Raw genomic sequence first — 97325 nt, forward strand, 5'->3', positions numbered from 1 at the left:
TCCGAACGCCTCCCTAAACCCCATTATAACCTTTAAAAGTATGGGCAAGAAAGCAACAATCTATACGAAAACAGCCTAAAATAAAGATAGGGCAACCCGCTTAGTATAGTGAGTTGCCCTTATTTATAATTAAGCTATGCTTAGTTACAGATCATTTCTTTTGTACAAAGTCCCAGTGTTTCTGTAGTTGATTGATTAATTTCTTTGAAAAGATCAGGATTTTCCATTAAAGATAGACCATAAGATGGAATCATTTCTTTTATTTTAGGTTCCCACTCCTTCATATTTTGAGGGAAACATTTATCCAATACTTTAAGCATAACGTGAACAGCAGTAGAGGCTCCAGGAGAGGCTCCGAGCAATGCAGCAACCGAACCATCTTCAGCACTGACCACTTCTGTACCAAATTGAAGTGTTCCCTTTCCTTTTTCTGTATCTTTGATTACTTGCACACGTTGGCCTGCCACAACTGTATGCCAATCTTCGCTGTTGGCGTTTGGAATAAATTCACGTAATTCCTCCATACGCTTCTCATTCGATAGCATGACTTGCTGAACCAAATATTTAGTCAATGCCATTTCTTTAACTCCCGCCGCCAGCATCGTAATAACATTATTCGGTTTTACGGACCCAAATAAATCAAAGTTGGAACCAGTTTTTAAGAACTTGGGCGAAAAACCGGCAAATGGCCCAAATAATAACGTTTTCTTATTATCGATATATCGTGTATCTAAATGAGGAACAGACATTGGTGGTGCACCAACCTTAGCCTTTCCGTATACTTTTGCATGATGCTTTTCAGCGATTTCCGGATTGTTACAAACCATAAACAGTCCGCTTACAGGGAAACCTCCGATATGCTTGGACTCCGGAATGCCTGTTTTTTGAAGTAAAGGGAGACTTCCTCCTCCTCCACCGATAAAGACGAAATGCGCCGTATGATATTCAAGTTTACCATTCTCCAAATCATGCACCTTCACCTGCCATAGGCCATCAGTGGTACTTTTAATATCTTCTACACTATGCCTATAATTGACTTCTACTCCGCTTCTATGTAAATGTTCAAACAGCATACGTGTTAACGCACCGAAGTTAACATCGGTTCCTGAATCAATTTTTGTGGCTGCAATCGGTTCATCCGTTGAGCGTCCCTCCATTATAAGAGGAATCCATTCTTCTAGTTTCTCTGGATTCTCTGTAAATTCCATTCCTTCAAACAAAGGATTTTTAGAAAGCGCTTTAAAACGCTTTTTCAAAAAAGTTATATTATCCTCTCCCTGCACTAAACTTATATGAGGAATTGGCATGATAAAATCCTGTGGATTTTGAATCAAATTGCTGTTAACCAAATATGACCAAAACTGCTTCGATTGCTGAAACTGCTCATTAATATTGATAGCCTTGCTAATATCTAAAGATCCATCAGCTTTTTCAGATGTATAGTTAAGCTCACACAGTGCAGAATGACCCGTCCCTGCATTATTCCATTCATTTGAGCTTTCTTCCCCTGCACTTGCAAGTTTTTCAAATACTTTGATGTTCCATTCAGGTGCTAACTCTTTAAGTATTGCCCCCAATGTCGCGCTCATAATCCCGGCACCAATTAAGATAACGTCTGTTTTCTTCTGCATGTTGCTCATTATAACCATCCTCATCCCCTAATTTGTAAAAAAGAGCAAGCTCTCCTGTTTAAACAAAGCAAAAAGAAAGGCTCTACTTAAGAAACCCTTTCATCTCATTTTTTACCATATCTCATACCATTATAATGATTCTTCGACTAAAATATCTACTATTTACAGATAATTATAAACTATTTGTCGATTTTATTGAAGATGGAAGCTTTTCAAAGCTAGAGTAATGTTAATAAGGATATTAGAAATTATGAGCGGTGCAGCTGTGCCAATCGATGGTGGATTCACAATTCAATAATTAATAGAGTGAAATACAATTACACAGTATGGGGATTATTGTTAGTTGTGAAGAATTACTATAGCGAGCCGTTGCTGAGGATTTTAATGGCGGGGTTTCATTTTAGCTTATATACGTCAATCACTATATCCTCAAGCTTGATTTCTTTACGTTGGAAGAAGAAATTTAATTAATCATTAAAATAAAACATGCAAAACATCTATGTTTTGCATGTTTTATTTTATCTAGTAATCTCCTCATTATGGATTTTTGCTATTTCTATTTACAGGATCAAATTCTAGAATATCAACCTAAATAAATATCTATAGATTTCAACATTTCTGCTGTCTTTTCCCTCTTAAATATATTTTCCTTTACTTCTTCTTTTTTTCTTGCAATTACGTCTTCCAAATTCTTAATAGTTTCTTCTATAACAACCATTTCATTCTCTAATGCTTTTTTTGAAATTCTAATAGTATCGTTTATATCTAAATTATCTAATGAATGGGAAATATTTTCTGAGATCACTTTATCAACTTTCTTTTTGGGATATAATACTGAAAAATCTTTCTCAGTGTATATCCTGTGGCCTTTTTCATTACGATTAATCTTATAACCATTTTTTTCAGCTAAAATGGCTCTTTGTTTTAGAGCATTAACAGTTACTCCAAAGATTTTTGCGCATTCACTAGGGGTATAAATTTTATCCACAGTTATCTAAACTCCTTATTATGTTTCAATACCCTAAAAACTTTACTAACGTTTATACCGTATGTAAATGTATAAATATTACCAAAAACAAACGTTATATAATTCAAAATCAAACGGTCTAATAAATCATATATACCCTAAGGAAATTTATTACATACCATAGATGCATCTTCAAATCTTCAATTTAATACTATATAAACTTCAATATTAAATATTTCGAAGTGGTTTCTCTTCCAGATAGAAACTCTGGAAGAGATTTTATTTAACAATCAAATTTTACTGTTGAATTGCGGCACATACTCCACGGTTTAAAGCCAATGCAACCAACCTTCACCTAAAAGTTGGTTACTTCAATTACTTCCCATAAATAATCTTCGCCAGACCGTAGTGACTTATATTTTCAATCAGATTGGCAATCTCTGAGGGAGACTCCTTGTAATCATTTTGAATCCATTCATTCAGGATACCTATTGTCCCAGCAGTTATAAACGTTGATAGATACCCCACTTGTGTTTGCGGTACATTTTTCCCGTAACGATTCCACTTTTCTATACATTTCATATGGGCAATATCTAACACATCATCAAGAAAGTCTTTTCCGTTCTTCAAAGTAAAGAGAATTCTGCTCAGTTCCTTATTTCTTAGAATCACCTCAAGAATTTCATTTGTAAATCCCGAAATCGTGTAGTCGTCCTTTGAAATGGAGATAGCTGCCTTCAGTTCATCCACATATTGACTCTTTAGCTTCTCCATCAAATCATATACATCCTCATAGTACCGATAAAAGGTAGCCCGATTGATTTCAGACTTTGTACATAGCTCGGTTACGGTAATTTTATTGATTGGCTTTTGTTCTAACAATTCAATAAATGTGTCTTTAATTACTTTTTTGGTATATCTTATTCTGCGATCTTCCATCCATTCTGACTCCTATTCTTAAACAAATCGTCCCATTCTGTTTAATAACTTTCATTCTGATTAAAATTGATGATTGATGCTTCCGGGGCAACATTATACAATGATAACAAATTTTATACAACACAGTGTTTAATAACTAACGGAGGTTTTCATGAAGAATATATCAATTATTACCGATGGAAGTTGCGATATCCCAGCAGAGGTAATCGAAAAATATGGAATAAAATTAATTCCTCTTCATTTTCAGTTTGAGGATCAAATAGAGTACGGTTCCGAACGTAAAATGGAAATTACGGAGTTTTATAATAGATTAGCAAATGGCGAGGTTGCCAAGACCAGTGCCAGCTCTCCTTCAGCCGCAATTCAAGTATTAAAAGAAGAATTGGAAAAAGGAAATGATATCATTTGTGTAACTCTTTCCAGCGCATTAAGCTGCACGTTTAATAATATTAGATTGGCAAGTCTGGAATTACTAGATTCATATCCGGAAAGTCGCATCGCCGTAATCGATTCCTTGACCGGTTCTATGGCTATGGGTATGTTAGTGGTTAAAGCTTGCATGATGAGAGATGAGAAGTATTCCTACGACCAAATTGTTGAATATCTGGAAGAAAACAAACAATCCTTCCACGTGGAATTTTACGTGAATGACTTACAATACTTAGCCAGAGGTGGCAGACTAAATCCGGCTATTGCGAAGATTGGTGGACTAATCGGAATCAAGCCAATCCTTTCTGTTACAGATAATGGAGTCATTGAATCTGTCTGCAAAGCTCGAAAAACATCCGGTGCAACCAAGCAAATCAAAGAAAGATTCCTAGCTTCAAATGTTGAGAGAGAAATGATTTGTATTTTACACTCTAATAATCTTGATCATGCATTATCCTTAAAAGCTGATCTTGAATTAGAACAATCCTTCGCGCAAGTATTCATCACCGAAATCGGCCCATCCATTGGCAGCCATACCGGTCCAGGGTGTCTAGGACTTGCTTATATAAAACAATAAATGAGAATAGAAAGGATATCTCCGACTGGGCGACAGGAGATTATCACCTAACTAAACTCAATGAGCCAATTAATGAGTATCAGACATTGATATTATTGCCTCAATAAGAGACGAAAAGAGATTGGGACAAAAGGTCTCCAGCATCTATAAAAGCCGAACTATTATATAATGCAGTGTTAACATCAATTATTAATAATAGTTCGGCTTTTTCTATTTAGATTAATAAAAATCAAATACATCATTCGGTTTTAGACATAGTAAATTTAGTTATGTCCCAGCCTCTTTTTAATGTAGAAATTTCCTACTCTAGATCGCTAATAGTTTATATATGCACATAAAAAATCCCTTAAACTCATCGTCTAAGGGAGCAAATAAATATAAACTAACCTTCCTTCAAGTCATCTGGATGAATTAATAGATTCCCACCGCATCAAAACCAGATTGTACGGCCGCCTCTTCCTCGCTGCCTTCACCATACAAATCAATAGCAGACTGCACAATTGCGTTCCGAGCATCGCTAAAATTGGAATTAGAGGTTAAATAAACCGTTAAAGCTCGATAGTAGATTTTCCCCAATTTTTCTCTTCCAAGTTCTTGACCGATCAGGTATGCAGCATGGTTTGTAATAGATGAATTAACATGGACACCACCGCCATCTACGGAAGTCGGCATATGATAAAACTCGTCCATATGGTCTGGATAGACACCACCATTTGTGCTATATTCTCTTCTTTGCTCGTTGCTGACGATTACACTGTTAGGATTACTTAAACTGCGCAATACCGTCACCCCTTCAGCTTTGGCAGCTGGTGCCATAATATCCTCTCCCATTTCCCAGTCACCATCATCAACTAGTACACCAAACACGTCAGCAAAAGACTCGTTTAGTGCTCCTGATTGATTCCGGTAAACCAGATTAGCTGAGTGAGAAATTACACCATGGGTCATTTCATGAGCAGCTACATCAAGACCTGCTGCCAGAGAAATCATAAACTCTCCATCTCCATCACCGTAGGTCATCCAACGTCCGTTCCAGGAAGCATTATTATAATTGGTACCATAGTGGACTTTAGATATAATTGCCATTCCCTCTCCATCTAGAGAATTACGGCCATGCTCGTTTAGAAAATACTCGTATACTTTTTCGGAATTATAGTGCGCATCGACAGCAGCACGATCGTAGTCTTTGATAAATGAAGCTGAATTCCCTACATAAAGCGTATCATTACTGGAAGTGTTATCGTTTTTGGCATCGTATGTTTCAATTCCACCAAGGTTAGCATGAGCATAATCCGCTAAAGAAAACTTAGTACCAGAATTCGCTTCCTTTACACGGGTAATGTGTAATTCTCTGCGTTCTCCATGCACACCGATTCCTGTACCTTTTTGTGTTTTTCTTTCAGCGGCATGCATGATGGCATTATACTGATCAATTATCTCACCCGTTTGTGCATCTACAAAGACAAACCAGTTTCCAGGTTCCACACCCATAAAGTTAACATTTACTTTATAGACTGTATGGTTTTCTCCTTTAAAAGGATAGACAACCAATTCAGTAGTAGGTTCATATGTCAGCTCTTCAGGGGCTTTAACAGAGGATAAGGCTTCTTTTACTGCTCTTTCACTGCTTAAAGAGACAGCTGTATTCACTTTTGATTCACTAAGTGTCTGATTCATCCTACCATTAACGGATTCAACTTCATTATCCTTATTAAAATGAACGATAATGTCTGAACCTTCAACATTTACTCCATTTACCGTCTGATTAAAGCGGATATGCGTCATGCCCAGTTCATCCTTTTGTACATCTTTCACCTTCAAGTTTTTCTCCGGATTACTGATTCCAGTCTTTCCTTGACTATTCTTCAAATAATTCAAAGCATTGGAAGGGGTACTAGAAGAGTATTTTTCAGCAGACCGCTCCTTCACGAATAAAGGAACGCTAGCCCTCTCATTCCACTCCTTACTAACTGCTTTCGAATTAACTGGCTGCGCAATTACACTTCCGGCCGGAATCGAGCCTACTAATATAGCGGATGTTAGAAGTACTGGTACTATCAATTTTTTCTTCAATGTATTCCCTCCACTAAACCCTATTTTATTCATTATAAAGCGGAGGAAGAATAATATCATGAATAATTTGAATTATTAAAATATTTAAATCGATAGATAGTTAATCCTACAATACTAGAAACAGCAATAGATTATTCTAAAGGAAAAACCCTTAGACATGCGGAAATCACGCAGTTCCAAGGGTTATTTTAAGATTAGGATTACTTCATAACATACCATACAGATTTGAAATCCGTTCTACTATAGAGAAGTAGCAACAATTTTCTCATTCGATTGCTTCTTACTTTTCGTCCATCCCATTAAGCTCTTCAAATTTATTGATCAATGCACGCGCTTCATCTGAGGACTTCGTATTCATCAACTCATTTCTTAATTCACCAGCCCCATGGAATCCACGGACATAGATTTTAAAGAAACGATGAAGATGTGTATACTTGCGAGCTACTACTTCTAAATATTTATCATGGAGATCTAAATGCAGCCTCAAGAGATCCAGCAATTCCTTACTGCTATGTTCCTTTGGCTCATGCTCAAAGGCAAATGGATTTTTGAAAATACCACGCCCAATCATAATCCCATCTACACCGTATTGTTCAGCCAGTTTCAATCCCATTTCACGGTCAAGGATATCTCCATTGATCGTTAAAAGTGTATCGGGTGCGACCTGATCACGAAGTTTCTTAATCTCCGGAATAAGCTCCCAATGAGCATCTACTTTACTCATTTCATCTCTTGTACGCAAATGAATAGAAAGATTAGCAATGTCTTGCTTCAATATATGTGTCAGCCAATCACGCCATTCGTCTATATCCGCGAAACCAAGCCGCGTCTTCACACTTACCGGCAATCCCCCTGCTTTAGCTGCTTGTATTAAATCGGCTGCAACTTCGGGACGGCAGATCAGACCACTTCCCTTCCCATTGTCAGCTACATTGGGTACGGGACATCCCATATTGATATCTATGCCTTTAAACCCTAATTCCGCCATACCAATACTCATTTTTCGGAAGTTTTCAGGCCTGTCACCCCAAATATGGGCTACCAACGGTTGTTCATCCTCTGTATAGGCTAAACGTCCACGCACACTCTCTTTTCCCTGAGGGTGACAATAGCTTTCCGAATTTGTAAACTCTGTAAAAAACACATCAGGTCTCCCAGCTTCACTCACGACATGACGAAAAACAACATCCGTCACATCTTCCATTGGTGCCAGTACAAAAAAAGGTCGTGGTAGATCACGCCAAAAATTTTCTTTCATATTTAAATTCCAATCCTCTCATTAAATGGGATATCATATAAAAATCTATCCCAAAACTAAACAGAAATAATCTTCTTTTACACTTATAGCATGCTTGGGCACTTTTTATCAAACTATAGAAATTTTGAACATATTATCCCTTATTATGAACAAAAAGTACAAAGAAAACCAGGAAAATTAGGTCCAGTCTGGTCAATGATAAAGTACATCAACCATGTTCATATTCATTACTTACTTATTTCCAAATTATTTTACTAAGATATTGAATTGCTAATCTGAATAATTCCTAGTAAGAGAACCAATATATTAATGGAATGGAACAGAAGAAATCAAATAGACGATATTTCACTTGATTGTCATCCTCATCAGTCTTAGCTTATAGATGTTATAATTATTTTTATATAATATATCCCTAACTATAAGAGAAAAAGAAATGAAGGAGGGAAACTCAATGACGGAAAAGAGGATAGATTCATCTAAGGTTAAAAAGATACCTGAAGTCGAAAAGGCAGATGAAGAGTGTACACTATATACGCCAAATACGTGGTTCGGAAATGCCATCCTGCATCGAGCAATTCTCTTTGCAACGAAAGCACATCAGGGACAGACTCGTAAAGGAACCGATATTCCGTATATTTCTCATCCATTCGAGGTTGCCCAGATTCTAACCTCTGCCGGCTGTAATACTGCGCTGATTATTGCAGGCCTGCTGCATGACGTTCTGGAAGATACAGACGAGACTTCTGATGCAATTGAAAACGAGTTTGGTCCTTTAGTTTTATCCCTTATTCAGTCAAACAGCGAGGACAAGTCACGCAGCTGGGAAGAGCGAAAGCAGCATACCATCGACTACATGACAGAGTCAGCTAGCTTTGAAGAGCTCTTACTTGCCTGCGCGGACAAACTATCCAATCTCCGCAGTATTAAAGCAGACTATATTGAATGCGGAGACGAACTCTGGACCAGGTTCAACCGTGGAAAAGAGCAGCAGAGCTGGTATTACAGTAGGCTAATTGATGCATTTGCACCCCTGCATGAATATGATATGTATTGGGAAATTTCCAATCTGTATACGGATATTTTCGTAACCTATTATCGTGAATTTAACGAAGGTGCAGAAATTATTTATCAGACCAATGGTCAGGAGACTTACTTCTACCATGAGGACAATTGCCAATGGATACCCATTATGCTCGATGAGTGGGAAAAAATTCAACCGACACTGACTGCCATTTCGAAAAGAGAAGCTCTTGAGATGGAAAATAGACTTCGTGAAGACTATCCGTCTCCGATGTGCTTGTTACGTCATCAACGCGATCCGAATATGATAGTCTTATACGCCAAAAAGCTACTGCGTGAAGGTCATAGTCCTAGACTATTCGCTGATCTGTGGAATAATATGGGCGGCGGAATTCCAGCCCATACTTTGCGCGCAATAGAATGTGCATTTCTGGCTCTCTACGAGCAAAAAGATCAATAAGATATGTGAGGCTGGTTAGCACCACATACAACTGTGTTTTCCTAAAAAAGTGGACAGCCCTCAATACCATGCATAGTGTGCCGTATTGGGGGCTGTCTCTATCATTTAATTTTATTTTATTTTATTTTAAATTCTTAATGCCAGTTTCTAATATTTCCATTTGCAGCAGTGTCTGTTCATCTGTAATAGTTTTATCTTTACCATTCATAATGGCTTCATATAAATCATCATACACTAACCCATAATCACCATTGATGGATTTCACTTTTTCTTCATGGATGGTACCTTCTTCATCAACATATGTCAGTACACCATAATGTTCTAGCGTATCTACTCCAAAATCCTTGTTATCCGGCATGTAAAATAATTTTAGGTGTTCTTCCTGGCGGTCCTTCGTTGCTTTCACAAAGCATCCCTTTTTACCGTAAACTACAAAGCTAGGCCTTTCTTTAATTCTAAAATAACTGGATTTTACAGTAACCTTCAATTCAGCATAATATAGATCTAAATCAAAATAATCATTCATTTTGCCTTGCCCCAATAATTGCCTAACATCATAGTGGATGTGATCCGGCTTGCCGAAATAGCTGATAACCTGATCCAATGTATGGCATGCATGTCCATATAAAAATGACATAGCAGGATCGAAAGTAGTAGTGGATTCTGGTACTTCGGGGCGGAAATAGTCAAAATGCATTTCTACTTCCAGCAGTTCTCCTAACTTCCCTTCTTCGATAACCTTTTGAACAGTTAAAAAATCACTATCAAAGCGTCTGTTTTGGTAAGCTTGAACAATTAGTCCCTTCTCACGCGCGATTGCAAATATTTCTTTTGCCTGCTCGGAGGTTTCCATAAAAGGCTTCTCAACTAAACAATGTTTATTATGTTCTAATACCAATTTGGCGTATTCATAATGACTGTCATGTTTTGTACAAACTACAATGAGTTGTATATCTTTATCATTTAACAGTTGATCTAAGTCAGATGTATAAGTGACCCCTGGAATCCGATCCCAGCTTTCATGTTTAGGATTCCTTTGATAAATTGTCTTTACCTTTATATTCTTTCTTTGCAGGACGAACGGTAAATGGTATCTGTTCGTGCTTTTCCCATTTCCAATATAGCCAATTGTAAGCATGGCAGCCTCCTAAAATATAAATTTATACTTAATATCTTCTATTAAGCAATAGTTTAATTCAAAATGGTTTCCATTGATATGTATATAGTAGTAATGATCAAGTTTCTGGCGGTATATAAAGAGCACCCCCTGAAAATGATTCGCTCAATTTCAGGAGGTGCTTCCCTATTTGTTTAACAGTCTTATAATCTATCTTTGTATAAGTCTGAACAAGCTTTATAAATTTATTTTTACATGATGCCTAATACATGGAAGACAACACCAACGACGAACAATCCAAGGATCATTACGATTGGTGATACTTTCTTCCTAAGCAGCCACATACAAAGAAGTGTTAATAGCAATCCAGATAAGCCTGGGATTAAACTATCTAAATTTTGTTGTAGAGTTGTTACTTTAACATCACTTAATGATAGACCAGCAGCTTGTTGTTCCAACGCTGTTTTAATTCCCTCTGCTCCTGCAGGTAACTTATCCCAATCAATATAGGCACCTTCATCAAGCTGAACGGAAGATACAGTTGGCGTAAACTTAACAGAAACCCAACGGTTAACTAATGCACCAAGGATAAACATCCCGAGTATCGATGCACCTTTAGTAATATCTCGAAGTAACCCGCCAGATAAGTCATCTGTAATTTTAGATCCTGCTTTGTAACCAAATTCCTGTGTATACCAAGTGAATCCCATACGAATAAGATTCCATAAAACGAAGTAAAGAATCGGTCCAAGTATATTACCAGTCATGGCAAGAGAAGCTGCTAACGCACCAAGGATTGGCTTAACCGTGAACCAGAAAACTGGATCTCCGATACCCGCTAAAGGTCCCATCATACCAACTTTAACACCTTGAATAGCTACGTCATCAACCGGTGCACCATTTGCACGTTCTTCCTCAAGCGCTAAAGTTACCCCGAGTATAGGTGAAGCTACATATGGATGAGTGTTAAAGAACTCTAAGTGACGTTTTAGTGCAGCAGAGCGGTCTTCTTTTGTTTTATATAATCTTTTAATAGCTGGAATCATTGCATACGCCCAACCACCGTTTTGCATTCGTTCATAGTTCCAAGAACCTTGAATGAAGGTTGAACGCCACCAAACAGAAATACGATCTTTTTTCGATAATCTCAATTCTTTTTCCACTTTCTGTCCTCCTCCTTCTTAGTAATTATCAATAATAGCGCCTATTGGATCACCTGTATTACCATTTCCGCCATTACCTGAACCGCCTTGTTTAGAAAGAGCTAAATAGATGAGTGCTAGAGCCACACCGATAGCACCTAAACCAATAAGTGTAATTTCTGTAACAGTTGCTAATACGAATCCAATTGCAAAGAATGGCCATACTTCTTTTGTAGCCATCATATTAATAACCATTGCATAACCAACAGCTACAACCATTCCACCACCGATAGCTAAACCATTTGTCAGCCACATTGGCATAGATTCAAGCAAGCTACGAACCGGACCTGCACCAATGGCTAAAATTAATCCAGCTGGGATTGCAATACGTAATCCTTGCATACAGATTGCAGCAATGTGCCAAAATTCTACTACTCTGATATTTCCTTCTGCAGCTGCAGCATCCATAAAGTGAACAAATGCAGTCGCAATCGTACGACAGATAATTGTTAATAAAAGGCCAGCAACTGCAAGCGGAACTGCAATCGCGATTGCAGAAGATACTCCATCTTGACCTTGTCCACTTAAAACTAAAATAATAGCAGATGCAACTGATGCTAACGCAGCATCCGGTGCTACGGCTGCTCCAATATTTGCCCATCCTAAAGCAATCATTTGAAGCGTACCGCCTAAGATAAGACAAGGTACAAGTTCTCCTGTAACTAAGCCGATTAACGTACATGCAATAATTGGCTGATGGAAATGGAATTCATCCAAAATTCCTTCTACACCGGCTAAGAATGCTACGAAAAGGACTAATATTATTTGAATAATAGTCAAATCCATAATGATTTATCCTCCCTTTTTTTCGTGATAATCATGATTATTTTTGTTTGTTTAACTCTTCTTGAGCCTTCTTGATAATCTCGTCCATGTTGCCTTTTGAATCGTTCGGAACTTTACGTACATCAAATTTCAAACCACGCTCTTTTAAACTAGCAAAAGCCTCAATATCCTCTTGATTGAATGCCAATACCTTATTCGGTTGAACTTTACCAGGTGAGTGTGCCATAGAACCAACATTGATTGTCTCTAATGGAACGCCACCTTCAACCGCCCTAAGTGCATCCTGCGGGTTTTCGAAAAGAAGCAATGCGCGCTGACCGCCAAAGTGTTGATCATCTTTTGCAAGTTCAATCATTTTATGTACAGGAACAACATGTGCCCTTACACCTGGTGGAGCAGCTTGTTGGATTAATTTCTTACGAAGATCGTCCTTAGCTACTGTATCAGATACAACAATGATACGAGTAGGATTTGTTGCTTTAGTCCAACCAGTCGCTACTTGTCCGTGAAGCAAACGAGAGTCGATGCGAGCTAACACGTACTCAAATTTACCAGGCGCACCTGCAGTTGACGGTTTATCAGCAGGTTTAACCTCTGTAACGGGTTCTAACTCTTCTGGTTTAACTTTAACTCCTTCTTTAGCAGTGCCCAAAATATGAGCGGCAATTTCATGTGCTTTGTTCATTGAAAAACGAGATGCAAAAGCTTCAATCAACATTGGCAAGTTCATACCAGCAACGATTGCCCATTTGTCTTGGTGATCTTCAAGCAAGCTATTGGCTTGGTTGAAAGGAGTACCACCCCAAAGATCGACTAAGAATAAGACTTCATCTTGGTTATCGAAAGAGGCAATTGCTTCTTTCATTTTTGCCTTTACATCATCAGGTCCTTCGCTCGGCATCAATGTAACAGCTTTTACATTTTCTTGTACTCCGAAGATCATTTCTCCAGATTGCAAGAGACCATTCGCAAATTCACCATGACTAGCAATGATAATCCCTACCATCTTTTTACCTCCTATTATTATTGTTACAAGCAAACTAATACGGTAAAACACGTCTATTTCTATATTTCTATAGATGTGTTTTCCAACCATCTGAAAACGACTATATTCGACAAAAAAAGACATAAAAAAAAGTGATTAAATGAAGTTATAGGTACAAAGACTCCCCTTTTTCTCTTCATCAATCAATACTTTTTACTTACATCTAATCGAAGTAGTATCGCGTAAAAAATAAAGGAGATGGTTATTTAGACTAGCTTTTCGAAAATTTCAATAAACTTTCTTAGTGATTATAGCACGCTATATAATCCGCTTTCAAGCAGGATTAAAATTTTCTATGTCCAAAGCCTCTTTGCCAAGGACATTTACATACCGTGCAATTTTTGTTTTTTTCGACAAAAAAAAGACAAGTACTAACTTATCTTTTTTTAAAACTATTACTTTTTAAATATACTACTCATACCGCGTTTGACCACATCAAAGAAACTTAATGATTGCACCATATGAGCGGGATCAACATGTTCACGAATGACTCGCAAAACTTTTTTTGAATCCTTCGAGGAGAATGTAAATGTCCCATTTCGTTTAGTTTGAATAGCATAACGCGGAATCCATTTCCCTTTAAACATGATAGAAGCAATCACATAATCAACTTCCTCCCAAGGAATTTGAATAAATTTACGAGCATCACGTTCATTAAAGAATTCAAATCCTTTGTCACCAATCATAATTTTTCCGTATTCAGGAAGCCCGTTATGTGAGGTCGCATCAATAACTAACTCGACTTTTGTATTGATTGATTGAACCATTTGATATACTACTCCATTTCTCTCTTTTAATATTCATTATTATACGCATTTTCTCACTTTAAGTGAATAGAGTTAATAAACATAGAAAAACCAGCATCATAGATAAAACTAAACAAGTAGATGCTTGCCAGTGGATATTACTACTAACTGAGCTTATCTAGAATAATGAAAGATATTAATCAACTTAATGAAGATCCTTTCAATCCTAAAGACAATAACTGCAACTCCTTCACTCACTTGCCGAGAAAATGCCTGCATTTCCGGAGTCTATACATATTGATAAATCCAATACTGGAAAAATCAAAAGGCAGCGTCCCATTAGCTAAGGACGGAGTGCCTTTTAATATAAGTTACGAAATATTTTTCGCTTATGTAAACTCTTAGGTAAACCTAATTCTGATAATTGAAATCCTGGTTTGTGAGGTATTTAAAGATTTTAAGATTTGTCCCCTCTAATTGTTCCTTATGCATATCTATCGCATTGATACGATTATTTTCATACGTTTTATAGTAATAAACACCTTTTTCTTGATCCATACAAGAAGAATAGGTTGTACCATCCTCTAACCCATCATCTGTAAGGACCCCTCCTTTAACCATTTTTACATAATCCAGCATATGAAAAAATTGTGTAATAGAATGTATATCTCCTTCAATTTTAGGCATATGTGTACGAATATAAGCTATCCTTACAAATCTGGAAACGGAAGCAAAGTCTCCGGGTATCCCTAATGTTCCAGCTCCAATGCCTAGTGCTTTTAATGTTTGCTTGCCCCATTTTGTTTCTTTTGGTGAAATTGGTGTCAGATGTAAATACTCATTCAAGTTAGTTAAATGCCAATCAAAGGTAGGATTGTTGGTCAAAACTCCTATCAGATTGTCATGTACAGTCAATCGGTCTTTTGTCTTTTCTACCACAATAGCCTTTCCTGTCTTATCTGTAATCATCCAGTGAAGCATTGAAACAGGTGTATTTTCATTGATTGGGCAATCCACAAGTTCTAAATGCTCAATTCCACGTTTAACTTCTTCTACTGTTTCGTGATTTGATAAAACCCATTGTATAAAGTCGTAGGGTGCAATATTATTTTTCCCTTCAATCGGTTCTTTCTCAAAGTACGCGTACCCTTCAAAATTTAATCCTGCGCAGGCTAGGCCAACTTCGTTCATAGCATCCGCCAGAAGAGGATGGTTATCAATTACCGTCCCCATTCCAATGATAGCGCGTTTATTGGTTACCATATTACCTGAGACTCTATCTTGATATTGATAATTTCTTGGGATAATCATAACTGCTTGATTGAAGTAATAGGCTAAGTCCATATTCCTTCCAAAAAACCACTTACCCTCTTGAGATTGAATACTTAATCCTGTACAAATATCGGTCACCTCATTTTTATATTACAAAAGATCAGATATGCAAAAATAACCATCTATCATCCACTATATTTTTCTGCATTTTTTAATTTTTATACAAGCTATGTTCACATCGTAATCATTATTGAATCAGTTTTGTTTAAAGACTCTAGATTAGGCTCTCATTAGTATCAGTCAACAATAGACCAATTTCTTCTTCTGATGGTTCTTATAGCATATCTTTTATTTATCTATTAGACGTTTTAATAATACGTTAACATTTCGTAAACAATCACATGCTATAATGTCAAAAATACAACGAGGAGAATACATATGTTTCAAATATTAGTAGTAGAAGATAATGAAAATTTAAATCAGACAGTCTGTACTTATTTGAACCTAAACGGCTATCAAGCTAAAGGTGTTCAAAATGTCAATGATGCCTATGATGCGATGACTGACCATATATTTGATTTAATTATTTCTGACATAATGATGCCGGGGATTGATGGATTTGAATTTGCTAAGTCTGTTAGGGAATTGAACAATGATATCCCTATGTTATTTATGACAGCAAAGGAAGATCTCGAATCAAAAAGAAAAGGATTCCATGCCGGTGTGGATGATTACATGGTTAAACCTGTAGATTTGGATGAATTACTCCTTCGACTGGAAGCATTGCTCCGCAGGGCAAAAATTGCATCCAATAAAAAAATCGAAATTGGCCAGCTGAGGCTTGATATCGAAGAGCATACAGCTTATTTGAACGAGGAAGAAATCAATCTGACAGTAAGAGAATTCAAGTTATTGTATAAGCTGTTGTCATACCCAAAGAAAACATTTACAAGAACTCAATTGATGGATGAGTTCTGGGATGCCGAATCCCAGTCCGGACCACGTGTAGTGGATGTTTATATTACAAAATTGAGAGATAAGTTTTCTGCGTGCAAGGATTTTGAAATTGTCACCGTGCATGGATTAGGATATAAAACGGTGCTCAAATGAAAATTACAACAGATGAACGAAATAGGAAAAAGTTTTTATTTAATTTTGGGAGATTCCTAATATTTTTTATACTGATGGCATTTGTAGTTACCTGCAATCTGGTACTGTTTTTACATTGGGTTGATTTGACGACGGAAGAAATGAAAGCTGCTGTTCCCATTACCTTCTTAAACGTTATCATTCTCACATTTATTTTCAGTATGATTGATGAAATTCGCCGTACCTTGATGGTAAGAAAACCAATAGCACGGATTCAGGCAGGTCTGGATGAAATAATGTCCGGCAATTTCAAGACACAGATTCCCTATATTAGAAATGAAAAAAGTAGCAATGAATTCGATGCAATTATCAAAGGGATTAATGAGCTGGCTGTAGAGTTGTCTGGAGTAGAAACTCTCCGAACAGATTTCATTTCAAATGTCTCTCATGAAATTAAGACTCCCCTTGCGGCTATCCAAAATTATGGAACACTGCTTCAGGGACATTCCCTTTCAGAAAAACAGAAGGTAGAATATGCAAAGGCCATTACCGAGCAGACAAGAAGATTATCTGGTCTGATTACAAATATATTGAAATTAAATCGCCTGGAAAATCAACAAATCTTTCCTGAGAGAAAATACTATAATTTAACAGAACAGATTCGCGAATGTTTACTTCTATATGAACAGTCATGGGCAAGTAAGAACATTAATATTGAAACCGATCTAGAGGAAGATATTTTCATACACGAAGATGCCGAACTGTTAAGTCTAGTATGGAACAATCTGTTTTCAAATGCGATAAAGTTTACAGATAATGGCGGAGCTGTTGGTGTTAAGGTGAAAAAAGAAGGACTTACCGCATTTGTAGAAGTCAGCGACAGCGGTTGTGGCATTAGCCCGGAAACAGGGAAGCATATTTTCGAAAAATTTTATCAGGGGGATACTTCCCATGCTGTGCAGGGAAACGGTTTGGGACTAGCTTTGGTAAAGAATGTGATTGATATAGTTGGTGGCGATATTCATGTACAAAGTACATTAGGAGAAGGAAGTACGTTTACTGTCTACTTAAGGGAGAGCGTCATCAAATAAAATTATAGAAATATTGTCTTATGCGTAAATATAAATCAGAAATGGAGGACAATGATGGAAAATAGTAAATTTGAGTATATATATTCTGCAAAAAGGCAGGCAGAAATAGAAGCTATTAAAAAGAAATATATGAAAAAGGAAGATGATCCATTCGAACAGTTACGAAATTTGGATAAAAGTGCAGAAAGACCAGGAACAATCTTGGCCATTATGTCAGGCCTTATAGGAACATTATTGTTTGGAATAGGTATGAGCTGCTGTCTAGTATGGGGTGAACAGCTTTTAATACCAGGAATAATCATAGGTTTTTTAGGACTTGTGCTAATAAGCGTTGCCTATCCCATATATGTGAAAATAACAAAAAGAAAACGAGAGAAACTAGCACCAAAGATACTGTCTTTAAGCGAGGAATTATTAAAATAGATTTCATAAGGGAAGTAGAACATCCTATAAACGGTAATCGTTTATAGGATTCTTTTATATATAGATAATATTTTTTCATTTTAACATTTAGTAAACATTTCTTTTGCAATTCACAAACATCAAATAGGTAAGATAAAACTATCAAATGAAGTATACAAAGGAGATATTACAAGATGGAAAACAAAAAGACTTTTATTACATTATTGATTGATGCTGCAGAAGGGTATGTGCTTACACTAGGTTTGTCGAATCCACCTTATAAAGTTATCCAATAATCACTGCATTCTCAAATATAAAAAGGTAGCGCCCTTATTACGCAGGGATACTGCCTCATTTCAATAAGCTTTGCGACACTTTTTCACTGAATTAGTTATACATACAGGTGCTCCATCCAATGGATATTTTTAAACAAATTTACTGTGGAGGATTCATACGCACTAGCACAAACAAAGAAGGGCCTCTCAAAAATCATTGATGACTTTAGAGAGGCCCCTCTGATTAATTTATACACTTACATCTACAAACGTAAATGTATCAACATCAAACAATCCTTGATTCGTAAGCTTTAACGAAGGAATAACTGGCAAGGCCAAAAAGGATAATGTTAGTAAAGGTGAGAATTCATCCGTAATTCCAAGTGATGACAGTGCAATCAGCAACTGGCTGTATTGCTTATTTAATTCTTCAGGTGAGATAGTTGTCATTAATCCTGCCACAGGCAATGATAATGAAGCGATTGTCTCTCCATTGCAAGCAATTGAAATACCTCCGCCAATTTTCTCAAGCTCCCTGATTGCGACATCCATATCTTCATCATTCTTTCCGATGCAGATAATATTATGCGAATCATGAGCAATCGTTGTAGCAATAGCTCCTTTTTGCAGACGGAAGCCCTTTACAATACCGACTCCTACACTTCCTGTACCTTTATGTCTTTCGACTACAGCCATTTTCACGAAATCCTCTTCTTCACTTGGCACAAACAGGCCATTGACAACCGGTACCTTGTATTGCGCTTTTTTCGTCACAATCGAATTAGGAATAATTTCAATTACCCTCGCTATATCAGTAGTCAATGACAGACGCAAAAGCTCTTTTGAGTAGCTTCCCAATATAACGGTATTTTCAAAAGACGCTTCTTTCTCTTGTTCGTTATCTTCTTCGTAACGGATTCCGTTTACCCAAACAGAATGTATATCAAAGCCTTCAATGGCATTCAATAAAATAAAATCAGCATCATAGCCAGGCGCAATTGCCCCTTTTCCTTTTAGATTATAGCATTGAGATACATTAAGAGATGCCATTCTCATAATAGAATATACATCGATTCCAGCCTTTAAGCATTCACGTACATGATAATCAATGCTTCCCTCTTCCAATAGATCATCTATATGCTTATCATCTGTACAAAACATTAAACGATGTGAAAGCTCTTTACTATAGCCGGCTAACAAATCATGAAGATTGCGGGCAGCAGAGCCTTCGCGAAGCATCACATACATACCTCGTCTGACGCGTTCAATCATTTCCTCTGGTTTTACGCATTCATGGTCCGTTGTAATGCCCGCTGTCAAATAGGCATTAATATCTTTTCCGCTTAAACCGGCACCATGTCCGTCAATCGGAACATTGTTGATCATTGCCCCTGACAGCTTTGCCATTATATCTTCCTGACCAGATAATACTGCAGGGAAATCCATCACTTCCGCCAAGCCAAGCACAAGCTTATGATTATAAAACGGCGCAAGATCCTCAGCCGTCAGAGTCCCTCCATTGTCCTCAAAGGAAGTTGCCGGGACACAGGACGGCAGTTGATAGCGATAATTCAATAGACAGTTTTCACTGTCCTGCAACATCCATTCTATTCCTTTTAATCCTTGGACATTAGCTATTTCATGAGGATCTGTGATAATAGTTGTAATCCCTCGCGGTAAAACAGCTTTTTGAAATTGAGAAGGAGAAAGCATACTAGATTCGATGTGGACGTGTGAATCAATTAAACCCGGAACCATTGTATATGGAGTGCCATCGATTTCCTTTTTACCATTATAGTGGCCGATACCTACGAACTTACCATTATGAATGGCAACATCTGCACGCTCCATTTCATCCGTAAACACATTTACTAATTGAACATTTTTAATAACTAACTCAGGTAAACTGATATTTCTTGCCGCTAGTATTTGGGATTTGATTTGTTTTGGGGTTTTCATCTTATTCCTCCTCATTTTTTGCTCGGCGGGAAAAATAAGAAAGTAGAAGGATGTATAAATAAAATATAGCAGTTTACTATACATTCTGTACGTATCTATTCCCGTAGACGAACTAATTAAAGTGGTTAGTTTGTAGAAACTCTTGGACCATATTTCCAAGATTATACGAGTTTATTTTTATAAATTAGTTGTTTTTATTTCGTAAACCTTTTTTGCATTCTAACAACGCATGCAGTGATAGTCAATGAAAATATTTTTACTAAATTTATTTTTGTGAAAAGAAGCATTTACCTTATTATTTTAATCTTAAACTTCCTGGTATGGGATCAATAGCTTTTATCACCAGGAATAATCGTAGTTTATGAGGAATTTGTTAAGCATAGCCTACCTATCCCATATATAAGAACTTTATTTGTTATGTGGAAGGAATACATGCTGGATGCGCCGAATAAAGTCAGAGTATTATAGTTTGGTTGTATTCTCAATATAAATGTATAGAGCATTTTATTGAGAATATATTCGTCCTTATATAGCCAACAGTCCAAAATGATGGTTATTTTATGCGTATGAGTGGCTTTTTGTTAAATAGATTATAGGATTATTATTGTCAGATTTTTACTTTAAATTATCCCAAACAGAGAGGAGATTGGTTGTATGCAAGTTGTAACTAAAGTGTTTTTAGAACAACTCGACATGCACTGCCATGAGAATGAATGGTTTGCTTCCATGAATCAAGCACTTCATGGAGTCACTGCAGCTGAGGCGGCATGGAGAAGTTCGGAAAACAGCAATTCGATTTGGCAAATTGTCAATCACTTGATATTTTGGAATGAAGATGTAATCCACCGAATTAAGGGAACTGAGAATCCGCATAAGCCAGAAAACAATGAAGAAACCTTTGGAAATCCAGGGGATCCAGAAGACGAAATCAGATGGGCCCAGACAGTGCAGCGCCTTAATGAAGTCATGAGTAAATTAAAAACGGTCATTGCGGCGGACCTTGAGGATGAAAAGCTAAAAACTTTGTATGCAGCTAACAGGTACTCTATTGAGCGTTTACTCAGCAATATCATGATGCACGATTCGTATCATATCGGCCAAATTGTTCTATTGCGAAAGTTGCAATCCTCTTGGGATAGCATTTGGTAGGTAACCTGACAATCAGATAAGACAATTCACATTAAATCCAGCTTTGTAAATTCATTGTAAGAAACCTAAAAAGGCAGCGCCCCAATGAGGGCTGCTGCCTTTTTCATTATAAGCTTTGCTACACTATCCACATGTGGACTGTATGTCCACACACTAGGTATATTTCCACCTTATGTCGACGCACGATAAGAGTGTGCATTATCTTAGACCGTAATTTATCGATACTCACACGTTGCGTCAACCAAATTTAACATGTTAGCCCATGGAAACTGCTTAGTAAATTTATTTATCTCTTTCCTTTGTCATAAATCTCACCTAACGCTTTCGGAGCACGGTTTGATTTAGAAAAGAAGATTAATAACAATAATGTTAATACATACGGCAATATCATAAATAAATCAGTATAACTGCTTGGCAATGCCATTGATTGAGCAATAAAAGCTCCACCAGATTTCGCAAAACCAAACAAAAGACACGCAGCTAGCGTCGGGACAATCTTCCAATTACCGAAAATTAATGCGGCAATGGCTAAGAACCCATATCCCATATAAATGCTGGAAGAAAAGTTAGCTGAAATGGAATAGGCAAAACACATGCCGCCCAGACCAGATAATAGACCTGATATTAAGACTGCTGTAAACCTGAGTTTCGCAACATCTACACCTGCTGCATCAACGGAATGAGGATTTTCCCCACACGCTCTTAAGCGCATGCCGAACTTTGTTTTATATAAAAGATACCAAGCAAAAATGGCAATCGCGATGATAATTACTTCAAACGGATACACATTCGTAAAGATTGCACCTATTACTGGTATATCGGCTAAACCAGCAATAGTAAACCGCTCCATGACACCTAACTGGAACTTGTCCGAAGCAGTTCCGAAGACAAGCGCATTGATCTGTGTCGTTAAGAATGTTGTTAAAGCCAACGCCAGTATATTAATGACGACACCACTGATAACTTGGTTTGCCTTAAACTTAATGCATAGTACAGCGTGAATAACTGCGAAAACCATTCCGCCGATCATGGCAAATAGTAACGCTACGTAAAACAAATCTTGAATATCTGTACCAAAGGCATTTGCGATTAATACAGCTGACAGCGCCCCGATGAATGCCCCAAAACCTTGAAATCCTTCAAGTGCTAAGTTGGTAATACCACTCTTTTCACTGTATATACCGCCAATTGCTATAATAAAAAGAGGCAAAGCAAAGGATAGACCATCAATAAGTACTGTATCCATTATGATTTACTCTCCTTTCGTTCCGCTGCTTTTTCATTCATGCGGCTAATTTTATACTTCAGATATACACCACATGCACTAAACAATAGGATCAACCCGATGATCACAGAAGAAATTTCTTGTCTGATTCCTGCCTGTGAACTCATATATGTGCTTCCCTGATCAATGATTGATATGAGTGAGGAAGAAAAAATAACACCAATTGGATGAGAGTTTCCTAATAGGGCTACAGCAATGGAATCAAAGCCGATGTCTGATAATACCTTTGGTTGTATAGAAGCGTAATAACCTAAATAATATGTGACACCTGCAAGTCCAGCCAAACTACCCGATATAACCATTGCCAGGACTGTATTTCTTCCCACATTAATTCCCGCATATTTTGCAGCATTACGATTGGAGCCTACCGCTTTAATATCAAATCCAACAACCGTTTTGTCCATGAGAATCTTTATTAGAATAGCGGTAATGATGGCCAAAACAAAGCCTAACGGAATATCCATTTTCAGATTTCCTATTTCAACATTCGCCAATGTTAATCTTGCTGCTTCAGAAATATATTTAGATTGCCTTGAGACTGGATCAATATAATACATTTGAATAAAAAAGCTGATAACATATTGAGCAATATAATTCAACATAATCGTAGATACGACTTCATTGATGTTAAATTTATATTTGAGCCACCCAACTAATCCTCCCATTAGTCCCCCGGTGACTATACCAATCAGTAAAACAAGCGGCTTTGCGATCACCGCATCCAAGCCACTGTAGCCGACAATAATCGTCGCAAAAAAACCAGAGACGAGCATTTGACCGGCAATCCCAATATTAAATAGACCCGCTCTAAATGCGACAGCAACTGCCAAGCTTGCAAATAAAAGCGGCGTCATCGCATTCAGCAAACTCATGAAATCAGTCAGCATGCTTTTATAGCCAGCATAAAATGGCTTCGGTAAAATTCCTGCCCCTTGAAATAAGTTGTAAAACGCCTGCAAAGGATTTTTACCCATTAAAAGTATGACAATAGCTGCCGCAATAAAACTCATGATTATGGCGACTAGTGGAATGGAGATCGATTGCCACTTCTCATTATTTATCAGCCGAATAAGACTACTACGTAACTTATTACTTTTTCTATCTTTACTCATGCTTTGCCCCCATCATATATTCACCGACTTCATTGGTCGTTAATGACTCTCTGCTAGCAATCTTTTGAAGTTGGCCATTATAGATAACTCCTATCGTATCTGCTACATTCATAATTTCATCTAGCTCCAATGATATAAGGAGAATCGCTTTTCCACGATCACGTTCCTGAATGATCATCTTATGGATATTTTCGATTGCGCCAATATCTACTCCCCGTGTTGGTTGAACAAAAATCATAAGAGGTGATTGCAATTCGATTTCTCGGGCAATAATGGCTTTTTGCTGATTACCACCGCTCATCGAACGAACTTGCGTTTTGACGCCTTGTCCGCTTCTAATATCATATTTATCAATCAACTCACTGCCAGATCGCTCGAATTCCTCTTTATTTAGCATCCACTTACTAGAAAAAGGCTCCTTATAGTACTGCTTTAATGCTAGATTAGTAGCTAAATCGAAATCCAAAAACAGTCCAAAGCTTTGTCTATCTTCAGGTATATACGATATACCAGCTTCTGTTCTGCTTCTTATCGTTTCATTCGTAATATCCTTGCCATTAAGATGTATATTTCCGCTGCTGACCTTTGTTAGTCCAGCTATTGCATCCGCTATTTCAACCTGTCCATTATCTGCAACTCCTGCAATGGCAAAGATTTCACCGCTGCGAATGGTAAAGGAAACATCTTTCACTACTTCAAACCCATCTTCATTCTTAACGGTTAGGTTTTCTACCTTCAATACTTCGTCTTTAAATTGAGCTGGCTCTTTCTCCGCTTCAAAGTTTACCTCTCGCCCTACCATTAATTGGGCCATATGATTAACGGAGGTTGTCTTTACATCCAAAACATCAATTAATCTGCCTTTATTCAATACGGCGCATCGATCGGCGACCTTCTTAATTTCTTCCAGCTTATGTGTAATTAATATGATCGTTTTCCCACCGTCTCGCAGTCCTTTGATTATATCCAGCAAGAATTCAATTTCCTGCGGTGTTAAGACTGCAGTCGGTTCATCAAAAATAAGGATGTCTGCTTCCCGATAAAGCACCTTTAAAATTTCCACACGCTGTTGCATGGAAACATTTAAATCAGCTATTTTTTTCGTAGGATCCACTTCTAATCCAAAGCTCTTGGATAGCTCTTCAATTTTTCGATTGGCATTTCGAATATCCACATATGGAAAGAGACCTGCAAATTTTCTGATTGGCTCGATTCCCAAAATAATATTCTCTGTAATCGTATAATCTGATACCAGTTTAAAATGCTGATGGACCATCCCTATATTGAGCTTCGCCGCATGGTTAGGTGAGCTGATATTCACTTTCTCACCCCGGATATAGATTTCGCCTTCATCCGGTTCATACATGCCACCCAGCATACTCATCAACGTTGATTTACCAGCACCATTTTCTCCAAGTAAAGCAAAGATTTCTCCCTTTTTTATGCCAATGGATACATCATCATTCGCTACTATTCCAGGAAATCGTTTGGTTATATGTTTCATCTCTACAATATAATCAGACATCTTTCTGCTCCTTTATCACATTAAATGGAAAGGAAAAAATTAGAAGTTCACCCTCCCCCTGATCCAGTAAATCAGGAAGGGATAAACTTCTAACGATTATTCCATCATGCTTTTCTAATGAATATTACAACCCTGGGAATTTTTCTGGCGTATAACCATTAAAGTTAGATGCCGGCACGATTTTGCCTTCTTTCACTAACTCGTACGCTTCATTCATTTTCGTAAGGGTATCTTCTGATAATTGGTGACGTCCTTCTTCTTTTATAAATCCAGTAGAATTTGAATCTGCATGAAGAACTACGTTTCCGCTTTTAAAGCTTCCGTCAACAATTGCATTCAATTGCTTTTCAACGTTCATGCCCATAAATTTAGCTGCAGATGTTAATACAATGTTCTCAGAACCATTTACACCATCATCAAATTGGTCAACGTCACAACCAATTACTTTAACATCGCCTTTCGCTTCCTTAACAGCAGTGAACACACCGTTACCCGTTCCACCTGCTGCAACAAAGATTTGGTCTACACCTTTTTTAATCAATGCATTACCAATTACTTTTCCTGTTGCTTCATCTCCAAAAGATCCTGCATAGTTACCGCCAACATCCACTCCGTTGACATCAGTTCCTGCATATCCAGATAACTCAACAACCTCAACATTTTTTTCATACTTTTTATTAACAAACTCTACGCCAGATTCAAAACCAAATTGATAGTTTACATTTGATGGATAAGCAATTCCATTTACGACTGCAACTTTATTTGATTTTGTTTCAAGTGCTGCTGCCATTCCGGCAAAAAAGCCACCTTCTTGTTCGGCAAAAGTCATAGAGTAAATATTATCGAACGTTTTTTGGTCACCTACAGGTGTAGGCTCAGAATCAATTAAAATAAATTTCTTATCAGGATTTTCTAAAGCAACACTGGAAACTCCAGCAAATTGGAAGCCAGGTGTTACAATCACGTCATAATCTGCCACGATATCAGCAACGGCTTGTACTCCCGCAGCAGGATCACCCGTTTCTTCTTTAATAGCTTTTACAGTAGCTGTTGGATGGTTTTCGATGAATTTTAAAATACCATTGTAGTTATTTTCGTTAAAGTTGCCATCGTCAACACCAGTTAGGCTTGTTACAATCGCAATTTTTAATCCATCTTTATTACTTCCGGATTCTTTATCTTCACTTTTCCCGCATGCTGCCATAGCAAAAGTCAGTAGGGCAATACATACTAACATAACCAATTTCTTTGCATTTCGCTTCAAGATATTATCCTCCTATATCATCTTTACTATTAATTTTTTCTTCTGGCTATAGAACATATCCAATTCCAACTGAAAAAATCTATTTACACTATTCATAATGCCCCAGCAGAAATATTTAAGTCATAGCCTTTATATTATATTAAAATAACATTAATCAGTACAAACCAATCATATCAACAAGAGGTAAGTTCGTCAATAAAAAATCCGTACGATTTTTAAAAAATAACGATTAATATTCGCTATTAATACAACAAACACGAATATTACAGAAGAATACATGCATAAAATTGACAAAAAAACGAAATATCCCTAATAAGAGGGGGGCAATGTGATTTGTATTTTATGGATAGGGATGAAGGAGTTTGATTCATACTTCATATGGACTTGAATAGCATTTGACCTTCCTTTGATCAGGGATAGGCCAGGCATAGCCCGAGTATGTCCAGGCCATAAACCCTTTTCCTCCGAATTTCCCCGGACTTGTCACGCATTTCACCGAGGATACTAGATTCAATGTGGACATGTGAATCAATTAGACCTGGAACCAATGTGTATGAAGTCCCATCAATTTCTTTTTGGCCATTTATAAAAAATCATTAGTATAGGCCGGTTGCTTATTATGTATCGATTTATTCAAAATAGGATATGTAGTTCCCCTACAAGAATGGAATGCAAACCCCTAAGATGCCTAACACCCCGCTAACTATATAAAGCTAGCAGGGTGCTGTATTTTAAAGAGCATCTTCCAATTCTTCTTCAGTATAACCAAACATATAATCTTCATCTTTCCCGTGAGAAGCCCATATCTCCGCTGCTTCGTAAACACTTAATGACTCATCTAATTCTTCAATATCGTCTATATCTTCAATATCATTGATACCATCATACTCGCCTAATTCTTTAGATTTATCAGATTCATTATTAAGTACACCGAATGGAACAAATCGTCCACTTCTTGGAAATTTTAAATTAGCCATTGCTTACCCTCCTTTATATTTATAAAGCAGTCTACTCAAGAAATCCCAAGCCAATTGTACTTAACCGTCATAATTTCTGAAATCATCCTTAGATTCATAGATTGTATCCGAAGAAATGCTATTCTTATGACCACACTCTGTACATTTCCAAACATAGTGATGGTCATCAAAACCCGGCTGCTCGCTCAGGCAAGCATTGCAGCGATCGCAAAACCACACGATACCCGGAAATCTCTCCTGCATAATGTCCACCTCCTTGTTCTGAATTTGCCCCAAGTAATTAATATGCTCCTAATGCCATATGGTGTAATAGCATGGCGCATGGAGCACCTATGAATTAAGCAACACAGTATAAATCATACTAATATATTATATAATTATAGTAATATTTCTCTGAATATTTTATCAAATAATTTCAATTCAATTCGTTCTATCCTATAGTTCATTAATATATTTTCATTAGCAAAAATACTTCTCTACAATGGCATACATCTTCCTTTCCCTGAACAACTGGCAGTATTGTGGCGATTTGGCGCAAAACCGGGCAACCTTGTAAAGTCGAAAGACACATTGAAGTCCACCCCTAAAGTTAGAGTTAAAAAAACTAACTTTAGGGGTGTTTTATTTTGACTAAATACAGCGAATCATTTAAATACAAAGTTGTACAGAAGTACCTTCATGGACAAGTATTCCAAAGTATGTCCCATATGGGCAACTGCCTGGACAATTCACCGACGGAAAACTTTTTTGGCGTACTGAAACAAGAGATGTATTATGGAGAACCTTTATGTACCTATGAAGAATTAAAGAATAAGATTAACAAATACATTAACTATTACAATACAAAACGCATCAAGCAAGAATTGGTTGGTATGATTCCGGTTGAATACCGTCTTCATACCAGCCAACCAGTTGCTTCATTATAACTCTAACTTTTTGAGGTCACCTCACGTCTTTAATACGATAAGACCAGCTATTCGAGCTTTAGCAGTATGGTGATGTACCATTGCGTTTAAACACAATGTAGCAGGACAATTTATTTACCAGAACCTTGCATCTATGACTGTACTATTAATGCACACCTTACTATCCTGCCAATACCGGAGAAGACCCGATTATTAAAGAATTTCCCACTAACTTAACTACATATGTAGATACCGCATTCGATGGATTGTTGAACAAATTTACGTGAATGATTCATACGCATTTAGCTACAAACAAGTGGAAACAGACCTCTCAAGCATGATTGAAGACTTTCGAGAGGCCTCTTCGTTTAATTTACACACTTACATCCACAAACGTAAATGTATCAACATCTAACAATCCTTGATTTGTAAGCTTTAACGAAGGAATAACTGGCAAGAACAAAAAGGATAATGTCAGCAATGAATCAAAAAACTCCCCTAGATTCAGATTGTTGCTGAATCTAAGGGAGTTTTTATGAAATCATTTATTAAGCTCTAATAAGCTGTTTTTTTTTCTAATCCCCAAGTCCAATTTATAACTTCCGGAATATCTACTCCATGCTCACGAATGTAGCTATGATGGAAGCTGATTGTTTCATCCATTTGTTTTGCGAAATCTGCTGCTCCCATACCATATACTGCATTAGCTGCATCTTTTGCAACATGGAAACGATCCATTTCAGAATAAACACGCATATCAAATGGTGTTGTAATGTCACCATTTTCACGATAACCATGAATATATAGTTTATGATTATGACGATCAAAGAAAATATCACGAATCATTCCTTCATAACCATGGTAACAGAATATAACAGGCTTATCTTTCGTGAAATACTGATCAAATTCTTCATCCGTTAGACCTCTTGGATCAATATCAGGATGGCGTAATCTTAAAATATCTACAATATTGATAAAACGAATTTTAAGTTCAGGGAATGCTTTATTTAGTATTGTAACAGCAGCTAAGGCTTCTAAATTAGGCTCTGTTCCTGCCGCTGCAATAATAACATCTGGATCTTCACCATCAATTTCAGTGGATGCCCAGTCAATTATTTTTAAGCCGTCCTTCACTAAAATTTCCGCTTCTTCGGCAGAATAAAATTGCGGACGTGGATGCTTTGAGCAAACAACCAGATTAATTAGTTCTTCTGAACTCAAAACCTCTGCCATGACAGCCATCATTGTATTAGTGTCCGCTGGCAAATATTCTCGAATGAATTCCGGTTTCTTTTCCGCTAAATGCGTTAACAATCCTGGATCTTGATGTGTATAACCATTATGATCCTGTTGGAAAACAGTTGAAGTGGCAATCAAGTTTAATGATGGATAGTTCTTACGCCATGATTGTTCCTTAGCCTTACGCAACCATTTAAAATGTTGGGTAATCATTGAATCTACTACACGCAAAAATGCCTCATAGCTTACAAAGAACCCATGTCGCCCAGTTAAAACATACCCTTCCAAGAAACCTTCACATTGATGTTCAGACAACTGTGAATCGATTACACGACCAGCCGGAGCGATCCATTCATCATAATCATTATGTTTGGCTTCTAACCATTGACGATTCGTTACTTCAAAAACTTTGTTTAAGCGATTCGATTTGGATTCATCAGGCCCAAATATCCGGAAATTATCTGGATTTGCCAGAACTAGATCTCTTGCAAAATTGCCGAATTCCACCATATCCTGTGCGACTACTGCTCCAGGTTTCGTCGTATCAATCGCATATTGCTTCCAATCCGTAATCTTCATTGGTTTTGGATCAATGCCGCCATTTGTAATTGGATTAGCAGACATTCTGCGATCGCCTTTTGGTGAAATCTCACGAATTTCCTCAACAATTGCACCTTTTTCATCAAATAACTCTTCTGGACGATAGGATTTCAACCAATCAATCAACGCATCAATGTGCTGCATATGATGAGCGTCTACTGGAATTGGCACTTGATGGGCACGAAATCCGCCTTCAATTGGTTCTCCATCCCACTCTTTAGGGCCTGTCCATCCCTTTGGTGTACGAACGATGAGAACTGGCCAGTTAGGGAGTTGGGCTACCTCAGCCTTTTCTTGGCGAGCTTCGGTTTGTATAGCTTTAATCTGCTCAATAGCTTTATCTAATTGCTCAGCCATTAATGGGTGGACTACTTCCGGGTCTGTTCCAGAAACAAAAATAGGATCCCAGCCTAAACCTTTAAAGTATTGCGCTAACTCTTCATCTGATTTACGCTCTAAGATAGTCGGATTTGAAATTTTCCCGCCATTTAGGTAAAGAATTGGCAAGACAGCTCCATCATTGACTGGATTAATAAATACATTTGAAAACCAGCCTGCTGCTAACGGGCCTGTTTCCGCTTCTCCATCACCAATAACAGTTGCTGCAATTACATCCGGATTATCTAAAATGGCACCTGTCGCATGTGCTAATGAATATCCAAGTTCTCCACCTTCATGAATAGATCCAGGTGTTTCAGGTGCTGCGTGTGATGCTATACCTCCTGGAAAAGAGAAGATTTTACATAACTCTTTTAAACCCGCTTCGTCCTGTGTAATTTCCGGGTATATTTCAGTGTAGCTGCCATCAATATACGAATTCGCTACCATCACTTGACCGCCATGTCCGGGGCCTTCTATGTAAAACATATTTAAATCATATTTATTGATAACACGGTTTAAATGTGCATAAATAAAGTTTTGACCAGAAATTGTCCCCCAATGCCCAATTGGGTGGGTTTTTATATCCTTTTCTTGAATTGATTCTCTAAGCAGTGGGTTATCTTTTAAATACATTTGTGCTACTGAAATATAGTTAGCAGCACGCCACCACGCGTCAACTTTTGCTAAATAATCTTTCGAATCAAAGTTTGTCATTTATAAGATCTCCTTCCAATTCCCATCAAACGTTAAACCAGTTCATCTTACTTGTTATACCTCAGACCTTATTTGCCAAAGTAACTATGACAAATCTCTTTTGTTCCTTCATATACTTTGCGATAACGCGCATAAACTTCTTTATATTTTTCTACATTCTCTGCTTTAGGTATGATTTCTTCTTTATAAGAAACAAAACGCGCTGCACAATCATTTAAATCAGAGAACCAGCCACAGCCAACTGCTGCCAGCATTACAGCTCCTAAACCTGGCCCTTGTTCTGTCGTTAAGTTAACAACGGCTGTATCAAAAATATCCGCCTGCATTTGTAACCAGTCATTATTTTTGGCTCCACCGCCCACTGACACAATACGATCGAATTTCTTATCTGCAATTTCCTCCATGATTATTTTTGAGTCCATCAAAGAGAAAGTAATACCTTCTAATACACTTCTTGCAAAATGTTTTAATTGATGATGTGTATCGATTCCAATAAAGCTTCCGCGAATCTGACTATCACTATACGGTGTTCTTTCACCAACAATATATGGAGCAAAAAGAAGCCCATCACTGCCAATAGCCACAGAATTAATATCAGCTAAAAGTTCCCCAAATGATTGATTTGGTGCAAAATTTTGTTTAAACCAGTTTAAACTATTTCCTGCAGCTAAGGTGACACCCATTGAATAGTTTGCATCATCCATAGCATGATGAAACATATGCAATTTTCCTTGATAATTCTTTTTGGCATCTTCTTCATATGAGAGAAAAACACCACTGGTTCCAATAGAGCACATACCAATACCCTCTTGCAAAATACCAGCTCCAACTGCAGCACATGCATTATCTGCTCCACCCGTAATAATCTTGACGTCACGAGAAAAACCATAATATTCTTGCAGCTCGGGCTTCAAGAAACCAACGACTTTAGTTGAAGGTACGACATCTGGTAAAATTGACTTTGGAATATCAAATCTGCTTAAAATATCATGATCCCATTCCTTTGTATCCTGATTTAACATCAAGGTACCAGCGGCATCTGAAAAGTCCATATGATATTGATTAGTTAACCAGAAACGTAAATAGTCTTTAGGTAACTGTATGCGTTTAACTTTTGACCAAATTTCCGGCTCATGCTTTTGAACCCATAGGATCTTAGGCAAAGTAAACCCTTCTAATGCAATGTTTTTAGTATGGGAAAGAATCAGTTCCCCTGCTTTTTCTTTAATTTCCTTACATTGTTCGGTGGTACGAACATCATTCCATAGAATGGCCGGACGTAGTGGCTTATCTTTCTCATCTAACAATACCAAACTGTGCATTTGCCCAGAAAAGCTAATTCCCTCTAACAACTCTTTCATATCAGGAACCTTTTCTAAAAGCTCAAGCATTACATGATTGGCAGCTTCTATCCAATGCTTTGGATTTTGCTCACTAAATCCTATTTGCGGGGTATCCAATGGATATGTTGCCGTCGCTTCTGCAACCAGATTTCCATCTTTGTTTACTAATAATCCCTTTATTGCACTAGTACCTAAATCTAGCCCTAAGACGTATGCCATTTTTTCACCTCTAAACGATCATTCTAATACATGAGAGATAAACAGTCTGTTTATCTCTCATTCTATTTATCTTCCAAATGACGAACTATACTTATTATTCTGCATCGTCAGTAGAGCTAGTTTTTACTTTACTTTTTCCTTCTCCATATTCTTTCAAATCATCAGCTTTAACATATTTAACGTCAATTGGAATTGTAGAATCAATTTCTTCACCATCGATTACTTTTACTAGGTTTTCAATTACTTGATAACCAATTTGATAGGCATCCTGATCAACAATAGCAGTAATACGGCCATCTTCAATACCTTTTAACCAAGTATCAGTATAGTCAAATCCATAATGAAGAATTTTTCCAGCTTTTCCTTGTGATTGAATTGCACTCATAACACCTACATCTGGACCTTCAGAACCAAGTGAGAATACAGTTACTAAATCTTTATTCGCAGAAATATAACCTTCTAATTGCTTCTTAGATTCAGATGGTTGGTCATTATCCTGGATAGTAGCTAAGAATTTGAAATTCTTCGCGTCAGCTCCATAAACTTCTTCAAAGCCTTCTTTTATCCCTTTTTCACGGTCAATCATCGTCGGCTGTGCCACGTCTACACAAACAATTGCAATTGAACCGCTTGTAATCCCTTTTTCCTTCATTTCTGTAGCTGCTTGAACCCCTAATTCTTTACCGGCAGATACGTTATCTGTTCCAACATAAGCTGTACGATCTGCCTCATTTTCTAAATCTGCATCAAAAGTGATTACAGGGATATCTTTATCCATTGCTGCTTTGATTGGAGAAACAAATGCTTTCTTTTCAATAGGCGCAACTGCAATACCTGCAACGTCTTTTGCTGTTGCTTCCTTAATAAATCCAATATGTTTTTCTTTCTTACTTGGCTCAGCGGATGGGGAGGTTTTCGTTACTAATGTGTAACCGTATTCTTTCGCTGCATCCTCTGCTCCTTTTTTCATCGGATTCCAATAGGCACCCGTATCTACGATAGGAACAAAATACAAGGACTTATCCTCAGCTCCACTCGCAGTGTTTTCTTCTTTCCCACATCCAGCTAATAACAATGTTGCAATAGTGAGTCCAGTAACTAGTTTTTTCCCTTTTTTCAACATGATAGACTATCTCCTTTACCTTATCTATTTGAGTAGAAATAAACTCCAATTCTTATTTGTTACCCTTTTGCTCAAAACAAGATCAGCGACTTGCTTTGCGTTTGAAGTAATCTATGATGATTGCCAGGATGATTACAAGACCTGTTACCGTATCCTGCAAGAAAGAATTCACTCCCATAAGAGTTAATCCGTTTTTGAATACCTGCAAAGTCATGATCCCAGCTACAGCTCCGCCAATAGTACCAATACCGCCACTAAATGATGTACCGCCCATTATCGCAGCTGCCATGGCGAATAAATCCAAACCATTGGCATCTTTTGAAGCACCGCCATCTAAATTAGACACAATCAATAGACCGGCAATTGCTGCTAGAATACCCTCAATAATGAAGACCTTGACAATATGAAGGTCCGTATTGATACCAGATAGGCGTGCTGCCTCCTGATTAGAACCAACAGCATATGTATTTTTTCCAAGACGTGTCTTTTTCATGATAAAGACAAATAATACGATTATCACAATGAATATCAATGTGTTACTTTTTACAGTTTCAGTACCAATAGGTGTTTTGGCTAATCCACTTAACCACTCTGCTTCTGAACCAATAAATTGTTCGTTCGTGAAAAATCCAAGCATACCTTTAATTACATAGCATGAACCTAAAGTCAAAATAAATGAAGGTAAGTCGAACTTTTTGATTAACAAAGCATTCATCGTTCCTAATATTGCACCTGTCATCAATGCAAGGAGGATCACAACAGGCGCTGGAAGCCCGCTATTAGCAGCATATAAACCTACCATACCAGAGGCCATTGCTACATAACCAATCGATAAATCAACATAACCACAAATCAGAATCATGGCATATGCAACAGTTAAGATTCCTACAGGTGGTATTTGTTGCAAGAAATTCTCAATATTGTATGAACTAAGAAAATCACTATTTGCGATTGAAAAGTATACCAGTAGAACGATTAAAACTATATACACTGAATAATTCATAAATAGGGATTTTAAGTCTATTCTTTTTCCCGCTTTTTCCATGTTTTTGCTCCTATCATTCATAGTAAGTATGATTTGATGAACGACTCCCTAGGATAAGAAATTTATCATTGACTCCCAGTTGCATATTTCATAATCAATTCTTGTGCTTCATCTTTTCTATTCTTATAATCAGAAACAATTAACTCACCGGTTATCTTTCCTTCATGGAAGACATGAATGCGATCGCAAGTACCCAATAATTCAGGAATTTCCGAAGAAACAATCAAAATGGTTTTCCCTCGAAGAGCAAGCTGATTAATAATTGCATAGATTTCTGATTTTGCACCTACATCAATTCCTTTTGTCGGTTCATCAAAAATATAAATTTGATTATCCGCATTTAACCATTTAGCCAGTACGACTTTTTGTTGATTTCCCCCTGATAAACTAGAAACTGGATTATCGATGTCACTAACTTTTATATTCACCTCTTCAACGGAATCATTGGTGATTTTGACTAATTGCTTCTGATTGAGAAGGAATTGTTTCAAGCTAGTAATTGTGATATTGTCCTTAATTGATAGTCCCAAGAAAAGCCCTTGGTGCTTCCTATCCTCCGTCAATAATCCAATCCCATTCTTAATTGCATCTACTGGAGATTTTATGGTTACTTTACGGTTATCAATAGTGATTTCTCCCGATTTTAGGCGATCAGCTCCAAAAAGCAATCGCATCGTTTCAGTTCTACCACTACCAACCAACCCCGCAAATCCTACTACTTCTCCACGCTTTGCTTCGAAGCTCACATCATTTACTTTCCCGGCCTTACATGTGAAGTTTTTCACATGTAAGCGCACAGGTCCAATATCGGTAGGTTGTTTGGGATATAAATCCTTTATTTCCCTACCAACAAGCATGGATATAATTTGGTCTTCTGATAAACTCTTTACTTCCTCCGTCGCAATGTAATTTCCATCACGCATGATTGTAATCCGTTCACATAATTCAAAGATCTCTCTCATGCGGTGAGAGATATAGATACTCGAAAAGCCTTTCTCTTTTAGGCGACGGATAATAATAAATAATACTTCTACATCTTTATCAGAAAGAGACGTTGTTGGTTCATCAAAAATAATTACTTTAGCATTCAAGCTCAAAGCTTTTGTAATTTCAATCAACTGCTTATTTGCCGTAGAAAGAGAGCTTACAAGATCTGTAGGTTTCACCTTAGCTCCAACCATATTCAGCCAGTACTGTGTATCTTCATATAATTTTTTAAAATCAATTATCCCAAGAAACTTATTGATATACGGCAAACGTCCGATGAAGACATTTTCTGCAACTGATAAATCCTCTGCTAAGTTTAATTCCTGATGTACAAAAGCAATTCCTAATTCGGATGCAAGATCTGGTGTCATTTTGCTTATCTGTTTTCCTTCAAAAGTAATTTCACCAGCATCCTTATCTAATAGTCCCGCTAGAATATTCATCAAGGTAGACTTGCCAGCACCATTTTCACCCATCAATGCATGAATTTCGCCCTTACGGACTTCAAATTGAGTATTCTTTAATACATGAACCTTGCCAAAACTTTTTTCAATACCAGTCATTGAAAATAAAATCTCATCTTTCATGGTATCTTAATCCTCCTTTCTCAGAAAATAAGTAACTAAGAGCTACAATTTATTTATTTTTCTTGATACTTGAAGTAATCAAATTTAGCTTCTAGCTCATAACCAGAATAGTCTACGTTCACCATTCCTACAAATGCACCTGTAAAGAAACCGCCATAGCTTTGATTCACATAATCATCAGATAGGATCTTGGCATCCAATTGGACAGGAATATCTATCCACGTTAATCCGTCAAATGAATAAGCATATGTATAATAGCTCTTCTTCACAACCGTCTTAAAGTAAACATATTGAACTTCTTCTGGAATGGCAATTGCCCTTTCCTTTAAATAGCTAGTGAGTACACCACGATTATTCTCAGTCACTTCAATTACACGACCATTAAGCTCGTTCCAGGTTACTTGAACCATGGACCAATGCTGACTATTGTAGTAATTAGTCAGTCCAGCCATTTGTTGAAAAGTTGTTGGGTGATAGCTTAATTTTGTTTCTGCTTCAAATTCAAATGCCTGCCATCTTCTAGCCACAAGTGAATTTTCATGCAGATTAGTTAAGCTTCCAGAACCCATCAATACAAGATGACCATCTTTGATTTTTCCAATTTGTTCTGTAAATGGTACACGTAGAGTGTTAAAGTGAATGTTTAACTCTGGTTGATCAAAATCATCCATCACCAAATAGTTAGAAGGATAACTATTTGGCACCACATTTTTAGGCGGTTCCACTTCAACGCATCCTTGTTTTCCACCAACAATCATTGGCCATAAATCTTTCGACCATTCAACTTTTTGAATCGCAGTTTCTCTTCCTAACGTACACCAGCCACGAGGATCATGGCTAGATTCGTAAGAATGGTGCCATGGACGTCCCGTTAAATGGGCGAAATACCATTCTCCATCCGGTGTATCCACTAAAGACCCATGCCCACATTTTTGCAAAGGATGATCAGGATGATTAAAAGCGGTCAGGAACGTATCTGGTTGACTTTCATATTCACCATAAATCGAAGAAGATCTAGCTACAACTTCTTGGTGTGTATAAGTTGTTCCGCCTTCGGCACAGAAAAGATAGTACTTTCCGAATAATTTATACAGATGTGGACCTTCAACCAGTTTTACATCCGTACCCTTCCATATAATCTTTGCGGTTTCTGGAAGTAAGCTTTCATCCTGCACAGAATACTCCGTGCACTTAATACCATTAAATGGATGATGGTATTCTCGATGATCCCATTCCATTTGCAGCAGATATTTCCGCCCGTCATCATCATGAAAAAGGGAAGCATCAAAGCCTACTCCATTTAATTTGATTGGTTTACTCCAAGGGCCATGGATATTTTCTGAGGTGGTCAGATAGTTTGTACAATCCTTAAACGCACCGTTTACCACTTTCACATCAGTATAAACTAACCAAAATTTCCCGTCAGCGTAAGATAGATCTGGCGCCCATATTCCCCCAGAATCCGCATTTCCTTTCATATCCAGCAATTCAGTAGTTGATAATGGATGCGAAACTAATTGCCAATGAATCAAATCCTTTGATTCATGAATCCTTACACCTGGAAACCACTCAAAAGTAGAAGTCGCAATATAATAGGTATCTTCTACGCGAATAATAGAAGGGTCTGCATTAAAGCCTTTTAAAATAGGATTTGTAATTTTCATGATAAACTCCATTCTTAAGTTCTTTATACGCTATTCCATAAAGACGGTACCCTGTTAAATCAATACTATATAATAGGTTTAAAAGATTAAGTAGCTTATACACTGTGACTGGAGATGTAAATCCTTTTTAGTATAGATAGTCATTTAAGCGAGATTTCACGTATTCAATATGACTGGATTCCAATTTGATGTCATCTAATTTTAATGCGTATTCTGTCAGGCTTTCTAAGTCTTCCTTGCCATTAACAATGGAAGCTCCAATTCCTTCATAGAAAGAGGCATAGCGTTTTTCTTTCAAACTATCAAAGAAGCGATCTTCTTTTAATTTAGCCGCTGCTTTTAGTCCTCTAGCAAATGTGTCCATACCGGCAATATGGGCTAAGAACAAATCTTCCATTTCAAAGCTGGAACGACGCACTTTAGAGTCAAAGTTAATACCACCTGGTGCAATTCCTCCATTTTCTAGTACACCATACATGGCCATCGTAACATCATAAACATTTGTTGGGAATTCGTCTGTGTCCCAACCTAGCAGAACATCACCTTGGTTCGCATCGAGAGATCCTAAGGCATTATTTATGCGTGCAACTTCAATCTCATGTTCAAATGTGTGGCCAGCAAGTGTAGCATGGTTTGCTTCAAGGTTCAGCTTAAATTCACCAGTAAGATCATATTTTTGGATAAACTGTAATGCGGTAGCAGCATCAAAATCATATTGGTGTTTAGATGGCTCTTTTGGTTTAGGTTCAATCAAAAATTGTGGTTTATGATTAATCTTTTCTCCATAAGCTACAGCCATCTTGAATAAACGCGCAATATTATCTTGTTCAAGAGCCATGTCTGTATTCAATAGTGTTTCATAGCCTTCACGGCCGCCCCAGAACACATAATTTTCGCCGTTCAACTTTTTGGAAATATCAAGCCCTTTTTTGACTTGTGCCGCTGCATAAGCAAATACATCTGCATTATTAGTAGAAGCTGCTCCATTTACATATCTTGGATGACTAAACATATTTGCGGTATTCCACAGTAATTTGATTCCAGTTCTATCCATTTGTTCTTTTATCAAATCAGTAATTTCATCTAGATTTCTATAGAACTCTTCTAAAGAATTACCTTCCGGCGCAATATCCACATCATGGAAGCAAAAATATTCAACGCCTAGTTTCTCTAAAATTTCAAAGAAAGCGACCACACGGTTTCTAGCTGTATCCATTGCTGTTTCACCAAACCAAGTTCGTTGATTTGTAGGCAAACCAAATGGATCACTACCATCTTGTGTCATTGTATGCCAGTATGCGACCGCAAATCTCAAATGTTCTTTCATTGTTTTGCCGGCCACAACCTCTTCTGGATTGTAATAACGGAAAGCAAACGGGTTATCTGAGTTTTTTCCCTCATACTTGATTTTTCCTACATTCGGAAAATAAGTCATCTGAAATCCTCCTCCCAAACTAAGCAAGTTAGTTTGTTTATATGTTTTACTAACTTGATTGTAGTCGCTTTCATTTTAGTAGTCAAGTAATTTTTGCACTATAATAAATTTATACTAAATTACTACTTTTCCAACAAATGACTAGTAAATTACTACTTTTCCAACAAATGACTAGTAAATTTATGAAAAATCTATTAGTATATTAGTTAGTATGTTTAATAAATAAATTAACAAAGGAGGTGTTTATGATATGGAAAACTCTCATTATATTATACGTACTCAAAATGAATCCCTTTGTCTGGAGACGATTATTAATAATCTAGGTGTGTCACGAGCTGAACTGGCTACCATAACTGGTTTAACTAAAGCTACTGTCTCTAGCATCGTTAAGAAATTACTGGATGACAATTTAGTCACTGAAACAGGCAGTGGTCAAAGCAGTAATTTAGGCGGACGTAAACCCATCAAGCTACAATACAATGGAAAATCCGGTCTCTCTATCTCTATTGATGTTGGATATAATTACATTCGCGCCTTATTAACTTATCTTGATGGTGAAGAAATTTCCTACATTGAGAAGAAACCAATTACCTTAAATGAAGACACCGTCAGATCTTATTTTTCTGAGATATTCTCTTCTTTTGATAAGATAAAGCCTAAATCGCTCTACGATATTATTGGTGTAGTAATCGCTGTTCATGGACCTGTTTTTAATGGAAATATTATTTTTACTCCACATTACAATTTAGATAAGATTCGATTCCGTGAAATAACTGAAAGCCTAATTGATTACCCTATATTTCTAGAAAACGAAGCTAACTTATCAGCGCTAGGTGAGTATACTTTTACATCTGAATCCTCTAGTTTAATCAGTATTAATATTCATGGAGGTATAGGTGCCGGTATCGTCCGAGACGGAATTATACAAACTGGTTCGCATGGGTTCGCTGGAGAGATTGGCCACCAAATTATCTCTGCTGGCGGTAAGAAGTGCAAATGCGGGAATCTCGGGTGTTTAGAAGCCTATGCCTCAAATAAAGCTTCCTTTGAATATTTTGCACAATTAAAAGATATGGATTATGTCAATGCAATTATTTTAAGAGAATACTATAACAATGGGGATACTGATGCCAAAAAAGTCGTCAAGGAGAATACACGCTATTTAAGTTTCGGTATAAATAATATGATTGCCCATTACGACCCTGAGGTTATCGTTTTAAATAGTTCTCTTTACCGCGAAATTCCTGAAATGATGACAATGTTAAAAAATAATCTATATAGCACTTTTTCTAAATGTATAATTGTTCGAAACAGCAAACTTAATGAACGAGCTACTCTTCTAGGAGGCTTAGCCTTAAATCTCCAAAATTTCCTTGGTATTAAACATATGAAATTCAATACAAAGGCTTAGTGGAATTTTCAGATGGACCTAATGGATTTCTTTGCGTTTGCTCTCGTTCAAATGATTTTCCATAGGTAAAAATGCCCAAGTAGTCAACTATGCAGACTTGTTTGGGCATTTTCAATTAGATTCCCAGAACTTGCATGCATCAAGGCTCAAGCGACTTTACCATGTTCATTAGGCCACACAATGGATAACCAGATAAAAGAGCTGAAAATGCTATGAGGGCATAAATAAAACGTTCGCTTCCGATCCCTGTTAGCCATAAATTCCATGTACCGCAATTTTCATAGTAATTGCCCTCGAATTTACTGACAAATCGTAAAGTTAATCTCATTTCCCCCCTCTCTTCACTTCAATTTCAAATATTATATATAGCAAGGCCTTTCTTTTCACGTTTTCGCATGCAAAAAAGCCGGTGAAATTTTACTTATCGTAAACACTTCACCGGCTTGCCTTTTTGCTAAAACACAGTTACTCTCCGCTTTATATGTCCATTCATATCCCTTCGTTTCGAATTTACCAATCGAATAGTTTATAGCCACTTTTTCATAAGTTTGGATGGCACATTATTACAATCACAAACGAATGAAGGCAAAATTAAAAGACCTAAACCCGGTTGAATAACGGACTCAGGTCCTCAAAGCAGCATGACTATTTATTTCTAACTTTCTTGGGTCAGATCAAAAAAGGGCTGACTTCCTTATTTTAATATAAGCTTCGCTACACTTTCCACGTGTGTGGGGTGTAATTGACAACACATGGGATGTTGGTGATGTTTTTAAATAACCTAAAAGAATATATAGAAAGCGTAAGTTGGCTTCTAACAGCCAAATTATTTGCAAGTCCCAAATGTCTCTTATGTTGCTTCACCTTTAAATTGCCAATCTTACTTTCTATTGATCTTATTGATATAGCCGATTCAACAATATACTGAGTAAAATCTTTGAACTTTTCATTAGCTATATTAAAAACAGGTGTTAATCCTACTAAGCTTCGATAAAGGTATTATGTGAGTATATAAAAAAGAGGAAGGTCAAAATTGTAACTCTCCTTTTTTATAAGGTAAAATAAATATAGAACATACTGATATATTTTTTTGCGAAAGCAAAGGGTTATGGAAAGAAAAAATTATACAGGGACAGGAGGGGTAGAACATGCAACAGAAAAAGAAAAAAATTCATTTTGCTTGGTGGGTATTGTTTGGGTTAGCCATTATGATGGGTGTTGCACGTGGTGGCATAAATAATGCTGCTAGTTTATTTTTAACACCTGTGTCAGAAGATTTAGGCGTTGGTATGGGACAACTTACCCTATACTTGAGTGTCTCTTCCATTGCGATGATGGTATTCTTGCCGTTTGCCGGAAAGATAATGGGTAAATACGATATTCGTATGGTCTTGATTGTATCCATTCTGTTACAAGGTGGGGCATTTGCGTTATTTGGAATGATGAATTCGGTATGGGGCTGGTATTTATTAGCGATTCCGCTGTCTGTCGGTAGTGTTCTTGTGACACAATTGGCAGGTCCCGTTCTTATAAACCAATGGTTTAAAAAACGAAACGGACTAGCCCTTGGTATTATGATGGCAGCGAGCGGTATGTTTGGGGCGATCATTCAACCGAATGTAGGAACGTTAATTGCCTCACAAGGTTGGAGAACTTCTTACATCATTGTTGGGATTGCGGCGATTGTCATTGTAATACCAGTGGTTTTACTGTTCATTCGTATGTCACCACTACAAAAAGGTCTATTACCTTATGGCTTAGACAAGGTAGAAGCTAACGATTCGAAACAAGATGCACAAACGGTAGAAAACAAAGGTGTCACAGCCGCAGTGGCGAAAAAGTCATTGGCCTTTTATGCTCTATTATTCTTTTTATTCTTAATTACCGCGGTTGCAAGTTTTGCTCAATTTATTGCCCCTTACGCACAAAGCATTGGGTATGATGTCCAGTTTGCCGGAAATGTCATGGGTGTGTTCATGTTTGGTGTTTTAGTTGGATCATTGGTGTTCGGTTTCTTGACCGATAAAATGGGTGCAAAGAAAACCACCTTTTTCTCCATGTTCGTCGGATTGATTTCCGTTTTCTTATTGATCTTCATACCAGACAATCCAATGGTATTTTCAGTGGCAATCGGATTATTTGGATTTGTTTCTTCATCAGTTGGAACGCTAGGACCGTTATTGACTACTTCTATCTTCGGCACGAAAGAATATGGCGCCATTTATGGAACGGCAGCATTAGGATTAGCATTAGCAGGTATTACGGCGCTCCCTGCTTATGGGTTTGTATTTGATGCAACGGGCAGCTATCTATACGTGTTATATGCTGTTGCAGGGATGATTCTGTTAAGTGTCTTGTTAATCATCATTGCGTTCAAAGGTAAAGAAAAATTAGAAAAAGCGGGTCAATGGAATTAAGCGATATAGTTAAGGAGTAAGCGAAATCACATCTGTGGTTTCGCTCTTTTTGATACCCTCCTTTTTCACTTGTCTATTAGCAGTTTACTTTAAACCCAAAGGGAACGTTTTCTTTAGAGCAAGGAAAACGGAAATATTCCCGAATAGAAATCAGCAAAGGGGAGCTAAGAATGAGAGTAGATATAAATACATAGAAAAATATAGCTTGCTTTTATGGGTCTGTATTGGACTTGAAAGGCGAAAGAATTATGAGGATACGACTACCAAATTTTTTTAAATAGTATTACCGATTGAAATCATTAAGAAAATTTTCTACTGCTATATATTGAAAAAGTACAGTACTTAAATCTAATTACAGGGAAAAGAAAAAAGCAGCGCCAAAGGGCAACTGCCTTATTTCAATACTAATTTTGCTACACTTTCCACGTGTGTGGAGTGTATGTGGCAACACAAGGGATGTTGGTGGGTTTATCAACATCTTTACCTGTTTTCGTAAGGATTGTTGCTTTTGTCTAATATTTATTCGAGATATGAAAACAGGCACCTTCAGAAAGAAGTCGGTATACTTGCTCTTAAAAGATTTACCGATATCTTTTATTACCTCATCAACATTAGACCCATCTGGCTCAACCCACCAAATGTCAGTTCGAGTTCTATCAGCTGGGTTATCTAAATGACGAGTGTAGTTGGATTGGTTAAGATTACAATTTAGCTCTTCTCGAAGATGACATTGGTACTCTTTAGGAAGCAATTCACCGTTGGTACCTTTTTTTATTTCCTCTATCCTTGGTATAAAGACATAATATATACCAAGTTCTACGTGAATAGACATAGGGGGCCAACCAGTAACCTCAGAAAAATAGTTACCAACAGCCCCGATTTTCAACACCCAAATGCATTGATCAATCCAACGCCAGTTATTCCTTGTATTCACCTTATTGAAGCCATTTTCTTTTAATATAGGGGACAGTGATTTTCGAATTACTTTATTAATTTCAGGAGAGCCAATCATACTTATCTACACCCCTTATTTCCACTATTTTACATCCATCTCTTTTGAGCTAAACTGCCCGTTACTTCCATAAGAAATTCAACACAAAAAGGCATTAATCCTTCTTGGACCAATGTCTTTGTTAGCGGAGTAAGCTATATTTTTATTAATCCTCGTCATTTAAAAATAACTCTTCTAAGTACCTTTCCTTTCTATCTAAAAAACCCTTTGTTATTTGATAATGTTCTGTGTCTTCATATCTGACACTTTCGATTACATTGGAATCAAAACTAAAGATGTGTGCGTTTGGATACCCCAGAAGAATAGGCGAATGTGTGGCGATGATAAATTGAGCGTTTCCGCTACTCACCAATTGATAAATAACTCTCATAAATGCTAATAGGCGAGCTGGTGATAATGCTGCCTCGGGTTCATCCAATATATAAATACCCTTACCCGAAAAACGGTTTAAAAATAGCGATAAAAAAGATTCTCCGTGAGACTGGTGGTGTAATGATTTACCTCCATATGCTTGATAAATAGTCGGGTCTTCCTTGGCTAGTTGATCCAGATGAGACGCAAAATGATAAAAACTTTCAGCCCTTAAAAAGAAACCTTGATTGATTTTTGGCAACCAAGACAAACGAATGTATTTTCCCAAAGCAGCGTGGGATGAATCTACATCGTATATATTGTTTATTCCTCCGCCTGCTGTATTAAACCCACATTTGTAAGCAATTGCTTCAAGCAAAGTAGATTTTCCTGAACCATTCTCCCCTACAAAAAATGTTACTTCACATTTTAAGTCCAATGTATTCATTCCTCTAATTGCAGGCACAGTGAATGGGTACGTATTTAAATCAGGTACTTCTTCTCGTAAAAAAGTAATTCTACGTAAAAACAACATTAGTTACACTCCACTTTTTAATTTAATGGGTATTGAGGTATTTCTAAAGCAATCTGTCCCGCTAGTACGATAATAAAAAAACTTTTAAAAATGATTCTGGTAAACTCATAATAATGGTCTACTATTAAGATTATGTTACCACAATAATCCAGTTCCTTCTTCTGCTATCCTGCCCCGTTTCTACAATAAGGAGTTCAACAGAAAAGGGCATTAATCCTTCTTAGATTAATGCACTCGTTATCTGATAAACCACTATACACCAAATACAATAACAGAGCCCCAAAATTACCACTTTTGATAATAGCCTTTACGAATGGCCATTTTATTTAATTGGAAAGGCTGTTTTCGTAAAGATTGTTGCTAAGGACATAAAAAAGAGACAGCTTTTTTACTGTCTCAGTTATTCAACGAAAGCCCCCGTAGCTTAATAACTTGGGATCTAAACTGTCCCGCTGCTCCCGCAGGATTCGCCCATCTTTCACTTCCGTCCTGTCTTTGTATAATCAACATTGAAATATAATAGATCCTTATTTATAAATTTCTAGCAGTGTCTTTCATAGCCAAATGTCTGAGGAGTGAATTTGTTTATTTATTTTTACCGGTTTTTTCATTGCCGTGTTTAAAGTTCCCTGTAATTTTAGCTAATAAAAGCTGTACTTCCATTATATTTTCTGCTGCATTTAATTTTTCTATAAGTTGCGCAGCCTTCCCATCCTTTACAATTTTGATTTGCTTACCTTCGTAATAGATGATCACTGTCCCTTTTTTCGTTATTTGGTAATTGAATGGCTCTTCCCTTAATCTGTTGCGTTTATCTATTTCACTCACCATATTACCCCCTGATCGACAAAATAGTTTACAAGCCATTTTGTATAAACAATCAAACTATCCTTTTTTAGCGGTAACTGCCCAACCGAAAATACCACCCACACTAAACCCAAAAACTAACACTGAGGCTATATCGTCAAATGCTAAAAAACCAAATACTGTCATCATCATTATATAAAAAAAATCCAAAACCACCTACCTGTATTCATTTATCTTCACCTCTGAAATAAAATTTAATTTCTTTTAAAGTTTATGCCATTAAATGCGATTATAGAAAACAGTATAAAATTTTGCTTATTCACTAACCTGCCCCGTTTCTACAATAAGGAGTTCAACAGAAAAGGGCATTAATCCTTCTTCTTGGATCAATGCCCCCATTAGTTTAAGTACAAACATTCACAATATTTATTATGTGAATTGGCATAATTCCATCATTTTTCTATATAAAAAGGAAAGGCAACTAAATTATAGCTGCCTTTAAATGAAAAGAGATGGTTTTATTTAAGTCTATTGTTATCCATAATCTTCAAAGAAAAATCCCTCTATTGAGGAGATTGTCCAAGCCCATTCAGTATAAAAAATATAGCTTCCTCAATTTCATTTTCGCTCACGGAATGTTTATTTAACAATGCAAAATTAGAAATAAATAATCCACCTATTACAGTGCTTAGCATTTTTAAAATTATTTCATTCGGTATATCTCTAATTTCGCCCCGTTGTTTAAACGCTTCAATCACTTTTATTAAGTGATTGGATCCAACTTCTAAAACAAAGGGAAGGAATTCGTTTCTAAGTTCCTCTTTATAAAATATTTCCTTAATGAACACCTGAAATATTTCTCTATTTTCCGCAAGAAAAGCACTACGATTTGTTAAAAGAACTCTTAAGAATTCCTCAAAAGAACGCTTATCATTCATTAATTCCCCAATGAGTTCATCTGCCATCGTAGGAAAAAAATCTTTTAGAAAAGGAACCATTATAGATAACAATAAATTTTCCTTTGTTCCATAATGTTTGAAAATTGTTCCTTCTGCTACGCCTGCTTTTTTAGCTATTTCAGATGTTGATGTATTTGAATATCCTTTTTCCGCAAAAGAAGTGATAGCAACCTCAATAATTTTCTTTTGCTTAACCGTTTGTTTATTGGATTTTTCAAGTATTTTAGCCATTTCATCCAGTAGATTATTATTAACCATTTAAATCACCATCTTTGCGTAAAGCTGTATCGCTTCCGTATTATAGCTTACGATACTTTTTCAAAGCAAACAAATTTAAAACGATAAATACTGCTGCAAAAGCCAATAGAATATATAGATTACTACTAATTTCAGATAAACTTAAGCCCTCGTACATTACTCCTTTTAATGCATCTGCTGCATAATACAACGGCATAAAGTTTGCGAATACTTGTAGCCAATCCGCCATTCCCTCAATGGAAAAAATACCTGAGAAGAATATTTGTGGCACAATAATAATTGGTATGAACTGAATCATCTGAAACTCGGAACTTGCGAAAGAAGATAATAATATTCCAAGTGACAAGGCTACAAGGGCGATGATGACATTGATTAACATAACAGTCCAAATGGAACCAACTAAAACCATATCCAATACATTTATCGCAAACAAAACGATTATAACTGTCTGTATCAATGCCAGTAAACCATAGCCAACAAGGTATCCTGCGACAATCTCTCCTCTTTTAATAGGGGTTGCTAATAGTCGTTCCAACGTGCCAGTTGTTCTTTCGTTTAATAAGCCTATGCCAGAGATTAAGAAGACGAAGAAGAAGACAAAGAACCCGACTAAAATAGGACTAAAGGTATCAAAAAGCTCTGTTTCACTGCTGCCATAAACATAATTTGTGTTCAAGGAATCTTGTGAGAGCAATTCACTCTGTATTGCGTTAGTCCCCATCAATTTTAATTGCTTTGCTTGAGTATCAATTTGCTTTACTTTCATTTCTAAGCTTTTTGCTATTGTCGGATCATCATTCAGTAAAGTTAAGGTTGTTTGATCGCCTTCCACTTGTAAAAAACCATCTAAATCTTTATCAAGTATCATATCCTTAACATTAGAAACTTTGTTATATTCTTTTACTACAATATCTGCGTCTTCTAATTTTTCGATGATTTGCTGATTCCCATTAGCAGCTCCTAAAACAGGATCAACGGTATTTCCATTAAAGACTAGGTTCATTAGTGTTAATACTAATAATGGAGCAACAAAGAGAAGAACCAATGTACGCTTATCTCTAAGTATTTGCAATAAAATCCTCTTAATAAGTGCTACTGTTCTCATTGTACTTTCCTCCCAGCATCCAAAAATACCTCATCTAAACTATTGACATTATATTGTTCTTTCAATTGGCGAGGTGTTCCAGATGCTATGAATGAACCATCTCTAACCATTGCGATATAATCACATTTTTCGGCTTCATCCATTACGTGAGTCGTTACAATAATCGTTTTGCCTTCCTCGTTTTTCAATCTTAACAGCTCATTCCAAATACTTAATCTTAATTCAGGGTCTATTCCCACAGTAGGTTCGTCTAATATCAAAACTTGGGGATTTTGAATTAAAGCGATTGCAAGAGATAATCGACGTTTCATACCTCCTGAGTACGCTGACACTCTTTTATTAAGGTCTGCGGTCAAGTTAACTAATTGTGCTGCATAGGTAATCCGTTTCTGTTTTTCAGTTTTGTCTAACTTAAAGAGCGATGCGAAAAACATAAGATTTTCTTTACCAGTAAGTGCTTCATATAAGGCATCTGATTGTGCCATATAGCCAATTTTTTGCAAGATATTTAAATTAGGCATTTTTTCACCTAATAAATGGACGGAACCTTCATCAGGAAAGTCCATTCCAACAATCAACTTTATCAAGGTTGTTTTTCCTGCTCCTGAAGGCCCTATAAAACCATAGATACTACCTTGTTTAATATCTAAGTTGATATCTTTTAATACCACTTTTTTGCCGAAACTTTTCGTTACTGCTTGTATTTGAATAGTATTAGTTTCATTCATTATGTAATCCTCCTTTCAAAAGTGAGCGTTTACTCACTTAGGTTGATTATAATTCCAAGTTAACTGGTTTTCAATAAAAAAAGTGAGTAATTACTCACTTTTTTTTAAAAAGGTTTATATATTATATTTCTTATTCAACTACCCTGCCCCTTTAGTAGCATAAGAAAAAAGAGCTGATCACAGCCCTTGATATGAGTAATGCCCCCGATAGTTTAAATACATTTGAAACTAATAGTTATCCAAAGTAATTCTTAAAACACCAAACCGCAAGAGACATACTCACTATGCCCCAAGCAACGGTACTCCATATCCACAAAATTACGGATTTGGCTTTTGATGAATTTTCCTCGTCTTCTATATTGGCTTTTATAAAAACTACCTTACTTTCCATACCTTTTTTCATGAGAATAACAAATCCCGTTATTATGAAACCAATAGTTATCCAGAATAATAAGTCCATCTTTTATAACTCCCTTTCCTCTCAATCCTCTTTGTTCAACTACCCTGCCCCTTTTCTACAATAAGGAATTCAACAAAAAAGAGCATTAATCCTCCTTGGATCAAAGCCTCGTTAGTTCAATAAGGAAAAGAGAAGCAATCTTATTCAACAATCGCGCCTTTTAATTGAATAACAATCAGCTTTTATTAGCTTGAAGCTCATTTTCTAATTTGTCTAATAAAGTTTTTTTTATTTTCAGCACCGTAACGGAGGCTAGCGCTTTCTATTTCAATAATCAACTTTTAACAGAGCTGTTAATTTTAATAAAAAAACCTACGTTTAAGTAACGTAAGTTTGATTAACTATTAATTTTGCTGAATTTTATATTTGAAAATAAAAATCGAAAGACTAAAAAGGACAGCTGCATAAACTACCACAACATATAAATGGGGAAACATTGCGCTAAAGTCTTCTGCCACAATTGCTCGAACTAAATCAACAGCGTGGACGAATGGCAGGGCATAAGCGACTTTTTCAAAAGCTCCCCCAACTAACGATAAATCTAACCATGTGCCAGATAAAAATGCTGTTAAGTTAGTTAATAAAGCTCCGCATAAGCCTACTGCTGCCTTTTCGTTAAATAAGGAGCCACATAACAGTCCGATTCCTATGAAAATAGTAGATGTAATGAGTAAGGCAATAAATGCAAATACATGGTTGAAAGATAGCTCCAAACCTAAAAAGTAAGCGGTTATAAAACAAGTAATACTTTGAAGCACAGCAAATATCCCTAAAGGAAGCGTATATCCAATAATAAAATCACTTGCTTTCATAGGAGTAGTTAGCAATCTTATTAAATAAGAAGTAGAACGGTCTTTTCCTAACGTTTGTGCTGCAAAGAAAGCAATGAAAGAAAGGCTAAATACTGCGATGCCAGGTGTCAAATGTTCAATATTAAAAAGTGCTTCTGGAACATTGCGATTAATCGCAGTTAAAATCATAAGTAAAATGATTGGAAAGACTATACCAAAAAATAATGAAATCGGGTCACGTACAATTTCTTTCGTACAACGTCCAGCAAATGCCAATGCCCTCATTATAATTCGCCTCCTGCTACGAAATGCACAAATGCATCCTCAAAGTTTTCTTTACTTGCTGTTGTAAGGAGTTCGTCTACTGTACCTAGTGCCTTTATTTCTCCATCCTTCATAATACAAATACGATCACACAAGTTTTCTGCTTCTTCTAAATAGTGCGTCGTAAGTACAATTGTCGTTGTCTCTCTCAGTTTATTAATCATTGCCCATAATTCCCGACGGCTAATAATATCTAACCCTAATGTTGGTTCGTCTAAAAATAAAATTTTAGGATCTGCAATGAGAGCCATGGCAATACTTAACTTTCGTTGCCAACCACCGGATAATTTTTTACCACGTTGATGTTCGTAAGGCTGTAGTGAAAACTGGCTAATTAAAGCATCTGTTTTTTCAATGGACTTCTCCTTCGAAAAGCCGTGAATGCGTGCCATTAATAATAAATTTTCGCGCACAGATAAATTTGGTGCAATGGACGTTTCCTGAGGTGACACAGCGAGTAATCCCCGGATACTTGGCAACTCTTTACTAAGCGAATGCCCAAGTACAAGCGCATCTCCTGAAGTTGGTTTGGCAAGGCCAGTTAACATATTGATAACGGTCGTTTTACCAGCACCATTAACTCCAAGCAGTCCAAATAGTTCACCTTTGTTAATTGTAAGTTTCATTGGAGAAACGGCAACTTTTTTTTTAAAGTGTTTTGATAAACCTTGAATTTCAATTGCTGCATTCATTCATTTTTTCCTCCTTTTTACTGAGGTTTCATCATATTTAAAAACCGTTTAATCATTTTTTCAGGTGCTAACGCTAACCCACGTTCCTCATCCCCTATAATAACGATTGAATCACCTGGGTTAATTCGAAAAATTTCACGTGCTTTTTTCGGAATGACAATTTGGCCACGTTCCCCTACTGTTGCTGTTCCAAAAAAGTGCTGACCTTTAGGTGGAATATCTACACCCATTTCTTCTGAGTTATGGTTTACTAATGCATCTAAGGTTACTCCAAATAAATTGGCAATGTTCATACTATGGTGTAAATCCGGTGTCGATTCACCTTTTTCCCATTTTGCAATTACTTGACGTGAAACATTTAATTCTAGGGCTAGTTGCTCCTGCGTTAGATTATGACGTTTTCTCAACGAGCATAAATTCAAATTAATCATACTTTTCATCCTTTCTTAGTTAATTATAAACACGATTTTAATCGATAATCTACCAACGGAGCGTAACGTTAATGTTATAATTCGTAGCAAAATGTAAAATGAAAGTAGATGTGAATGATAACCCTCACATTCTAACAAACCGTAAAATTTTTAAGACCTTAGCTCTGTTAAAATTGAATGTTAAGAAAAAGAGTGATTGACTCCTTTACGGCTATCCATAATTCTTTAATAGAAAATTAAATCTACTACTAATTACCATTTAAAATCTTCTCTCATTTTTCAACGTTGAAATTTAACATATCCTAATTAAAATAACAACCTAAAATGCTGACTAAACAGCATCTCAGGTAGATATTTTATAATTCCGCACTTACTTATGATACGGTTTCACCTGATGTAATACTATACAAGTAAATATTTACTTCACAATATGGACCGATTGTTGAACATAAGTTTAATATCGATCTTCAACTAAACCAGCTAATAGGTTGTCAATATCTCTCTGTATATTTCATTTTTTATATGCTATACTGTTTTTGGGTATGCCAAATAACCCTCCAGTTTCATTTTGGAAGGTTTTTCTTATGTTGGATAAATATCATTTCCTAAGCTATATCTAGGAAATTCTGGTTCTTTTTCAATAAAGCATAAATCCAATGAAGCAGCTTATTGATACAAGCTACAATGGCAACTTTCGAAGGTTTTCCTTCTGAACGTTTTCTATCATAGAACTCTTTGAGCTTTTTATTTCTAGAGCTTCTTACATAAAACAGCTAAATATAAGCTATGCCTTAGCCTACTGGAACCTCGTTTGGTTATGCGATTTATGTTCGCAGTAAACTTTCCAGATGAATGGACACTAGGATCGACTCCAGCGAAGGCCACTAGCTTCTTAGGGTAATTAAACCGATCAATTTCCCCAATCTCTGAAATGATTGTTGCCGCAATCTTTTCACCGATACCAGGAATCGATTGGATAATCTTATATTCTTCTATTTCATTTGCCAGGGATACCATTTGGCTCTCTAAATCCGTTAGGTGTCCTTGGTAGTGAAATAAAATATCGATATACATACTAAGATTGATAAGATGGCTTTCATATTGCACTTTCTGAAAAGGATTCTGAGAAGCTGAATGAATTAACTTTCTTGCTTTTTCTTTAGCCCACTGTACAGACCGACTTGGACAATATTCTCGTATTTTATCTTCTAGTTCTTCCTTGCCAGTCTTTAGAACCTTCTCCGAGGTAGGGTATTCCTTTAATACCGATAAAGATACTTTCGAAAAAAGATCTCCAAAAACCTTTCTGTATTCAGGGAAAACCTGATCTAAAATCATATGAAAATGCAATTTTGCCTCCACATACATATTCGTCATTATTTCTTGTTGTCTCGATAGATTTCGAAGATTTAAGAGCTGAATTCCTCTCCTCTTTTGAGGTTCAAACTCTTCTTTGTAATAGAGAACACACAGTTGATACGCATCATATGCGTCAGTTTTCACCTTTCTTAAACTAGACTTCTTCGCTTGATGAGAAATGATTGGATTCAATAAGATATAAAGTATGTCATTCTCTTCTAAGCATTGAACAACGGGTGTATGATAATGTCCTGTTGATTCCAATATAACCACAGGCATCTGCCCAGTTGTTTCCTTCATTTCTTCTAAGAAACAGATAAACTTCTCCAACTCTTCACGATTATGCTTAATCGAAAAACTTGTTCCATACGGCTTTCCTTTATCTAAAAAAGCCTGTACTTCACTTTCTTCTTTGGCTATATCTATACCCACAACTGGGTTCATTCTTTCTCCTCCTCTGATAAATTCACCAGTACCCCTAATCCTCCAAGTAGTATTATAGCTTCGCTTGTTATACGAGATCTCAGTCCCAACCAGCCTCAAACATATTTCTACAAGTAGGGGGTGACATATACCTTATATATCTTTTCTTTGTACCTCGTGTTGGAATTGATACATTACTTTTCACCCCGTGTTACTCATATTCTTGATTAATTGATTATACCTTTTTTCACTAACCTACCCCTTTTGTACAATAAGAAATTCAACACAAAAAGGCATTAATCCTTTTAAGATCAACGCCCCATATAGTTTAAGTGTATTTTTTCACAAAGATAATTATTTATGAGTTATATCTAACTGTATATGAAACAATGTATAAATCAAAGATTTGTTCGTTCTAAAATGTAATAAGAAATCAAAAACGTTCATAAAGTGATTGGATACCTTTACGAACGTTTTTTCTGTTGTTTATTATTTAATTTGTTGGTCGGCTATTTTTAATAAATAGTGATCCAATTAAGCCAATCAAACCAGTCACTAATACAGCGTAAAATGCATAGTTAATACCATTTGCTAAAAATTCCGCAGGATTAGCTGCACCAAATTCTGCAATATAGTTATTCTGACCAGCAGTAAATAATGTAATGGCAAGAGCTGTACCAGCAGCACCTGCAACTTGAGTTAATGTATTCATTGCAGCTGAACCATCTGCATATAAATGTTTTGGTAGCTGATTCATCGCATTTGTTTGTGCTGGCATAATTGTCATTGAAATACCTAAGAAAAGAATACATAGTGCAGCAATCACTTGCCATACTGGTGTCGTTGCTGAAAGAATTACAATAAACATAATTGCACCAATTGTAATCAGTGTAAATCCAATACGTGTGAAAACACGAGCACCAACTTTATCGAAATTTGATCCAACGATAGGTGCCATAATAATATTTAAAACGTTAGCAGGTAACATTAATAACCCAGCAGCAATAGCTGTATAAGCTAATACACTCTTTAAGTAAAGTGGAATTAAGATCGCAACCGATAAAATTACGAATAATGTCGTGAACATTAATACTGAACCTAATGCGAACATTGGATATTTAAATACACGTAAATTAATCATTGGCTCTTCCATTTTAAATTGGCGAACTGTAAATAAAATCAATGCCAACACACCTGCTACTAATGGTGCCCATACTTTCACGTCCGATAATGGTAATTCTGCTAGTGTTGCTAATGCATACACGATACCTCCAAAGGCGATTGTAGATAATAATAACGATAGTACATCAATTTTCGGCTTAGAAATATCTGAAACGTTCTCCATCCTTGGTGCCACTATTACTAATAAAATGATATTTAACGTCATCATAATCCAGAAGATATAATTCCAGCTAGCAGCACTAATAATTAAACCACTTAGTGTTGGTCCTAATGCTGGTCCTGCTGTAATTACTAAACCAACGATTCCCATCACTGCTCCTCGTTTTTGAATTGGGAAAATTATTAGCACAACGCTAAACATTAATGGCAGGAAAATCCCTGTCCCCATTGCTTGAATTAAACGACCGATTAATAAAATTGAAAAACTTTGGGCAATCGCTGCAAGCAAAGCACCCATTGTAGAAATAATTAATGCCCCTACAATTAGTTGACGTGTTGTAAACCAACGTACTAAATACGCCGATAACGGTACCAAAATTGCTAAAACTAATAAATAACCTGTAGTAAGCCACTGTGCTGTACCTGCACTAATCGAGAAATCTTCCATAATATTTGTCAATGCCATATTTAATGCTGTTTCACCAAATAAACCGATGAAAGAACCAATCATTAAAACAGCAGCCATCAATTTCGGATTTTTCACTTGTAAATGTGATTCCATAAAAAAAAAACTCCCTATTCTATATAGTTTTGACGTAATGACTTTGTAAAAATACATAAAAATCAGGTAGATTTAATACCAATAATTACGGTACTTTCGATAAAACCGTTTAGTCTAGTTACAACTATAGCAAAATTTTTTTGAAAAATTCAATTCTAATGTTTCTGATACAACCAACGAAAGTCACATTTTAGACACATTTTTTCAAAATAAACCCAGTGAAAGGTGGATTGAAAGATATGATTTTATATTTCAACTAATATGTAAACGTTCTCTTTTATTAATCTATCTAAATTCCCTACCTATAAGTCCAGTTAAAATGCGATTATATCAAGGTTTATTGGGGCTATAAAAATCAGCGTTACGTAATTCTTTTAAATTTCAACAGTTGAGTTGACAAATCTACGGAATTAAGGGAAAAAATATATTTAGAATAATTAGACTTTATATAGAAAAGACAGCTATAATGTTAACGAATTACATAAAATTTCTATACGGGTGGACAGATGAGACTAAATATGTGTGGGAACATAATTAGATGAATATGACTTAAAGGTAAGCACAAAATATAAAAATAAGCACACCTTCTCGGTACGCATTACAAAAAGGGATTAATCCTTCTTGGATCAATGCCCTTGATCGTATCAGAAAAACTTTTTATATAACTCCCTTCGCAATGCCCCACTTAAATAAGCGTAAATTTTAGTCGTTTCGCTCTTTTCGTGTCCCATCAAATTTTGAATGACTTCTAAAGGTGCCCCATTATTCAATAAAGTAGTGGCATAACTATGTCTCAACTGATGGGGGTGAGTACTTTTATTGATGCCAAATCTTTTCGATATCTGTTTTATGATATATCTCATTTGAGCTATGCTCATACGATGAGGAGCACGTACGGTTACAAATAAAGCTTCTTGATCATCTGTTCTCTCATCCAGGTACCTCTTCAATCAGATATCACACCTAGTATTAAAGTAAACTTCTCTTTCTTTATTTCCCTTACCTAAGACAATTACGGACTGGTTAGAAAAATTAATAGATTGTCGATTCAAATTAACGGCTTCCCCAATTCGACAACCGGTTGAATACATAAACTCGAACAATGCATTTTCTAATGTTGTATCACAAGCTTCTCTTAAATGCTCAATTTCTACTTCAGTTAAAAACTTTGGTATGCGGACATCTAGTTTCAGTTCCTTAATTTTCGCGGCTGGATTACCATTCAGGACATTTACATCTTGAGCCCATCTAAACAACGACTTTATAAAACGTATCCTATGACTCAGGCTAGCAGCCTTTAATTGATCAGCAACATTCCCAAGATAAAGCTTTAATGAATCGGTGGTTATTTCATCAAGGGATCGATCACCGAGATTCCGGATTAACAAGTTTAATTGGACATTATAGGCTTTTAAAGTCTGAAATGAATATCCTTGGATCTGTTTATCAGCTTTATATAAATCCCACGCTTCAGATAGTATCATCCTATTACTCTCCTAATCTATTTTTATCAGTATAGACAAATAGAAAGGAAGTAATACTCCAATTTTATTAAATGATTTCTTATGAAACTTTTTTATAAAAGATAAGATTTATAAGGTTTTATTTAAAAACCACGAGGGCAATTCTATTACTTAACTCCACAGGTACTACAAATTTTTGTAGAAAAAATTACTTGTAAATCTAGTGAGGAAATTAGGATTAAGTATCACTTCGTAATTCCTTTGTAAGAAACGAAAAAAGGCAGTGCCCCCCTATTTAGAGGGCTTACTGCCTTATTTTAAAATAAGTTGCGAGACACACTCTACGTGTGTGGAATGTATGTGGCAACACAATGGGATGTTGGTGGGTTTATGTTCAACAGCTTCTCTCTGCAGACATTAATAGTTAAAAATTAAATTACAGAGATCTGCACTTATAGTTGAGTAAGGAAAGGTACAATAACAATCGTTACAGAAGAATTTAAATATAATTAACGAAATATATTAATTATAAAAATATTTTTGTCTATTTATTCACATAAGCTTGAAATTATATTATTCTAATATAGTAAAGGTGATTAGGTTTTTTCTTTTGTTGTTCTCAATACTTCCTACTATCACTTTAATAAAGTTACTAGCTCTTCTTTTGTTCAAACATATCCATTTAATCAGAATGGCCATTAGCAGGAACCTTACAAGTAATATATAGAAATCCCTACAGTTTGAATCTACTACTTAAGTAGATAGGAAATATTCCCCTTTTTATTCTAGCTTTCATTTCTTTTTTTCATTGTTATTTATTTTCTTCCCTTTAAGAATAAATATTTCACAACAAAATAACACCGCTCACTATAATTTAAAAACATCTATGAAAGGAAGAACATCGTGCCTAAAGTTAAATTATTTATTATTGGAGCAGCTTCTACAGCAATTCTTGTAGGATTATTTTTAGTGTTTTTCGGAGACTCTGAAGCAAAAGAAACGATTATAGCCCCACTAGGGAAAGACATCTATAAAATTACTGAATTAGAGGTTGGAGCTATACAAGATATCGTTAAAGAGACTTACATAGCAGGTAACCCAGTGACAACTACTATTAAACCTGTTGATAAACAAGGGAACTTTTTCTATAACGAGGTTATGGGAATGCAAAAGGTAGTTGAATTGAAATATAAGGCCATAGTTAGATGGGGGTATAAAGGTGAGTTTGATGAAAAAACAGTAGAATACAATGAGAAAGAGAAGATACTAACAATTAAAGAGCCTCAACTAACTGCATTTTACGCAAAAGAATTAGTTGAATCTGATGAAAATTTAGGCTGGGTACAATCCATACTCTCTCCGACTTCCTATGATGAAGCAAAAATATATGATGAACAAGCTAACACAGTTATCGAGCAGACAATTAGAGATAATATTCAAACAGGTAGAGAAAAAGTGCAAGGTCATTTAAAAGACGAAATAAACAAATTAATTGAAAATGAAACAATCAAAGTTCCTATCAGAGATATCAAGTTCGAAGAATCGGAAGAAGAGCTAGATTTAGTTAACAAAGAACTAGAAGATCTTTAAATCATTAACAAGAATCTGGATAAAAAACTGAATGAAAATAAGGATAATAAGGCAGTGCCCTGTGGGGCACTGCCTTATTTCAATACTAATTTTGCTACACACTCCACGTGCATCGTCTGTGGGAACATATCCACAGGCTGCACTTCCACCGTTTGATATCCATGCTCCTCCAAATACATTAAGTCACGCGCTAATGTTGCTGGGTTGCAGGAAACATAGACGACTTTTTTCGGCTTCATTTCTGCGATGGTGTTTAAGAGATTTTCGTCACAGCCTTTACGTGGTGGATCGACAACTAATACGTCTGCTGTGATTCCTTCTTCGTACCAGGCCGGGATGACGGTTTCAGCACTGCCTACCGAAAAGTCGACATTGGTGATGCCGTTTAGTTCTGCGTTCTTTTTGGCGTCTTCGATTGCTTCTGGGACGATTTCGACTCCATATACCTTTTTGGCTTTTTGTGCTAAAAATAAGGAAATTGTACCGATTCCGCAATAAGCATCAATAACCGTTTCGTTACCTGATAGATTCGCATACTCCAGCGTCTTATCATAGAGAACCTTCGTCTGAGTAGGATTCACTTGATAGAAGGAACGCGGAGAGATGGCAAATTTAACATCACCGATATAATCATAGATCACTTCTGCTCCCCATAATACTGTTGTTTTCGACCCAAGAATAACATTTGTCTTCAAGGAATTCACATTCTGAATAATGGATTTAACCCCAGGAACTGCATCAATAATCTCTTTGATGATTTCTCTCGCATGCGGGAGCTCAGGTGTTCTTGTTACAAGGACAACCATAATTTCACCAGTCACTTGTCCATGACGTACCATAATATGACGAAGCAATCCTTTATGATTCCGTTCATCATAGGCACGGACACGGTACTTTTCGCAAATATTCTTCACTGTGCGGATCGTATCGTCGTTTTCTGAAACCTGAATCAGACATTCATCCATATTAATAATTTCATGTGAACGTTTAGCATAAAAGCCGGCAACTAAGCCGCCTTCCATTTCTCCAACAGGTACCTGGGCTTTATTACGATAGTTCCATGGCTGTTCCATACCAAGTACTGGATGGACCGGTACATCAGGCAGTTTTCCGATTCTCGCCATAATTTCCCGAACCATTTTTTCCTTTGCTTTCAGCTGGCCTTCATAGGATAAATGCTGAAGCTGGCAGCCTCCGCACTGACGATAAATTGGACAGGGAGGCTCTACTCGATCAGGACTTTCTTCCAATAGCTCCATCAAGCGGCCAAAGGCATAGCCTTTATTAATTTTGGTCACTTTAATGCGGGCTTTTTCTCCCGGTAAACCAAACGGAACAAAAATAGGATACCCTTCCACTTTTGCAACTCCGGAGCCTTCATGAGTCAGATCTTCAAATACAACATCTATATAATCATTTTTTTGAATTGGCGCTTTTTTCTTTTCAGTCATTCTTTGCTAACCTCGATTTTTTATTGAGTACTCATGATTGTATCATAAAACAGGACAGACAGATAATCCATGGATTTTACCATAAAGTGAAACTTTGCTCAAACGGGTTTTCATTCATCTCCCATTGAGGAGTAATTGACTACTCGGGTTCTGCTGGCGCTTATCTTCCAATTTAACTTCTGCTTACGTTTAATATAGAGGTGTCTATGCCAGTTTGAACGGGATAAAAAAACCAACCTCTTAAAGAAGTTGGTCTAAATCTGGCTTCTCAAATACGGCATCGTCTGAAACAAGTATATGCCGATCTGTTATTTTCTGCTTTTCGTGTACGCTTTCCGGCACGAATACATCCAAATGACGATAGAGGTTAACAAATTCAGCAGGTGCCAAACCGCCAAACTCTCCATCTAAATTTAACTGCAGCTTTTCGGATGAATGTACTTTAATGCGGTTCGCCTTCACATATATCACAGACGGATCATGAATATGCTCTCCGCGTAAAGCTAACGCTGCGATCCGTACAAAATCTGGCAGGTTAATTTTCTTGAGAATTAAAAGTGTAAACATACCATCATTGAGGGAAGCATCTGGTGCTAAGCGTTCAAAACCAGCAACTGAGTTCGTGTTAGCAACAAGGAAAAGCATTGCATCACCTTCAAACAGTTTACCGTCATATTCTATTGACACCGGAGTCGCCTTAAGAGACGGCAGCAACATTTCCAATCCTTTCATATAATATGCCAGCTGTCCCAGTCTGGTTTTCAGCTTGCTTGGGACTTCATATGAAAGCTCGGTTAAGCGGCCACCAGCTGCTATATTGATGAAATAACGATTATCCATTTTTCCAATATCAATTGGAATCGTAAGCCCTTCTGCGATAGTTTCAGCAGCTTCAAGTATCGATTTCGTTGATATACGTAAGGCGCGAGCAAAATCATTTGTGGTCCCTACTGGGATAATTCCCAATTTAGGTCGGTATTCCTGTTCGGCCAACCCATTTACCACTTCGTATATCGTTCCATCTCCACCCGCTGCAATAACCACGTCATAGCGCCTTTCCACAGCAATTTGTGCCGCTCTTGTCGCATCGCCCGCTCCAATAGTTGCATGACAGGAAGCTTCATATCCAGCCTTCTCTAAAATTTCCAAAACCTCAGGTAACTGTCTTTTAAATGCTTCTTTCCCGGAGGTAGGATTGTATATTATCCTTGCCTTTTTCATAATTAATCATCATCCTATATTACAAATTCGGAGTTAATATATCTGTTAAAAAAATACCTCTACTATTATACATCCGTGATAAAACAATTGCTAATTTTACTTATCTTCGGGCAGATTTGATGACACACTGATCAAAATGGCATCCCCATTACTGCCGACTTTTATATTTGCATATTTAGCATTCTGTTCTACTTCTATCCCCGTGCCTTCTTCAATGAAAAAATTCTCAATGCCATAGGTAATCGTATTTCCATTTGCTTTTCCTGTAACAATCACTTGATGGTCATCTGTTCTTTCTTTTTTCGCTTCTTCTATAGTATCATATATCCCTTTCATTTGATAAATCCCTTTTGAATCCTTTTCCACAAGCACATATACACGATCATAATGCTCATCGGAATCTATCTGGCTAATATTATAGGATAATTGAACATAATCCCCCTGTAAAATAGAACGCGGGTCAACCGGCTCTACTTTTAGGATAATATCTGTCCCATTCCGTAAGATCGTTTCCTTCTGAAAAATTATCACGAACAGGATAATTAGCTGAACGAATACGATTGGTGCCCATTTACGCACACTCCTCAGGACAAATTCGAATCGCCCCGTGCTATTGTTTCTTTCTGTTTTCTTATCCAGATAAATTGCTATAGAGAAGAATATTGCTCCTACAATCGCAAAGGTAATAGACTTATGGAGCAGTGTCCAAAATAAATCATAGTATTTATAACCGAGGTATCCGATCAGATAAAGAATAGCAGCATACTCTAACCAGTGATTTCTTTTATGTACAACACGGTACGTAAAATAAACCAAGAAGAAAAGATAACTGAAATTGTAAAGGTAGTAAAGTACACTGTTTTCCGAGAAAAACGTAAGAATGAGCCAAAGTGTCAGAATTGCAACCAGGTTCCACCCTTTTGTATACGGATTTTTTAGCCAAAAGTAAAGTCCAAAGGCTAATGCAATCAGTAGAATGACGACCAACTCACCTGATATTCCTGAGAATAATTCATAAAGCAGGAGTACCACTGCATAAATCGTCCCACCTAAACCCAAAGGATATATGATTCTCTCCCTTTCACGCCAGGTTGTATAGCCAATCAGGAGTAAATAGATGATTAGAACAACGCCTGAGTGATACCACAGAATCGAAGATGAAATAAGCCATCCCGTCAACATCACTGTGTATCGGAGAATGGAATGCTCCCTGGCAATATGACTGCCAATCGGAACGAGAATGACCAAACTCACCATTAACCATGCGATATCCTCTCCTAATCCAATCAAATAAAGCATACCGATTAAAGAGGAGGATAAAAGTAAAACTGCCAAGAAAACAAAGACTAGCTTAATAAGTGTTGGGATAAAGTTATTTTCATCGTTTGTTTTGGAAGCAGTGAGTTTAGCCAGCCATTTAGAGCCCAAAATAACGAGGGTGATTGCAATAAGTAACCCAACAAAATAAGCTAAGAATCCATTTATCCATGATGAAACCATGATAAACTGCGCTATGAGAATGATGGAAATTCCTAAAGAAACAATGACAGTAACTACTTTATTCTGTCTGTTATTCATATAGTCATAGAAAATCCAGCCTGAAATGAGGGCAACTGCCAGATAGACAACGATCCCGATATAAGAAAAAGCATGATCCTCATTAAATAAATAGATAGATGTCCACCGGATAGTCAGTTCAATAGATAATAACTGAATCCAGGCGCTGGATAAATAAGAAATAAGCCTTGGTCCTCTTTTTGAGAAGCCATACAGACAAGCAATGTTTAAGATAATGACTCCCAGAAGAATTATTGTGTGCTCTGTATCACTTCTATCAATCCAGCTATTTAAAGGAAAGAAATACGTGTATACCGTTATATTCAAAAGTATGTAGGATTGAACAAAAAATATCGGATATTGGGTAAACACAGCTAACAGGACAGAGGGAATCAGCCACACTAAAAATAATGTATAGCTATCAGCGTGTGAATTATATACCTGCCCCAAAAGTGCTACCGCTACTCCAAATGCGATTGATCCTCCCCAAAATATCCAGGCTCCCACGTCCTGCTGATGCTGCTTCCATTTTGAAAAGCCATAGCTTACTCCGTAAAATAAAAGCATTAAAATTACGATTAATGCTATTTTCACATAGCGGTCCATTCCTCCCCAGTTGGCCGCAAAAAAATAAATGATCGCGCTCAACCCAAAGAGCAGCCCAATCAGGTAACTTGTTTTCGTCATCTTTTCATGCTTCAATCCTTTCACCCCTTTTCACTATCACGTATATTCTTTCTACTCATCAAAAAAACCTCCCCTTACCAAAGTTGTTAATACCTAAATAACTGACTAATCTGAAAATATGTATATATCTACCATAACAAACTTTCCGACAGAGAGGAATCTAAAAAAAGCAGACAAAGACTGTTGGCTTTCCAGCGATACTTAAAAAGCCTCCCATACATATAGGGAGGCTGTCAGTTACCATTTATCTTTTTTGAAGCTCTTCCATGATCAATTTATTGACCATTTGCGGATTGGCTTGCCCTTTTGTTGCTTTCATCATTTGCCCAACAAGGAATCCAACCGCTTTTTGCTTACCATTTTTAAAGTCCTCAATTGATTGAGGATTCTTATCCAATATTTCTGTGACGATTGTACGTAAGGCTCCCTCATCAGAAATCTGTACAAGACCTTTTTCCTTTACAATCGTTTCAGGATTTCCACCATGCTCCACTAATTCTTTAAATACAGTTTTAGCAATTTTCGAAGAGATTGTACCGTCCGTAATCAATTTGATTAAGCCAGCTAATCCTTCTGGAGTAAGAGCCGTGTCATGCAGTTCTTTTTGAGACGTTTTTAAGTAAGCTGAAAGCTCACCCATAATCCAGTTGGAAGCCTGCTTAGGTTCTGCCCCAGCAGCTGTGGTTGCTTCAAAGAAATCGGCTGTTTCTCTTGTTACAGTTAGCACACCCGCATCATAGGCCGGCAGTCCGAATTCTTCTGTATAACGCTTGATTCGTGCATCCGGCAATTCAGGAATTTCTGCACGCACTCGGTTTTTCCACTCATCATCGATATATAATTCGACTAAATCCGGTTCAGGGAAATAACGATAATCATCAGAACCTTCTTTAACACGCATTAAAAGAGTTGCCCCAGTTGCTTCATCAAATCTGCGAGTTTCCTGCTGAATTTCCCCGCCTTCATTCAATACTTCGGCTTGTCTTTGTTGTTCAAACTCAAGTCCTTTACGAACAAAGTTGAAGGAGTTTAAGTTCTTCAATTCCGTCTTCGTACCGAACTCTTCCTGACCATATGGGCGTAAGGAAATATTTGCATCACAGCGTAAGCTTCCTTCTTCCATCTTACAATCGGACACACCTGTGTACTGAATAATCGTTTTTAGTTTATCAAGGTATGCATATGCTTCCTCCGGTGTACGGATATCCGGCTCAGAAACAATCTCGATAAGCGGTGTTCCCTGCCTGTTATAATCACACAAGGAATAGCCATCAGCAGTATGTGTCAATTTCCCTGCATCTTCTTCTAAATGAAGACGTGTGATTCCGATTCTTTTCTTCTCACCATTTACCTCAATTTCAATCCAGCCATTCTCTCCAATCGGTTTATCAAACTGCGAAATTTGATAAGCTTTCGGATTATCCGGATAGAAATAGTTTTTACGGTCAAATTTTGTATCAGTCGCCACTTCACAGTTCAGTGCCATTGCTGCTTTCATCGCAAATTCGACTGCTTTTTTGTTTAATACAGGCAATACACCTGGGTATCCAAGATCAATGACAGATGTATTCGTATTAGGTTCCGCTCCAAATTGGTTCGGAGAGGATGAGAATATTTTGGACTCTGTTTTTAATTCAACATGGACCTCAAGTCCAATGACTGTTTCGTATTTCAATTACTCCACCCCCTGTAGAGACGGTTTTTGTTTATGAAAATCTGTCGCCTGTTCAAAAGCATGAGCAACTTTATAAACCGTGCTTTCGTCAAAATGCTTCCCAATAATTTGTAAACCAAGCGGTAGACCTTTACTGAATCCATTAGGAACAGAAATTCCCGGCACTCCGGCAAGATTAACAGGAATGGTTAAAATATCATTCATGTACATTGTCATCGGATCACTTGTGTTTTCACCCAATTTAAATGCAGGAGTTGGTGTAGTAGGTCCTACAATGACATCATACTGATCAAATACGTTTTCGAAATCCTGTTTAATTAATGTACGGACTTTTTGTGCTTTTTTGTAGTATGCATCATAGTAACCGGAGCTTAATGCAAAGGTACCAAGCATAATCCGTCTTTTCACTTCATCCCCAAAGCCCTCAGCTCTCGATTGCTTATACATTTCGAGTAAGTTCTGTGGGTTTTCCGTTCTGTGTCCATAACGAACACCGTCAAAACGAGAAAGGTTTGCAGATGCTTCAGAAGAAGACAATAAATAATACGCTGATAGAGCATATTTAGAATGCGGCAGAGATACCTCTTCATATGTAGCGCCCAATTTCTCCAGAACCGCCAATGAATTGAGGACTGACTGACGCACTTCCTCAGTCACGCCTTCGCCAAGATATTCTTTCGGTACAGCAATCCTAAGCCCCTTTACATCACCAGTTAATGCCTTTGTAAAATCTGGCACCTCAATATGCGCTGAAGTTCCGTCCATTGGATCCAGTCCAGCTATGGCATTCAATAAATATGCATTATCCTCTACATTACGCGTGATTGGCCCAATTTGGTCCAATGAAGAAGCAAATGCCACTAAACCATAACGGGATACACGTCCGTATGTCGGCTTCATCCCTACAACCCCACAGAATGAAGCTGGTTGACGGATGGAACCGCCTGTATCTGATCCCAAGCTAAATGGGACTTCACCAGCCGCAACCGCAGCCGCTGATCCACCTGAAGAACCTCCAGGTACTCGTTCTAAATCCCATGGATTAACTGTTTTTTTGTAACCTGAATTTTCTGTGGAAGAACCCATTGCGAATTCATCCATGTTCAACTTACCAATTGTGATGGTTTGCTCTTGTTTTAACTTTTCCACAACTGTTGCATCATAAATTGGGTTAAAGTTGTCTAAGATTTTGCTGGCACAGGTCGTGCGCAGATTCTTAGTCACAATATTATCTTTAATCCCAATTGGCATTCCAAATAAAGGACCGCCGATTTCTCCAGAAACTAGCTGTTCATCCAGTTTTCCAGCTTCTTTATAGGCATTTTCCTCATTTAATGTTAGAAATGCATTAACATTGTCTTCAACTTTTTTAATTTTAGAAAAGGATTCTGAAACTAAATCTGTTACTGATAATTCCTTTTTACGAAGCGACTCATGCAAGTCCGCTATTTTACGATCAAATAAAGACATGATTTCCCCTCCCTGACTACTCCATTATTCCCGGTACACGTATTTGTCCATCTTGATGGTCAGGAGCATTTTTCAGTACTTCTTCCCTAGGCAATCCTTTAGACGCCTTGTCTTCTCTCAAGACATTCTTCATATGTAAAACATGTGTAGTAGGTTCGATATTTTCAGTATCTAACTCATTCAATTTTTCAGCAAACGTAATAATTGAATCCAACTGTTTTTGTAACTTTTCAGTTTCTTCTTCTGTAATAGCTAATCTTGCCAAATTAGCAACATGCTTTACTTCTTCTTTTGAAATGCGAGTCATTTCATACACCTCCATTTTGCTACGTGCTCCAAATACAATTATTATGATAATACCAAACTTTCGCGCGTTAAAGCAATCGGAATTAACCGCAGAAATCAGCATATAGTCAATTAAATAAAGAAAGATGGAATTATTCCCCTGAACACCGAATTATTGCCCGGGAAAAGTTTGTCGTGATTTGAAAAATCCATTAATCTCAAATGTTGATAAAATACGACATACAACCCTTTTTATGAATCAATCTACCTTCTTTGACCAGCAACTTATACATTTTCTTTCAAAGGTCCGAAATATAACTTAACCTTTTTTCACCTATGGTCTGTTTTTTTCAGCAGAATATCCCGAAAATAATACGAAGTTTCATTCTCCAGATAAACTAAAAAAGGAATCTGAATAAGTTTCAGATTCCTTTTTTCCATTGTTTATTTGTATATTAGGCTTTCTGGAATTGCTCTTCTTCCGTAGAGCCTTTTAGGGCTGTTGTAGAAGAAGTTCCGCCAGTAATAACCTGTGCCACTTCATCAAAATAGCCAGTTCCTACTTCACGTTGGTGTCTTGTTGCTGTGTAGCCATATTGTTCGCTTGCAAATTCATTCTGTTGCAGCTCAGAATAGGCAGCCATTCCGCGCTCTTTGTATCCTCTTGCTAATTCAAACATGCTATGATTCAAGGCATGGAATCCGGCAAGTGTAACGAATTGGAATTTGTAGCCCATTTTCGCGATTTCCTTTTGGAAGTTTGCAATGGTATCATCATCCAATTTTTTCTTCCAGTTGAAGGATGGTGAACAGTTATAGGCTAACATTTTATTTGGATATTTCTCATGGATGGCATCGGCAAATTTCTTCGCATCCTCAAGATTAGGCTCAGATGTTTCACACCAGATTAAATCTGCATATGGTGCATAAGAAAGTCCCCGTGCGATTGCTTGATCAATGCCTGCTTTCGTACGATAGAATCCTTCAGGAGTTCTTTCACCCGTGATAAATTCCTTATCAGTAGGATCAATATCACTTGTGATTAAGTCAGCTGCATCCGCATCCGTACGGGCAATCAGAATAGTTGGAACGCCCATTACATCTGCAGCAAGACGAGCTGCAATTAGGTTTTTCACTGCTGTTTGTGTTGGAAGAAGTACTTTACCGCCCAAATGGCCGCATTTCTTTTCAGAAGATAGCTGATCTTCAAAGTGAACACCTGCTGCACCTGCTTCAATCATGCCTTTCATCAGTTCAAAACAATTCAACTGACCGCCAAAGCCTGCTTCAGCATCAGCAACAATCGGTTGGAACCAATCGATATCTTCTTTACCTTCTGAGTAGTGGATTTGATCCGCACGTTGAAGCGCCTGGTTTATACGTTTTACGACAGCCGGTACGCTATTGGCTGGGTATAAAGATTGGTCAGGATACATATTTCCGGAAAGGTTCGCATCTGCAGCAACTTGCCATCCGCTTAAGTAAATCGCTTTTAATCCTGCTTTTACCTGTTGGACAGCCTGATTACCTGTTAATGCACCTAGCGCATTAATATAATCCTCTGTTTTAAGGTAATTCCAAAGCTTTTCGGAACCTCTTCTTGCTAAAGTGTGTTCAATTTGCATGGAACCACGCAGTTTTAATACATCTTCTGCTGTATAAGAACGTTCAATTCCTTCCCATCTTTCATCTTTCCACTCAGCCTCTATTTGTTTAATCAGTTCTTCTCTCATCTTTTGTACTTCCTCCTTTTATATGAAACCTAATGATTTGTTTTATAGAATTTCGTAGGCAGGTAAAGTCAAGAAGTCATAATACTCATCACTGATAATCAATTTATCAAAAAGCTCTGCTGCTTCGGTGAAACGCCCATTCTCAAAACGTTCTTCACCAAGATCCTGTTTAATCTTTTGCAGCTCTTCTTCTTTTAATGTTTTGTACATCTCCATATCAATCTTGCGTCCATCATCCAATACACCTTTAGGATGACGTAACCATTGCCACACTTGAGCTCGGGAGATTTCAGCAGTAGCTGCATCCTCCATCAGATTATTAATCGGTGCTGCACCTCTTCCATTAAGCCAGGATTCTATATATTGAATTCCAACATTAATATTAGTCCGAACACCTTGCTCTGTGATGGAGCCCTCTGGCACCTCGAGGAGATCAGTTGCTGTAACCTGAACATCGTCACGCTTTTTATCGATTTGATTCGGCTTCGGCATATAGTGGTCAAATACTTCCTTTGCCACTGGTACAAGAGCAGGATGGGCGACCCATGTTCCATCATGGCCATTTTTCGCTTCGCGTTCCTTATCAGCCTTTACCTTGGCAAAGGCCTCTTCATTTGCTTTTTCATCATTTTTAACCGGGATTTGTGCAGCCATGCCGCCAATAGCTGATGCATTCCGTTTATGGCAGGTTTTAATGGCCAACTGGGAATAGGCAGACATGAATGGCACAGCCATTGTGACAACAGATCGATCCGGTAGAATGATAGAATCATGGTTTCTGAATTTCTTCAGATAGCTGAAAATATAATCCCATCTTCCACAGTTTAAACCGGCTGAATGATCCTTCAATTCATACAGAATTTCATCCATTTCAAATGCTGCAAGGATGGTTTCAATGAGGACAGTTGCTTTAATGGAACCTTGTGGAATACCTAGGTGATTTTGTGCATAAACGAAGACGTCATTCCATAAGCGTGCTTCCAGATGACTCTCTATTTTAGGCAAGTAAAAGTAGGGACCGCTTCCATTTTCGAGTAAGGTCTTTGCATTATGGAAGAAGTAAAGTCCAAAGTCAAAAAGTCCACCGGAGATCGGCTGTCCTTCCAACGTGACATTTTTTTCTTCCAAATGAAAACCTCTTGGTCGAATGATGGGAACAGCAGTTTCTTCATTTAATTTATATTTTTTACCGTTTGGATTTTCAAAAGTAATTGTACGGTTTACAGCATCGCGGAGATTAATATGGCCTTCAATATTGTTTTTCCATGTTGGGGAGTTGGCGTCTTCAAAATCAGCCATAAAGCATTTAGCGCCTGAATTTAAAGCATTAATCACCATTTTCCGATCTACAGGTCCTGTAATTTCAACTCTTCTATCCTGCAGGTCCTGTGGTAAAGGTGCAATTGTCCAATCACCTTCACGAACACTTTTTGTCTCCGGCAAAAAGTCTGGAAGTTTACCATTATCAATTTCTTCTTGGCGCTTGGTACGCTGCTCAAGCAATTCCTTTCGCCTTGATCCAAAGTGCCTTTCCAGATTCTCAATGAATTCAAGAGCTTCCGGAGTCAATATCTCATCAAAACCATTCTCCATTTTTCCAAGAATATTGATTCCATTCGTTTGTACTGCCATGTAAGACATTCACTTCCTTTACCTGTATGTTTTGTTATAAAACAGAAAAATTATTATATTTTGTATTATATAACAGTTTGTGGTTTTTGCAAACTATTTTGCAGTAAAATTTTGCATATTTTATAAAATAGGGTAAAACATCTCACAAACTAAGGAGAAATGTAATATTTAGAGATTACAGGTATAGTATGAATTTCATAGACAATAACCATTTTGATATTCTTAACTTTATCTTGAACACAAGACGACTGATTGATAATCTCGCTCAATCAAAGTAACAATCGCTAAAAAACTATGATTATCACTCATTTGGATCTATTTCCGCTCAATAAAAACCTATTCGCTCATAAATTTCTGTTTCCGCTCAATTCCTACCAAAATCCGCCCAATAAAGTGCTCTTTCGCTCATTTCTCCATTAAAAGTCTTAGTTTTCTTACCCAAGAAACTCAAAAGCTTATTATTTTTGATAGTTTGCTTAAAAAATTTGATTTCCCCCTCAATCAAATTTTTTATGTTAATAGACTCTTATTCCCCCTGTTAATAAAAAAGCTCCCCACCGAAAACAATCGGAGAGGAGCTTTAATATAGCCATATATATTAATAGGTTTCAGATGTAGTTTTAGCTTGCATATGCAATGTTAAGTAGTCAGGACCGCCTGCTTTTGAATCTGTACCGGACATATTGAAGCCGCCAAATGGTTGGTAGCCGACTATCGCACCTGTACAGCCTCTATTAAAGTATAGGTTTCCAACATGGAAATCTTCACGGGCTTTTTCTTGGTGTGCACGATTTCTAGTAATTACAGCGCCTGTCAATCCGTAATCTGTATTATTAGCTATTTCAATTGCTTCATCAAAGTTACGGGCTTTGCTGAATGCTACAACAGGACCGAAGATTTCTTCTTTCATAATTCGAGCATCAGGTGCCAAATCGGCTATAATGGTCGGTTGAACAAAGAATCCTTTGGAATCATCCGATTCTCCGCCTGTCATGAGGCGACCCTCATTTTTGCCAATCTCAATGTACTCGGTTATTTTCTTGAATGCAGAAGCATCCACGACTGGTCCCATAAATGTAGCAGAATCGGTCGGATCTCCTACAGTCAATTCTTTTGTCAATTCAATCGCTCTGTCCAGTACTCTATCATACACATCTTCTACAATAACAGCTCTTGAACAAGCAGAGCATTTTTGTCCGGCAAATCCAAACGCTGACGCAACGATTGACTTGGCAGCCAATTCAAGATCAGCATCTGAATCTACGACAATTGTATCTTTACCGCCCATTTCAGCGATAACACGCTTCAGCCAAATTTGGCCTTCCTGTACCTTAGAAGCTCTCTCGTAAATCCTGGTTCCAACTTCACGGGAACCTGTGAAGCTGACAAAACGAGTTTGCGGATGATCAACAAGATAGTCTCCCACTTCACTTCCATTTCCAGGTACAAAGTTAATAACGCCTGCAGGAAGACCGGCCTCTTCCATAACCTCTACGAACTTAGCAGCCACGACCGGTGTTGTGGAAGCTGGTTTTAGCAATACTGTATTACCCGTAACAACAGCTGCTACGCATGTACCGGCCATAATCGCAAATGGGAAGTTCCATGGGGAAATAATAATTCCCACTCCCAGTGGTATGTAGTCATATCTATTATATTCATTAGGACGGCTTTGTACCGGCTGCCCATTCTTTAATTTCAACATTTGTCTAGCATAGTACTCAAGGAAATCAATTGCTTCAGCTGTATCCGCATCCGCTTCAACCCATGGTTTTCCCGCTTCTCTTACCATAATGGCAGAAAATTCATGCTTTCTGCGGCGAATAATGGCAGCTGCTTTAAATAAAACATCTGCACGCACTTCAGGTTTCGTTTTACTCCAAGTCTTGTAAGCTTTTAGTGCCTCCTGCATTGCCTTTTCTGCTAAATCTTTATTTGCCTTGGAAACGCGGCCTACTATTACTTTTTTATCTGATGGGCTAATGGAAACAATTTTATCATCTGTAGATACTCTTTCTCCACCGATAATCAAATCATAGTCCTTGCCAAGATAGCTATCTACTAATCCCAAAGCATCCTCAAACGCTTTTTTGTTTTCGCTTACAGAAAAATCAGTAAGTGGTTCGTGCTTATATGCTTGTACCATTTGATTCCCTCCCTATATTTCTGTAGTAACCCCTTTTTATTCTACTCTATTGGAAGCTTGTAAGTCATCTAATATAGTTTATATTCAAAATCTTCACAAGAAACTAACTACATATCTATATCCACAAAAAAAGCTACCACAATGGGTAGCTCTGTTTATTCATTATATATATACACATCTGGTTCTTTGGAATTTGCCTTTTTCACAATGAGTGATTCCTGTCCATTGGAAGATGCAATTTTTGTCTCCACCGATAAATATTCAGGGAAACTCGATTTCACCAATCCAGCCACATATTGTGTAAATCCAATAACCTCTGTTTTTCCGTAAAACTGCATATCTATGGAGATGGTCAGCTTTTGCAATTCTTTATTCACATAAAAGGCTTTTCCAATTACTCCATTAAAATTAGGGAAGTATTCTTCAACATCCTGCTTAAAATTAGCAAAGGTCGTTGCATCATCACGGAAATCCTTTGTTGCTTTATTGGATGGGAACAAATAATACTCTTCTTGTACGTTTGTCCATTTGGAAATCTTATTACTTTTCTCTCCTACTTTTGTATAAGAAATAAAATTCCCAGGCACAACCGCATCCCTGCTTCCTTGTTCAAATAAAGCAACCATAATCGGAACGGTTTCTCCGCCTTCCATTGTTCTAATTCGTTTCACAACTTCAGCTGCAATTTTTTGACCTTCTTCAAGCAGTTTATCTTCTTCAATTTTTATTTCGTACGTTTCCCCATACTTTTCCTTTTGATAATAAAATACTGAATTCAAGGCAAGCCCTATCGAAATGCCGCCCAACTCAACTTTATTATCATCTGTTTTGATCAGATAATCATGCTCTAAAATATGGGCAAGATATTCTGGATTTTTCTCATATCTTTCCTCAATATCACCCTTCCCATCATCTAAAGGGTTTAAGCCGACGTTGTCCTCAGCAGTCAGTTTGTTCTCTTTCAACTGCCCTTTTGTATATTTACGATTCAGCCAGCTTTTAATCGTTTTCGTGTCCAATAACTGACCTTCTCTAAAAATATATTCCTCCGTTGAGAATGGGTCATGAGACAATCTCATCAGCCCTGTTTCAAACTCTTCCAAATCAAGTCGCGTATTAATGTTTGAAACCACAAGACCTCTGGAACTGCTTATCTGATAAGGCAGCATCGTTTGATAATAATTGTCGGAGATTTGATATTCGGGAATAATGGAAGACTCTTTCTTGGAATCTTTCTCGGTATTATCCTCTACTACCTCATCCTTATCAAATTGTGGTGCGCAGCCTACAAGCATAAGTGCCAGTACCATGGTTATTGCTATCAAACGCTTCATCCCTACACCTCTATCCCTGCTTGCCCAGTTCTTCCAGTAAATTGCTTTCATCCCATATTTCAATTCCTAAATCCTGGGCTTTTTTTAATTTTGATCCGGCATCTTCTCCGGCTATTACTAAATCTGTCTTTTTACTTACGCTACCCGTTACAGTTCCACCTAAAGCTTCAATCAACTCTTTTGCTTCAGTTCGTCCGTACTTTTCCATCTTTCCTGTAAGTACAATGGTTTTTCCAGAAAAATAACTATCTGTAGCTTCAGCGATATTTTTCTTTTTACCTTTATAGAGCATATTAACCCCAGCATTTTTTAATTCATCGATCAATTGCTGGCATTCTTCCTGATTAAAATAAGTCACAACCGCATCAGCCATTTTGTCCCCAATTTCATTAATAGCTGTCAATTCAGCTACATTTGCCGACATTAGACGATCCATGTCTTCAAATTCTTCCGCGAGGATTCTTGCAGCCTTAGCACCAACATGGCGGATTCCCAGTCCAAATAAAAGGCGCTCCAATGAGTTGCTCTTAGATGCTTCAATAGCGTTCAAAAGATTGTTCGCTGATTTATCCCCCATACGCTCCAAATTAATCAGCTGGTCATATGTCAATTTATAAATATCCGCTACATCCTTAATTAACGATTCATCGAATAATTGAATGATGACTTTTTCACCCAGACCATCAATATTCATGGCATTTCGTGAAACAAAGTGAATCATCCCCTCTTTAATCTGAGCTGGACACTTTGGATTGATGCAGCGCAAAGCTACCTCTCCTTCCAAACGAACAAGCTCACTATCGCAGTCAGGGCAATGCGTTGGCATATGGAATTCCTTTTCTTCCCCTGTCCGCTTATAAAACAGAACATTGACAACCTCCGGAATAATATCACCGGCTTTTTTGACGACAACATGGTCTCCAAGCCGAATATCTTTTTCACGGATTAGGTCCTCATTATGAAGGGAAGCCCGTTTAACTGTTGTACCTGCTACTCTTACCGGGTCCAATAAGGCGGTTGGCGTAATAACGCCTGTACGACCGACAGTCAATTCAATATCGCGAAGAATAGTGATGACTTCCTCTGCAGGGAATTTATATGCAATCGCCCATCTTGGACTTTTTGCAGTATATCCTAATTCCTCTTGTTGAGAAAGTGAATCGACTTTGATGACGATTCCATCAATATCATAATCAAGCTCAGGCCTTTTGGCTGACCATTCCTCAATATACTCTAATACATCTTCAATCGTAGCACATCTTCTGCGATGCGGATTGGTTTTCAATCCTAATTTTTGAAGAAAGTCAAGTCCTTCACCATGGGATTCAACACCTGTTTCTCCTGTTTCACCAATCCCATAAAGGAAAATATCCAAATTCCGCGAAGCAGCTATGCGTGGATCAAGCTGACGCAAGGATCCTGCTGCTGCATTTCGTGGATTGGCAAATGGCTCTTCCCCATTTTCTTCCTTCTTTGCATTTAAGGAAACAAACGATTTCTTTGGCATATATGCCTCACCGCGTACCTCAAATGTAACTGGTTCATTCAATCGGAGTGGGATGGAACGAATGGTTTTAAGATTAGCAGTAATATCCTCACCAATTGTTCCATTTCCTCTTGTAGCCCCTTTAACAAATAGCCCTTCTTCATAACGCAGGGAAACTGCCAGTCCATCTATTTTCAATTCACATATATAAGAATATCGGTCTGTACCAAGCCCTGAATTTACTCGGCGGTCAAAATCGCGCAAATCACTTTCGTTAAAGGCGTTACCAAGACTTAGCATCGGTGTAATATGTTCTACTTTTGCAAACGTATCAAGCACTTGTCCACCAACTCTTTGAGTAGGTGAATCTGGGGTTTGCAGCTCCGGATATTGACTCTCCAATTCCACCAACTCTTTATACGTCTGATCATATACAGAATCAGGAACTGATGGCTGGTCGAGAACATAGTATTCATATCCATATTGGTTTAATAGTGATTGAAGCTCAGCCACTCGTTTTTGCGCTTCTTTTATATCCATATTTTCAGCCCTCTCTACTCAATGTTTCTCTTGCGGACTATTGTTTTGTGATTGGTGCAAATTTGGCAAGGAGTCGTTTGATACCCATAGATGGGAATGCAATATCCAGCTCCAGACCGTCTCCGCTTCCTTTTACGCTGACAACTGTACCTACGCCCCATTTACCATGGGCCGCTTTATCGCCAACCTGCCAGTCGAGTTTTTCTCCGCCGGACTCATTCATCATCGATCTTCCGACAGTTTTAGGTCTTGCTGCACCATTGATTCCTGAATTGTTAAGACCGGCACCATTTATACCCGTTCTAGTTCTTGTACCTGAACCTGAATGCATAAAGGAAGGTCTTGACTGCCTTTGCTCTTCAGGCGGATTTAACAGTTCAATTAAATCCTGTGGAATTTCTTTAATAAAGCGAGATACAGGGTTCAGATTAGTACGTCCATATAATGTACGCATCTGTGCATTCGTAATAAATAATTCACGTTCAGCCCGTGTGATCCCAACATAAGCAAGCCGTCGTTCTTCTTCCATTTCCGCTTCTTCCATTAAGGCACGGCTATGCGGGAAGACACCTTCTTCAAGTCCAATCAGGAATACAGCAGGGAATTCCAGCCCTTTTGCCGAGTGAAGTGTCATTAATACAACGCCATCTGTCACGGCTTCATCCTCATCCATACGGTCAATGTCCGCAACAAGAGCAAGGTCTGTTAAGAAGGCAACCAGGCTCTTATCATCACTGCCCTTTTCAAAGTTTTTCGTAACAGATAAGAACTCATCAATATTCTCTAGGCGTGTTTCTGCTTCAATCGTCTTCTCAATTTCCAACGACTTTCGATACCCTGATTTTTCAATGACTTCTTCTATTAATTCTGTAACAGACAGGAATTCCTGCATTTGCGTATAGTTTTTAATTAGGTCCCTGAATTCAGCAGCCCCATTATAAGCTTTACCGCTAAGTCCAATAAATTCAAGCTCCATCATAGCCTGATACATAGAAATATCATGATCGGCAGCATAATTAGCAATTTTATCAACTGAGCTTGCTCCAACTCCACGCTTTGGAACATTGATGACCCTGCGCAAGCTAATATCATCGTCCGGATTGGCAATGAGTCGCAGATAAGCAAGAATATCTTTAATCTCTTTACGATCATAGAACTTAATACCGCCAACAATCGTATATGGAATATTGGATTTAAGCAGAACTTCCTCCATTACCCTTGACTGAGCATTCGTACGGTACAAAATGGCAATATCAGATAGCTTCTTCCCTTGCTGTTCTGTCAGCTCTTTAATCTTTCCAGCAACGAACTGTGCTTCACCTTGTTCACTGTCCGCACGGTAATATGCCAACTTATTCCCTTCCAGGTTTTCTGTCCACAAATTCTTTTCCTTACGATTCAGGTTGTTGTTAATTACTCCATTGGCAGCCGCTAAAATCCGTTTTGAGGAGCGATAATTCTGCTCAAGCAAAATAACATTGGCATCAGGATAATCCTTTTCAAAGGAGAGAATGTTGGCAATATCAGCACCACGCCAGCGATAGATGGACTGATCGGAATCACCAACTACACATAGGTTTTTAAAACGCTGTGCCAATTTCTTTACAAGCATATATTGTGCACGGTTCGTATCCTGATACTCATCCACGTGAATATATTGAAACTTTCTTTGATAGAATTCCAGTACTTCCGGAACCTTATCAAAAAGTTCAAATGTCTTCATAATCAAATCATCAAAGTCCAATGCCTGATTTTTACGGAGTCGCTTCTGATACTCTGTATAAAGATCAGCTACTGTTTGCTCATAGTAATTGCCTGCACTGTTCGCAAATTCCTCATAGTTGATCAATTCATTTTTGGCAGAGGAAATGGACCCAAGAATCGTCTTAGGATCGAATTTCTTCGTATCAATATTCTTCTCTTTCATTATTTGCTTAATAACCGTTTGCTGATCACCTGGGTCAAGAATTGAGAAATTGCGATTCATACCAATTCGGTCAATATCACGGCGCAGGATTCGCACGCACATTGAGTGGAAAGTAGAAATCCAAATATCCTCTGCAGCGCCGCCTAGGATTCCCTGAATTCTTTCCTTCATTTCTCTTGCTGCCTTATTGGTAAACGTAATGGCAAGAATATTCCACGGTGCTACTTCTTTTTCTACAATTAGAAAGGCAATGCGGTGGGTAAGTACCTTTGTCTTCCCACTGCCCGCTCCGGCCATAATTAGCAAAGGTCCATCCGTAGCTTGTACAGCCTCTTTTTGTTTATTATTTAATCCCGTTAACAGTCGATCTGTTAAGAATTGCATTATGACACCACCCTAACGAACATTTGTTCTTATTATACTTCATCCAATGGCTTTAACGACAATTTTATTTATTCTTTTTGGCAGAATCTACTGTCAAGAGAGCCGTTTTTAAATCCTCATAGACGAGGTTTCCGACTACAATTACATCTGACAAGCTGGACATTTCCTCAGCTTTTTCGATGCTTGTAATCCCTCCGCCGTAGAATAGCGTTGTATTCATCAATGTATTTTTAACGGTCTTGACAAGTGCTGGATCCCCATACTTTCCGCTGTATTCCAAATAAAAAATAGGCAAATTTAATACTTTTTCTGCCACAAGAGCATAGGCTGCCGCATCTTCTTCCGTCAAATCGGTATTGGCATCCGTTAAATCTGCTGCCTTACAATCAGCATTCATGATGCAATATCCTTCCACATGCATTTCGTCCCAATTAATCATGTGGCCAAATTCTTTAATTGCTTCTTTATGCAAACCAAGAATCCAATCCGGATTCCTGCTATTTAAAACAGATGGTATAAAATACAAATCAAATCCCGGGGTTATGGATTCTATATTTGATACTTCAAGCACACAAGGCAATGTATAACGCCTAACGCGGGCCATTAAGTCCAGAACATTTTCTAGTGTAACACCATCTGTTCCTCCGACAATAATAGCATCCGTACCCGATTCACAAACCTTTTCGAGTGCTTCATCTGAAATTTCCTTATTAGGATCGAGTTTAAACACATGTTTCCACTCGCGAAAATCGTACATGCAAAACAGCCCCCATTCTAATTTCCATTTAACCATTATAGCATTCCTTTTAGAGTTCCCAAAGAGTTAGAAAATTCATATGCACAACTGTTATCTAACCGGTAATAAATATGTGCTCTACCCCGGTGCGCGCCTACTTAATTGTCAATTAGATGATACGTTCCCAGCCTGAGTACATATAAAAAAGCAAGCAACCGATGTGCATATTCCACGCGGTCTGCTTGCTTTTATTTATTTCAGGCATTATCTTCTTTTAATCTTCCCAGTGCCATTGAGTACGCATCATTCCCATAATTCAAACAACGTTTAACCCTTGAAATAGTTGCAGTGCTTGCTCCGGTTTCAGTTTCAATCATATGATACGTTTTACCTTCTTCAAGCATTCGGGCAACCTCGAGGCGTTGGGCAAGAGATTGTATTTCATTCACCGTACATAAATCATCAAAGAAACGATAACATTCATCGAGATCTTTCAAGGATAATATCGCGTTGAATAATTGATCCAACTCTTTCCCTTTTAGTTTGTTAATTTGCATATATCCAGGTTCCTCCTAATCATTTGAGAGTTTGACACTATTATTTAAGCCCGGTTGATCCGGAATAATATTAATCCATGTTTTTCCCTGCACCAATTTTACTTCCGTTTCACCGGATACAGGTACAATTCGACCATCTTTACTTACCCATTGAATCTCCAGGCGTTTACCTTTTTGCAGTAAGTATGCATCTCCGCCCGCAGTTAAATCAATACTCCTGCGGCCTTTATCATCAATCACCTTATGAATAGCTTCCACAATAAGGATATTATCCAGTAGAACGGGATCTTTCGTATCTTGATCTTCCGTGCGTACTCCCGCTGTATGGCGTGTATACTTTTCACTCGCCGAATCATACTTATAGGTCACATCATAATCTAGAGATCCATAAGATAGAGCAGCAACTTTATAGTCATCACCGGAAATTAATCCTGTTTCATCGTCGGAAAAAAAGCTATACGGCGGGGTATTCTCTTCCATTGAATAACCTTCTTTTTGTGCACCCTCTAAGATATTTTCATAGGTGATATAGGAATTATGCGGCGCTTTTCGATCAGAAGATCGTTTGAAGAGTGTCCCGTCATGGTTAAGTCCGTTCAAGTGGTCTATATAATCAGATTGAATCAGCTTTTTCGCATCAGGACTCCAGCCATGAAAAATATACAGGCTTTCATATCCTTTGGCAAGCTCTATATAATAATCTCTCGCACTTCTAATTGGCCCAATGTTTTCAGGAAATTCGCTTTGGTAGATAGCCAAAAACCTAGTTATATTACTTTCAGCTAAAACCTCATATACGACATCTGCTTTAGATAGGCCAGACTGTGGTCTTGCTTTGGGATGATTATTGACCATAACCGATACAGCCCTGTGGTTGACCTCTTCGTCCGTTCCCACACCCGTTAACGGATACGTATTCACCGGCTTAGCAGCTACCTCTTCTTTATCAGTTTGAGGTTTATCAATAATGGTTTCTTCCTTATTCCCTGAACACCCTGCCAGAAGGACAAAAACTAAAGCCACCATGAACCCAGCTTTCCTCAACATGCCCTACACCCCTTAAAGTGAAATTAACCCACCATGATCTACCTTTTATTTTTCTCTATTCTTTATTATTTTAACGCATTATAGTCGGAAAGAGTACAGATTTATTCATAACGTCATATAATCCTGCCTGTGTTACCCTTATATAAGGTAAATGAGTAGAGGAAAAGAACAGTAAAGAATAAATCGGATCCTCGAATGGGTATCCCTTTTCAGTCAATATTTCTCGCAATCTAGTTTCTTCTTCTATTAAAATCGGGAGTTCTTGATTAGACATCATTCCTTGCAGCTCCAGAGGCATTTCGAACAATATTTCACCTTTCTCTGCAATCACAATTCCCCCACCGATTTCTTTCATTCGGTTAAAAGCCAGTCTCATATCTTTCTTACTTTTTCCAATCAACAATATATCCCCAGAGTTAGAAAAGGATGAAGCAAATCCATACAAACGGTTGGCAAACCCCTTTAATATCGTATTGATTCTGAATTTACCATCTCTTGTTAGGTACGTAAAAAAGCTCTCATCATGGTCTTCATCCAAAACTTCTCTTGAAATATCAATATGAATCGAATATGGCTTAGTGATGACGCTATTTTCCATATTGATGCCAAATGGCATTGAGTATTGGAAGTCGTAATCTGTAAGCTCCCAATCAAGCTCCAGAGGGCTAAGGCCAAAGTCTTTCCAGGCGATCGATGTTCGATTCGTTTCAACCTGTCTTCCATCCCTTTTCACCCACTGCCCTTTTGATAAAACAGAGTGAGGAGTAGGCTGATCCTTGGCAGACAGGAAGTTAATATTGGCTACTCGTCCTGTCGCAATATTTCCGTGTAAATAATCGATATTATAATAGCGAGCTATATTTAAGGAAGCCATATTATACGCATCAATAATAGGCACACCTTTTTCAATTGCTATCGAGATTAATTGATCCGTAAATCCATCTTTATAAAATCCAGGTGTTGAACCATCTGTATTAAAAAATAATCGATCATAGGAGTTCAATTCGTATTCTTTTAAATCATCCAAAATACGGGGTAAATCCGGACGAATGGATGAATGCCTCAAGGACACATCATATCCCTGCATCAGTCTGCGAATGACTTCTTCTCCTGTCATAGCCTCATGATCACAATCCGCACCAAGCAGCATTAATTTAGATAATGTTTTTTCAGAAGCGCCCGGGAAATGTCCTTCAATTTTCTTTCTCATTCTTTTTGCTTCCTGTATCCAGTGAAGCATCATGTCATCTCCATCAAGAAGACGCGGCCATCCTGTTAGCTCTCCAGCCTGCAGGACTCCATCGTGCTCAAGCCAGCTCTTTACATTAGAATGCGAGAATACCATCTCTTCATTTCTCAGCTCAGTTTGAGAATCCAATCTGGCCCACCAATACATGCTGATTGGAAGATGACGTAATTCCTTCAGCAGTGCAAACGCTTGTCTATTGTCCAAAAGAGTAAACAAAAGCATGTTATCATTGATTAAGGTGGTTGTTCCATATTGAGCAGCATGCATGCCAAGAGTAGCCGGATTATATAATTGATATGGATGGGCATGCGGTTCAATATAACCTGGTACCAGGTATTGATCCGTACAGTCTACAATCTCATACCCGTCCTGTATAACAGGCATGTTATCCCCGACATATACAATTCGATCTTCATAGATCCATATATTCGCCTTCATCCACTTTTTAAACACCTGATTCAAATACACGGCATTCGTTAAAACAAGAGTTGGCGCTACTTTACCATCTATCACATGAACATGCTCGCGCAGTTGTTTATTTTTCCATCTATATCGTTGTCCAAGCATAAAAATACCCCCTTCGCAAAACATCATTTCTTATATTTAAAAAAACGGAAGCATCGCCCTTCCATTTTTAAAATTAAAATGTAAGCCTTTTCAATATACTAACATATTTTTATTATTTAGAGCATTAAAGAATGAAATTAATTTGTAATTCTTTACATTTCAGCATTATTAAATAACTATAAGTATTTTTGGATATAAGACTTTTACGTATAATCACATTAAAAAGTTCCCTTTAATAAAGGAAAAAGATTGGACAACCCCCAAATAGACTCTTCCCTTGCCCCTTTAAACTAAACCTGTAAAGCCGCATTATTTATTTTATCGCTCTCAAGATGCAGGAAGAAAAAACATGTGGATAGGAACTATCCTATATTTCTTCAGAAAACATCATTTCTATTTAAAAGATGATATCTTTTTAGTGATTTTTGTCGCAGAAAATCAATTAATGATTTTTCTAGTCTAATATTTAAGAATATTATTGTTTTTTAAAGGTATATGAGCGAAATTGTTAAACTATTGAGCGATTTTAAAAATATATGAGCGAAACCAAAGATTATTGAGCGATTCAGAGGATTTATGAGCGAATTTCAGAGAATAGAGCGAATTATACTGTGATTGAGCGATATTAATAGATTTTACGCGAATTCCCTTCTGATTTGTTGAAGTTTGTTTGAAGCGATTTAAAATTTATCTTATTACTAAACATAAAGTGATTGGATCACTTTTTGCCAACGTTAACCATGCTCCTCTGCATACCTTTTTGGCATATGAAAAAGGCCGACCTCTTCAGGTCGACCAGTAGCCAATTTAATGTTCCTTGCATTACTAACTAGCTAATAAACAGCCTCTAACCGTTATATTTTTCAATAGCACGCTCTCCAATATCATGGCGATAATAGAGACCATTACATTGAATTCCCTCTAGCTCCCGATAAGCCTTTTTCTGGGCAATCTCCAGTGTTTTACCGAGTGCAGTTAGTAAGAGGACTCTTCCTCCATTTGTCAAAAACTCACCCAGTTCATTTTTATTTGTCCCTGCGTGATAAATATGTGCATCGATATCAACATACTTTAAGCCTTTTATAATACTGCCATTTTCATACTCACCTGGGTAGCCATTAGCTGCCATGACGACTCCAAGGGCACTTTCTTCAGACCATTCCAAATCCATATCGACAGAATTCAGAACGTTTTCAACCACATCCATAAAATCTGACTTTAACCTTGGTAGGATGACCTGTGTTTCCGGGTCACCAAATCGGGCATTAAACTCAATCACCTTTGGACCCTCAGCAGTAGCGATTAATCCGGCATAAAGGACCCCGGTGAATGATTTACCCTCTTTCACCATTGCCTTTGCTGTCGGTATCAGAATTTTCGCTAACGCCTGGCTAACCATGTCTTGACTGATGTGCGGAACAGGAGAGTAAGCTCCCATTCCACCTGTGTTCGGACCTTTATCACCATCAAAAGCACGTTTATGATCCTGAGCAATTTCCATCGGATAGACCTTTTCTCCATTTACAAAAGCCATAAAGGAGAACTCCTCCCCAATCAAAAATTCCTCAATCACAACTTTTTTAGAAGACTCTCCAAACCTTTGATTGAGCAGCATTTCTTTCAAGGCACTGAGCGCATCCCCTTCCGTCATTGCGACGACTACACCCTTGCCTGCTGCAAGACCATCCGCCTTAATAACAATTGGTGCACCCTTTTTCTTTACATATTGGACTGCCTTTTCATAATCCGTAAATGTTTCATATTCTGCTGTAGGAATATCATATTTTTTCAGCAAATCCTTCGTAAAAGACTTACTTCCTTCTATTATGGCGGCAGCTTTGGTGGGTCCGAATACGATTAGGTCATGGTCCAGAAATTCATCTACAATTCCGTTCACTAAAGGAGTTTCCGGACCTATAAATGTTAGTTCTATTTCATTTTCTTTCGCAAAATCAACTAATCTGGTATGATCTATCTCCTGGATATCCACAATCTCAGCAACATCTGCCATTCCGGGATTGCCTGGTGCTACAAATACTTTTGTAACGCGCTTGCTCTCAGCAAATTTTCTGGCCAATGCATGTTCGCGACCTCCACGCCCTATAACAAGTACTTTCATCATCTCGTGTCTCTCCCTCTTAATGTTTGAAATGCCGTACTCCGGTAGTAACCATCGCAATACCATACTCATCTGCTTTTTTTATAGAGTCCTCATCTCGCTTTGATCCGCCTGGCTGAATGATAGCGGTAATCCCGGCTCTGGCCGCGGCTTCCACTGTGTCATCCATTGGAAAGAATGCATCTGATGCGATAATGGCGCCTCTCGCTTTTTCACCAGCCTGTTCTAAGGCAATCTTCGCAGCGCCGATACGATTCATTTGACCAGCACCTACTCCCAGTGTCATTTGCTCATCTGTTACGATGATTGCATTTGATTTAACATGCTTTACGAGTTTCCATCCAAATTGAAGAGCTTTCCATTCAGCTTCAGTAGGTTCTCTTTTTGTAACAACCTGAAGCTCTGCATCCTGTATAGTTGCCTCATCTGACTCTTGGACAAGTAAACCGCCTGTAATGGAAGATAGTTTTTTCTCCCTTTTCTCTCTTCCCTCAAATTGAATAGTAAGTAAGCGAATATTTTTCTTAGATGTTAAGACCTCTAATGCCTCGTCAGTAAATGATGGGGCAATCACAATTTCCAAGAAAATTTCATGAAGCAGTTTCGCCGTTTCAGCATCTACTTCCCGATTTAACGCAACAATACCGCCAAAGATAGATGTAGGATCCGCTTCATATGCCTTTTGGAATGCTTCATAAATAGTGTCTCCAGTTCCTGCGCCGCAAGGATTCATATGCTTCACAGCAACAGCAGCCGGCTGTTCAAATTCCTTCACGATTTGCAGGGCAGCATCTGCATCATTGATATTGTTATAGGATAATTCCTTACCATGCAGCTGCCTGGCTGCTGCAATTGAAAAAGTAGAGCCAAGTGGTTTTGCATAAAACGCAGCTTTTTGATGAGGGTTTTCACCGTAGCGAAGTGGTTGCTTTAACGTGTATGTAACAGTATAGTTTTCAGGCTGATCCTCTTCTGCCAAATTTGTCATGTATTCAGCAATCAGGGCATCATAAGCCGCTGTATGGCGAAAAACCTTTGCCGCCAGCTTTCTTCTATCCAATAAGGAAAGTTCTCCATTACGGAAACCATTAAGTACTTTTCCATAGTCAGCAGGATCCACCACAACTGCTACAGACTCATGGTTTTTAGCAGAGGCCCTCAGCATTGCAGGACCGCCAATATCAATATTCTCGATTGCCTCTTCAACTGTCACGCCTGGTTTAGCAATCGTTTCTTGGAATGGATAAAGGTTCACACAAACCAGCTGAATAGGAGCAATCCCTTGTTCTTCAAGCTGAGCCATATGGGATTCATCGTTTTGTTTTCCAAGGAGACCCCCATGAATATAGGGATGTAAAGTTTTTACGCGCCCATCCATTATTTCCGGAAAACCTGTCACGTCACTGACGCTGATAACTGGAATACCATGATCCGACAATGTTTTTTTGGTTCCACCTGTGGAAATAATCTCAAAGCCCAGCTCCGTAACTCCTTTGGCGAATTCTACAATCCCCTCTTTGTTTGATACACTGATCAATGCCCGCTTTTTCATACTTTCTCCTCCTGTTCGTTGCTTAACTGCTCTATAATGCGTGGATATAGGTTATGCTCTACCTGCTGAATTTTCCTGTGGATCTCCTCCACGCTCTCCCCTTTATGTATCGAGACGGCTCTCTGTGCAATAATCGGTCCCGTATCCATGCCTTCATCTACATAATGAACCGTAACCCCCGTCACTTCGACGCCTGCTTCTATCGCCTGCAAAACGGCATTTTTTCCTGGAAAGGCTGGCAATAAAGAAGGATGAATATTAATAATGTGATTAGGATAGGCCCTTAACAGCACTGAGCCAATTAATCGCATATAGCCTGCCAAAATAATCATCTCGACTTCTTTCGCCTGCAACTCCTGTAAAATTTGCTGTTCATAATCCTCTTTCAAAGGAAAATCCTTTGGAGAAAAGGATAATACCGGAATATTTAACTTTTCCGCCCTATCTATACAGTAAGCACCTGGATGATCACAAATCAGCAATTCTATCGAGGCATACAATTTTCCTTTTTCCACCGCTTCTGCTATCGCTTGAAAGTTACTGCCATTACCTGATGCAAATATAGCAATTTTTTTCATAGCTTCTCCCTTAGTCTTATATGATTTCAACTTAATAAGCTACTAAATTGTCTTTGCCTTTTTGTAAATCAACGGAAATGCACGCCTTCTTTTTGAATCACCCGACCGATTCTTTTTGCGTCTTCCCCCAATTGATTCAGGGTACCAATTAGCTCACTCGCTTTTTCAGCCTGTACAGCTAGAACCATGCCAATCCCCATATTAAAAATCGAATACATGTCATCCTCTTCAAGTGATCCTTTATCCTTTATAAGGTTGAAAATCGGATTAATTTCCCATGTTCCTTTTTTAATTTCCGCCCCAAATCCATCCGGAAGCATGCGCGGTATATTTTCGATAAATCCTCCTCCGGTAATGTGGGCGATTCCATGAACTGAGCCGGACTTCAAAACTTCAAGGATGGGTTTTACATAAATCTTAGTTGGACGCAGTAATTCTTCTCCAAGCATACAATCCAACTCTTTGATAAATTGATCCAATTTCATTGACGATTCATCAAGTAATACCTTTCTCACTAGCGAAAACCCATTGCTATGAATCCCACTTGAAGGCAGCCCAATTAATACATCGCCATCTCGTACAAGGCTTCCATCAATCAGCTTCCTTTTTTCTGCCGCACCAACCGTAAAACCAGCCAGATCATATTCATCTACAGAATACATTCCAGGCATTTCAGCCGTTTCACCGCCAATTAAGGCACAGCCTGCCTGCTCACATCCATCCGCTATTCCTTTTACGATTGCCTCAATTTTTATCGGTTCTGCTTTTCCGCAAGCAATATAGTCAAGAAAATATAATGGTTCTGCACCTTGGGCAATAATATCATTTACACACATGGCAACGCAGTCAACACCAATTGTATCGTGCTTATCCATCATCATAGCGAGCAACAATTTAGTCCCGACTCCATCTGTTCCCGAAACGAGTACAGGCTCCTTAAGGGACAATGCCGACAAATCAAACATACCTCCGAACCCGCCCAAAGCACCGAGTACCTCTGGTCTTTGTGTACGGCTTACATGCTTTTTCATACGTGAGACGGATTCATAGCCTGCTTCAATATCCACTCCTGCACGTTTATATGCGTTCGCCAAAGTGACCATCCTTTCATACTTCCTGTCAATAATCTATTGCCGTTACTTTATTTTTTCATATGCCTGATCATCGGTGGCATAAATTTCAGTTGGATAGTTCCCCGTAAAGCATGCCATGCATTGACCTCGATACTCGCCACCAAAAGGCCTGCCAATTGCCTCAACCGTCCCCTCCACACTTAAAAAGGTCAGAGAATCTGCTCCGATCATCTCCCTGATTTCCTCAACCGAGTTAAACCCGGCAATCAGCTCTTCTTTGGACGATGTATCAATTCCATAAAAACAGGGATTTTTGATTGGAGGAGAGCTAATGCACACATGTACCTCTTTTGCGCCGGCTTCTTTAAGCATCGTCACAATCCTCCTGCTGGTCGTTCCCCTTACAATCGAATCATCCACCATGATGACCCTTTTGCCCTCGACCACACCGCGCACTGGGGCCAGCTTCATTTTCACCCCTTGCTCACGTAGAGATTGGGATGGCTGTATAAAGGTCCGTCCCACATATCGATTTTTAATTAACCCCATCTCATATGGAATCCCGCTTACTTCGGCATAACCGATAGCTGCCGATATACTTGAATCCGGTACACCTGTGACAACATCCGCTTCAATTTGCGCTTCAATAGCCAGTTGTTTCCCCAGGTTCTTCCTGGCCGTATGAACGTTAATACCATCTATATTGCTATCGGGTCTTGAAAAATAAATATACTCCATACTGCACATGGCTTTGCCCTGTGATTCAGCAAAATACTCTGATTGGATGCCGTCATCATTAATCGTCACCAGCTCTCCGGGCCGAACATCCCGAATATAATCAGCACCTATTAAATCGAAGGCACATGTCTCAGATGCAGCTACATATCCTTCACCGATTCGTCCGATGGAGACAGGACGCAATCCATGTGGGTCCACAGCAATCATCATTTCTGTTTCTGTCATGACCAGAAATGCATAGGCCCCTTGGACGAACGATAAAGCCTGCTTTATTCGCTTCTTAAAACAAGCTGAACCAGAGCGCCTAATTAAGTGGGCCAGGACCTCTGTATCCGAGGTTGTATGAAAAATGCTCCCATCTATTTCAAGCTGATTTTTTAATTGGGTTGCGTTTACCAAATTTCCATTATGAGCGAGAGCAAAACTACCGACAGTCTGAGAATTAAACAAAAATGGCTGAACATTTGCCACTCCGCCTCCTCCTGCTGTCGCATAGCGAACATGGCCGATTGCGCTCCGTCCCTTCATATCCTCAATGATCTTTTGATTGAAAACTTCATTCACAAGTCCTTCTGCTTTATGCGATTTCAATACTTGGCCATCTGTAACGACCATTCCCGCTCCTTCCTGTCCACGGTGCTGCAGACTGTGTAAACCATAATAGGTTAGTTGAGATGCTTCAGTATGTCCCCAGATTCCAAACAATCCACATTCTTCATTTAGTCCACGGATTTCAGCAAGCATGGTATGGCTCCCTTCCAGGCTATCAGTAGTTGTTTTGCTTCAATATCAATAACTGTCTCTTCCTGGCCGGCATGAATAACGTATTTTTCTGTATCTGTTACAATACCTATTTGAACCGCTTCCGGAATAATTTCTTTGAAAGGTCCGACTTGTTCAGGCGATACAGTCACAAGGAAACGGGATTGTGATTCTGCAAACAACCGGGTGGCCAAATCCCCCTCTAAATTCACTTCAAAACCAAGGTTTTCTGCGCCAAACAATCCTTCTGCAAGTGCTATGGATAATCCTCCTTCTGCCAGGTCATGAGCTGACTTTATTACACCCGCCTGAATCGCTTTCAACAGCTTTTCCTGCCGGTCTTTTTCAACCTGAAGATTCAGATGGGGCGCTTTACCAAAAATCCGTCCATCATTCATGAATTTTTGCAGCTCACTACCGCCGAATTCAGCATATGTTTCTCCTATTAAGTAGATTAAATCTCCCTTTTCTTTGAAGGATTGAGTGGTGATATGCTTGAGATTATGAACAAGTCCAACCATGCCAACGACCGGTGTCGGGTAGATCGCTTCTCCATTTGTTTCGTTATACAAGGAAACATTCCCACCAATCACCGGTGTCCCTAGTACACGACATGCTCCACTTAATCCATCTGCCGCTTTTTCGAGCTGCCAGAAAATTTCAGGCTTCTCCGGATTCCCGAAGTTCAAACAGTCTGTAATCGCCAACGGTTCACCGCCTGAACAAATAATATTACGTGCTGCTTCAGCCACCGCAATTTGACCGCCTGTTTCCGGGTCTAAATAGAGATAGCGGGAATTGCAGTCTGTTGTCATCGCCAACGCTTTTTCCGTGCCGCGAATACGAACGACGGCTGCATCAGAACCTGGCCCTACAACCGTATTCGTGCGTACCATATAATCATACTGGTCATAAACCCATTCCTTACTCGCTATAGTCGGTTGTGCCAATAACGATAGCAGAGTTTCTGTATAGTTGTTGATGACAGGTACTTCATCTTCCATCGCTTGAAACTCTTGAAAATAATTAGGCTCTTTGGACGGTTTATAGTAAACTGGCGCCTCCTCAGCTAGTGCATCTGCTGGTACATTTGCCACCACTTCGCCTCTATATGTTAAGCGAATCATTTTATCTTCCGTTACAGTGCCCACATCGACCGCTTCAAGGCCATACTTTCCAAACAGCTCTTCGATTTCTTGCTCCCGTCCTTTTTTGGTTACAATCAGCATTCTCTCCTGTGATTCAGATAACATCATTTCATAAGGTGTCATTCCTGTTTCTCGCTGAGGAATCCTATCTAAATTCATTTCAATTCCGGATCCCGCTTTGGAGGCCATTTCAGCAGAGGAACTGATTAATCCAGCTGCGCCCATATCCTGTATTCCTACAAGTGCATCCGATTTTACAAGCTCCAGGCATGCTTCAAGTAAAAGCTTTTCCATGAATGGGTCCCCTACTTGTACGGCTGGCCGTTTGGAATCAGAATCATCTGTTAATTCCTCCGAGGCGAAGGTTGCTCCATGAATGCCATCACGACCTGTTTTTGCCCCGACATACATAACTGTATTTCCAACTCCATGCGCCTGACCCTTCTTAATATCCTCATGATTGATTAAGCCGACACACATCGCATTTACAAGAGGATTCCCCTCATAGGAAGGATCAAACTGAATCTCACCACCAACAGTTGGTATTCCGATACAGTTTCCATATCCGGCAATCCCAGCTACAATTTCCTCAAACAAATACTTCATCCGTGGAGTTGTTAATTCTCCAAAACGCAAGGAGTTCAGCATGGCAATCGGTCTAGCCCCCATGGAAAAGACATCGCGGATGATTCCACCCACGCCTGTGGCTGCACCTTGATATGGTTCGATTGCGGAGGGATGGTTATGGCTTTCAATTTTAAAAACAACCGCTTGCCCGTCACCAATATCCACAATACCCGCACCTTCTCCGGGCCCTTGCAGTACACGTTTACCTGTTGTTGGGAACTTCCTTAATACAGGCTTTGAGTTTTTATAGCTGCAATGCTCAGACCACATAACTGAAAACAAACCAGTTTCTGTATAGTTTGGCAAGTGCCCAAGAATTTTTTCTATCTTGGCAAACTCATCATCCGTCAATCCCATTGTGGCATAAATTCGTTCTTCTTTAATCATGGTTGGACTTGGCTCAAGCATTAACGACATTTGTTTCCCTCCAGTATTGAACAATCGATTTGAATAACTTGATTCCATCGGCACTGCCAAGTAAGGAGGAAACAGCCCTTTCCGGATGGGGCATCATCCCAAGAACATTGCCTTGCTTATTCATAATTCCCGCGATATCCTGATGACTGCCATTTGGATTTCTATCATACGTAAACAGAATTCGATTTTGTGTCTTTAACTGTTCCAGCGTCTCCTCATCACAATAGTAATTTCCCTCGCCATGAGCAATCGGGATAGTGATTTGTTCATTTTTGGTATAGGAGCTCGTAAAAGGAGTTTCGTTGTTCACAACATTCAACTTTTGCGGTCTGCAAATAAACTTCAAATCAGCATTACGCCGCATAGCTCCCGGCAGCAATCCCGCCTCCAGTAATACCTGGAATCCATTACACACACCGAGGATCGGAATACCATCCAATGCCGCTCTTTTCACAGCCTCCATAATGGGTGAAAATTGGGCAATTGCACCGCACCGTAAATAGTCACCATACGAAAACCCTCCAGGCAGCAGGATAGCATCAAAGCCTTCGAGACTCGTTTCCGTATGCCAAACATATTCCGCATCTTCTCCAACCTCATCACGAACGGCATGATACATATCAATATCACAATTGGATCCCGGAAAGACGATTACGGCGAATTTCACTGTCCGATAACCTCCTCTATGCTGTATCGATAATCTTCAATGACCGTATTGACTAACAATTTTTCGCACATATTGCGGACCGCCTCATCAACATCAGCAGTAGATTCAGAGAGTTCCAACTCCATATACTTGCCAATTCGCACATCCCGAACCTCCGGGAAATTCATGGCATTCAATGACTTTTGTACAGCAGTTCCCTGCGGATCCAATACACTTTCACGAAGAGTGACATAAACCTTTACTTTATACATGTTGAACGTCCTCCAGCTTAGCAAGAATTTTTTTATAGGCATCTGTTAAACTGCCGAGATTCCGGCGGAATATATCCTTATCCAACTTTTCATTTGTATGCGAATCCCAAAGACGGCAAGTATCCGGTGAAATTTCATCCGCAAGCAGGACATGGTCCTTCTCATCTTTGCCAAACTCAAGCTTAAAATCTATTAATCTGATGTCCATAGAAGCAAATAAGCTTCGCAACATTTCATTGATTTGCATAGACTGTTTTTTTAATATTTCGACTTCTCCAGCTGTAGCAAGGTCCAGGACGTTAATATGATCTTCTGTTAATAGCGGATCACCAAGCTTATCGTCTTTATAATAAAATTCCACAATCGGCCTTTTAAGAGGTGTTCCTTCCTCTACACCCAATCTTTTAGAAAAACTGCCGGCAGCAACATTGCGGACTACTACTTCTAAAGGAATAATGGTGACTCGTTTAACGAGCTGTTCTGTTTCTGATATTTTTTTAATAAAATGCGATTCAATACCATTAAGGTGAAGCCATTCGAATAGCAGGCTCGTGATTTGGTTATTCAGATGTCCCTTCCCCTCAATCATTGCTTTCTTTTCCCCATTAAATGCAGTTGCTGAGTCCTTGTATCGGATTAGGACGATTTCCGGATTATCAGTTGCATAAATTTGCTTTGCCTTGCCTTCGTAAAGAAGTTCATTCTTCGCCAATTGGATATCCTCCTATATGGTAATAATCCTGATAAGCCAAACACGGATGGAATTAATGTAAAAGGGGCACCCCTCAACCTTTATTAAGTAGTGCCCCTCGTTAAAATTACAGCCCCATACGTTCAAAAATGAAATCTACATTTTTCAAATGATAATGGTAATCGAAGCAATCATCCAATTCTTCAGTAGACAGGTAGGCCGTAATTGTTTCATCCGCTTCTAGCAATTCACGGAATTGAATCTGTGTTTCCCATGCCTCCATCGCCTTAGGCTGAACGGTATCATACGCTTTTTCACGAGACAATCCTTTATCAATTAAAGCAAGCAATACACGCTGTGAATAAATCAGACCATAAGTGCGGTCCATATTACGCTTCATATTATCAGGGAACACCGTTAAGTTTTTCACGATATTACCGAAGCGGTTTAACATATAGTTCAATAAAATGGTCGCATCCGGGAGGATAATTCTTTCAGCAGAAGAATGTGAAATGTCCCGTTCATGCCAAAGTGAAACATTTTCATAGGCCGTCATCATGTGGCCGCGAATCACACGGGCCAACCCAGTCATATTCTCCGAACCGATTGGATTGCGTTTATGCGGCATAGCGGAAGAACCCTTCTGCCCCTTCGCAAAAAATTCCTCTACTTCACGTGTCTCACTCTTTTGCAAACCACGAATTTCAGTTGCAAATTTTTCAATAGAAGTCGCAATCAATGCTAATGTAGACATGTATTGTGCATGTCGGTCGCGCTGTAGGGTTTGGGTAGAGATTGGAGAAGGTTTGATCCCAAGATTTTCACACACAAACTTTTCTACAAATGGATCAATGTTCGCATATGTTCCAACAGCACCGGAGATTTTACCATACTCTACTGTATCTGCAGCTTCTTTTAGTCTTTTTAGATTCCGCTTCATTTCTTCATACCATAATGCCATTTTCAAACCAAATGTCGTTGGTTCAGCATGGACGCCATGAGTACGTCCCATCATAACCGTATATTTATGCTCCTTCGCTTTTTCTGCCAAAATTGTAATAAACCGCTCCACATCAGCGATTAAAATATCATTGGCCTGCTTGAGCAAATAAGATAAAGCCGTATCGACTACATCTGTAGAAGTCAGACCATAATGAACCCATTTCCGTTCTTCTCCCAGCGATTCTGAAACGGCACGCGTAAAGGCAACCACATCATGTCTGGTTTCTTCTTCAATTTCTTTGATACGATTCACATCAAAGGAAGCACGCTCTCTCATTACTTTTACATCCTCTTTAGGGATTGCACCAAGCTCTGCCCAGGCTTCACAAGCCAAAATTTCTACTTCGAGCCATGCTTGAAAACGATTCTCCTCTGTCCAAATCTTTCCCATTTCCGGTCTTGTATAACGTTCAATCATTATTTCATATCCACCTTTTCTTTTTTGTCTCCTGTTTGTTCAGTCCATATATTTGATTGATTAAGCATCTCTAATATTTCCATCGGATGCTCTCCTAAGACTGTAATATGCCCCATTTTTCTATCTTTCTTCGCTTCACGCTTCCCATAAATATGTACTTTCCAATCAGGCTCATTCCCTAAAGCCTTTATAACCGGTTCTAAATGCTGACCCAAAACATTGACCATTACCGCACTGGAATGTAATTCAGTATGACCAAGCGGCCAATTACACACCGCTCTTATATGTTGCTCAAATTGAGAGGTTTCACAAGCCTCAATCGAAAAATGTCCGGAATTATGAGGTCTCGGCGCTAATTCATTCACCAAAATATCATCCTGGTCGAGCAGGAACATTTCAACGGCTAATGTACCAACCACCTGTAATGATTCTGCCAATTGTACAGCCGATCCGATTGCATGGATTTGGGTGTTTTCATTGATTCTCGCCGGGACAATCGATTGATGCAAAATATTATTGACGTGAATATTCTCTGCAACAGGAAACACCCGTATGGAACCATCCAATTTTCGAGTTACTATCACTGAAATTTCCTTTTGAAACGGTATAAAACTCTCCAAAACACAAACTCCATGGCTCAGCAATTCAGAGCCTTTGGCTAAATCTCCTTTATCCCGTATAACAAGCTGTCCTTTTCCATCATAACCACCTCGCGCTGTTTTCAAGACAGAAGGATAGCCAAGTTTAGAAATAGCTTGACGAAGATCCTCAAAACTTGCAATGACCTCGAACGGGACAACTTTGACACCTGATTTCTCAATCGCCTGTTTTTCAAGAACCCGATCCTGCGTAATTCTTAATATATCTGTACCCTGCGGAATATATGGATTACCCGTTAGTTGATCTAACGCATCAGCATCAATATTTTCAAATTCAAATGTGAGTACATCACTTATCTTTGCCAAGCGCTGCAGAGCCTCTACATCATTAAATGGGGCCGTGATTTCCATATCCGCAATTTGGCCGCAAGGACTGTTGGGCGTTGGATCAAGCACAGCTATCTTAAAACCTAAATTTCTGGCTGCCAATGCCAGCATTCGCCCCAACTGACCGCCACCTATTATCCCAATCGTCTGGCCAGGTAAAATAACTGGTGCCTGCTTACTCAAGTTCATCACAACTTTCAATTGATTGTCTTTGAATTTTTAATCTATATTGTTCAAGTTCTTCAGCCAATTCTTGCTCGAAGGTCCCTAATATCTGTACTGCTAAAAGACCTGCATTTTTTGCACCGGCTTTGCCAATCGCCATCGTTGCTACAGGAACACCACCCGGCATTTGAACAATAGACAGCAAAGAATCCAAACCGTTTAGAGCGTAGGATTGCACAGGCACACCAATTACAGGCAAAGTGGTTTTGGCTGCTACCATCCCAGGTAAATGGGCTGCTCCGCCTGCACCGGCTATAATCACTTTTAGTCCACGACTTCGCGCGCTTTGGGCATATTCAAACATTAAATCAGGCGTTCTATGAGCTGAAATTACTTTTTTCTCATAAGCCACCTTAAAATCATCCAGAATAGTACATACATGCTTCATCGTTTCCCAGTCTGATATGCTTCCCATGATTACTCCAACCTTAAGGTCATTCATCATTTTCGCCTCCAAATAAAAAAGCTGCATGAACACACTTTCAAAAAAGAGAAAGCAGTCCACACAGCTTATATGCTATGCCAAACCGAGCACTTAGGACAAGTACTATGCCCTCACATATAAGGTGAGGTCCGCTTTCTCTCATAGTCCAAAAATTTATTCGGTCTTTGGGTAGAAACTTGCAGGCCATATCCCCGCTATTATATGAGAGAATTATTTATTTTAATGCTTATTGTTCGTACCTATCTTACCAATAGGGCTAATTGTATGTCAACTAAAAACCGAACACTTCTGTTATTTAATGCAATATCGTTCGGTTTTCAATCAATTGATTTGCCTTCAAAAATAATCTGGCGTGCAACCGGAATATATTCTATCTGATCGCCATTCTTCACTTCCTTAAAAATTGGTTTCTCCATACGTCTTACGGGAAAGTATCCTTCCTTTTTCATACGCTCCAAGCATTCATCAATGCTTTCATTCTCCTGCAATTCAAACTTTTGTTTCTTTGGCTTAGCCAATCGACCCTCGTCCTTTCTGTTACTTACTCTACTAGTAGTGTATCCCATTTAGTACTCTTTTCGGAAGTTTTGTTACAGAATTTTATGTGACTGGTGTAAGCGTGGACTGGCAAAAGTTTTCTTCTTTATGGATAGGAATTTCAGTTTAACACTGTGCCGTCTCACACCTATTCTCCAGCAAAAACACATCAAAGTATGTACGGTAAGACGTATATAAGTGATGTCAGAATCTGAGCTGAAATGTGCTTAATATGAATTGTCATGGGTAGATATAACAATTTTAAAAAGCTTGGCTTTCCCTCAGATTTTACTCATCTTTGTCCCATTTTTTCAACTTATGTCTTCTTTCCAGCCTACAAATCATGCTGATAACTCAACCTCAATCCCCAAAAAAGCACAAAAAAACCAGCTCATCAACTGAACTGGTTTCTTAAATTGCCCGGCAACGTCCTACTCTCACAGGGACTCGCGTCCCAACTACCATCGGCGCTGAAGAGCTTAACTTCCGTGTTC

The 97325-nt window shown here is 38.1% G+C and carries 76 protein-coding genes, 1 rRNA gene, 3 pseudogenes and 2 riboswitches; of the genes and pseudogenes, 10 read left to right on the forward strand and 70 right to left on the reverse strand.

Annotated features, from left to right (window positions below; translation table 11 throughout):
• Window positions 1-140: 140 nt before the first annotated feature.
• From AC4BHA_RS15290 to AC4BHA_RS15300, 3 genes are all read right to left on the reverse strand, one after another.
• Entirely contained in the window at window positions 141-1640 is a 1500-nt protein-coding gene (locus AC4BHA_RS15290; RefSeq protein WP_490558870.1) for a malate:quinone oxidoreductase, read from the reverse strand.
• A gap of 574 nt (window positions 1641-2214) precedes the next feature.
• Window positions 2215-2619 (reverse strand): MerR family transcriptional regulator, encoded by a 405-nt coding sequence (locus AC4BHA_RS15295; protein ID WP_490558871.1) that lies wholly within the window; start codon window positions 2617-2619, stop codon window positions 2215-2217.
• A 354-nt stretch (window positions 2620-2973) separates the two neighbouring features.
• Entirely contained in the window at window positions 2974-3537 is a 564-nt protein-coding gene (locus tag AC4BHA_RS15300; RefSeq protein ID WP_066108350.1) for a TetR/AcrR family transcriptional regulator, read from the reverse strand.
• Between the two features lie 151 nt (window positions 3538-3688).
• Between AC4BHA_RS15300 and AC4BHA_RS15305 the strand changes: the two genes are divergently transcribed.
• Window positions 3689-4543 (forward strand): DegV family protein, encoded by an 855-nt coding sequence (locus AC4BHA_RS15305; RefSeq protein WP_140462145.1) that lies wholly within the window; start codon window positions 3689-3691, stop codon window positions 4541-4543.
• Between the two features lie 411 nt (window positions 4544-4954).
• Here AC4BHA_RS15305 and AC4BHA_RS15310 read toward each other — a convergent pair whose 3' ends face one another.
• Together AC4BHA_RS15310 and AC4BHA_RS15315 are read right to left on the reverse strand one after the other, a co-directional pair.
• The gene (locus AC4BHA_RS15310) at window positions 4955-6616 is read right to left on the reverse strand and encodes a M4 family metallopeptidase (RefSeq protein WP_066108356.1); all 1662 of its coding nucleotides are present in this window, start codon (window positions 6614-6616) and stop codon (window positions 4955-4957) included.
• A 280-nt stretch (window positions 6617-6896) separates the two neighbouring features.
• Window positions 6897-7874 carry a tRNA dihydrouridine synthase gene (locus AC4BHA_RS15315; RefSeq protein WP_490558872.1) on the reverse strand — a complete coding sequence of 326 codons (978 nt, stop codon included), beginning with the start codon at window positions 7872-7874 and terminating at the stop codon, window positions 6897-6899.
• 451 nt (window positions 7875-8325) lie between these two features.
• Here AC4BHA_RS15315 and AC4BHA_RS15320 point away from each other — a divergent pair, with 451 nt between their 5' ends.
• Window positions 8326-9354 (forward strand): HD domain-containing protein, encoded by a 1029-nt coding sequence (locus tag AC4BHA_RS15320; protein WP_066108359.1) that lies wholly within the window; start codon window positions 8326-8328, stop codon window positions 9352-9354.
• A 121-nt stretch (window positions 9355-9475) separates the two neighbouring features.
• Here AC4BHA_RS15320 and AC4BHA_RS15325 read toward each other — a convergent pair whose 3' ends face one another.
• From AC4BHA_RS15325 to bsh, 6 genes are all read right to left on the reverse strand, one after another.
• Window positions 9476-10492 carry an oxidoreductase gene (locus tag AC4BHA_RS15325; RefSeq protein ID WP_066108362.1) on the reverse strand — a complete coding sequence of 339 codons (1017 nt, stop codon included), beginning with the start codon at window positions 10490-10492 and terminating at the stop codon, window positions 9476-9478.
• Between the two features lie 230 nt (window positions 10493-10722).
• Window positions 10723-11634: a PTS system mannose/fructose/sorbose family transporter subunit IID gene (locus tag AC4BHA_RS15330; protein WP_066108365.1), complete on the reverse strand. Its 912-nt coding sequence runs from the start codon at window positions 11632-11634 to the stop codon at window positions 10723-10725.
• Between the two features lie 18 nt (window positions 11635-11652).
• On the reverse strand, window positions 11653-12459 hold the full coding sequence (locus AC4BHA_RS15335; protein WP_066108368.1) for a PTS mannose/fructose/sorbose transporter subunit IIC: 807 nt from the start codon (window positions 12457-12459) through the stop codon (window positions 11653-11655).
• A gap of 37 nt (window positions 12460-12496) precedes the next feature.
• Window positions 12497-13465, reverse strand: coding sequence for a mannose/fructose/sorbose PTS transporter subunit IIA (locus AC4BHA_RS15340; RefSeq protein WP_066108371.1), 969 nt, complete (start codon window positions 13463-13465; stop codon window positions 12497-12499).
• Window positions 13466-13899: 434 nt separating this feature from the next.
• Window positions 13900-14271, reverse strand: a complete 372-nt coding sequence (locus AC4BHA_RS15345; RefSeq protein WP_066108374.1) for a DUF956 family protein — start codon at window positions 14269-14271, stop codon at window positions 13900-13902.
• Between the two features lie 390 nt (window positions 14272-14661).
• A complete protein-coding gene (gene bsh / locus AC4BHA_RS15350; protein ID WP_217491085.1) occupies window positions 14662-15660 on the reverse strand; it encodes a choloylglycine hydrolase in 999 nt (332 codons plus the stop codon).
• A gap of 300 nt (window positions 15661-15960) precedes the next feature.
• Here bsh and AC4BHA_RS15355 point away from each other — a divergent pair, with 300 nt between their 5' ends.
• From AC4BHA_RS15355 to AC4BHA_RS15365, 3 genes are read left to right on the forward strand one after another with little or no spacing between them, the layout of a single operon-like run.
• Entirely contained in the window at window positions 15961-16632 is a 672-nt protein-coding gene (locus AC4BHA_RS15355) for a response regulator transcription factor (RefSeq protein WP_139892744.1), read from the forward strand.
• Entirely contained in the window at window positions 16629-17702 is a 1074-nt protein-coding gene (locus AC4BHA_RS15360; RefSeq protein ID WP_490558873.1) for a HAMP domain-containing sensor histidine kinase, read from the forward strand. Before AC4BHA_RS15355 ends, AC4BHA_RS15360 begins: the two co-directional genes overlap by 4 nt.
• A 51-nt stretch (window positions 17703-17753) precedes the next feature.
• The gene (locus tag AC4BHA_RS15365; RefSeq protein ID WP_490558874.1) at window positions 17754-18125 is read left to right on the forward strand and encodes a hypothetical protein; all 372 of its coding nucleotides are present in this window, start codon (window positions 17754-17756) and stop codon (window positions 18123-18125) included.
• Window positions 18126-18628: 503 nt separating this feature from the next.
• Here AC4BHA_RS15365 and ade read toward each other — a convergent pair.
• Entirely contained in the window at window positions 18629-20338 is a 1710-nt protein-coding gene (ade, locus tag AC4BHA_RS15370; protein WP_490558875.1) for an adenine deaminase, read from the reverse strand.
• A gap of 84 nt (window positions 20339-20422) precedes the next feature.
• A riboswitch (purine riboswitch) is annotated at window positions 20423-20527 on the reverse strand.
• A gap of 465 nt (window positions 20528-20992) precedes the next feature.
• Between ade and AC4BHA_RS15375 the strand changes: the two genes are divergently transcribed.
• A complete protein-coding gene (locus AC4BHA_RS15375) occupies window positions 20993-21487 on the forward strand; it encodes a DinB family protein (RefSeq protein WP_139892746.1) in 495 nt (164 codons plus the stop codon).
• Between the two features lie 286 nt (window positions 21488-21773).
• Here AC4BHA_RS15375 and AC4BHA_RS15380 read toward each other — a convergent pair whose 3' ends face one another.
• The 6 genes from AC4BHA_RS15380 to AC4BHA_RS15405 form a co-directional block, all read right to left on the reverse strand.
• The gene (locus AC4BHA_RS15380; protein ID WP_139892747.1) at window positions 21774-22733 is read right to left on the reverse strand and encodes an ABC transporter permease; all 960 of its coding nucleotides are present in this window, start codon (window positions 22731-22733) and stop codon (window positions 21774-21776) included.
• The gene (locus AC4BHA_RS15385) at window positions 22733-23884 is read right to left on the reverse strand and encodes an ABC transporter permease (RefSeq protein WP_490558876.1); all 1152 of its coding nucleotides are present in this window, start codon (window positions 23882-23884) and stop codon (window positions 22733-22735) included. The genes AC4BHA_RS15380 and AC4BHA_RS15385 overlap by 1 nt, the downstream gene beginning before the upstream one ends.
• Window positions 23877-25409, reverse strand: coding sequence for an ABC transporter ATP-binding protein (locus tag AC4BHA_RS15390; protein WP_066108391.1), 1533 nt, complete (start codon window positions 25407-25409; stop codon window positions 23877-23879). Before AC4BHA_RS15390 ends, AC4BHA_RS15385 begins: the two co-directional genes overlap by 8 nt.
• 124 nt (window positions 25410-25533) lie before the next feature.
• Complete coding sequence (locus AC4BHA_RS15395; RefSeq protein ID WP_217491086.1) at window positions 25534-26673, reverse strand: BMP family lipoprotein; 1140 nt, start codon at window positions 26671-26673, stop codon at window positions 25534-25536.
• 731 nt (window positions 26674-27404) lie between these two features.
• Entirely contained in the window at window positions 27405-27650 is a 246-nt protein-coding gene (locus tag AC4BHA_RS15400; RefSeq protein ID WP_066108394.1) for a hypothetical protein, read from the reverse strand.
• A gap of 60 nt (window positions 27651-27710) precedes the next feature.
• Window positions 27711-27893, reverse strand: a complete 183-nt coding sequence (locus AC4BHA_RS15405; RefSeq protein WP_066108395.1) for a Sec23/Sec24 zinc finger-containing protein — start codon at window positions 27891-27893, stop codon at window positions 27711-27713.
• A gap of 383 nt (window positions 27894-28276) precedes the next feature.
• Between AC4BHA_RS15405 and AC4BHA_RS15410 the strand changes: the two genes are divergently transcribed.
• Window positions 28277-28576: an IS3 family transposase gene (locus AC4BHA_RS15410; RefSeq protein ID WP_066108397.1), complete on the forward strand. Its 300-nt coding sequence runs from the start codon at window positions 28277-28279 to the stop codon at window positions 28574-28576.
• A gap of 352 nt (window positions 28577-28928) precedes the next feature.
• On the opposite strand, the pseudogene AC4BHA_RS15415 reads toward AC4BHA_RS15410, so the two are convergent.
• The 8 genes and pseudogenes from AC4BHA_RS15415 to xylA all read right to left on the reverse strand — a co-directional run.
• Window positions 28929-29066, reverse strand: a pseudogene (locus tag AC4BHA_RS15415) (adenine deaminase C-terminal domain-containing protein); the annotation flags it as partial.
• A gap of 44 nt (window positions 29067-29110) precedes the next feature.
• Complete coding sequence (locus tag AC4BHA_RS15420) at window positions 29111-31489, reverse strand: phosphoketolase family protein (protein ID WP_066108398.1); 2379 nt, start codon at window positions 31487-31489, stop codon at window positions 29111-29113.
• Window positions 31490-31557: 68 nt separating this feature from the next.
• Window positions 31558-33051: a xylulokinase gene (gene xylB / locus AC4BHA_RS15425; protein WP_066108401.1), complete on the reverse strand. Its 1494-nt coding sequence runs from the start codon at window positions 33049-33051 to the stop codon at window positions 31558-31560.
• Window positions 33052-33145: 94 nt separating this feature from the next.
• Window positions 33146-34174, reverse strand: a complete 1029-nt coding sequence (locus AC4BHA_RS15430; protein ID WP_066108405.1) for a sugar ABC transporter substrate-binding protein — start codon at window positions 34172-34174, stop codon at window positions 33146-33148.
• Between the two features lie 82 nt (window positions 34175-34256).
• Complete coding sequence (locus tag AC4BHA_RS15435; RefSeq protein WP_077248174.1) at window positions 34257-35219, reverse strand: ABC transporter permease; 963 nt, start codon at window positions 35217-35219, stop codon at window positions 34257-34259.
• Window positions 35220-35284: 65 nt separating this feature from the next.
• Complete coding sequence (locus AC4BHA_RS15440) at window positions 35285-36793, reverse strand: sugar ABC transporter ATP-binding protein (protein ID WP_066108411.1); 1509 nt, start codon at window positions 36791-36793, stop codon at window positions 35285-35287.
• Between the two features lie 53 nt (window positions 36794-36846).
• Window positions 36847-38457, reverse strand: a complete 1611-nt coding sequence (locus AC4BHA_RS15445; protein WP_490558877.1) for a glycoside hydrolase family 43 protein — start codon at window positions 38455-38457, stop codon at window positions 36847-36849.
• Window positions 38458-38584: 127 nt separating this feature from the next.
• A complete protein-coding gene (gene xylA, locus AC4BHA_RS15450) occupies window positions 38585-39892 on the reverse strand; it encodes a xylose isomerase (protein WP_066108417.1) in 1308 nt (435 codons plus the stop codon).
• 250 nt (window positions 39893-40142) lie between these two features.
• On the opposite strand from xylA, the gene AC4BHA_RS15455 reads away from it, so the two are divergent.
• Window positions 40143-41303 carry an ROK family transcriptional regulator gene (locus tag AC4BHA_RS15455; RefSeq protein ID WP_066108420.1) on the forward strand — a complete coding sequence of 387 codons (1161 nt, stop codon included), beginning with the start codon at window positions 40143-40145 and terminating at the stop codon, window positions 41301-41303.
• 139 nt (window positions 41304-41442) lie between these two features.
• Here the strand turns inward: AC4BHA_RS15455 and AC4BHA_RS15460 are convergent, their stop codons facing one another.
• Window positions 41443-41631, reverse strand: a complete 189-nt coding sequence (locus tag AC4BHA_RS15460) for a hypothetical protein (RefSeq protein WP_066108423.1) — start codon at window positions 41629-41631, stop codon at window positions 41443-41445.
• An 820-nt stretch (window positions 41632-42451) separates the two neighbouring features.
• Between AC4BHA_RS15460 and AC4BHA_RS15465 the strand changes: the two genes are divergently transcribed.
• Window positions 42452-43720 (forward strand): MFS transporter, encoded by a 1269-nt coding sequence (locus AC4BHA_RS15465; RefSeq protein ID WP_066108425.1) that lies wholly within the window; start codon window positions 42452-42454, stop codon window positions 43718-43720.
• 352 nt (window positions 43721-44072) lie between these two features.
• Here the strand turns inward: AC4BHA_RS15465 and AC4BHA_RS15470 are convergent, their stop codons facing one another.
• The 13 genes and pseudogenes from AC4BHA_RS15470 to AC4BHA_RS15530 all read right to left on the reverse strand — a co-directional run bounded on the left by AC4BHA_RS15470 (window position 44073) and on the right by AC4BHA_RS15530 (window position 57342).
• On the reverse strand, window positions 44073-44732 hold the full coding sequence (locus AC4BHA_RS15470) for a DUF4304 domain-containing protein (protein WP_490558878.1): 660 nt from the start codon (window positions 44730-44732) through the stop codon (window positions 44073-44075).
• Between the two features lie 145 nt (window positions 44733-44877).
• A complete protein-coding gene (locus tag AC4BHA_RS15475; RefSeq protein ID WP_490558891.1) occupies window positions 44878-45615 on the reverse strand; it encodes an AAA family ATPase in 738 nt (245 codons plus the stop codon).
• A gap of 588 nt (window positions 45616-46203) precedes the next feature.
• Window positions 46204-46449 (reverse strand): hypothetical protein, encoded by a 246-nt coding sequence (locus AC4BHA_RS15480; protein WP_490558879.1) that lies wholly within the window; start codon window positions 46447-46449, stop codon window positions 46204-46206.
• Window positions 46450-46988: 539 nt separating this feature from the next.
• On the reverse strand, window positions 46989-47642 hold the full coding sequence (locus AC4BHA_RS15485) for a TetR/AcrR family transcriptional regulator (protein ID WP_490553181.1): 654 nt from the start codon (window positions 47640-47642) through the stop codon (window positions 46989-46991).
• A gap of 40 nt (window positions 47643-47682) precedes the next feature.
• Window positions 47683-48747: an ABC transporter permease gene (locus AC4BHA_RS15490; RefSeq protein WP_490558880.1), complete on the reverse strand. Its 1065-nt coding sequence runs from the start codon at window positions 48745-48747 to the stop codon at window positions 47683-47685.
• Window positions 48744-49475 carry an ABC transporter ATP-binding protein gene (locus AC4BHA_RS15495; RefSeq protein WP_490558881.1) on the reverse strand — a complete coding sequence of 244 codons (732 nt, stop codon included), beginning with the start codon at window positions 49473-49475 and terminating at the stop codon, window positions 48744-48746. The genes AC4BHA_RS15490 and AC4BHA_RS15495 overlap by 4 nt, the downstream gene beginning before the upstream one ends.
• A gap of 235 nt (window positions 49476-49710) precedes the next feature.
• Window positions 49711-49935: a hypothetical protein gene (locus tag AC4BHA_RS15500; protein WP_490558882.1), complete on the reverse strand. Its 225-nt coding sequence runs from the start codon at window positions 49933-49935 to the stop codon at window positions 49711-49713.
• A gap of 344 nt (window positions 49936-50279) precedes the next feature.
• A complete protein-coding gene (locus tag AC4BHA_RS15505) occupies window positions 50280-51011 on the reverse strand; it encodes an ABC transporter permease (protein ID WP_490558883.1) in 732 nt (243 codons plus the stop codon).
• Window positions 51011-51742, reverse strand: a complete 732-nt coding sequence (locus AC4BHA_RS15510; protein ID WP_490553187.1) for an ABC transporter ATP-binding protein — start codon at window positions 51740-51742, stop codon at window positions 51011-51013. Before AC4BHA_RS15510 ends, AC4BHA_RS15505 begins: the two co-directional genes overlap by 1 nt.
• Window positions 51743-51759: 17 nt before the next feature.
• A complete protein-coding gene (locus AC4BHA_RS15515) occupies window positions 51760-52173 on the reverse strand; it encodes a helix-turn-helix domain-containing protein (RefSeq protein ID WP_490553189.1) in 414 nt (137 codons plus the stop codon).
• 605 nt (window positions 52174-52778) lie between these two features.
• Window positions 52779-53976: pseudogene (locus AC4BHA_RS15520) on the reverse strand (IS110 family RNA-guided transposase).
• A 472-nt stretch (window positions 53977-54448) separates the two neighbouring features.
• Complete coding sequence (locus AC4BHA_RS15525) at window positions 54449-55858, reverse strand: MDR family MFS transporter (protein WP_490558884.1); 1410 nt, start codon at window positions 55856-55858, stop codon at window positions 54449-54451.
• A 644-nt stretch (window positions 55859-56502) separates the two neighbouring features.
• A pseudogene (locus AC4BHA_RS15530) lies at window positions 56503-57342 on the reverse strand (tyrosine-type recombinase/integrase).
• Window positions 57343-58224: 882 nt separating this feature from the next.
• Here AC4BHA_RS15530 and AC4BHA_RS15535 point away from each other — a divergent pair.
• On the forward strand, window positions 58225-58911 hold the full coding sequence (locus tag AC4BHA_RS15535) for a hypothetical protein (RefSeq protein ID WP_066108446.1): 687 nt from the start codon (window positions 58225-58227) through the stop codon (window positions 58909-58911).
• Between the two features lie 74 nt (window positions 58912-58985).
• On the opposite strand, the gene rlmD is transcribed toward AC4BHA_RS15535, so the two are convergent.
• The 30 genes from rlmD to rrf all read right to left on the reverse strand — a co-directional run.
• On the reverse strand, window positions 58986-60362 hold the full coding sequence (rlmD, locus tag AC4BHA_RS15540) for a 23S rRNA (uracil(1939)-C(5))-methyltransferase RlmD (RefSeq protein ID WP_066108449.1): 1377 nt from the start codon (window positions 60360-60362) through the stop codon (window positions 58986-58988).
• A gap of 240 nt (window positions 60363-60602) precedes the next feature.
• On the reverse strand, window positions 60603-61583 hold the full coding sequence (locus AC4BHA_RS15545; RefSeq protein ID WP_490553650.1) for a diacylglycerol kinase: 981 nt from the start codon (window positions 61581-61583) through the stop codon (window positions 60603-60605).
• A gap of 96 nt (window positions 61584-61679) precedes the next feature.
• On the reverse strand, window positions 61680-63842 hold the full coding sequence (locus AC4BHA_RS15550) for a GDYXXLXY domain-containing protein (RefSeq protein WP_490558885.1): 2163 nt from the start codon (window positions 63840-63842) through the stop codon (window positions 61680-61682).
• A gap of 229 nt (window positions 63843-64071) precedes the next feature.
• Entirely contained in the window at window positions 64072-65502 is a 1431-nt protein-coding gene (gene gatB / locus AC4BHA_RS15555) for an Asp-tRNA(Asn)/Glu-tRNA(Gln) amidotransferase subunit GatB (RefSeq protein ID WP_490558886.1), read from the reverse strand.
• Window positions 65503-66972, reverse strand: a complete 1470-nt coding sequence (gene gatA / locus AC4BHA_RS15560; protein ID WP_490553646.1) for an Asp-tRNA(Asn)/Glu-tRNA(Gln) amidotransferase subunit GatA — start codon at window positions 66970-66972, stop codon at window positions 65503-65505.
• 16 nt (window positions 66973-66988) lie between these two features.
• On the reverse strand, window positions 66989-67279 hold the full coding sequence (gene gatC, locus AC4BHA_RS15565) for an Asp-tRNA(Asn)/Glu-tRNA(Gln) amidotransferase subunit GatC (protein WP_490553644.1): 291 nt from the start codon (window positions 67277-67279) through the stop codon (window positions 66989-66991).
• Between the two features lie 433 nt (window positions 67280-67712).
• On the reverse strand, window positions 67713-68990 hold the full coding sequence (aceA, locus tag AC4BHA_RS15570) for an isocitrate lyase (RefSeq protein ID WP_490553643.1): 1278 nt from the start codon (window positions 68988-68990) through the stop codon (window positions 67713-67715).
• Between the two features lie 42 nt (window positions 68991-69032).
• Window positions 69033-70622: a malate synthase A gene (aceB, locus tag AC4BHA_RS15575; RefSeq protein ID WP_490558887.1), complete on the reverse strand. Its 1590-nt coding sequence runs from the start codon at window positions 70620-70622 to the stop codon at window positions 69033-69035.
• Between the two features lie 598 nt (window positions 70623-71220).
• Window positions 71221-72768 carry an L-glutamate gamma-semialdehyde dehydrogenase gene (pruA, locus tag AC4BHA_RS15580; protein WP_490558888.1) on the reverse strand — a complete coding sequence of 516 codons (1548 nt, stop codon included), beginning with the start codon at window positions 72766-72768 and terminating at the stop codon, window positions 71221-71223.
• A 155-nt stretch (window positions 72769-72923) separates the two neighbouring features.
• Window positions 72924-74102 (reverse strand): CamS family sex pheromone protein, encoded by a 1179-nt coding sequence (locus AC4BHA_RS15585; protein ID WP_490558889.1) that lies wholly within the window; start codon window positions 74100-74102, stop codon window positions 72924-72926.
• Window positions 74103-74112: 10 nt separating this feature from the next.
• Entirely contained in the window at window positions 74113-76128 is a 2016-nt protein-coding gene (gene ligA / locus AC4BHA_RS15590; RefSeq protein ID WP_490558890.1) for an NAD-dependent DNA ligase LigA, read from the reverse strand.
• Between the two features lie 37 nt (window positions 76129-76165).
• Window positions 76166-78439 (reverse strand): DNA helicase PcrA, encoded by a 2274-nt coding sequence (pcrA, locus tag AC4BHA_RS15595; RefSeq protein ID WP_066108490.1) that lies wholly within the window; start codon window positions 78437-78439, stop codon window positions 76166-76168.
• Window positions 78440-78503: 64 nt separating this feature from the next.
• On the reverse strand, window positions 78504-79196 hold the full coding sequence (pcrB, locus tag AC4BHA_RS15600; protein ID WP_066108493.1) for a heptaprenylglyceryl phosphate synthase: 693 nt from the start codon (window positions 79194-79196) through the stop codon (window positions 78504-78506).
• A gap of 236 nt (window positions 79197-79432) precedes the next feature.
• A complete protein-coding gene (locus AC4BHA_RS15605; RefSeq protein ID WP_066108496.1) occupies window positions 79433-79732 on the reverse strand; it encodes a YerC/YecD family TrpR-related protein in 300 nt (99 codons plus the stop codon).
• Between the two features lie 15 nt (window positions 79733-79747).
• Entirely contained in the window at window positions 79748-80779 is a 1032-nt protein-coding gene (locus AC4BHA_RS15610) for a DUF3048 domain-containing protein (RefSeq protein ID WP_148631360.1), read from the reverse strand.
• 70 nt (window positions 80780-80849) lie between these two features.
• On the reverse strand, window positions 80850-82595 hold the full coding sequence (locus tag AC4BHA_RS15615; protein WP_066108501.1) for an adenine deaminase C-terminal domain-containing protein: 1746 nt from the start codon (window positions 82593-82595) through the stop codon (window positions 80850-80852).
• A gap of 847 nt (window positions 82596-83442) precedes the next feature.
• Window positions 83443-84714 carry a phosphoribosylamine--glycine ligase gene (gene purD / locus AC4BHA_RS15620; RefSeq protein ID WP_490558892.1) on the reverse strand — a complete coding sequence of 424 codons (1272 nt, stop codon included), beginning with the start codon at window positions 84712-84714 and terminating at the stop codon, window positions 83443-83445.
• Window positions 84715-84733: 19 nt separating this feature from the next.
• Entirely contained in the window at window positions 84734-86266 is a 1533-nt protein-coding gene (gene purH / locus AC4BHA_RS15625; protein WP_066108505.1) for a bifunctional phosphoribosylaminoimidazolecarboxamide formyltransferase/IMP cyclohydrolase, read from the reverse strand.
• Window positions 86263-86844: a phosphoribosylglycinamide formyltransferase gene (gene purN, locus AC4BHA_RS15630; RefSeq protein ID WP_066108508.1), complete on the reverse strand. Its 582-nt coding sequence runs from the start codon at window positions 86842-86844 to the stop codon at window positions 86263-86265. Before purN ends, purH begins: the two co-directional genes overlap by 4 nt.
• A gap of 68 nt (window positions 86845-86912) precedes the next feature.
• Window positions 86913-87938, reverse strand: coding sequence for a phosphoribosylformylglycinamidine cyclo-ligase (gene purM, locus AC4BHA_RS15635; RefSeq protein WP_148631358.1), 1026 nt, complete (start codon window positions 87936-87938; stop codon window positions 86913-86915).
• Between the two features lie 42 nt (window positions 87939-87980).
• Window positions 87981-89399 (reverse strand): amidophosphoribosyltransferase, encoded by a 1419-nt coding sequence (purF, locus tag AC4BHA_RS15640; RefSeq protein WP_490553633.1) that lies wholly within the window; start codon window positions 89397-89399, stop codon window positions 87981-87983.
• Window positions 89375-91609, reverse strand: a complete 2235-nt coding sequence (gene purL / locus AC4BHA_RS15645; protein WP_140462127.1) for a phosphoribosylformylglycinamidine synthase subunit PurL — start codon at window positions 91607-91609, stop codon at window positions 89375-89377. The genes purF and purL overlap by 25 nt, the downstream gene beginning before the upstream one ends.
• On the reverse strand, window positions 91593-92276 hold the full coding sequence (gene purQ / locus AC4BHA_RS15650; protein WP_066108516.1) for a phosphoribosylformylglycinamidine synthase subunit PurQ: 684 nt from the start codon (window positions 92274-92276) through the stop codon (window positions 91593-91595). Before purQ ends, purL begins: the two co-directional genes overlap by 17 nt.
• Window positions 92273-92527 carry a phosphoribosylformylglycinamidine synthase subunit PurS gene (purS, locus tag AC4BHA_RS15655; RefSeq protein ID WP_066108519.1) on the reverse strand — a complete coding sequence of 85 codons (255 nt, stop codon included), beginning with the start codon at window positions 92525-92527 and terminating at the stop codon, window positions 92273-92275. Before purS ends, purQ begins: the two co-directional genes overlap by 4 nt.
• Window positions 92520-93245 (reverse strand): phosphoribosylaminoimidazolesuccinocarboxamide synthase, encoded by a 726-nt coding sequence (purC, locus tag AC4BHA_RS15660; RefSeq protein ID WP_490558893.1) that lies wholly within the window; start codon window positions 93243-93245, stop codon window positions 92520-92522. The genes purS and purC overlap by 8 nt, the downstream gene beginning before the upstream one ends.
• Window positions 93246-93345: 100 nt before the next feature.
• The gene (gene purB / locus AC4BHA_RS15665; RefSeq protein WP_066108525.1) at window positions 93346-94638 is read right to left on the reverse strand and encodes an adenylosuccinate lyase; all 1293 of its coding nucleotides are present in this window, start codon (window positions 94636-94638) and stop codon (window positions 93346-93348) included.
• On the reverse strand, window positions 94638-95813 hold the full coding sequence (purK, locus tag AC4BHA_RS15670) for a 5-(carboxyamino)imidazole ribonucleotide synthase (RefSeq protein WP_066108528.1): 1176 nt from the start codon (window positions 95811-95813) through the stop codon (window positions 94638-94640). The genes purB and purK overlap by 1 nt, the downstream gene beginning before the upstream one ends.
• Window positions 95800-96291 carry a 5-(carboxyamino)imidazole ribonucleotide mutase gene (purE, locus tag AC4BHA_RS15675; protein ID WP_490558894.1) on the reverse strand — a complete coding sequence of 164 codons (492 nt, stop codon included), beginning with the start codon at window positions 96289-96291 and terminating at the stop codon, window positions 95800-95802. Before purE ends, purK begins: the two co-directional genes overlap by 14 nt.
• Before the next feature lie 124 nt (window positions 96292-96415).
• Window positions 96416-96519, reverse strand: a riboswitch (purine riboswitch).
• Between the two features lie 92 nt (window positions 96520-96611).
• Window positions 96612-96812: an NETI motif-containing protein gene (locus tag AC4BHA_RS15680; protein WP_066108532.1), complete on the reverse strand. Its 201-nt coding sequence runs from the start codon at window positions 96810-96812 to the stop codon at window positions 96612-96614.
• A gap of 437 nt (window positions 96813-97249) precedes the next feature.
• A 5S ribosomal RNA gene (gene rrf / locus AC4BHA_RS15685) occupies window positions 97250-97325 on the reverse strand; the annotation flags it as partial.

The sequence above is a fragment of the Pradoshia sp. Z3_51 genome (genome assembly GCF_058215915.1).

Bases quoted from the DNA above. Each gene is read 5' to 3' on its own strand.
- AC4BHA_RS15290 (WP_490558870.1), bottom strand. From the start codon at position 1,640: ATGAGCAACATGCAGAAGAAAACAGACGTTATCTTAATTGGTGCCGGG.
- AC4BHA_RS15300 (WP_066108350.1), bottom strand. From the start codon at position 3,537: ATGGAAGATCGCAGAATAAGATATACCAAAAAAGTAATTAAAGACACA.
- AC4BHA_RS15305 (WP_140462145.1), top strand. From the start codon at position 3,689: ATGAAGAATATATCAATTATTACCGATGGAAGTTGCGATATCCCAGCA.
- AC4BHA_RS15315 (WP_490558872.1), bottom strand. From the start codon at position 7,874: ATGAAAGAAAATTTTTGGCGTGATCTACCACGACCTTTTTTTGTACTG.
- AC4BHA_RS15320 (WP_066108359.1), top strand. From the start codon at position 8,326: ATGACGGAAAAGAGGATAGATTCATCTAAGGTTAAAAAGATACCTGAA.
- AC4BHA_RS15325 (WP_066108362.1), bottom strand. From the start codon at position 10,492: ATGCTTACAATTGGCTATATTGGAAATGGGAAAAGCACGAACAGATAC.
- AC4BHA_RS15335 (WP_066108368.1), bottom strand. From the start codon at position 12,459: ATGGATTTGACTATTATTCAAATAATATTAGTCCTTTTCGTAGCATTC.
- AC4BHA_RS15340 (WP_066108371.1), bottom strand. From the start codon at position 13,465: ATGGTAGGGATTATCATTGCTAGTCATGGTGAATTTGCGAATGGTCTC.
- AC4BHA_RS15345 (WP_066108374.1), bottom strand. From the start codon at position 14,271: ATGGTTCAATCAATCAATACAAAAGTCGAGTTAGTTATTGATGCGACC.
- AC4BHA_RS15355 (WP_139892744.1), top strand. From the start codon at position 15,961: ATGTTTCAAATATTAGTAGTAGAAGATAATGAAAATTTAAATCAGACA.
- AC4BHA_RS15360 (WP_490558873.1), top strand. From the start codon at position 16,629: ATGAAAATTACAACAGATGAACGAAATAGGAAAAAGTTTTTATTTAAT.
- AC4BHA_RS15365 (WP_490558874.1), top strand. From the start codon at position 17,754: ATGATGGAAAATAGTAAATTTGAGTATATATATTCTGCAAAAAGGCAG.
- ade (WP_490558875.1), bottom strand. From the start codon at position 20,338: ATGAAAACCCCAAAACAAATCAAATCCCAAATACTAGCGGCAAGAAAT.
- AC4BHA_RS15375 (WP_139892746.1), top strand. From the start codon at position 20,993: ATGCAAGTTGTAACTAAAGTGTTTTTAGAACAACTCGACATGCACTGC.
- AC4BHA_RS15380 (WP_139892747.1), bottom strand. From the start codon at position 22,733: ATGGATACAGTACTTATTGATGGTCTATCCTTTGCTTTGCCTCTTTTT.
- AC4BHA_RS15385 (WP_490558876.1), bottom strand. From the start codon at position 23,884: ATGAGTAAAGATAGAAAAAGTAATAAGTTACGTAGTAGTCTTATTCGG.
- AC4BHA_RS15390 (WP_066108391.1), bottom strand. From the start codon at position 25,409: ATGTCTGATTATATTGTAGAGATGAAACATATAACCAAACGATTTCCT.
- AC4BHA_RS15400 (WP_066108394.1), bottom strand. From the start codon at position 27,650: ATGGCTAATTTAAAATTTCCAAGAAGTGGACGATTTGTTCCATTCGGT.
- AC4BHA_RS15405 (WP_066108395.1), bottom strand. From the start codon at position 27,893: ATGCAGGAGAGATTTCCGGGTATCGTGTGGTTTTGCGATCGCTGCAAT.
- AC4BHA_RS15420 (WP_066108398.1), bottom strand. From the start codon at position 31,489: ATGACAAACTTTGATTCGAAAGATTATTTAGCAAAAGTTGACGCGTGG.
- xylB (WP_066108401.1), bottom strand. From the start codon at position 33,051: ATGGCATACGTCTTAGGGCTAGATTTAGGTACTAGTGCAATAAAGGGA.
- AC4BHA_RS15430 (WP_066108405.1), bottom strand. From the start codon at position 34,174: ATGTTGAAAAAAGGGAAAAAACTAGTTACTGGACTCACTATTGCAACA.
- AC4BHA_RS15435 (WP_077248174.1), bottom strand. From the start codon at position 35,219: ATGGAAAAAGCGGGAAAAAGAATAGACTTAAAATCCCTATTTATGAAT.
- AC4BHA_RS15440 (WP_066108411.1), bottom strand. From the start codon at position 36,793: ATGAAAGATGAGATTTTATTTTCAATGACTGGTATTGAAAAAAGTTTT.
- AC4BHA_RS15445 (WP_490558877.1), bottom strand. From the start codon at position 38,457: ATGAAAATTACAAATCCTATTTTAAAAGGCTTTAATGCAGACCCTTCT.
- xylA (WP_066108417.1), bottom strand. From the start codon at position 39,892: ATGACTTATTTTCCGAATGTAGGAAAAATCAAGTATGAGGGAAAAAAC.
- AC4BHA_RS15455 (WP_066108420.1), top strand. From the start codon at position 40,143: ATGGAAAACTCTCATTATATTATACGTACTCAAAATGAATCCCTTTGT.
- AC4BHA_RS15460 (WP_066108423.1), bottom strand. From the start codon at position 41,631: ATGAGATTAACTTTACGATTTGTCAGTAAATTCGAGGGCAATTACTAT.
- AC4BHA_RS15465 (WP_066108425.1), top strand. From the start codon at position 42,452: ATGCAACAGAAAAAGAAAAAAATTCATTTTGCTTGGTGGGTATTGTTT.
- AC4BHA_RS15470 (WP_490558878.1), bottom strand. From the start codon at position 44,732: ATGATTGGCTCTCCTGAAATTAATAAAGTAATTCGAAAATCACTGTCC.
- AC4BHA_RS15480 (WP_490558879.1), bottom strand. From the start codon at position 46,449: ATGGTGAGTGAAATAGATAAACGCAACAGATTAAGGGAAGAGCCATTC.
- AC4BHA_RS15485 (WP_490553181.1), bottom strand. From the start codon at position 47,642: ATGGTTAATAATAATCTACTGGATGAAATGGCTAAAATACTTGAAAAA.
- AC4BHA_RS15490 (WP_490558880.1), bottom strand. From the start codon at position 48,747: ATGAGAACAGTAGCACTTATTAAGAGGATTTTATTGCAAATACTTAGA.
- AC4BHA_RS15495 (WP_490558881.1), bottom strand. From the start codon at position 49,475: ATGAATGAAACTAATACTATTCAAATACAAGCAGTAACGAAAAGTTTC.
- AC4BHA_RS15500 (WP_490558882.1), bottom strand. From the start codon at position 49,935: ATGGACTTATTATTCTGGATAACTATTGGTTTCATAATAACGGGATTT.
- AC4BHA_RS15505 (WP_490558883.1), bottom strand. From the start codon at position 51,011: ATGAGGGCATTGGCATTTGCTGGACGTTGTACGAAAGAAATTGTACGT.
- AC4BHA_RS15510 (WP_490553187.1), bottom strand. From the start codon at position 51,742: ATGAATGCAGCAATTGAAATTCAAGGTTTATCAAAACACTTTAAAAAA.
- AC4BHA_RS15515 (WP_490553189.1), bottom strand. From the start codon at position 52,173: ATGATTAATTTGAATTTATGCTCGTTGAGAAAACGTCATAATCTAACG.
- AC4BHA_RS15525 (WP_490558884.1), bottom strand. From the start codon at position 55,858: ATGGAATCACATTTACAAGTGAAAAATCCGAAATTGATGGCTGCTGTT.
- rlmD (WP_066108449.1), bottom strand. From the start codon at position 60,362: ATGACTGAAAAGAAAAAAGCGCCAATTCAAAAAAATGATTATATAGAT.
- AC4BHA_RS15545 (WP_490553650.1), bottom strand. From the start codon at position 61,583: ATGAAAAAGGCAAGGATAATATACAATCCTACCTCCGGGAAAGAAGCA.
- gatA (WP_490553646.1), bottom strand. From the start codon at position 66,972: ATGTCTTTATTTGATCGTAAAATAGCGGACTTGCATGAGTCGCTTCGT.
- gatC (WP_490553644.1), bottom strand. From the start codon at position 67,279: ATGACTCGCATTTCAAAAGAAGAAGTAAAGCATGTTGCTAATTTGGCA.
- aceA (WP_490553643.1), bottom strand. From the start codon at position 68,990: ATGAGAGAAGAACTGATTAAACAAATAGAGGCTGAGTGGAAAGATGAA.
- aceB (WP_490558887.1), bottom strand. From the start codon at position 70,622: ATGGCAGTACAAACGAATGGAATCAATATTCTTGGAAAAATGGAGAAT.
- pruA (WP_490558888.1), bottom strand. From the start codon at position 72,768: ATGGTACAAGCATATAAGCACGAACCACTTACTGATTTTTCTGTAAGC.
- AC4BHA_RS15585 (WP_490558889.1), bottom strand. From the start codon at position 74,102: ATGAAGCGTTTGATAGCAATAACCATGGTACTGGCACTTATGCTTGTA.
- ligA (WP_490558890.1), bottom strand. From the start codon at position 76,128: ATGGATATAAAAGAAGCGCAAAAACGAGTGGCTGAGCTTCAATCACTA.
- pcrA (WP_066108490.1), bottom strand. From the start codon at position 78,439: ATGCAATTCTTAACAGATCGACTGTTAACGGGATTAAATAATAAACAA.
- pcrB (WP_066108493.1), bottom strand. From the start codon at position 79,196: ATGTACGATTTTCGCGAGTGGAAACATGTGTTTAAACTCGATCCTAAT.
- AC4BHA_RS15605 (WP_066108496.1), bottom strand. From the start codon at position 79,732: ATGCAAATTAACAAACTAAAAGGGAAAGAGTTGGATCAATTATTCAAC.
- AC4BHA_RS15610 (WP_148631360.1), bottom strand. From the start codon at position 80,779: ATGTTGAGGAAAGCTGGGTTCATGGTGGCTTTAGTTTTTGTCCTTCTG.
- AC4BHA_RS15615 (WP_066108501.1), bottom strand. From the start codon at position 82,595: ATGCTTGGACAACGATATAGATGGAAAAATAAACAACTGCGCGAGCAT.
- purD (WP_490558892.1), bottom strand. From the start codon at position 84,714: ATGAAAGTACTTGTTATAGGGCGTGGAGGTCGCGAACATGCATTGGCC.
- purH (WP_066108505.1), bottom strand. From the start codon at position 86,266: ATGAAAAAGCGGGCATTGATCAGTGTATCAAACAAAGAGGGGATTGTA.
- purN (WP_066108508.1), bottom strand. From the start codon at position 86,844: ATGAAAAAAATTGCTATATTTGCATCAGGTAATGGCAGTAACTTTCAA.
- purF (WP_490553633.1), bottom strand. From the start codon at position 89,399: ATGCTTGCTGAAATCCGTGGACTAAATGAAGAATGTGGATTGTTTGGA.
- purL (WP_140462127.1), bottom strand. From the start codon at position 91,609: ATGTCGTTAATGCTTGAGCCAAGTCCAACCATGATTAAAGAAGAACGA.
- purS (WP_066108519.1), bottom strand. From the start codon at position 92,527: ATGTATAAAGTAAAGGTTTATGTCACTCTTCGTGAAAGTGTATTGGAT.
- purB (WP_066108525.1), bottom strand. From the start codon at position 94,638: ATGATTGAACGTTATACAAGACCGGAAATGGGAAAGATTTGGACAGAG.
- purK (WP_066108528.1), bottom strand. From the start codon at position 95,813: ATGAACTTGAGTAAGCAGGCACCAGTTATTTTACCTGGCCAGACGATT.
- purE (WP_490558894.1), bottom strand. From the start codon at position 96,291: ATGAATGACCTTAAGGTTGGAGTAATCATGGGAAGCATATCAGACTGG.